This is a genomic window from Pseudarthrobacter sp. NS4 (assembly GCF_024758005.1).
In the GTDB taxonomy this organism is placed as follows: domain Bacteria; phylum Actinomycetota; class Actinomycetes; order Actinomycetales; family Micrococcaceae; genus Arthrobacter.
On the sequence record NZ_CP103288.1, the window covers coordinates 906284 to 1021626 of the forward strand.

Annotated in this window: 92 protein-coding genes, 3 tRNA genes, 3 rRNA genes and 3 riboswitches (2 of these 101 running past the window's edge); of the genes, 60 read left to right on the forward strand and 38 right to left on the reverse strand. The window is 64.5% G+C overall.

The features are described from left to right. Both NXY83_RS04350 and NXY83_RS04355 read right to left on the reverse strand, forming a co-directional pair. Positions 1-2232, reverse strand: the start of a protein-coding gene (locus tag NXY83_RS04350; RefSeq protein WP_258804865.1) for an ExeM/NucH family extracellular endonuclease. It extends 2298 nt beyond the left edge of the window; only the first 2232 of its 4530 coding nucleotides appear in the window; its start codon is at positions 2230-2232; its stop codon lies beyond the left edge, outside the window. Between the two features lie 449 nt (positions 2233-2681). Next, positions 2682-2769: transfer RNA gene (locus NXY83_RS04355), tRNA-Ser, on the reverse strand. A 107-nt stretch (positions 2770-2876) separates the two neighbouring features. On the opposite strand from NXY83_RS04355, the gene NXY83_RS04360 reads away from it, so the two are divergent. From NXY83_RS04360 to NXY83_RS04400, 9 genes are all read left to right on the forward strand, one after another. Continuing rightward, positions 2877-3860: an NAD(P)H-quinone oxidoreductase gene (locus NXY83_RS04360; RefSeq protein ID WP_258804866.1), complete on the forward strand. Its 984-nt coding sequence runs from the start codon at positions 2877-2879 to the stop codon at positions 3858-3860. A gap of 119 nt (positions 3861-3979) precedes the next feature. After that, positions 3980-4582: a PadR family transcriptional regulator gene (locus NXY83_RS04365; protein ID WP_258804867.1), complete on the forward strand. Its 603-nt coding sequence runs from the start codon at positions 3980-3982 to the stop codon at positions 4580-4582. Further along, positions 4579-5316 (forward strand): ABC transporter ATP-binding protein, encoded by a 738-nt coding sequence (locus tag NXY83_RS04370; protein WP_258804868.1) that lies wholly within the window; start codon positions 4579-4581, stop codon positions 5314-5316. Before NXY83_RS04365 ends, NXY83_RS04370 begins: the two co-directional genes overlap by 4 nt. Then, positions 5316-8174 (forward strand): hypothetical protein, encoded by a 2859-nt coding sequence (locus tag NXY83_RS04375; protein WP_258804869.1) that lies wholly within the window; start codon positions 5316-5318, stop codon positions 8172-8174. Before NXY83_RS04370 ends, NXY83_RS04375 begins: the two co-directional genes overlap by 1 nt. A gap of 179 nt (positions 8175-8353) precedes the next feature. Continuing rightward, positions 8354-10654 carry a carbon starvation CstA family protein gene (locus NXY83_RS04380; RefSeq protein WP_258804870.1) on the forward strand — a complete coding sequence of 767 codons (2301 nt, stop codon included), beginning with the start codon at positions 8354-8356 and terminating at the stop codon, positions 10652-10654. Continuing rightward, positions 10654-10857: a YbdD/YjiX family protein gene (locus tag NXY83_RS04385; protein WP_258804871.1), complete on the forward strand. Its 204-nt coding sequence runs from the start codon at positions 10654-10656 to the stop codon at positions 10855-10857. The genes NXY83_RS04380 and NXY83_RS04385 overlap by 1 nt, the downstream gene beginning before the upstream one ends. A 78-nt stretch (positions 10858-10935) precedes the next feature. Then, positions 10936-11568, forward strand: a complete 633-nt coding sequence (locus tag NXY83_RS04390) for a bacterial proteasome activator family protein (protein ID WP_258804872.1) — start codon at positions 10936-10938, stop codon at positions 11566-11568. 7 nt (positions 11569-11575) lie between these two features. Further along, on the forward strand, positions 11576-12025 hold the full coding sequence (locus NXY83_RS04395) for a hypothetical protein (protein ID WP_258804873.1): 450 nt from the start codon (positions 11576-11578) through the stop codon (positions 12023-12025). Between the two features lie 90 nt (positions 12026-12115). Beyond that, the gene (locus tag NXY83_RS04400) at positions 12116-12961 is read left to right on the forward strand and encodes an aldo/keto reductase (protein WP_258804874.1); all 846 of its coding nucleotides are present in this window, start codon (positions 12116-12118) and stop codon (positions 12959-12961) included. Between the two features lie 92 nt (positions 12962-13053). Here the strand turns inward: NXY83_RS04400 and NXY83_RS04405 are convergent, their stop codons facing one another. After that, positions 13054-13239, reverse strand: a complete 186-nt coding sequence (locus NXY83_RS04405; protein ID WP_258804875.1) for a hypothetical protein — start codon at positions 13237-13239, stop codon at positions 13054-13056. A 187-nt stretch (positions 13240-13426) separates the two neighbouring features. Here NXY83_RS04405 and NXY83_RS04410 point away from each other — a divergent pair, with 187 nt between their 5' ends. Then, entirely contained in the window at positions 13427-15055 is a 1629-nt protein-coding gene (locus NXY83_RS04410) for an SLC13 family permease (protein WP_258804876.1), read from the forward strand. Positions 15056-15088: 33 nt separating this feature from the next. On the opposite strand, the gene NXY83_RS04415 is transcribed toward NXY83_RS04410, so the two are convergent. Continuing rightward, positions 15089-16069 (reverse strand): hypothetical protein, encoded by a 981-nt coding sequence (locus tag NXY83_RS04415; protein WP_258804877.1) that lies wholly within the window; start codon positions 16067-16069, stop codon positions 15089-15091. Between the two features lie 368 nt (positions 16070-16437). Here NXY83_RS04415 and NXY83_RS04420 point away from each other — a divergent pair, with 368 nt between their 5' ends. Further along, positions 16438-16854 carry a CBS domain-containing protein gene (locus tag NXY83_RS04420; RefSeq protein WP_258804878.1) on the forward strand — a complete coding sequence of 139 codons (417 nt, stop codon included), beginning with the start codon at positions 16438-16440 and terminating at the stop codon, positions 16852-16854. A 58-nt stretch (positions 16855-16912) separates the two neighbouring features. On the opposite strand, the gene NXY83_RS04425 is transcribed toward NXY83_RS04420, so the two are convergent. The 7 genes from NXY83_RS04425 to tmk all read right to left on the reverse strand — a co-directional run bounded on the left by NXY83_RS04425 (position 16913) and on the right by tmk (position 23468). Beyond that, positions 16913-18667, reverse strand: a complete 1755-nt coding sequence (locus NXY83_RS04425; RefSeq protein ID WP_258804879.1) for a peptidoglycan D,D-transpeptidase FtsI family protein — start codon at positions 18665-18667, stop codon at positions 16913-16915. A 426-nt stretch (positions 18668-19093) separates the two neighbouring features. Continuing rightward, entirely contained in the window at positions 19094-19333 is a 240-nt protein-coding gene (locus NXY83_RS04430; RefSeq protein ID WP_258804880.1) for a hypothetical protein, read from the reverse strand. A gap of 163 nt (positions 19334-19496) precedes the next feature. After that, a complete protein-coding gene (locus NXY83_RS04435; protein WP_258804881.1) occupies positions 19497-19673 on the reverse strand; it encodes a CsbD family protein in 177 nt (58 codons plus the stop codon). Positions 19674-19868: 195 nt separating this feature from the next. After that, positions 19869-19941: transfer RNA gene (locus NXY83_RS04440), tRNA-Thr, on the reverse strand. A gap of 105 nt (positions 19942-20046) precedes the next feature. Beyond that, positions 20047-21612 carry an alpha/beta hydrolase gene (locus NXY83_RS04445; RefSeq protein WP_258804882.1) on the reverse strand — a complete coding sequence of 522 codons (1566 nt, stop codon included), beginning with the start codon at positions 21610-21612 and terminating at the stop codon, positions 20047-20049. An 18-nt stretch (positions 21613-21630) separates the two neighbouring features. Next, the gene (locus tag NXY83_RS04450; RefSeq protein WP_258804883.1) at positions 21631-22773 is read right to left on the reverse strand and encodes a DNA polymerase III subunit delta'; all 1143 of its coding nucleotides are present in this window, start codon (positions 22771-22773) and stop codon (positions 21631-21633) included. Beyond that, entirely contained in the window at positions 22770-23468 is a 699-nt protein-coding gene (gene tmk, locus NXY83_RS04455; RefSeq protein ID WP_258804884.1) for a dTMP kinase, read from the reverse strand. The genes NXY83_RS04450 and tmk overlap by 4 nt, the downstream gene beginning before the upstream one ends. 120 nt (positions 23469-23588) lie before the next feature. On the opposite strand from tmk, the gene NXY83_RS04460 reads away from it, so the two are divergent. Both NXY83_RS04460 and NXY83_RS04465 read left to right on the forward strand, forming a co-directional pair. After that, a complete protein-coding gene (locus NXY83_RS04460; RefSeq protein WP_258804885.1) occupies positions 23589-24779 on the forward strand; it encodes a trans-sulfuration enzyme family protein in 1191 nt (396 codons plus the stop codon). Between the two features lie 9 nt (positions 24780-24788). Continuing rightward, on the forward strand, positions 24789-25142 hold the full coding sequence (locus tag NXY83_RS04465; protein WP_258804886.1) for a DUF2516 family protein: 354 nt from the start codon (positions 24789-24791) through the stop codon (positions 25140-25142). A gap of 185 nt (positions 25143-25327) precedes the next feature. Here NXY83_RS04465 and NXY83_RS04470 read toward each other — a convergent pair whose 3' ends face one another. Next, on the reverse strand, positions 25328-26173 hold the full coding sequence (locus tag NXY83_RS04470; RefSeq protein ID WP_397427560.1) for a class I SAM-dependent methyltransferase: 846 nt from the start codon (positions 26171-26173) through the stop codon (positions 25328-25330). 97 nt (positions 26174-26270) lie between these two features. Between NXY83_RS04470 and NXY83_RS04475 the strand changes: the two genes are divergently transcribed. Further along, positions 26271-27017, forward strand: coding sequence for a phosphoglyceromutase (locus tag NXY83_RS04475; protein WP_258804888.1), 747 nt, complete (start codon positions 26271-26273; stop codon positions 27015-27017). A 740-nt stretch (positions 27018-27757) separates the two neighbouring features. Here the strand turns inward: NXY83_RS04475 and NXY83_RS04480 are convergent. After that, on the reverse strand, positions 27758-28069 hold the full coding sequence (locus NXY83_RS04480; RefSeq protein ID WP_258804889.1) for a hypothetical protein: 312 nt from the start codon (positions 28067-28069) through the stop codon (positions 27758-27760). 650 nt (positions 28070-28719) lie between these two features. After that, complete coding sequence (gene phoU, locus NXY83_RS04485) at positions 28720-29382, reverse strand: phosphate signaling complex protein PhoU (RefSeq protein ID WP_258804890.1); 663 nt, start codon at positions 29380-29382, stop codon at positions 28720-28722. Between the two features lie 203 nt (positions 29383-29585). Between phoU and NXY83_RS04490 the strand changes: the two genes are divergently transcribed. Next, on the forward strand, positions 29586-30833 hold the full coding sequence (locus NXY83_RS04490) for a sensor histidine kinase (protein ID WP_258806061.1): 1248 nt from the start codon (positions 29586-29588) through the stop codon (positions 30831-30833). Beyond that, positions 30830-31510: a response regulator transcription factor gene (locus tag NXY83_RS04495; RefSeq protein WP_079598280.1), complete on the forward strand. Its 681-nt coding sequence runs from the start codon at positions 30830-30832 to the stop codon at positions 31508-31510. The genes NXY83_RS04490 and NXY83_RS04495 overlap by 4 nt, the downstream gene beginning before the upstream one ends. A gap of 90 nt (positions 31511-31600) precedes the next feature. On the opposite strand, the gene NXY83_RS04500 is transcribed toward NXY83_RS04495, so the two are convergent. Further along, on the reverse strand, positions 31601-32143 hold the full coding sequence (locus NXY83_RS04500) for a hypothetical protein (protein WP_258806062.1): 543 nt from the start codon (positions 32141-32143) through the stop codon (positions 31601-31603). 271 nt (positions 32144-32414) lie between these two features. Between NXY83_RS04500 and NXY83_RS04505 the strand changes: the two genes are divergently transcribed. The 8 genes from NXY83_RS04505 (at position 32415) to NXY83_RS04540 (ending at position 39950) form a co-directional block, all read left to right on the forward strand. Beyond that, on the forward strand, positions 32415-32897 hold the full coding sequence (locus NXY83_RS04505; protein ID WP_011690592.1) for a CarD family transcriptional regulator: 483 nt from the start codon (positions 32415-32417) through the stop codon (positions 32895-32897). Positions 32898-33020: 123 nt separating this feature from the next. After that, a complete protein-coding gene (ispD, locus tag NXY83_RS04510) occupies positions 33021-33803 on the forward strand; it encodes a 2-C-methyl-D-erythritol 4-phosphate cytidylyltransferase (RefSeq protein ID WP_258804895.1) in 783 nt (260 codons plus the stop codon). Positions 33804-33820: 17 nt separating this feature from the next. Then, positions 33821-34321, forward strand: coding sequence for a 2-C-methyl-D-erythritol 2,4-cyclodiphosphate synthase (gene ispF, locus NXY83_RS04515; RefSeq protein ID WP_258806063.1), 501 nt, complete (start codon positions 33821-33823; stop codon positions 34319-34321). 9 nt (positions 34322-34330) lie between these two features. After that, positions 34331-35785: a cysteine--tRNA ligase gene (gene cysS, locus NXY83_RS04520; protein WP_258804896.1), complete on the forward strand. Its 1455-nt coding sequence runs from the start codon at positions 34331-34333 to the stop codon at positions 35783-35785. A gap of 104 nt (positions 35786-35889) precedes the next feature. Continuing rightward, positions 35890-36879, forward strand: coding sequence for a 23S rRNA (guanosine(2251)-2'-O)-methyltransferase RlmB (gene rlmB / locus NXY83_RS04525; protein ID WP_258804897.1), 990 nt, complete (start codon positions 35890-35892; stop codon positions 36877-36879). Between the two features lie 92 nt (positions 36880-36971). Further along, on the forward strand, positions 36972-39083 hold the full coding sequence (glgX, locus tag NXY83_RS04530) for a glycogen debranching protein GlgX (protein ID WP_258804898.1): 2112 nt from the start codon (positions 36972-36974) through the stop codon (positions 39081-39083). Positions 39084-39097: 14 nt separating this feature from the next. Beyond that, positions 39098-39586 (forward strand): ribonuclease domain-containing protein, encoded by a 489-nt coding sequence (locus NXY83_RS04535; protein ID WP_258804899.1) that lies wholly within the window; start codon positions 39098-39100, stop codon positions 39584-39586. Positions 39587-39593: 7 nt separating this feature from the next. Continuing rightward, positions 39594-39950 (forward strand): barstar family protein, encoded by a 357-nt coding sequence (locus NXY83_RS04540; protein ID WP_258804900.1) that lies wholly within the window; start codon positions 39594-39596, stop codon positions 39948-39950. Positions 39951-39994: 44 nt separating this feature from the next. On the opposite strand, the gene NXY83_RS04545 is transcribed toward NXY83_RS04540, so the two are convergent. Further along, positions 39995-41782 (reverse strand): thiamine pyrophosphate-requiring protein, encoded by a 1788-nt coding sequence (locus NXY83_RS04545; RefSeq protein WP_258804901.1) that lies wholly within the window; start codon positions 41780-41782, stop codon positions 39995-39997. Between the two features lie 46 nt (positions 41783-41828). Next, a complete protein-coding gene (glgP, locus tag NXY83_RS04550) occupies positions 41829-44447 on the reverse strand; it encodes an alpha-glucan family phosphorylase (protein ID WP_258804903.1) in 2619 nt (872 codons plus the stop codon). 191 nt (positions 44448-44638) lie between these two features. Here glgP and NXY83_RS04555 point away from each other — a divergent pair, with 191 nt between their 5' ends. The 7 genes from NXY83_RS04555 to NXY83_RS04585 all read left to right on the forward strand — a co-directional run bounded on the left by NXY83_RS04555 (position 44639) and on the right by NXY83_RS04585 (position 58837). After that, positions 44639-46681, forward strand: coding sequence for an alpha-1,4-glucan--maltose-1-phosphate maltosyltransferase (locus NXY83_RS04555; RefSeq protein WP_258806064.1), 2043 nt, complete (start codon positions 44639-44641; stop codon positions 46679-46681). After that, positions 46678-48474, forward strand: coding sequence for a maltose alpha-D-glucosyltransferase (gene treS, locus NXY83_RS04560; protein WP_258804904.1), 1797 nt, complete (start codon positions 46678-46680; stop codon positions 48472-48474). Before NXY83_RS04555 ends, treS begins: the two co-directional genes overlap by 4 nt. A 1-nt stretch (position 48475) precedes the next feature. Beyond that, entirely contained in the window at positions 48476-52228 is a 3753-nt protein-coding gene (locus NXY83_RS04565; protein ID WP_258804905.1) for a 1,4-alpha-glucan branching enzyme, read from the forward strand. 474 nt (positions 52229-52702) lie between these two features. Continuing rightward, positions 52703-54227, forward strand: a 16S ribosomal RNA gene (locus NXY83_RS04570). A 508-nt stretch (positions 54228-54735) separates the two neighbouring features. After that, positions 54736-57862: ribosomal RNA gene (locus tag NXY83_RS04575) — 23S ribosomal RNA — on the forward strand. A 216-nt stretch (positions 57863-58078) separates the two neighbouring features. After that, positions 58079-58195 (forward strand): 5S ribosomal RNA (gene rrf / locus NXY83_RS04580). Together the 16S, 23S and 5S rRNA genes form the textbook arrangement of a ribosomal RNA operon. 132 nt (positions 58196-58327) lie before the next feature. Then, positions 58328-58837, forward strand: a complete 510-nt coding sequence (locus NXY83_RS04585; RefSeq protein WP_258804906.1) for a hypothetical protein — start codon at positions 58328-58330, stop codon at positions 58835-58837. 158 nt (positions 58838-58995) lie between these two features. Here the strand turns inward: NXY83_RS04585 and NXY83_RS04590 are convergent, their stop codons facing one another. Both NXY83_RS04590 and NXY83_RS04595 read right to left on the reverse strand, forming a co-directional pair. Continuing rightward, a complete protein-coding gene (locus tag NXY83_RS04590; protein WP_258804907.1) occupies positions 58996-60015 on the reverse strand; it encodes a LacI family DNA-binding transcriptional regulator in 1020 nt (339 codons plus the stop codon). 38 nt (positions 60016-60053) lie between these two features. After that, entirely contained in the window at positions 60054-61787 is a 1734-nt protein-coding gene (locus tag NXY83_RS04595; RefSeq protein WP_258804908.1) for a glycoside hydrolase family 13 protein, read from the reverse strand. A gap of 197 nt (positions 61788-61984) precedes the next feature. Between NXY83_RS04595 and NXY83_RS04600 the strand changes: the two genes are divergently transcribed. After that, entirely contained in the window at positions 61985-63355 is a 1371-nt protein-coding gene (locus tag NXY83_RS04600; protein WP_258804910.1) for an FAD-binding oxidoreductase, read from the forward strand. A 2-nt stretch (positions 63356-63357) separates the two neighbouring features. Here NXY83_RS04600 and NXY83_RS04605 read toward each other — a convergent pair whose 3' ends face one another. From NXY83_RS04605 to NXY83_RS04620, 4 genes are all read right to left on the reverse strand, one after another. Beyond that, complete coding sequence (locus NXY83_RS04605; RefSeq protein WP_258804912.1) at positions 63358-64776, reverse strand: DUF4032 domain-containing protein; 1419 nt, start codon at positions 64774-64776, stop codon at positions 63358-63360. Positions 64777-64886: 110 nt separating this feature from the next. Beyond that, positions 64887-65969, reverse strand: a complete 1083-nt coding sequence (locus NXY83_RS04610) for an ABC transporter ATP-binding protein (RefSeq protein WP_258804913.1) — start codon at positions 65967-65969, stop codon at positions 64887-64889. A 217-nt stretch (positions 65970-66186) separates the two neighbouring features. After that, positions 66187-67020, reverse strand: coding sequence for a trehalose-phosphatase (gene otsB, locus NXY83_RS04615; RefSeq protein WP_258804914.1), 834 nt, complete (start codon positions 67018-67020; stop codon positions 66187-66189). After that, positions 67010-68512: an alpha,alpha-trehalose-phosphate synthase (UDP-forming) gene (locus NXY83_RS04620; RefSeq protein ID WP_309484120.1), complete on the reverse strand. Its 1503-nt coding sequence runs from the start codon at positions 68510-68512 to the stop codon at positions 67010-67012. The genes otsB and NXY83_RS04620 overlap by 11 nt, the downstream gene beginning before the upstream one ends. Before the next feature lie 179 nt (positions 68513-68691). Here NXY83_RS04620 and NXY83_RS04625 point away from each other — a divergent pair, with 179 nt between their 5' ends. The 5 genes from NXY83_RS04625 to NXY83_RS04645 all read left to right on the forward strand — a co-directional run bounded on the left by NXY83_RS04625 (position 68692) and on the right by NXY83_RS04645 (position 73934). After that, complete coding sequence (locus NXY83_RS04625; RefSeq protein ID WP_258804915.1) at positions 68692-69567, forward strand: DsbA family protein; 876 nt, start codon at positions 68692-68694, stop codon at positions 69565-69567. Between the two features lie 178 nt (positions 69568-69745). After that, positions 69746-69822: transfer RNA gene (locus NXY83_RS04630), tRNA-Thr, on the forward strand. Between the two features lie 114 nt (positions 69823-69936). Next, the gene (locus tag NXY83_RS04635) at positions 69937-70359 is read left to right on the forward strand and encodes a ChaB family protein (RefSeq protein WP_258804917.1); all 423 of its coding nucleotides are present in this window, start codon (positions 69937-69939) and stop codon (positions 70357-70359) included. Positions 70360-70499: 140 nt separating this feature from the next. Next, positions 70500-72668 carry an elongation factor G-like protein EF-G2 gene (locus NXY83_RS04640; protein ID WP_258804920.1) on the forward strand — a complete coding sequence of 723 codons (2169 nt, stop codon included), beginning with the start codon at positions 70500-70502 and terminating at the stop codon, positions 72666-72668. A 12-nt stretch (positions 72669-72680) separates the two neighbouring features. After that, on the forward strand, positions 72681-73934 hold the full coding sequence (locus NXY83_RS04645) for an MFS transporter (protein WP_258804921.1): 1254 nt from the start codon (positions 72681-72683) through the stop codon (positions 73932-73934). Between the two features lie 32 nt (positions 73935-73966). On the opposite strand, the gene NXY83_RS04650 is transcribed toward NXY83_RS04645, so the two are convergent. After that, the gene (locus NXY83_RS04650; protein WP_258804922.1) at positions 73967-74314 is read right to left on the reverse strand and encodes a hypothetical protein; all 348 of its coding nucleotides are present in this window, start codon (positions 74312-74314) and stop codon (positions 73967-73969) included. Positions 74315-74525: 211 nt separating this feature from the next. Between NXY83_RS04650 and NXY83_RS04655 the strand changes: the two genes are divergently transcribed. Together NXY83_RS04655 and NXY83_RS04660 are read left to right on the forward strand one after the other, a co-directional pair. After that, a complete protein-coding gene (locus NXY83_RS04655) occupies positions 74526-74828 on the forward strand; it encodes a DUF4193 domain-containing protein (protein WP_258804923.1) in 303 nt (100 codons plus the stop codon). 274 nt (positions 74829-75102) lie between these two features. After that, the gene (locus tag NXY83_RS04660) at positions 75103-75651 is read left to right on the forward strand and encodes an AMIN-like domain-containing (lipo)protein (protein ID WP_258804924.1); all 549 of its coding nucleotides are present in this window, start codon (positions 75103-75105) and stop codon (positions 75649-75651) included. A gap of 101 nt (positions 75652-75752) precedes the next feature. Here NXY83_RS04660 and NXY83_RS04665 read toward each other — a convergent pair whose 3' ends face one another. Continuing rightward, positions 75753-77309: an APC family permease gene (locus NXY83_RS04665; protein WP_258804925.1), complete on the reverse strand. Its 1557-nt coding sequence runs from the start codon at positions 77307-77309 to the stop codon at positions 75753-75755. A gap of 220 nt (positions 77310-77529) precedes the next feature. Here NXY83_RS04665 and NXY83_RS04670 point away from each other — a divergent pair, with 220 nt between their 5' ends. Next, entirely contained in the window at positions 77530-78009 is a 480-nt protein-coding gene (locus NXY83_RS04670; protein WP_258804926.1) for a Dps family protein, read from the forward strand. Between the two features lie 110 nt (positions 78010-78119). Here the strand turns inward: NXY83_RS04670 and NXY83_RS04675 are convergent, their stop codons facing one another. Next, a complete protein-coding gene (locus NXY83_RS04675) occupies positions 78120-79685 on the reverse strand; it encodes an MFS transporter (RefSeq protein ID WP_258804927.1) in 1566 nt (521 codons plus the stop codon). An 82-nt stretch (positions 79686-79767) separates the two neighbouring features. Here NXY83_RS04675 and NXY83_RS04680 point away from each other — a divergent pair, with 82 nt between their 5' ends. The 4 genes from NXY83_RS04680 (at position 79768) to NXY83_RS04695 (ending at position 86490) form a co-directional block, all read left to right on the forward strand. Then, the gene (locus tag NXY83_RS04680; protein ID WP_258806066.1) at positions 79768-80304 is read left to right on the forward strand and encodes a TetR/AcrR family transcriptional regulator; all 537 of its coding nucleotides are present in this window, start codon (positions 79768-79770) and stop codon (positions 80302-80304) included. Between the two features lie 92 nt (positions 80305-80396). Continuing rightward, positions 80397-80494: riboswitch (glycine riboswitch) on the forward strand. Between the two features lie 182 nt (positions 80495-80676). Then, positions 80677-83559: an aminomethyl-transferring glycine dehydrogenase gene (gcvP, locus tag NXY83_RS04685; protein ID WP_258804928.1), complete on the forward strand. Its 2883-nt coding sequence runs from the start codon at positions 80677-80679 to the stop codon at positions 83557-83559. Between the two features lie 12 nt (positions 83560-83571). Beyond that, positions 83572-84720 carry a glycine cleavage system aminomethyltransferase GcvT gene (gene gcvT / locus NXY83_RS04690; protein WP_258804929.1) on the forward strand — a complete coding sequence of 383 codons (1149 nt, stop codon included), beginning with the start codon at positions 83572-83574 and terminating at the stop codon, positions 84718-84720. A gap of 342 nt (positions 84721-85062) precedes the next feature. Continuing rightward, a complete protein-coding gene (locus tag NXY83_RS04695) occupies positions 85063-86490 on the forward strand; it encodes an L-serine ammonia-lyase (protein ID WP_258804930.1) in 1428 nt (475 codons plus the stop codon). Positions 86491-86509: 19 nt separating this feature from the next. Here NXY83_RS04695 and NXY83_RS04700 read toward each other — a convergent pair whose 3' ends face one another. Further along, positions 86510-87052, reverse strand: a complete 543-nt coding sequence (locus NXY83_RS04700) for a TspO/MBR family protein (RefSeq protein WP_258804931.1) — start codon at positions 87050-87052, stop codon at positions 86510-86512. A gap of 124 nt (positions 87053-87176) precedes the next feature. Between NXY83_RS04700 and NXY83_RS04705 the strand changes: the two genes are divergently transcribed. From NXY83_RS04705 to NXY83_RS04715, 3 genes are all read left to right on the forward strand, one after another. After that, the gene (locus NXY83_RS04705) at positions 87177-88310 is read left to right on the forward strand and encodes a lipid II:glycine glycyltransferase FemX (RefSeq protein WP_258804932.1); all 1134 of its coding nucleotides are present in this window, start codon (positions 87177-87179) and stop codon (positions 88308-88310) included. 141 nt (positions 88311-88451) lie between these two features. Further along, positions 88452-89768 carry an aminoacyltransferase gene (locus tag NXY83_RS04710; protein ID WP_258804933.1) on the forward strand — a complete coding sequence of 439 codons (1317 nt, stop codon included), beginning with the start codon at positions 88452-88454 and terminating at the stop codon, positions 89766-89768. A gap of 37 nt (positions 89769-89805) precedes the next feature. Then, positions 89806-91308 (forward strand): threonine/serine ThrE exporter family protein, encoded by a 1503-nt coding sequence (locus NXY83_RS04715; protein ID WP_258804934.1) that lies wholly within the window; start codon positions 89806-89808, stop codon positions 91306-91308. A 23-nt stretch (positions 91309-91331) separates the two neighbouring features. Here NXY83_RS04715 and NXY83_RS04720 read toward each other — a convergent pair whose 3' ends face one another. Both NXY83_RS04720 and NXY83_RS04725 read right to left on the reverse strand, forming a co-directional pair. Beyond that, positions 91332-92171 carry a siderophore-interacting protein gene (locus NXY83_RS04720; protein ID WP_258804935.1) on the reverse strand — a complete coding sequence of 280 codons (840 nt, stop codon included), beginning with the start codon at positions 92169-92171 and terminating at the stop codon, positions 91332-91334. Between the two features lie 14 nt (positions 92172-92185). Then, positions 92186-92956 carry a uracil-DNA glycosylase gene (locus NXY83_RS04725; protein WP_258804936.1) on the reverse strand — a complete coding sequence of 257 codons (771 nt, stop codon included), beginning with the start codon at positions 92954-92956 and terminating at the stop codon, positions 92186-92188. Between the two features lie 140 nt (positions 92957-93096). Here NXY83_RS04725 and NXY83_RS04730 point away from each other — a divergent pair, with 140 nt between their 5' ends. The 5 genes from NXY83_RS04730 (at position 93097) to groL (ending at position 97679) form a co-directional block, all read left to right on the forward strand. Then, a complete protein-coding gene (locus NXY83_RS04730; protein WP_258804937.1) occupies positions 93097-93426 on the forward strand; it encodes a DUF3263 domain-containing protein in 330 nt (109 codons plus the stop codon). Between the two features lie 45 nt (positions 93427-93471). Beyond that, positions 93472-94116: a LytR C-terminal domain-containing protein gene (locus NXY83_RS04735; RefSeq protein WP_258804938.1), complete on the forward strand. Its 645-nt coding sequence runs from the start codon at positions 93472-93474 to the stop codon at positions 94114-94116. A 169-nt stretch (positions 94117-94285) separates the two neighbouring features. Next, entirely contained in the window at positions 94286-94492 is a 207-nt protein-coding gene (locus tag NXY83_RS04740) for a cold-shock protein (protein ID WP_009358138.1), read from the forward strand. Then, on the forward strand, positions 94489-95763 hold the full coding sequence (locus NXY83_RS04745; protein ID WP_258804939.1) for an ABC transporter substrate-binding protein: 1275 nt from the start codon (positions 94489-94491) through the stop codon (positions 95761-95763). Before NXY83_RS04740 ends, NXY83_RS04745 begins: the two co-directional genes overlap by 4 nt. A 287-nt stretch (positions 95764-96050) precedes the next feature. Further along, entirely contained in the window at positions 96051-97679 is a 1629-nt protein-coding gene (gene groL, locus NXY83_RS04750; protein ID WP_258804940.1) for a chaperonin GroEL, read from the forward strand. A gap of 124 nt (positions 97680-97803) precedes the next feature. Here the strand turns inward: groL and NXY83_RS04755 are convergent, their stop codons facing one another. Further along, positions 97804-99114 carry an ABC transporter substrate-binding protein gene (locus NXY83_RS04755; RefSeq protein WP_258804941.1) on the reverse strand — a complete coding sequence of 437 codons (1311 nt, stop codon included), beginning with the start codon at positions 99112-99114 and terminating at the stop codon, positions 97804-97806. 245 nt (positions 99115-99359) lie between these two features. On the opposite strand from NXY83_RS04755, the gene NXY83_RS04760 reads away from it, so the two are divergent. Beyond that, the gene (locus tag NXY83_RS04760; RefSeq protein WP_258804942.1) at positions 99360-100370 is read left to right on the forward strand and encodes a ribonuclease HI family protein; all 1011 of its coding nucleotides are present in this window, start codon (positions 99360-99362) and stop codon (positions 100368-100370) included. Positions 100371-100435: 65 nt separating this feature from the next. On the opposite strand, the gene NXY83_RS04765 is transcribed toward NXY83_RS04760, so the two are convergent. The 7 genes from NXY83_RS04765 to NXY83_RS04795 form a co-directional block, all read right to left on the reverse strand. Beyond that, complete coding sequence (locus NXY83_RS04765; protein ID WP_258804943.1) at positions 100436-100723, reverse strand: WXG100 family type VII secretion target; 288 nt, start codon at positions 100721-100723, stop codon at positions 100436-100438. Between the two features lie 107 nt (positions 100724-100830). Beyond that, the gene (locus tag NXY83_RS04770; protein WP_258804944.1) at positions 100831-102306 is read right to left on the reverse strand and encodes a sensor histidine kinase; all 1476 of its coding nucleotides are present in this window, start codon (positions 102304-102306) and stop codon (positions 100831-100833) included. A 2-nt stretch (positions 102307-102308) separates the two neighbouring features. Further along, positions 102309-103019, reverse strand: a complete 711-nt coding sequence (locus NXY83_RS04775) for a response regulator transcription factor (protein ID WP_258804945.1) — start codon at positions 103017-103019, stop codon at positions 102309-102311. Between the two features lie 153 nt (positions 103020-103172). Next, the gene (locus NXY83_RS04780; RefSeq protein ID WP_258804946.1) at positions 103173-103673 is read right to left on the reverse strand and encodes a DUF427 domain-containing protein; all 501 of its coding nucleotides are present in this window, start codon (positions 103671-103673) and stop codon (positions 103173-103175) included. A gap of 36 nt (positions 103674-103709) precedes the next feature. Beyond that, positions 103710-105356 carry a DNA repair helicase XPB gene (locus NXY83_RS04785; protein WP_258804947.1) on the reverse strand — a complete coding sequence of 549 codons (1647 nt, stop codon included), beginning with the start codon at positions 105354-105356 and terminating at the stop codon, positions 103710-103712. Positions 105357-105369: 13 nt separating this feature from the next. Beyond that, a complete protein-coding gene (locus tag NXY83_RS04790) occupies positions 105370-107868 on the reverse strand; it encodes a helicase-associated domain-containing protein (RefSeq protein ID WP_258804948.1) in 2499 nt (832 codons plus the stop codon). Between the two features lie 10 nt (positions 107869-107878). Next, the gene (locus NXY83_RS04795; protein WP_258804949.1) at positions 107879-108112 is read right to left on the reverse strand and encodes a hypothetical protein; all 234 of its coding nucleotides are present in this window, start codon (positions 108110-108112) and stop codon (positions 107879-107881) included. Positions 108113-108319: 207 nt separating this feature from the next. On the opposite strand from NXY83_RS04795, the gene NXY83_RS04800 reads away from it, so the two are divergent. Together NXY83_RS04800 and NXY83_RS04805 are read left to right on the forward strand one after the other, a co-directional pair. Further along, positions 108320-108703, forward strand: coding sequence for a cold-shock protein (locus tag NXY83_RS04800; protein WP_142131045.1), 384 nt, complete (start codon positions 108320-108322; stop codon positions 108701-108703). Positions 108704-108708: 5 nt separating this feature from the next. Next, complete coding sequence (locus tag NXY83_RS04805) at positions 108709-109350, forward strand: DUF3027 domain-containing protein (protein ID WP_258804950.1); 642 nt, start codon at positions 108709-108711, stop codon at positions 109348-109350. A 97-nt stretch (positions 109351-109447) separates the two neighbouring features. Here the strand turns inward: NXY83_RS04805 and serC are convergent, their stop codons facing one another. Beyond that, a complete protein-coding gene (gene serC / locus NXY83_RS04810) occupies positions 109448-110578 on the reverse strand; it encodes a phosphoserine transaminase (protein ID WP_258804951.1) in 1131 nt (376 codons plus the stop codon). Positions 110579-110858: 280 nt separating this feature from the next. Here serC and NXY83_RS04815 point away from each other — a divergent pair, with 280 nt between their 5' ends. The 5 genes from NXY83_RS04815 to NXY83_RS04835 all read left to right on the forward strand — a co-directional run. Further along, positions 110859-111554, forward strand: coding sequence for a metal-dependent transcriptional regulator (locus NXY83_RS04815; protein ID WP_258804952.1), 696 nt, complete (start codon positions 110859-110861; stop codon positions 111552-111554). 140 nt (positions 111555-111694) lie between these two features. Continuing rightward, a riboswitch (cyclic di-AMP (ydaO/yuaA leader) is annotated at positions 111695-111912 on the forward strand. A 10-nt stretch (positions 111913-111922) separates the two neighbouring features. Continuing rightward, positions 111923-112741 (forward strand): M23 family metallopeptidase, encoded by an 819-nt coding sequence (locus NXY83_RS04820; RefSeq protein WP_258806067.1) that lies wholly within the window; start codon positions 111923-111925, stop codon positions 112739-112741. A gap of 128 nt (positions 112742-112869) precedes the next feature. Continuing rightward, positions 112870-113050, forward strand: a riboswitch (cyclic di-AMP (ydaO/yuaA leader). 70 nt (positions 113051-113120) lie between these two features. Beyond that, positions 113121-113801: a C40 family peptidase gene (locus NXY83_RS04825; protein WP_258804953.1), complete on the forward strand. Its 681-nt coding sequence runs from the start codon at positions 113121-113123 to the stop codon at positions 113799-113801. Positions 113802-113960: 159 nt separating this feature from the next. After that, complete coding sequence (locus tag NXY83_RS04830; protein ID WP_258804954.1) at positions 113961-114734, forward strand: C40 family peptidase; 774 nt, start codon at positions 113961-113963, stop codon at positions 114732-114734. A gap of 270 nt (positions 114735-115004) precedes the next feature. Next, positions 115005-115343, forward strand: partial view of an HNH endonuclease gene (locus NXY83_RS04835; RefSeq protein ID WP_258804955.1) — the 5' portion only. It continues 162 nt past the right edge of the window; 339 of the gene's 501 nt are visible here — the first part of the coding sequence; the start codon lies at positions 115005-115007; the stop codon falls past the right edge of the window.

Genomic DNA, 115343 nt, shown 5'->3' on the forward strand with positions numbered 1-115343 from the left:
GGGGTCTTCCTTGGCATAGGCGTTGAAGTCACCGACCAGGAATACCTTGTCCGTGCCCTTGGCGGACTGCAGGGAGGTGGCGAAATCCAGCAGTGACTTTGCCTGGGCAGTACGCGCCAGGTTCGAGGCGCCCTGGCCCTTGTCCGTGTCGTCCGGCGTTGCCGCCGATCCCTTGGACTTGAAGTGGTTGGCAATGGCGATGAATTCGGTGCCGGCGCCACCGCCCACGGGTTTGAACACCTGCGCCAACGGCTTGCGGGCATTCGCGAAGGCGGCCGTGTCATTGTGGATGATGGATTCGCCCACCGGCTCGGCGACGGCCTTCTTGTAGATAAATGCGGTGCGGATCATGTCCTCATCGCTGAGCGGGGGTGCGTTTGCGGGGGAACGGACGTAGTCCCAGATACCGGGCGTGGCGATGTTCAGGGCGTCCACCAGTTTGGCCAGGGCATCGTCCCGGTTCTTGCCGAACTGTGCGGAGTTCTCAATTTCCATCAGGGTGACAACGTCTGCGCCCGCCTTGGCGATGGCTGAAACGATCTTGTCCTGCTGCCGCTGGAAGTTCTCGGCATTGGCCGCCCCGCGTGCGCCACAGCCACTGCGGACCGTGATGGGGTTGCCAGCGCGGTCCTCATAGAACGTGCATCCGGCCAGGGTGTCGCCGGTGGTGGGGAAATAGTTGAGCACGTTGAAGGAAGCAATCTTGACGTTGCCGCCCACCGCAGCTGGAGCGTCCGTGCGGGTGGCGCCGAACGTGGCCGGCTGGACGGCTGCCTTGTTCGTGCCGGTCAGGTGCGTCAGCGGCTGGAGCTTCCAGGCGTTGTTCGCGTAGCCCAGGACCACGTTGGTGGTGAAGGTGGCAGGCGAGCCCACCCGCACCGGGTCATCCGTGGTCAGGTAGGGCAGGACCGCCGCCTTGGTGCCGGCATCCTTCAGGAAATTGGTGCTGGACCCGTCGTCAAGCCTGATGCCGCGGGCGGCGTTTTCGGCCACGACGGCGGCGTGCTCAGCCGTACCGAACGGCGCCACCGCAGTTGGCTGGACCAAGGGAGTGGTGCCTCCTGCCAGGCCGATCTCGCCGTACTGGTTGACGCTGTAGTTGTCCGTAACGGTCAGCGGCCCCCGGGGTGCCAGGAGCATCCCTTCGAGGGATTCCCGGAAGGTTTCGTCGGCGGGCAAAGTGAAGGTGGTCGGCTTTACCTCTGGAGCAGCTTCCGTCAGCTTGGCCAGCCCTGCGGCGGAGGTGACGTTCAGCTGGGTCATCCCGTAGTACTCGGCCACGGTGCCGGTCAGCTGCACGTAGTCCCCGGCCTGGACCGAACCCACGGTGGCGGGCGAGTAGACGAAGATGCCGTCCGATGCCGAATGGTTGGCGGACGTGAGGTCGCCGCCCGTGCCGGCTGTCTGAAGGTAGTAGCCGTTCAGGCCGCCGGTGGGGAACACTGCCGTGACCTTGCCGGTGGTGGTGACCGTTGCGCCGGTCAGCGGGCTTTCGGCACCGGTGCCCTGGATTTCGGCGATGGTCTTGGTGACCGTATCAGGGGTGGGGTCCGGCGTGGGGTCCGGGGCCGGGGCAGTTCCGCCGGAGGCGGTGGGGGTGATGGCTGCGCTGAGGGTGAAGTCGGCGGCGTTGCTGTTGGTGTCCGCTCCGCCGGCCCTGTTGAGGCTCTTGGCATCTGTGTTGCCCAAGGGTGCCGCGGCGGCGTGCGTCTCGAAGGTGTTGGAAGTGCCGTAGCCCAGGAGGTCCGCCACACCTGCGGGTTCCACCTGGGAACCGTAGGACAGCCCGACGGCGGTGGGTTGCCTGGCGAGCACGATGGTACCGGCGCCGCCGCCGAAGTTCAGGGCGCCTGACACCAGGTCCGGGACGGGCAGGTCGGCGCCGCTGGTGCCGTTGTTTCCGCCCTGCACCAGATAGTGGCCCTTGGCCGGGATGGACCCGGACAGGACGGCCACGCCCGTCGGAGCTGCGGTGCCGGTGCCGGAGCGGTACTGCAGCGACCAGCCGTCCAGCGGGACCGGAACGTCCGAGCTGTTGTAGAGCTCCACGAATTTGTTCTTGTAGGCGGCGCCGTTGCTGCCGCCGCTGAGGTAGGCCTCGTTGATCACAACGGGCGAGCTTCCCGCCGCGGCCGAGACCTCCGCGGCTGCCGGGACAGCTGCCAGGGGAGCTGCAATGAGCCCCGCGGACAACGCTGTACCCAGCGCTAGTTTCCAAGGTATTTGATGCATCCGCTCTTACTTTCATAAGGGTGTCCCCGGTGGGGGACCCGTTGGAGTATGCCCGGGTTGTACCGACGGACAAGTGGCCCCGGATCCTGCTCCTGGTCAAGTGGTGTTCCGGCACATCACAACAGCGCTGAATGAACGCGAGGTGGCTAGTGCGTGCATTCGGAGGGACGTTCCCCAGCGGAACGTGCCGCCCACCGGCCTGGAGCCCCCGTAGCCCGGTTCCGGTGATGCTGGTGGTGGTGGCCGGCGAAGGCATGTGCCGGCCATCACAAAAAAGAATACCGGCCGGTAGCTTCCCGAAAAGGGGTCTTCCGTGGATTTAGTCCAAAGAATGTACGGGGTGGCAACAGGGCCGGGAAACGCGGCCGTCTCAAGCGGAATGGAGGGGGCCGGCTTAAAGCAAAGGACCCCTGCCGGCCAGCATTGCCGGCGGACAGGGGTCTTCTTCGCGGAAGGTAAGAGATTCGAACTCTTGGTACGGGGTTACCGCACACTAGTTTTCAAGACTAGCTCCTTCGGCCGCTCGGACAACCTTCCTCAACTAGTAGTGTTTCATAGGCACTTGCCTGCAACAAAACAGAGACCGGAAGGCGTCCGGTGCACACTGGTTGCAGCCAGTATTCAGTCAGAAACGGGAGTGGTCCATGAAAGCCGTCTACATATCGGAACCGGGCGGCCCGGAAGTCCTTGAGGTCCGCGAGGCGGATGCCCCGGAGCCCGGCCCCGGCGAGGTGCTGATCGACGTCGTTGCCGCCGGCCTCAACCGGGCGGATGTGCAGCAGCGACGGGGTTTTTACCCGCCGCCGCCCGGCGCGTCCGAAATCCCGGGCCTGGAAGTATCCGGCCGGATCGCCGGTTTCGGCCCTGGGGTCACCAAGGCGTTCTCGCTGGGTGACAAGGTGGTGGCGTTGCTCGCCGGCGGCGGGTACGCCCAGCAGGTGGCGGTCCCCGCTGAGCAGGTACTGCGGGTGCCCGAAGGCGTTGACCTGGTGACGGCTGCTTCGCTCCCGGAGGTTTCCGCGACGGTCTACTCCAACCTGATCATGACGGCGCAGTTGCAGCCGGGCGAGACGGTCCTCATCCATGGCGCAACAGGCGGCATCGGCACCATGGCCATCCAGCTGGCCAAGGCATTCGGTGCCAGGGTTGCCACTACCGCGGGTACGGACGAAAAAGTCAGCACCGCCAAGGCCTTCCTGGGTGCTGACATTGCCATCAACTACGCCGAGGAGGATTTTCCGGAAAGCCTCCGCCGGCAAAACGGCGGCAAGGGCGCCGACGTGATCCTCGATGTCGTCGGAGCCAAGTATCTGTCGCAGAATGTGGACGCCCTGGCAGACTACGGGCGCCTGGTCGTGATCGGCCTGCAGGGCGGCACGAAGGGCGAACTTGACCTGGGGCAGCTGCTGAAGAAGCGTGCAGCAGTGGTGGCCACGGCGCTCCGGCCCCGTCCGGTGGAAGAAAAGGGGGCGATTATGAATGCTGTCCGTGACGCGGTCTGGCCGCTGGTCAGCGACGGCCGGATCCGCCCGCTGGTGGACAAGACGTTCCCGTTGGACCAGGTACGTGCCGCCCACCGCTATTTCGACAGCGGGGACCATGTAGGCAAGATCCTCCTGCTGATGTAGGCCACCGCATACTCGGTATTGTGCGACGGGCATCACTGCGTTACTCTTTGACATATACGCGGTATGCACGGGTCTTGGGGGTCCGTGCATACCGGCGGTAACCAGCCCAAAGGAGCAGCATGTCCATCCGCCACAGCCTCCTCGCCCTGCTGCAGGACCAGCCGCGTTACGGCTACCAGTTGCGGGTCGAGTTCGAGAACCGGACCGGTGCCACTTGGCCCCTCAATATCGGGCAGGTCTACACCACCCTGGACAGGCTGGAGCGGGACGGCCTGGTTGCCAAGGAAGGCGATGACGGCGATGGTCATGTGGTCTACAGCATCACCGCCGCGGGCAAGGCGGAGGTGCAGGGCTGGTTCGCCGCGCCGGTAGAGCGCAACAACCCGCCCCGGAATGAGCTCGCCATCAAGCTGGCGCTCGCCGTCACCCTTCCGGGCGTTGATGTCCAGGCCATCATCCAGGCCCAGCGGGTGGCTTCCATCCGGGCCCTGCAGGATTACACGAAAGCCCGCAGGGACGCCGCCGCCAGCCAGCGCAGTGGCGATACCGCCTGGCTGCTGGTCCTGGACTCCTTGATTTTCCAGACGGAAGCAGAGGTCCGCTGGCTCGACCTGTGCGAGGCCAGGATGGTCCAGCAGGCGGTGTCGGCCGGTGCGGCACGCAAATCGTCCAACGGGGTCACGGAAGACGCCGTCCCGCTCAACGCGGACATCCGCCGGTGAGCGTCCGGGGGCCGCAACAGGTCCTGGAACTTGCCAAGGTCAGCAGGACATTCGGTGAAGGCGCGACGGCGGTCGCGGCGCTTCGGGACGTGGACCTTGCCATCAGTGCGGGCGAGTTTGTCGCGGTGATGGGACCGTCAGGCTCCGGAAAGTCATCACTCCTGGCGCTGGCCGGGGGACTGGACAGGCCGACGTCGGGCGCTGTGTTTGTGGAGTCGACTCCCCTCGCCGGCTTGGGATTGAATGAGCTGGCACGGCTGCGGCGACGTGCCGTGGGCTACGTTTTCCAGGACTTCAACCTGGTTCCCACCCTGACCGCCGCCGAAAACGTCGCGCTGCCCCTCGAACTGGACGGCACAGCATCGAAGAAGGCCCGCCGGCAGGCAACGGACGCCCTCCGGCAGGTGGGAATTCCGGAACTCGCGGACCGCTTCATGGACCAGATGTCCGGTGGCCAGCAGCAGCGGGTGGCCATCGCACGGGCGGTGGTGGGGCAGCGGCGCCTGATCCTGGCTGACGAGCCGACGGGTGCACTGGACTCGACCACCGGCCAGGGAGTCATGGAGGTGCTGCGGTCCCGGGCTGACGCGGGCGCCGCCGTCATGCTGGTCACCCACGAGGCCCGCCACGCTGCCTGGGCAGACCGGGTTGTGTTCCTCCGCGACGGCCGGATCGTGGACCAGGCCACCGCCATGCACGATCCGGCCATGCTGCTCTCGCAGGCCGGCCTCTGATGCCGCTGGACCTCACTCCGGCCCCGGGAGGGCGCCGGAGCAGTCTCCGGGTTGCCCTCCGCATGGCCCGGCGGGATATCCGACGGCACCGTGGGCGCTCGCTCCTGATAGTGCTCCTGATCATGCTGCCGGTGGCCGGGATGACGGGAGCCGCCACCCTGTACCAAAGCTCGCAGCGGACGCCTGAGGAAATCGTCCGCTACGAGCTCGGCAACACGCAGGCAAGGTTCAGCGTCCTGCCCGTTCCCAACGGTGAGTCCCTCCAGGACCCGCTGAACGACACCATGGTGGTCTCCAGCACGGGGAACCATGATCCGGACTTCGAGGGAAGCGATCCGCGTGATCTCGTCCCCGGTGGCTATGAGGTGCTGCCCCAACGGCACCTTCAGCTGACCACCGCAGTGGGGGAGGCACTGGTGTCGCTTCAGGGCCGGGAGGTGGACGCGCTCCACCCTGCCTTCGCCGGCAAATTCACACTCCTTGACGGCCGGGCCCCGGAGTCGGAGAACGAAGTTGTGGTGTCTCCCGGGCTGCTGGCGCGCTTCAGCCTCGAGTTTGGCGCCCAATTTACGACGTCGGCCGGGACCTTTGTCCCCGTCGGCACCATCCGCGACGCCGACGCATCTGACAACAACAGCTTCCTGTACCTTCGACCCGGGCAGGGGCCGGCAGATGCCCTGGCCGACGAACGTTCGCATTCGATGTCCTATTACGTCGTCGGACAGGAACCGGTGACGTGGCACCAGATCAGGGAGGCCAACAGCCGGGGCGTTGCAGTGCTCTCCCGCAGCGTGGTGCTCAATCCTCCGCCCAGGGACCAGCGGGTGGCCAATGGTGCACAGCCCAGCTATCAGTCCTCGGAAACGACGACCCTCTACGCCACCTTCGGTCTCCTTGGAGCCCTTGCGCTCCTGGAAGTGGGCCTGCTCGCCGGCGCGGCCTTCGCGGTGGGCGCCAAGCGGCAGGTGAGGGAATTGGCACTGCTGGCGGCCTCGGGGGCAGACATACCCACGGTCCGTTCCGTTGTCACTGCGGGAGGGCTCTGGCTCGGCAGCATTGCGGTTGCAGCAGGGGCGGGCGTGGGGCTGGCCAGCGCAGCGGTGGTTGTCCTTTGGGTCCGTTCCACGGGCTCCGCACGCCTGGCTGGAGTGCATCCCGATATGCTGCTGACCACGGTTGCCATGCTGATGGGACTGGCTGCGTGCATTCTTGCTGCCCTGGCCCCCGCCAGCCAGGTTGCGCGCCAAGCCGTGCTTGGTGCCCTCAAATCCGGCCGGGCACCGGCAGGCGACGGAAAGCGGACCACCATCACCGGCGCAGTGCTGCTTGTGAGCGCAGCGTGCCTTCTTGCTGCCGGGTGGTTGCTGGGGCGGTCGGCCACGGACCCGGACCGGCAGGCGGAGCAACTGCCTACGGTGGCCGGGTTGCTGATCGGCGGAGCAGTGCTGGCTGTGGCGGCACTCGTGCTGCTGACCGGATGGCTGATTCTCCTCCTGACCTCGCGGACGCAGCGGTTCTCCCTGTCCCTGAGGATGGCTGCGCGGGACTCCGCCCGGAACCGCGGCCGGACCGTCCCGGCAGTGGCAGCGGTGCTTGCCGCAGCCACGCTCGCAAGTGCCGCCCTTGTGCTGTCCGCGAGCCAGCAGACCTGGATGAGGGAAAACAACTCGTGGAACGCGCTGGAGAACCAGGCCTTTCTGCCGCTGGCCGTGGATCAGCCCCCACTGGCGGACGGCAGCACCCAACCGCCTGTCACGGTGGATCCGGCCGAGCTTTCTGCAGCCGTGGAGCGCGCCCTCGGTACCGTCGCATGGACCCAGATCATCACCGCGCCTGCCTACCCCCGTAACTGCGGTGATGGGCCAAGTCCCCACCCGGAAGCGCCGGCCAGGACAGAAACCTCCAACTGCGTGCAGTATTCCCTGGCAAAACCCGAGGGCAACGAGTGTCCCATGACCCCACAGCGCCGCATCAAGGACCCTGCCGACTGGCGCTGCCAGGGATCGCTTGCCCAATGGTCCGGCTCCCATCGGGCTGTTGTCGTGGGAGGCGCGGACGATATCAGTGCTGTACTGGGCCGGGAAGCCGGCCCCGAGGCTTTGGCGGTTCTGCAGGCAGGGGGCATGGTGGTGACCAATCCCATCTTCGTCCGGGACGGCAAGACCGTGCTGCAGGCCAAGGACCTCCGCACCTGGAGTGACTCCGCGTCGGACCCGTCCACCGTTCACGACACAGTCAGCAGTTTCACGTTGCCCGCCATGGTCCTGGAACCTGCTGAAGCTGTGCCCTACTACGGCGTTATCTCGCCGGAGACCGCAGAGCGGCTGGATCTGCGCCCTGCGCCCGCGGAACTGTTGGTCCAACTGGACCGGTTCCCCTCGGCCGCCGAAGCGGACGCGGGTGCCGCCGCCGTAGCAGCGGTCTACAAGCAGCCCGGCACGGGGTTCTGGGTGGAACCCGGCATTTCACAGAACAACCCATGGATGACCTGGTCCATCGTCGCCGCCAGCGCGCTCATAACGCTCAGCGCGGCGGGTATTGCCACCGGACTATCGCTGGCTGATGCCCGCAACGACCATGTGACCCTGGCCGGTGTGGGTGCATCCCCCCGCCTGAGGAAGGCCCTTGCAGCCTCGCAGGCACTTCTGACCTCCGGTCTTGGCGGGGTGCTCGGATGCCTGGCCGGGACCCTTCCGGCGGTGCTCATTGTCGGTTTTACGGACATGCGGACCGCGGTGGAGGTTCCCTGGCTGCACCTGCTCGCGCTGATGCTGGCGGTCCCGTTGACGGGATCAGCCCTTGCATGGGTCTTTACCCGGGCAGCGCTGCCGATGTCCCGGCGCGGGCTGCTGGCCTAGCACCTGGCTGCCTGCCCCGCCGAGCAGGGGCTGCGGGGCAGCCTTTCCGTCGTTCGGCGCCCCTCGCCTGCCGTTCATCGCATAGGCCCGTGGCGGACGATAAAACCCATCCCCATCTGGAGACGCGATTGGTAAGGTGCCTTGTCAAAGAGACCTGCACCGCATCTCAAGGAGGAGACATGGCCGGAGCGCCTGATCATCGGAATGGTTCATCCCGGAGGGAGGGTGCTGTAGCCACAGATCCGGGCCTTCCCCCTGCTGCCGTGGATGAGGAAGCCCGGGAGGCCGAAGAGAAGAAGTGGACCCCGGGCAAGATCGCACTGTGGGCCGCGATCGCCCTGCTCGGCGGCGTGGCGTGGTTCATGCTCGCCATCATCCGGGGAGAGACCGTCAATGCGATCTGGTTCGTGTTCGCGTCGGTCTGCACCTACCTGATCGGCTACCGTTTCTACTCCAAGGTGATCGAGCGGTACATCACCCGGCCGGATGACCGCCGGGCCACCCCCGCAGAGTACAAGGCGGACGGCAAGGACTATGTCCGGACGGACCGCAACGTCCTGTTCGGCCACCACTTCGCCGCCATCGCCGGCGCCGGCCCCCTGGTGGGCCCCGTGCTCGCGGCCCAGATGGGTTACCTGCCCGGCACCATCTGGATCATCATCGGCGTCGTCCTGGCCGGTGCGGTGCAGGACTACCTGGTGATGTTCTTCTCGATGCGCCGTGGCGGACGTTCCCTGGGCCAGATGGCCCGTGAGGAACTGGGGATCATTGGCGGCACCGCAGCCCTCATCGCCACCCTGCTCATCATGGTGATCATTGTCGCCATCCTCGCCCTCGTCGTCGTCAATGCCCTGGGTGAAAGCCCCTGGGGTGTCTTCTCCGTCAGCCTGACAATCCCCATCGCCCTGTTCATGGGCGTCTACCTCCGCTACCTGCGGCCCGGCAAGGTCATGGAAGTTTCGTTGATCGGCTTCGTCCTGCTGATGGCGGCCATCATCGGCGGCGGCATCGTGGCCGAAACCCCGTGGGGAGCGGACATCTTCAGCCTCGACAAGGTGACCATCGCCTGGGGCCTCATCATCTACGGCTTCATCGCCGCGATCCTGCCCGTGTGGCTGCTCCTGGCACCCCGCGACTACCTGTCCACGTTCATGAAGATCGGCGTGATCGTGATGCTGGCGCTCGCCATCATCGTGGTCCGGCCTGAAATCTCGGTGCCCGCGTTCAGCGAGTTCGCCAGCCGGGACAACGGTCCCGTGTTCCCCGGCGCACTGTTTCCGTTCCTCTTCGTGACCATCGCCTGCGGCGCCCTCTCCGGCTTCCACGCCCTGATCGCCTCAGGCACCACCCCGAAGCTCGTGGAGAAGGAGCGCCAGACGCGCTTCATCGGTTACGGCGGAATGCTGATGGAGTCGTTCGTGGCCATCATGGCCCTCGTTGCCGCCATCTCCATCGACCGGGGCCTCTACTTCGCCATGAACTCCCCGGTGGCACTGACCGGCGGAACGGTCGAAACAGCCGCGGCGTGGGTCAACAGCCTGGGCCTGACCGGCGTCAACCTCACTCCGGAATTCCTGGCCCAAACGGCCGCCAACGTCGGCGAGGAAAGCATCGTCTCGCGCACCGGCGGTGCTCCCACCCTGGCCGTGGGCCTCGCGCACATCATGCAGCAGTTCATCGGCGGCACCGCCATGATGGCCTTCTGGTACCACTTCGCCATCATGTTCGAGGCCCTGTTCATCCTCACGGCAGTCGACGCCGGCACCCGCGTTGCCCGGTTCATGCTGCAGGACTCGATCGGCAACTTCGTCCCCAAGTTCAAGGAGCACTCCTGGCGTCCCGGCGCCTGGCTCTGCACCGCCATCATGGTCGGGGCCTGGGGTGCGGTGCTCCTGATGGGCGTCACCGATCCGCTGGGCGGCATCAACACGCTGTTCCCGCTGTTCGGCATCGCCAACCAGCTGCTCGCCGCAATCGCGCTGTCCGTGTGCCTGGCCATCGCGGCCAAGCGCCGGACCTTCAAGTACCTGTGGATTGTCGCCCTGCCGCTGGCCTTCGCAGCGGTGGTCACCATCACCGCGAGCTACCAGAAGATCTTCTCGCAGACGCCGGCCGTGGGCTACTTCGCCAACAACGCGGCCTTCAGCAAGGCCCTCGCCGAGGGCAAGACCGAGTTCGGCACCGCCAGGACAGTGACCGCCATGGAAGCCGTGGTGCGCAACACCGCCATACAGGGCTGGCTCTCCGTGATCTTCGTGGTCCTGAGCATCATTGTGATTACGACGGCGCTGATCGCCACGGCCAGGGCCTTCCGGAACCGTACGGCGGGCGTTCCTACCAAGGACAACGAGGACCCCGCCCTCCCGTCGCGTGTCTTCGCACCTGCCGGCCTCATTCCCACTCCCGCCGAGCGGAAGCTGATGGCGGAATGGGAGAAGGTCCCGGCTGAGCTCCGGTTCGAGCGTTCAGGACACCACTGATGAGCACGGGAATTGCAGCGCTCTCCAGGGGGTTCAAGGGCTTCGCACGGTACTTGGGTGGCGTCATGGGAGCCGACGCTTATGCCAGGTATCTGGAACACCACCGGGCAGCCGGTCACGCGGAACCGCCGCTCAGTGAGCGTGAGTTCTGGCGCGAGCGGACGGACCGGCAGGACGCCAATCCGCAGGGCCGGTGCTGTTGATTGAGCCTGCAGCGGACAACCCGGCCAGGTCCTTCATGGAGTGGACCCCGGACGGATCGCTCGTGAGAGTATGAACGCATGAGCGATCCGAAAGACACTCAGGCACCTGAGGACCTCCCGGTAGAAGGCACCCCCATCGACGACAGCCAACCACCCGTCCCGGCGCAGGCTGTCCAGCCGGACGGCAGCAAGCCCAAGGGCAGCAACCTGCAGGACCTGGTGGATGAACCAGCCAAGGTGATGCGGATCGGAACCATGATCCGGCAACTCCTGGAGGAGGTGAAATCTGCTCCGCTGGATGACGCGGCCCGGGGCAGGTTGGCCGAGATCCATGAACGTTCCATCAAGGAACTGGAAGATGGGCTGGCCCCGGAGCTGGTGGAGGAACTGGGCCGGATCAGCCTTCCCTTCTCCGACGAGGCCACCCCCTCCGACGCCGAACTCCGCATCGCCCAGGCCCAGCTGGTGGGGTGGCTCGAAGGACTGTTCCACGGCATCCAGACAGCCATCGCCGCCCAGCACGCTGCCCGCGAGCACGCAGCCGCCCAGCTTCAGTTGCGCCAGCTTCCGCCAGGCACGATGATTGCCCCTGGCGTGGTGATCGGCGAAAACGGCGAGCCGCAGCGTGCTCCCGCCGGCCATCGGCCCGGGGCTCCGGCCCGTCCGGGGCAGCAGAACGACCCGGACCACGGTCCCGGACAGTATCTGTAGGTTGCGCTTGGGATTTTTCAGCGCCGCCAGGCAGGGGCACAAGGATGATGCGGAACTGGGGAAGGGGTTGTGGCGCCGCGCGCACGACCGCTTCCATCGGGGACTGGACCGCTTCCACCAGGTGCTCGAAGGCGTGGAGGATGACCAGCTGTACGGGGAGCTGGTGGATATTGCCAATGAACTGGCCGCGCTGTCGGAACGGGTGAGGGCTGTCTGCATGGAAGCGCAGCGTCGGTCGCCCAGCGAGGGACTGGATATTCCGGTTGCCCTCTCAGGCGTGCACCGGGAACTGTCCAAGGCGGGGAACTCCCTGGCCACCACCGCTGAAGCGGCCGCCATGCTGCGGCTCGCCGTCGGACCCGTGCCCGTTGGTGCGGCGTCCGTGCGGCGCCGCGCCGAGGCGGTCTTCCAGCAGGTGTCCGACGCCGAGAAGCGTCTTCACGAGTCCGCCTCCTAGGCAACCAGCCAGGATATTCCCCGTTAAGCGTGTGGCTTAGCCCGGCCTGGAATCCTCTGGGCACCGCTGATCGTTTGGCAGGATAAACCCATGACTCTTTCACCTACGCTGACTTTCAATGACGGAAACACCATCCCCCAGCTCGGCTATGGCGTGTGGCAGGTTGAGGACGGAGTGGCTGAGAAGGTAGTCCGCCAGGCTTTCGAAGCGGGCTTCCGCCACATCGATACCGCAAAGATCTACGGCAACGAAGCCGGCGTCGGCCGCGCGATTGCCGGTTCCGGCCTTTCGCCTGAGCAGATCTTCATCACCACCAAACTGTGGAACGCGGACCAGGGGTACGAGCCCACATTGACTGCGTTCGAGGAATCGATGGACCGGCTCGGCCTGGAGACCCTGGACCTGTACCTGATCCACTGGATGCAGCCCAAGCAGGACAAGTACGTGGACACCTGGAAGGCGCTGATCGAGCTTCAGAAGCGCGGGCGGGTCAAGTCCATTGGTGTTTCGAACTTCACAGCGGAGGGCCTGCAGCGGCTGATCGATGAAACGGGCGTGGTTCCCGCCATCCACCAGATTGAGCTCCACCCCTATTTCAGCCAGCGTGAGCTGCGCGAATTTGGAGCTTCGAAGGGCATCCTCACCCAGGCCTGGTCACCGCTGGGGCAGGGCGGGGAGCTTCTTGGGGATGCGACGGTGGCGGCCATCGCCGCGAAGCACCAGGCAACTCCGGCCCAGGTGGTTATCGCCTGGCACCTGGCCATCGGCAACGTGGTGATCCCCAAGTCTGTCACCGAGTCACGGATCCGGGAAAACTTCGCCGCGCTTGAGGTATCCCTGGACGCTGAGGACGTCGAAGCCATCAACGCCCTGGACCGCACCGCCCGCGGCGAAGGCCGGATTGGACCGGACCCCGCCGTTTCCGACTTCGCCTAAGCGATGGCATTCCGCTAAGCGATACGGACCCGCACTCCCTGGCTTTTTCGAGGCAGTGCGGGTTTCTGCTTTAAGCCGTACCTGCGGATGGATCAGGCAGCGATCTGGACCTGCTCAACGGTGACAGCGTCGATAACTGCCCAGCTGTCCTCGCCGGAGCAGTGCCTGTTGGCGAACCGCTGCGCCTCTGCCATGGTGTCGAAAGTTTCAGCACGGGACCGGCCGCAATCGGCGTCGAAGTAGGTGACGTGAAATTCCTGTACGGTTTGGTTTTCCATAAATCCAGTGTGCAACCGGGGTCTGACATTTCCCGGAATCAGCCCCGCGTGTTGTTGCTGTGGCTGAATCGGATGCCGGACGGCATCAGGGAACTGGCCTTTCAGCACCGCCAGGGGGTTGTTGTCCCGCTGGCCCTCCTGCTAGCTTGTTGCCACCTACTCAGACAACGGCGTGCGGAGGCCGGAAATGAGCGAACAGTCCAGGAGAGTAATTCCCGAGCAAGGTGAGTTTGATGAGGAACCCGGCGAAGGCCGGCCTCCCCGCAAGACAAGCCGTACTTGGCTTGTCCGCGGACTCGGAGTGGCACTCGCCATCATCGTCTACTTCCTTCTCAGTGACTCCGGCCTTTCCAACGACGCCCGCGTGGTGGCGGCCGTGGGTACCCTTATGGCGGTCTGGTGGATGACTGAGGCGATACCCCTGTCGGTGACGTCGTTGCTGCCGATCGCCCTCATGCCCCTGCTGACGGAACGTACCATTGCCGAAACCACCGCCCCATACGCGAATCCGATCGTCTTCCTGTTCCTCGGCGGCTTCCTGATCGCGATTGCCATGCAGAAGTGGAATCTGCACCGCAGGATCGCGCTGTTGACCCTGCGAAGGGTGGGCACCCATCCTCGCCAGATCATCCTGGGCATGATGATCTCCACCGCATTCCTTTCAATGTGGGTGTCCAACACGGCCACCACGCTGATGATGCTGCCTATCGCCCTGAGCGTGCTGACCCTCGTTGTGGAGAACAGCAAGCACGGCGCAGAAGCCGCCGTCAGCCCTGGTGGCAAAAGCATGGGTGAGGAACTCCGGTCCGGCAGGGCCGTCAGTGACCTCATCGAGAACCGTGAAGTGCGCCTTTTCGGCGTCGCCCTGGTCCTTGCCGTGGCATGGTCCGCCACGATCGGCGGACTTGGCACCCTGCTCGGCAGTCCTCCCAACGCCATCGTCGCCGGGTACATCAGCGATGAACTCGGAAGGACCGTCGGCTTCGCCCAATGGATGATGCTCGGCGTCCCTATCGTTATCGTTTTCATCGGGCTCGCATGGTTGCTCCTCACGCGGGTGATCTTCCGTTTTGACCTGGCCGATGTGCCCGGCGGCAAGCAGTTGATCAATGACGAAATCGCTGCCCTCGGGCCGATGAGCCAAGGCGAAAAAATTGTGCGCGCCGTCTTCGCGGGCGCCGCGTTCTTCTGGATCGTTCCGGGCCTGCTGTCCAACATCGGTGATCTCGGTGATCAGCTGCCGTTCCTGGACCTCTTTGATGACACCGTGGTTGCCATTGCGGCCGGTGCTCTGCTGTTTATCATCCCCGGCGACAAGAAGGGGAATATGACCCTCAACTGGAAGGACGCCGAGGAAGGCTTGCCCTGGGGTGTCCTCCTGCTGTTCGGCGGCGGCCTCTCGCTGGCTGCAGCGGTGGCGGCTACCGGCCTGGACGCATGGTTCGGTGAGCGGGTCAGCGGCCTCGGAGCGCTGCCGATCATTCTACTGCTGGCCACGGTTGTCCTCATCGTCCTGTTCCTTACCGAGATCACCAGCAACACCGCGACGGCCGCCACCTTCATCCCCATCCTGGGCGGGGTCGCCGTCGGTATCGGCATCGATCCGATGACGCTGCTCATTCCCGCGGCACTGGCAGCCACCTGCGCATTTATGCTCCCAGTGGGAACTCCTCCGAACGCCATCGTCTTCGCCACCGGAAACGTCAAGATCAGCGAGATGATCCGCGGAGGACTCGTGCTCAATGTCGTGGGTGTTCTACTCATCACGATCTTTACGGTACTCATCGGCCCCTTCGCATTGGGCTTGGTGCTCTGATCAGTTGTCGTCGTCTGCCTGTGGGGCTACATCTCACATATTGCCCAACCGGAGGACCCGTTCCTGGGCCAGCATGGCCGTCCTCCCGGCTTTGTCGGCTGCCCGTGCCGCCTGTTTCGCCTCGGCAGCGGTGGAGGCCAGCCGTTTACGCGACCGTTCCAGCCGTTCCTCCGCAGCCTTCAGGCGGTCACGCAGCTCCGCTGTTTCCTGCAGCAGGGCGGCAATTTCGGTCCGGGCCTCGTCCGCCTGCTCCTGCAGTTCCTGGGCCAGCCCGCTTGTCCTCGCCTCTTCCGCCTGCGCTTCCGCGAGGGCGGCTTTAGCCTTTTCGAGCGCGGGCGGCGACGCCGGCCTGGGTGTCTGCCGCACTGCCTCAAGCCGCGGTTTGGCTGCTGGGGGCCGGGAGGCGCGTTCCGCCGTCGTGCGTTGCTTCTTGTCAGTTGACGGAACAGGCCTCCGGACCGGGGGAGCGGCCGGTGCAGCGGTGGACGGCGCTGCCGGCATTCCCCCGGGAACCGCCACCGCCCCTTCAAGGTCGGCGGCGTTCACTCCGTCCGCCGAAAGGGTCTTCAGGAGCCGGCCGCTTCGGACAGCAGCGGCGGCTCCTTCATCGGCCGTCAGGGCACGAAGCGTTTCTTCGACGTCGTTGGCTATGGTGTCGCTGATGGCCCGGCCCTGCTGCTGGACGACAGACCGGGCGGTGTCGACGGCGGCGGAAAGCATGGTGCGGCGCTCCCGACCCAGCTCGCGGAGGGCGGGGGCATCGAGCTGGGCCTGCGCGTCACGCATCCGGGAGCCCAGGTCAGCCAGCCCGTCCAGGACCGCAGGCTGGTGCAGGGCGAGCATGTTCACAGCCCAGGCTGCGACCGATGGCTTGGGAAGCCCCCGGACGGCGGCGCCCAGTTCTTTGTCATACCCCGCGGCCTCCTTTGCTGCGGCGGTCCTGGCCGCCACGAAGTCGTCCAAGGGTTTGGCGTAAAGCCCGTTCGCGATGTCTGCCAGGGCCTCTTCTTCCATGATCGCCATCTTAGGTGTCGCTTGCCTGCTTCCTGATGAGGAAGAGGACGAGGATTAGGGTCTGTTGGGACGCCCCTCGCGGATTTACACTGGAGCATTCCGCGCTGCTGGCGGCGGTCAGCACATGGAACAAACCGTACTCCCAGCGTGGCGGACCGCGGCCGGCGAGGGCAGGAGGACAGCCTATAGGAGCAACAGGAAGAGCTGAATCCTGCTGGCAGGCAGCTCACAGCGGACTTGCAGAAATTTCATGGACTTCACAGCATCAGGCGGCAAAGAAGCCGGGCCCTGACGCGCGGAAGTCATAGGAAACCCCGAGGTCGGGGAACTTCTAACGCCCACTCGGGCGCAAAGCTAAGGAGAACGCCATGACCACAGCACGTGAAATTATGACCGGTAGCGTTGAATGCATCGGTGAAAATGAAACTCTTGAAGCAGCGGCGCGGAAGATGAAAGACCTGGATGTGGGCGCACTGCCAATTTGCGGGGAGGACAACCGGCTCAAGGGGATGATCACGGACCGGGACATCGTGATCAAATGCTTCGCTGAAGGCGGTGATCCGCGGAATGCAAAGGCCGGCGATTTTGGCCAGGGCAAGCCGGTGACGATCGGCGCGGACGATTCCATCGAAGAAGCGATCAGGACAATGGAAGAGCATCAGGTGCGCAGGCTGCCGGTCATTGACGGCCACGACCTGGTGGGCATCCTCACCCAGGCGGACATCGCCCGCAACTACCCGGAGGACAGAGTCGGGGAACTTGTGGAACTCATTTCCTTCTACTGAGTGGATCCATCAGTAGGGCGCTGGCGCGGCTTCACGTACCGCCCGCGCCCGGGTCCGCTTAGTACTTTTGGGGCAGGCTAACCGGGGGAGTGGTGGATGGGGGGACGCTGAACTTGGTGAGTATCCTGCTCATGATGTTGTTGAAGACCGGGGCGGTCGAGATCCCGAAGATGTTGCCCTGGGGCCGGTGGACGTTGACCATGACGACGTATTCGGGGTCTTCCATGGGTGCCATGCCGACGAATGAGGCGGTGTACCCGTCCAGGCCGATCGCGTCATCCGCGGCGGCTTCGGCTGTCCCGGTCTTCCCTCCGACCCGGTAGCCAGGGACCTTGATGTCCTTGGCCCCGCCGGCGGTGACCACGCTTTCCAGGATGTCCCGGGTCTGTTGGGCGGTGGACTCGCTGACGGCCCGTGTGCCAGGTTCAGCTTTTACAGGACGCTCGGTGCCGTCGGGATCAATGTAGGACTCAACCAGCTGAGGCTTCAGGAGCACCCCGTCGTTGGCGATCGCCTGGAAGGCCATGGTGGTCTGCAGGGGCGTCTGGGAGACGCCCTGACCGAAGAGCACCGCGAACTCCTGCCGGCCATCCCAAAAGTCCGGCGCGGCCAGCAGCCCGGATGATTCACCTGGGAGCGGGATGCCGGTCTTCTCCCCGATGCCGAACTTCCGCAGGTAGTCGTAGCGCTCTTGCCTGGTCAGCTGCTCACCGACCATCACCGTGCCGGTGTTCATCGATGATCCGATGATGCCGGCAAAGGTGCGGGTTTCGGTTCCATGTTCGAAGGAGTCCTTGAAGAACTGTCCATTGACTGTGTAGCCCGGCGGTACGACCAGCCTGGACGCTGGGGTGACGAGCCCTTCTTCGATGGCCGCGGCCGCGGTGATTGCCTTGTTCGTAGAGCCAGGTTCCAGGGCGGCCTGGATGGACCTGGCGCCGCGGTTGGCCGGCAACGTCGCTCCTGGGTCGTTGGGGTCCACGGATTCCGTCTCGGCCATGGCCCTCACCTTGCCGGTCTTGGCTTCGATGACGATGATGTTGGCCCATTCCGCACTGAGCTTCGCCGCTTGGCTCTCGATGGCTGCCTGGGCGGCGTACTGAAGGTCAGTGTCGATGGTGAGCTTCACGGACTGGCCGTTTTTAGCAGGGCTGACGGTCAGCGGGGCGGTGGGGATGATGATGCCGTCCGCGCCGGTCTGGTACGTCCTCTCCCCGTCCTCGCCATCGAGGGTGTCGTTGAGAGTCAGCTCGAGCCCGGCCGCGCCGCCCTCGTCGTTGGTGTAGCCGACGATACTACCCGCCACTGCGCCCTGCGGATACGAGCGCTTCTTGACGGGGCGGGATTCGACCCCCGGGATCGCCAGCTTCATGATGGCCCGCTCCTGGCCCGGGTCGACGGACCGGGCCAGGTAGGTGAAAAGTCCATCGCCGGTCAGCAGTTCGCGGATGGTGGCCTCCGGCTGGCCCAAGAGGTCCGCCAGTTCCCGCAAACCCTCGTCCCGGGTGACCTCCGTGACGGAGCCGTCGTCGTTGACGCGCCTAAACGTGTCGAACGGCGTGTTGATGTTCGGTGCGCCAACGATGTCGTAGCGGACGATGCTCTGGGCCAGCACTGCTCCGTGCATGTCCAGGATGGCACCCCGCTCGGACGCGAGTATGGAAACCTGGGTCCGTCGGTCGGCGGCCTTGGATGCGAAGCTCTCCGGGTCAAAGCCCTGGACCACCACCACCCGCCCCGTCACGACCAGGAGCAGGGCCAGCATGAAGCAAAATCCCAGCCGCACCCTCGTCGGCCGGATTGCGCGGTGCATGTATCCCTTGACGGGGGGCTTCGCTTCAGGTCTGGGCAGCTTTTGCACCAGACAACGCTAACGGAGGCATTCGGCTGAACGCTGAGCGACTCGAGCGTGAGCCGTGATGTGACATTTTGCACTTGGAGGAACCGGCGGCGGCTGGGGGTGGTGCACGTGGTCTCAGCCGTACACCTTCGCCGCCGGCTCCGCTTACCACAATACGATTGAGGTCCAGGTGGCGCCCGAGTAGCCAGTACCTGCTTTTGGTGAAGGGGATACGTGCCGGGAAGAATCCGGACCTTCCTGCGTGCCGGGGCGGGAGCGGGCAGCCTCGTGACCGTCCAGATCCAGCCATACGGGGTGGACGGGTTTATTGCCAGGAAGAGGACGCTGTCGCAATTGCGGCATTTCTCAAAACGGTCAACCTCAAGCCGGCGGAGGCCTTTAGCCGCGGACCTTCCTGACGCTCAATCTCCGACGCCGTGCCGGGGCCCGCCCCGCCAGCGGCCGGACGCGGCGCCAGGGCCTGTGGCGGCGGTTGTCGTCGGAGTCAGGGGCAGGGGGAGCCGTCGCTACCAGGGACGATCCCCGGCGGCGCCGAAAATGGTGGATCACGAAGAACGTCAGGCCCAGCCAGGCGAAAGCCGCCCCGAATACCAGGAATACCGCCGGGATCGTGTCCATGATTAAGTCTAGGGCCCAGCTCCATCAGCAGGCTTACCCGTTTCCCGAAGTGCCGGCTACGTGGTTATCGGGAGCGCGGGCGTTGAGTACCTGACCACGGTCTTGTCCAGGCACAGAAAAGGCGCACCCCGTTCGCTGGGTGCGCCCTTGTCCGTCAGTCAGTTCAGTCCTTCTTGAACGCGTCCTTGACCTTTTCGCCGGCCTGCTTCAAATCACCTTTGGCCTGGTCAGTCTTACCCTCGGCGCGCAGGCTCTCATCGCCTGTGGCGTCGCCTGTAGCTTCCTTACCTTTGCCGCCGGCCTTTTCAGCAGCGTTCTCAATCTTGTCGCCTAGTCCCATGGTGTTTCCTCCTCTGGTTGGCAGCCGTTCGCACTCGGCCAAGAACATCATAAGCATGCTTAGGACCTTGTTTTCAACTCACTGGCTACAGGATTCAGTTAAAACTTGCTTGATTCTCAACTGCAGCTCAGATGGAGGCCGTGGCTTAACCAGCGAAAAACCCCTAGAACCCTTGAGTTCTAGGGGTTTATCCCGAGCTTCCTATCAGAATCGAACTGATGACCTTTTCATTACGAGTGAAACGCTCTACCGACTGAGCTAAGGAAGCACCGCACGAAATCCCCGGAAGAACCGGGCGCTTCATGCAAGAGTCAACTGTAATAGAGTCCCCGCGCCCGGGTCAAAATGGGATGCGTCCGGGCGGTTGACGCGATCAGCACACCGTGTTGTCGGCAGGTATCTCGCCGCTCACGAGGTACCTGTCCACCGGGTCCTCGATGCAGCTGTTCGAACGTCCGTAGGCGGTGTGCCCTTCGCCTTCCCACGTCATGAGGGTGGCGTTGCCAAGCTGTTTCCGCAGGGACGTGGCCCATTCCACGGGGGTGGCGGGATCACCCGTAGTGCCAATGACCACGATCGGAGACTCGCCGGTGTATTCAACCGGTGCAGGCGTCCGCACATTCTTGTACGGCCAGTCCGCGCAGCTGGTGCCGCCGTAGGCAAAGAAATATCCAAGTGTGGGCGACTCCTGCATCAGGCGCTGCTGCTCAACCCGCATGGCAGCCGGGTCGGCCTCCATCGGGTAGTCCAGGCAGTTGATGGCGTTGAAGGCAAACGTCGAGTTGGACGTGTACGTGCCGTTGGATGAGCGGTCAGCACCAAGGTCGGCCAGGCGCAGCATCAGGCTGACGTCCCCCGTCATGGCTGCTTCCAGGGCCTGGGTCAGGGCCGGCCAGCTCTGGTCGTTGTACAGCGGGGTGATGAGGCCGCTGACAAACATCGTGGCGTTGACCACCCTGCCGTCCTTGGCTGTTCGTGGCGTCTGCTGCACGGCGCCGATGAGGTCACGGATCTGCTGCACCCCGGAGTCGACGTCGCCGCTCAGCGGACACCCGTCCTGCTGTTGGCAGCTGCCAACATAGGCCCGGATGGCTTTTTCAAACGCGCGCGCCTGGCCGCTGGTCAGCTCCTCGTTGCTGATCGAGGGATCGAGGGCCCCGTCAAGCACCATGCGTCCCACGTTGTCCGGGAAAAGGGACGCGTACGTGGAGCCCAGGAACGTCCCATAGGAGTAGCCCAGGTAATTCAGCTTCGTATCGTTGACAACAGCGCGAAGGATGTCCAGGTCCTTGGCGGCGCTCTGCGTATCAATGTGCGCCAGCACTTCACCGGTCTGCTCGACGCACTGCTCAGCGATGGCCTTGTTGTCCGCCCGGACAGCAGACAGGCCGGCATCAGTCTCGTAAACGTAGACTTTGGCCCGCGCTGCGTCCCGCTCCGCATCGGTCATGCAGGTAACAGGAGCAGAGCGCTTGACGCCCCGGGGATCGAAACCCACGACGTCATAGGCGTCGCGAACTGACTGCGAAAAGTGCGTCCCGGCCGCATCCTTGACGAAGTCGTAGCCGGATGCGCCGGGGCCACCTGGGTTAACCAGCAGGCTTCCGGTTTTCTTGCCGGTGCTGGGAGCCCGCAGCGCGGCAATCTGGATGGTCTCGCCGTCGGAATCCTCGTAGTCCATCGGCACGGTCACCTTGGCACACTGGAACTCCTTCTCGCAGGGCTCCCACACCACTTCCTGGGAGTAGAACTGCTCCAACCCCTCCGGGGCGGATGCCACGATAGAGGGGTCCGCCTTGGCGGTGGCTGTCTCCTCGTTGCGGTCTCCGCCACTGAGGAGGCTGCACGAGGCCAGCACCATGGCCAAAAGCATGGCACCGGCGGCACGGCCGCCGATCACCAGGGATCGGGGGCGCGCGGGCAGGGGGCGGGCAGTCATCGGGTCTCCTTGGAGGGGCTAGATCAGGCTGGCTGCCATGGACTCAATGGTCAACAGCGGTGCAACGTTGGTGGTGGTGATGCGTTCGCGGGCTTTGTTGATGGCGTCCATCCGGGAAAGGGTGGCCTCTGGAGCGGAGCGGCTGGCGAATTCCTCCAATTCACTCCTCAGCTCAACGTTTACCAGCTCCACAGCATTCCCAAGCTGGATAATCAGCACGTCACGGTAGAAGGACAGCAGATCCGTCAGGGTGCGGTCCAGGGAATCAGTAATGGAGCGCTTTGCCCGGCGCTTCTGGTCGTCTTCCAGCTGTTTCAGCTGGCTCCGCATGGCCGGAGGCAGGGTGCCGGACTCGGGTGCGCCGAGCGTGGCAAGCAGCGCGGCCTTCTCGGCAGCGTCGCGTTCCTCGTTTGAGCTGTTCGCCTCGGCGGTGGCAATCTTCACCAGTTTGTCTGCCATCATGACCGCAGCGGTGACTCCCCGGAGCCCCAGCGGGAACCTCACAGTCTCCAACCGGCGTTCCCTCGCTGCAGGATCCCTTGCCAGCCGGCGCGCGATTCCCACGTGGCTCTGCGCGGCACGGGCGGAGCGTTCCGCCAGGACAGGGTCCACGCCGTCGCGCTTCACCAGAAGTGCGGCAACGTCCGCGGCAGGCGGCAACCGCAGCGCCACACTGCGGCAGCGCGAGCGGATAGTGACCAGCACGTCAGCGGGGGAGGGCGCGCACAGCATCCATACCGTCCGGGGAGTGGGCTCCTCGATTGCCTTGAGAAGCACGTTGGTAGTGCGCTCTGCCATGCGGTCCGCGTCTTCGACCACAATGATCCGCCAGCGTCCGGCGGCAGGCCTGTTCCCGGCGGTAGCTACCAGTTCGCGCGCCTCGTCGATGGTGATGGTGACCTTTTCGGTCCGGACGAATGTCACGTCGGAGTGTGTTTCGCCGAGGATCGTCAGGCAGGCCGGGCAGCGTCCGCAGCCGCGCAGGCTGACGTCCTGCTGGTCGCAGTTCAACGCCGCGGCAAACGCCTTGGCCGCATTTGAGCGCCCGGAACCTGGCGGGCCCGTAAACAACCAGGCATGCGTCAGCCCGTCGCCGCTGGAGGCCTGGCGCAACTGTTCGACGACGGCGGGCTGGCCCTGCAGGTCATCCCAGACGGTCATGGGTTACCGCCGCCGTCGGCAGCCGCGGAAGGAACCGCGCCGACGGAGTCCACCGCAAGAGCGGCCAGCAGGGCATCCACCCGCGCGAGGATCGTCGCAGCCAGCTCGCCGATGGGCAGGTGTGCCGGCAGCACAAGGTACGAATCGGAGCGCCTCCCGGCCAACTCCAGGAAGGCTTTCCTGATCCGGCCATGAAACTCGTCTGCCTCGGATTCCAGCCGGTCCTCCGCGGCGTTACCGGCGGTCCGGCGTTGCCGCCCCATCGCCGGATCCACGTCGAGCAGGACCGTGAGGTGGGGCTGCAGTCCGGAAGTGGCCCACTCGTTCAGGGACCTCACGGCGTCCTCGCCCAGATCCCGCCCGGCCCCCTGGTACGCGACAGAGGAATCGATATAGCGGTCTGTCAGAACGATCTCGCCGCGCTCCAGCGCCGGCCGGATCACCTGGGCGGCATGCGCGGCCCGGGATGCGGCAAAGATCAGGGCCTCCGTATGGGCATCAATATGGCCATGGCCATGGTCGAGGACCAGGGAACGCAGCTTCTCGCCGATAGGCGTTCCTCCGGGCTCGCGGGTGCGCAGTACTGTCAGTCCCCGGGATTCAAGAGCCTCCGCAAGGCGGGCCGCCTGGGTCGACTTGCCGGCGCCATCGCCGCCTTCAAACGCGATGAAAAGTCCGGGCCCTTGTTTGCTCACGTCTCAAGCCTACCGACCCCTGCTGACATTCACCGACTGGGGCAGGACGCCTGTGGAAGGGCCGTGCCGCCGGATACTGCCTTTTCCGGCGGTTGGCCGGTACACAAGTACGCTTTCACCATGAGTCTTTCCGAACAACAGGCGGCTGCCCTTTCAGCAGAGACAGTGGTGGTTGCGGCGGGGCGCCCGCCACGGGAAAGGGACCAGCCGGTCAACCCGCCCCTCGTCCTCTCCTCCACCTACTTCGGCACCGACGCGCTCGACCCGGGGGACCGCGGCTACGGGCGGTATTCGAATCCCACCTGGGACCCCTTTGAAGAGGCACTTGGCCAGTTGGAGGGTGCCGAACTGCCGGCTCTCCTCTACGCTTCCGGCCTTGCAGCGGTCAGTTCCGCCCTGTCCCTGATTCCCGCCGGCGGCGTGCTGGTGATGCCGACGCACAGCTATTCGGGGACTTTGGTGATGGCCGCGGAGCTCGCCCAAAAGGGATTCATTGACCTCCGGACTGTTGACATCGCAGACACCAACGCCGTCAAAGCGGCGCTGGCGCCCGAGGACGCCAGGGCCCGGCCTGCCGCCATGCTGTGGCTGGAAAGCCCCACTAACCCCATGCTGGGAATTGCTGATGTCAAGGCCCTGACTTCCGCAGCGCATGCCGCCGGAGCCATCGTGGTCACTGACAACACCTTTTCCACCCCGTTGGTACAGCAACCGCTGGCGCTGGGGTCCGACGTCGTCCTCCACTCGGTGACCAAATACCTGGCCGGCCACTCCGATGTGGTCCTGGGCGCGCTGGTGACCTCCAATGCCGACATCCGGTCCGCGCTGCTCCACCACCGGACCATCCACGGCGGCATCGCAGGCCCCTTCGAAGCCTGGCTCGCACTGCGCGGCCTGCGAACGCTCGCGCTCCGCGTGGAACGGTCACAGCAAACGGCAATGGTCCTGGCGGAACGGCTCAGCACGCATCCCCGGATCGAATCCATCCGCTTCCCTGGACTCCGGACTGACCCGGGGCACGGGCGGGCGAAAACCCAAATGAAGGGCTTCGGGTCCATTGTTTGCGTCCAGGTGGCGCCCGTCGCGGGGCTGGACGGCGCCAAAGCCGCGGACAAACTGGTTCAGGCGGTGGAGCTGTGGTTGCCGGCAACCTCCCTCGGTGGCGTTGAGTCCCTCATCGAGCGCAGGCGCCGGCATGTTGCCGAACCCGTCAGCGTGCCGGAAAACCTGGTCCGGTTGAGTGTCGGTGTAGAAAACGTCGAAGACCTCTGGTCCGACCTGAAGCAGGCGCTGGACACGCTGGGAGGCTAGGCTTGGCTTGTGGACGGTGAACTGATTATTCGACCTGTTGAGCACGCGGTGTTCTTTCTCCTTGCCCTGGTGGCACTGGGCCTTGAGCTGTGGGCTGTGGCGGACTGTGCCCGGCACCGGGCCAACGCCTTTGAAGCAACCGGTAAAAGGACCAAGACGTTCTGGCTGGCGCTGACCGGCGGCGCCGCCCTGATTGGCGTCATCTCACTGTTTGGCAGCGGCGGCGGTATCTTCGGCACCCTGGGCCTCTTCGGGCTGGCCGCTGTTGTTGCCGCTTCCGTGTACCTCGCCGACGTGCGGCCTGCCGTCAAGGATGCCGGCCGCGGCGGCAGCCGCAACATGGGACCCTACGGACCCTGGTAATCCCCACCGGCTCCCTCGGCTCGCAAGCTCGCCCAGGGAACCCTGCCGGCGTGGCCCCAACACCGGCTCCCTCGGTTCGCAAGCCCGCCCAGGGAACCCTGCCGGCGTGGCCCCAACACCGGCTCCCTCGGCTCGTAAGCCCGCCCAGGGAACCTGCCGGCGTGGCCCCACCAGCGGTTCCCCCATTAGGGGAGCGGGGCAACCGCTTCCCAATCCACTGTCAGCTCGCCCAGCCGCCACCGCGCAGGCCCGTCCTGGACCGGCCAGCCCGCGTCGCGCAACGACCGGCACATGCCCTGCCAGCGCTGCCTGTTTCCAAAGGACGCCAGGGGAGCCGATTCCAGCCACGCCCGGTCCATCGCCTGCATGAGTTTATGGACAGGCTCGCCGGGAACGTTGCGGTGGATCAGGGCTTTCGGCAGCCGCTCGGCCACCTCGGAAGGCAGATCGAAGCTTCCGAACCGGACGGACACGCTGAGCGACAACGGCCGGTGGGCGTCGAGAGCCACCCAGGTCACCCGGCGTCCGATTTCGTCGCACGTACCGTCAATGAAAAGTCCGTTAGCGGACAGCCGGTCCTGCACCAGTCGCCAGATCCCCGCGACGTCGGCCTCCTCGTATTGCCGCAGCACGTTGAATGCCCGGACCAGGACCGGACGGCCCGTGACGGGGAGTTCGAAACCGCCCACCTGGAAGGTCAGGCCGGGCTGCTGGAGCGGCAGCGCTGCGCGCACGCGTTCCGGTTCAATTTCGATGCCGCAGACCTGGACGTCGGGCCGGACGGCCGACAGCCGATCATAAAGTTCGACGGCGGTGGCGGGCGTTGCCCCATAGCCGAGGTCCACCACCAGCGGGTCCGCCGCGGCGCGAAGGCGCCAAGCCTGCGGTCCGGTAAGCCACCGGTCGAGGCGGCGCATGCGGTTGGGGTTGGTGGTTCCGCGGGTAATGTTGCCCACCGGCCTGCCCTGCCTGCCGCTCGGGTTCCTGCCGGAAATCTGCGGGGCGGTCACCCGTTCAGCCTTTTGCACCACCGACCCACCCTATCCTTGCAGCGGCAAATGGCCGTGCCGGACCGGCGGCCTTGTAACGCTGGGCGGGTGGTAAGGGCGCTCGGCTAGGATGAAAATCATGACTTACAAGCTGATTCTGCTGCGCCACGGCCACAGCGAATGGAACGCCAAGAACCTGTTCACCGGCTGGGTGGACGTTGACCTGAATGACCAGGGCCGCGAGGAAGCCGCACGCGGAGGCGAACTCCTGGTGGAGAACGACATTCTCCCGGACGTGCTCTACACGTCCCTCCTGAAGCGGGCCATCAACACGGCCAACATTGCCCTGGACAAGGCCGACCGCGGTTGGATCCCGGTCAAGCGCGACTGGCGCCTGAACGAACGCCACTACGGCGCGCTCCAGGGCAAGGACAAGGCGCAGACCCTCGCAGAATACGGCGAAGAGCAGTTCATGGAATGGCGCCGTTCCTACGACACTCCGCCGCCGCCCCTGGACGATAACTCCAAGTTTTCCCAGGCCCACGATCCCCGCTACGCCGGACTCGGGGATGCCCTTCCCCGGACCGAGTGCCTGAAGGACGTGCTGGTCCGCCTGCTGCCGTACTGGGAATCGGACATCAAGGAAGACCTGAAGGCCGGTAAGACCGTCCTGGTCACGGCGCACGGCAATTCCCTCCGTGCCCTGGTCAAGCACCTGGACGGCATCAGCGACGACGCCATCGCGGGCCTGAACATCCCCACCGGCATTCCGCTGGTGTACGAACTGGACGAGGACTTCCAGCCCATCAAGCCGGGTGGCACCTACCTTGACCCGGAAGCTGCCGAACAGGCCATCCTGGCGGTAGCCAACCAGGGCAAGCGGTAGGGCTAAAGAATAACGACGGCGGGCCGGTCACCTGGCGGATTCAGGGGGTCGTTGCAACACCGTTGGCGGTTAGTTCGTCAAGAGTAGATCACGTAGACGCTCGGCTGGGGTATCCCAGCCGAGCGTTTTGCGTGGGCGTCCGTTGAAATACCTCAGCCGAATCCGGGACGTATCCCCGGCTCCAGGGTCCCGATCTCGCTGACAGCCGGTTAGGAGAAGGAAGAGTAGCCACTCCGGGCTTGGACGGCACACTGCAGGCATACCGTCCCTTCCTCCCGCAGCCGCCATCAGCCTCGCCAGACGCGCAAAAGTAACGTCACTTCGCCGGCGAGGGTCCTACCGCACAATGGCGGACGCGCTTTAGACACAGCTCTGGCCACCCGCGGCGCTGCCTCGGCATGTCCAGGTGGCGCGGAGGTTCCGTTCGACTCCCGCGTAGAGCGTGCTATCCACAGCTCCGCAAGCACGGGCCGCTCCGAGGCACATTGTCCTTCTTCCCCAGCTGCCGCACAAGCGCAGGCAGCGAAAAGCCCCGCACCACGAGTCGGTAATGCGGGGCTTCCCTGGCAACCGCTCCGCCTGATGGGGGACAGGCGGAGAAGATGACATCAAGCCTAATAGGAAGCATGCTTATTTCTCAAATCGGTGACACCCTCAAGATGCGAAGGAGGGCCGCCCCGGTGTTGGGGCGGCCCTCTCTCGTTGTGGCAGCAGGAAGCTGCCTACGTTATGGTGCCGTGTTAGAGGACGTCGACGACGACGACGAGCACGTTGTCTACGACGGTCACATCCACGACGTTCTGGACGTCGATGTTGTTGTTGTTCAGGGCGTTGACCGTGATGCCGTTGAGCACGTTGTTGACGGGAACGTCCACGTCGATGTTGCTCAGGATGTCACCGTTTACGGTGACCAGCTGGATCTGGTCGATGTCTACCGTGCGGTCCGCGTTCACTGCGGCGGCGACGAGGCCGCCGATGGCGCCTGCGTTCTGGGTGGTGGCTGCCTGGGCAATTCCGGCACCGCCGAATGCCAGCGTTCCGGTGAGAGCCACTGTGGCAAGTGGAGCTCCCCGGGTATGGCGGTGGGACGGGCTGTCTGGTGCAGCAGGGTGAAGGGCAGGCCCTGGGATCGGAGTGTGAATTTTTTGGGGGGCGGTCGCCCGGTGAGGCAGCGCTCGGTTAGCCGTTGAGGCCGGTCCGGTGGTTGATGCCGGCCTGGGCGACTTTGCGGTGGAAGTGCATGCCGGCTTCCGCCGAGAATGGCCGCGATGAGGGGCACGAGGACGGCGATAGCGAGTTCACGAATTAGAGGGCATCCCGGCTTACCTCATTCACGGCAGACGGGATGTCAGCAGCACAGTCGTCACCGCCTGGCGTCGGCACAGGGGCTGGGATTCAAGCCGACTCATCGTCATTGAGGACGAAGGGCACGGAGGCCCGCTATCCATGGCTGCTCTGACGCAGGCGGTCGAGGACATCTCGGCGTTGCTTTTAGGCGCTTTTCGATCAGTCGTGCTCTTGACGCGGTCGAAAGCAACAAAGAACTGATCCTTCTGCTCCGGCGTGCATTTGCTCCGGCCGACAGCTTCTTTCGTTAAAGACGACACGGTCGTTGCAACTCCCAAAATTCCGGGTGTTGCAACGACCGCCAGAACCCGCCCCTCAGGTGACCGGCCCGTCGTCGTTCGTTACTCCGAAGGGTCTAGCTGTGTTCGATGCCGTTCGGCTGCCAGGCGCCGGTCACCAGGTAGGTGACTTTCTGGGCCACGGAGACGCCGTGGTCTGCGAAGCGCTCGAAGTACCGGCTGGCCAGGGCCACGTCCACGGTGGTGGCAGGCGACTCGGTCCACTCCGGAGCGGCGATGGCCTTGAAGACGCTCAGGTGCAGATCATTGATGGCGCTGTTTGCCTTCAGGATGTCCCTTGCAACCTCGAGGTCACGCGTTTCCAGCAGGACGGTCAGCTTGTCCGCGATGACCTGGTCCAGCTCGGCCATCTGCTTGAAGGTCTCCGTCATGGACGCCGGAATAACCGTTGACGGGAACCGGAGGCGGGCCAGCTGGGCGATGTGCCGGGCGAGGTCGCCCATCCGCTCCAGCGAAGCACTCATGCGCAGGGAGCCCACGATCATGCGGAGGTCGCTGGCAACGGGACCCTGCAGCGCCAGGATGTCAATGGCCCGCTCATCAAGGCTGTTCTGCAGGAAGTCGATGCGGGCATCCGCCGCAATGACGTCCTGGGCGAGGTCCACGTCAGCCACTTCGAAGGAAGTAGTCGCCTTGTCCATCGCTTCACTGACCAGCCGCGAGATCTCCACCAGCTGTTCACCCACCTGGGTGAGCTCTTCCTGAAAAACCTTACGCACGTAGGCGTCCTTTCCTTGAAACTCCCGCGGGCCGCGTCAGGGCAGCAGGAATTGTGTCGCCGTTTAGCTCCAACCTGCTACTCTGCCAGTCTTCGGTAAACGGTTAGGCCCTTGAAGGTGAACGTTAGTTGAACCGTCGGTCGAGGCGGTCCGGACGCGCCGGAACGCTCTCTTCTAGAGCATAAGGTGGATCTGTGGATCCTATGCTCATCGGTCTCGTCGCAGGCCTCGTCGGCCTGGCGCTTGGCACATTTGGCGTGCTCGCCTACCGGGTGAGCGAGAAGCAGCGCCGGCTTCTGGATGTGGACGCCGAGGAGCTGGCCCTGCCGCCCGGCGCCGCGGAGGTGCTCGCCGTCGTCGGACGCGCCTTTGTTGTGGTGGACGCCGTGGACGGCGTGGTCCGCGCGAGTCCTGCCGCCTACGCCTACGGACTGGTCCGCGGCCATACCGTGGTCCATGAGGAACTGCTGGATATGACGGCCGGAGTCCGGCGCGACGGCGTCATCCTGGAAAAGCAGCTGGAGCTGCCGCGCGGTCCGCTGGGGCAGGGGACCATCATTGTCCAGGTCCGGGCAGCGATGCTCGGTGAGGAATACATTCTCCTGCTCGCGGACGACCGTACGGAGATCACGCGCACTGAGGAGATCCGGAACGACTTCGTCGCCAACGTCTCGCATGAACTGAAGACACCGGTGGGAGCCATTTCCCTGCTCGCCGAGGCCCTGGAATCATCCGCGGATGACGAACTGGCTGTCCGCCGCTTTGCGAAGCGCATGCACAAGGAATCCGGCCGCCTCGCCGCCCTGGTGCAGGACATCATCGAACTCTCCCGGCTGCAGGGCGCCAGCGTGGCCCAGGAGGGCCGCCCGGTAGACATCAATGCCGTCATCGCGGAGGCCGTGGACCGGTCGCAGCTGCCCGCGGAAAGCAAGAACATCACCATTGTTGTGGGTGGCCGGACAGAGGGTAAGGTCTTCGGCGACCAGGACCTGCTGGTCACGGCGCTGCGCAACCTCATTGACAATGCGATCCGCTATTCCCCGGCAAACACGCGTGTGGGCATCGGGGTCCGTTCCCGGGAAGGCCTGGTCTCGATCTCCGTGACGGACCAGGGCGAAGGGCTCAGCGCTGAGGACCAGGAGCGCGTCTTTGAACGCTTTTACCGGGTGGATTCCGCCCGTTCCCGCCATACCGGAGGCACCGGCCTGGGCTTGAGCATCGTCAAGCATGTGGCATCAAACCACGGCGGCGAGGTGACCCTGTGGTCCCAGCCCGGCCAGGGGTCCACGTTCACCCTCCGCCTTCCGGAGATGGAGGGGAACGACGGCGACGAGGAGCTTCCGCCTGCTGCGGCCCCTGCGCCGGGCCGGGCAGGGCAGGGAACCGGTCAGCCAACTGTCACCCAGATACCCCGCGCCGCCGGCGCGAAAGAACGAGGAGCTAGCGCTTGAGCAGGATTCTGATTGTGGAGGACGAGGAGTCGTTCAGCGATCCCTTGTCCTATTTGCTGGGCAAGGAAGGGTTCGAGGTGGAGGTCGTGGACAACGGCCTGGACGCCATCACCGAATTCGACCGGAACGGCGCGGACCTGGTGCTGCTGGACCTCCAGTTGCCCGGACTTTCCGGAACCGAAGTGTGCCGCCAGCTCCGCCAGCGGTCCAGCGTTCCGGTCATCATGCTGACCGCCAAGGACTCCGAGATCGACAAAGTGGTGGGCCTGGAGCTGGGAGCCGACGATTATGTCACGAAGCCTTATTCGTCCCGCGAACTGGTGGCCCGGGTCCGGGCAGTGCTGCGGCGCCAGGGTGAGCCGGAGGAGTTGATCTCCTCCACGGTCCAGGCCGGTCCGGTCCGGATGGACATCGAGCGGCACGTGGTGAGCGTGGACGGGGAGCAGGTGCTGCTTCCCCTCAAGGAGTTCGAGCTCCTCGAAATGCTCCTGCGCAACTCCGGACGGGTGTTGACCCGCGGCCAGCTCATTGACCGTGTCTGGGGCTCGGACTACGTGGGCGACACCAAGACCCTGGATGTCCATGTGAAGCGGCTCCGCGGCAAGATCGAGCCCGATCCCTCGGCGCCCAGGTACCTCGTTACCGTGCGCGGCCTCGGATACAAGTTCGAGCCGTAGAGGGGCGGCCCAGGTCAAGAAGGCAAAACATAAAGGGAGGGGCCGACCGGCCCCTCCCTTTATGTCAAACCCTTTTTCCGGGCCTGCAGCCTAGTGGTTGCCGCCGCCGAGTTCGGAAGCCGACGGCGAGGGAGTAGCCGAAGTCGGCGACGGGGTGCTGCCTGCGGGCAGGTATTCCTTGTACTCTTCCAGCGTGGTGTCCAAAACCGGGACCCTGACGGTGTTGCTGGCGTTGGTGCCGTCTTCGGTGATCTCCAGGTCAACCAGTGAGCCGGGGATACCGCCGGTGGTGCTCAGGATGGCTTCGTCCGAGCTGTCGTTCAGCAGCGTGTAGGAGTTGGCTTTGACCGGAACTTCGGTCTGCGAGCCTTCGGCGCCGTTGACCGTGAGCTTCACATCCTCGGCTGAAGTGTTGTAAACAGCACCGAGCAGGCGGCCCGGCTGGTCCTCGCCCGCGGAGATGATGAGCATATTCCGGAGCTGCAGCGGGCCGAGGTCGGTGATGATGCCGTCTGACGACTGGTACTGCTCGGCTGTCTGCTGGGAATTGATGTACCCGCAGCCTGACGTCAGCAATCCGACGCCGAGGGCGGCAGCCGTCAGTGCCACTTTGGCGCGCTGGGCCCGGTTCATCGCAGTGAAACGCACGTCACGTACTCCTCGAGAGTTTTGAAAGATTATTCAGGCATAGCCTATCCGCAAAGGCCCCTAAACGAGGATTCGGCGCCGTCACATCACCCTTGGCAGCGCTCTGTCGATGCACTATTATCCGCATCCGTCAAGGGGTCCCAAGGGGTTGATTTGGCCTATTTTCCGCGTATTTCCGCGGTTCCGGGCCCTTTCAGCGGCCGGTCATATGCCTGAATCGTGATAAACTGGTCTGCGGGAAAGGGGAAATGTCCACATGGTATTTGAGGTCGGCGAGACAGTAGTTTACCCTCACCACGGTGCTGCGAAGATTGAAGAAATCAAGATGCGCACCATCAAGGGCGAAGAGAAAATGTATCTCAAGCTCAAGGTGGCTCAGGGTGATCTGACCATTGAAGTTCCAGCAGAAAACGTTGACCTTGTTGGGGTCCGGGACGTAGTGGGCAAGGAAGGCCTGGAGCACGTGTTTGATGTGCTCCGCGCCGAGTTCACCGAAGAGCCCACCAACTGGTCACGCAGGTACAAGGCAAATCTGGAGAAGCTTGCTTCCGGTGACGTCATCAAGGTAGCAGAGGTCGTTCGGGACCTCTGGCGCCGGGATCACGACCGGGGCCTTTCCGCAGGCGAGAAGCGAATGCTGGCCAAGGCCCGGCAGATTCTGATTTCAGAACTGGCGCTGGCTGAGAAGACCGACGAAGAGAAGGCGGCAAGCGTTCTCGACGAGGTCCTGGCTTCCTAAGAATTGAACCCCGGCGGCACGAAAGTGCCGCCGGGGCTTCTTTTTGCCCTGAAACTTCGGGCTCCGACTCCCGGCATGGATTGTTTCAGGCATGGCAGCCCGCAGGGACGTAGGCTAGTCCGCATGAGCGATACAGCTAACCGCCTGGTCACCGCGGTGATCCTGGTGGCCGCAGGTTCCGGGCAACGACTCGGTTACGGCATGCCCAAGGCTGCAGTGCCGCTGGGTGGAGAACCGATGCTGATGCATGCCCTGCGGGGCATCGTCGCGGCCGGAATCGGCAGCCAGGTCTGCGTTGCCCTGCCCGCAGGCGACGACGGCCTGCGGCGGCTTTGTGAGGACTTCCGGGAAGAACTTGCCGACGGCGGCCCGCTCCTGACCATCGTCGATGGCGGTGCCACCCGCGCTGACTCAGTCCGGGCCGGGCTGGGTGCCCTGATGGACGGCATTGAGGCCGTCATGGTGCACGACGCCGCCCGCGCCCTGACTCCGGAGTCTGTATTCCACCGCGTCGCTGACGCCCTCGCAGCAGGCGCTGAAGCCGTTATTCCTGCCATTCCTGTCGTGGACACGGTCAAGACGGTGGCGGCCACATCGGGTGACGGCAGCGCGCTGGCGCCGGAGGTTGTTACCGGCACCGCGCCCCGCGAGGCCCTGCGTGCGGTGCAGACGCCCCAGGGATTCCACTTCGGTACACTGCAGCGGGCCCACGAGGCAGCCCAAAGCCTGGACTCCCGGCAGGCAGCAGCGGTCACCGATGACGCGATGCTCGTTGAGATGACCGGCACCCCGGTCCACGTGGTGCGCGGCTCCACCCAGTCCCTGAAGATCACCACTCCGCTGGACCTGATCCTGGCCGAAGGACTGCTGGAAGGCCCGCTGGGCGTCCGATGGGTGGAGGGTTAGGCATGGAGAATATCCAAATGATCGTCCCCCGTACCGGAATAGGCCTGGATGTCCACGCCTACGCCTCCGAGGATGCGTCACGCCCCTTGTGGCTGGGCGGAATCCTGTGGCCGGGGGAGCGCGGACTCTCCGGGCACTCGGACGGTGACCCGGTGGCCCACGCCGCCGCCGACGCCCTGTTCTCAGCGGCCGGAATCGGCGACCTGGGCACCCACTTCGGCACGGACAGGCCTGAATTCGCCGGGGCTTCCGGAGTGACCCTCCTGGCCGAAGCTGCACGCATCGTCCGGGCTGCCGGCTTCGAGATCGGCAACGTGGCAGTCCAGTTCGTAGCGAACCGGCCCAAGTTCGGCCCCCGCCGCGAGGAATCGCAGCAGGTCCTGAGCGACGCGGCAGATGCCCCTGTCAGCGTCACCGCAACCACCAGCGACGGCCTGGGGTTTCCGGGACGCGGTGAAGGCATCTCCGCAGTCGCCACCGCGCTGGTGTACCCGCGGCCCTCCAGCGGCATCGGCTAATCTGGAGCGGTGACCCTGCGCTTCTATGACACTGCCTCCGCCGAAGTCCGGAACTTCGTCCCCCTCATAGCGGGAAGGGCAAGCCTCTACTATTGCGGGGCCACAGTGCAGGGCATGCCCCATGTGGGCCATATCCGCTCCGCCATCGCCTTTGACCAGCTCACCCGCTGGCTGGAGTACCGCGGCCACCGCGTCACCGTGGTCCGCAACGTCACCGACATTGACGACAAGATCCTGGCTAAGTCGGCGGAGTCCTTCAGTCCGGATTTCGGCGGCGGTCCCGGCGAAGTGGCAGGAGAGGAATGGTGGGCTCTGGCGTACCGCTTCGAGCAGGAGTTCCTGAAGGCCTACGACATCCTGGGTGTTTCCCGCCCCACCTACGAGCCACGCGCCACCGGGCACATCCCGGAAATGCATGCCCTGATCCAGCAGCTGATAGACCGTGGGCATGCCTACCCCGCACTGGATGAATCAGGGGATGTGTATTTCGACGTGCGCTCCTGGAGCAAGTACGGCGCTCTCACCCGGCAGAACATCGATGACATGCAGGCAGCCCCCGACGCCGACCCCCGCGGGAAGAAGGACCCCCGCGACTTCGCGCTGTGGAAGGGCTCCAAGGAGGGCGAACCCGCCACCGCCAGCTGGGCTTCCCCCTGGGGCGCCGGCCGGCCCGGATGGCACCTGGAATGCTCTGCCATGGTCACCAAATATCTGGGTACCGAGTTTGACATCCACGGCGGCGGACTGGACCTGCGGTTCCCGCACCACGAGAACGAAATGGCGCAGTCGCGGGCGGCAGGGCATCCATTTGCCAACTTCTGGATGCACAACGGGATGGTGACCTACGAGGGCGAAAAGATGTCCAAGTCCATCGGCAACACCATCAGCCCGGCCGAGATGCTGGAACTGGCCCCGCCCCGGGTGGTCCGCTACTACCTGGGCCAGGCACACTACCGCTCGGTACTGGACTACCGGCCCACGTCGCTGCAGGAGGCCGCTGCCGCCGTCGAACGCATTGAAGGCTTCATCAACCGCGCCGTCCGTGCCCTTGCCGGTGACGGGACCAGCGGTTTTGCCTACGGGAAGGTGCCCGGTGCATTCGAACGCGCGATGGACGATGACCTGAACGTGCCCCAGGCCCTGGCCGTGCTCCACGAAACTGTCCGGGCCGGCAACACGGCGCTGACGGAGGGGCGGCTGGAGGACGCCCGCGAGGCGCTGCACCAGGTGCACGACATGCTGCGGGTGCTCGGCCTGAACGATGTGGCGTCGGGTCCGGCGGGCGACTCCCGCGAGGCGGCCGCCCTGGAGGTCCTGGTCCAGGCGCAGCTTGCGGCCAGGGCTGAAGCACGTGCCAATAAGGACTGGGCTGCCTCGGACGCAATCCGCGACACCCTCAAGGAAGCCGGCGTGGTGGTCGAGGACGGGCCGGACGGGGCCACCTGGAGCCTGAAACGCGACTGACCTCCAAGCGCTGTCCGCCGTGCTTTTCCACGTGGTGAGCCGATTTTTCTTCGGTCAGTAGACTGGTATGCAGATTCAGTCAACACAATCAAGGGTGGAACATCATGGCCAACAATGGTCGCCGATCGGTTAAAGCGAAGAAGGGCCCAACCATCGGAACCGGTGGCCATGGCCGCAAGGCCCTCGAGGGCAAGGGTCCTACGCCCAAGGCAGAGGACCGGCCGTACCACAAGGCGCACAAGTCCAAGCAGCTCGCTGAGCGGTCTGCCGCCAAGCGCGGCACCGGTGCCCGCAGCGCCGGAGCAGCGAAATCCGGTCCCAAGGGGCGCGCCACCGAGGAAGTGGTTACCGGCCGTAACTCCGTAGTGGAGGCACTCCGCGCCGGCATCCCCGCCAAGGCGCTGCACATCGCCATCCGGATCGAGATGGACGACCGGGTCAAGGAATCCCTGAAGCTCGCGGCCGAGCGTGGCATCCCGCTGCTGGAAACCGGCAAGCCCGAACTGGACCGGATGACCGATGACGCCATCCACCAGGGTCTTGTCCTGCAGATCCCGCCCTATGACTACGCGGACGCCTACGAACTGGCAGAAGAAACGGTCGATAAGTGGAAGAAGGGGCATATCGGCAACGCACCGCTGTTCGTCGCCCTCGACGGCATCACCGATCCCCGCAACCTTGGCGCCATTATCCGTTCAGTGTCCGCCTTTAGCGGCCACGGCGTCATCGTCCCTGAACGCCGCTCCGTGGGTGTCACGGCGTCGGCATGGAAGACGAGTGCCGGTGCAGCTGTCCGCGTCCCCGTGGCACGGGCCTCCAACCTCAACAGCGCCCTGAAGCAGTTCAAGAACATGGGCATTTTTGTCCTGGGACTGGACGGCGACGGGGACGTTTCGTTGCCGGACCTCACACTTGCCACGGAACCCGTATGCATCGTGGTGGGTTCAGAGGGCAAGGGCCTGAGCCGCCTGGTCCGCGAAAACTGCGATCAGATTGTTTCGATCCCCATCGACTCGGCAATGGAATCCCTGAACGCCTCCATGGCGGTGGGCATCTCCCTGTATGAGGTCTCGCGCCAGCGCGCCACCACATAGTTTCCACAAGTCCCGCAAACCAGCGGGTATTTACCCGACGTTATCCTTGCGTCCGGGCAGGTCATGTGCCGCTGGCGGCTAATATTTAGGTGATGGTCATGCCGCTCTTCGACACCGCTTCCACCATGGACGCCTCCAGGGCTGTCCCCCTCGGTGTGAGCGTTCCGCGCGTGGATTCCGGCGGTACCCGCCACGCGGCCGGGGGACGGGCCAACGTGGCCTGTTACGCCCCGGGTGTGCCCACCCTGGAAATCGTCTACATCGCCCCCGGCGGGGACTGGCGCGTCCAGGCGCTGCCCAACGTCACCCACGGCGTCCATCACGGCATCGTGGAGGACCTGCCCTACGGCTCACGGTACGGTTTCCGCCCGGCGGCCCCGGAGCAAGCCTTCCCCCTTGCCGTGCCCACCAAGGACATTGACGACGACGGCGGCCAGCCGCTGCTGCTCGACCCCTACGGGCGCGCCGTGGACCAGCGCGACGGGTTCCTCACCAGCGTTCGGATGGCCAGCGATTTCGACTGGGGCAGGGATGAACGCCTGCGGCTTCAGTGGCGCAACACCATCATCTACGAGACCCACGTGCGCGGGCAGAGCATGCTCCACCCGGACGTGCCCGAAGAGCTCCGCGGCACCTATGCCGGGATGGCCCACCCCGCCATCGTCGAACACCTCAAGGCCCTGGGTGTCACGTCCGTGCAGCTGTTGCCAGTGCATTTCCACCTCGATGAACCGCACCTGCAGGACCTCGGACTGACCAACTACTGGGGCTACAACACCGCCGCCTTCTTCGCGCCGCACCCTGCTTACGCCACCCGTACGGCCCAGACGGCGGGCCCGGAGGCTGTGCAGGACGAGTTCAAGGGAATGGTCAAGGTCCTGCACGCCGCGGGGTTGGAAGTCATCCTGGACGTCGTCTACAACCACACTGCCGAAGGCGGTCCTCACGGCCATACGGTGAGCTTCCGCGGGCTGGGGGAGGAGACCTACTACCGGACCGATGGACACGGCAAGTACCTGGACACCACCGGGTGCGGAAACAGCCTGAACTTTGGTGAGCCGCGGGTGGTCCAGATGGTCCTGGATTCCCTGCGTTACTGGGTTGACGAGTTCCACATTGACGGGTTCCGCTTTGACCTGGCTGTGACGCTGTGCCGGAACGCGGCCAACGAGTTCGATCCCCGGCATCCGTTCCTGGTGGCCCTCGCGGCGGATCCGGTCCTGTCGGATGTGAAACTGATTGCCGAGCCGTGGGACGTGGGTTACGGCGGCTGGCAGACCGGGCGGTTTCCGGGCGGCTGGGTTGACTGGAACGACCACTTCCGCGACTCCCTCCGCTCATTCTGGCTGGCAGACCGTGCAGCCCTCGAAAGCGGCGGCCAGGGTGGGTCCGTGGCAAAACTCGCCGACTCGCTGTCCGGCTCGGCCGCCCTCTTCCAGGCCTCCGGGCGCTCCCGGCTGGCCTCGCTCAACTACATCACTTCCCATGACGGGTTCACCCTGAACGACCTCGTTTCCTTTGACCGGAAGCACAACGAGGACAACGGTGAGCAGAACCGGGACGGCCACGGTGACAACCGAAGCTACAACCACGGCGTGGAGGGGCCCACCGAAGATGGCGACATCCTGGCCAGCCGTGCACAATCCCGCCGCAACCTGATGGCGTCGCTGATGATTTCGCTGGGCGTCCCCATGATCACCGCCGGTGATGAACTGGCCCGGACCCAGCAGGGGAACAACAACGCCTACTGCCAGGACAATGCCATCACCTGGGTGGACTGGACCCGGACGCCGGAATCCCACGAAATGCTGCGCAGTACCAAGCGGTACATCCGCCTCCGCAAGGAGTTCCTGGCCGCCCAGCCCCATGACTTCCCGGTCCGCGACGAGCAGTCCTACCTCTACTGGTTCGACCAGTGCGGCAAGCCCATGTCCATGGAGCGCTGGAATGATCCCCAGCACCGCGTGATGCAGCTCCTGCTCGGCACCGATGACGGCGCACTGGCAGGGCTGGTAGTGGTGAACGGGAGTACCACGGACGTGCAGGTCACCCTGCCGCGCGTTACCGCCGAAGGTACTGCCCCGCGCATGTTCGAACTGCGGCTGACCACCTCGCCGCTGCACGAACTGCGGCAAGGCGGCGTTGTCGCTTCGGGGGAGAGGGACCTGGTTGAGGCCAACTCCATCAGCATCTACCGCACTTAGGCAGGAATAGCAGAATGCGCAACCGCTCCATCCTGCCCTTGCTGCTGAGCGCGCTCATTATGCTGGCGCTGGTTGTTTTCGGCGGCTCCGGCCTGTTGGGCCAGCTGACGGAAACCACGACGCCGGAGGCCACTTCCGGCGCAACGGCAGCACCGGGGGCCGCCACGCCGTCCGGGCCAGCGGCTACAGCCCCGGCACCTGCAGCCGAAAACCCTTCAGGGCTCCCATCGATCCCGGAATCGGAACTGCCGCCCGAAGGGCGCAGGACGCTGGCTCTCATCCGGGCCGGCGGCCCGTACCGGTACAGCCAGGACGACCAGACCTTCGGCAACTTTGAGCGCATCCTGCCCAGGCAGGACAGGGGCTACTACCGCGAGTACACGGTGCCCACTCCCGGGGAATCGGACCGGGGAGCACGCAGGATTGTTGCCGGTGACGGCGGCGACAAGTACTACACCGATGACCACTACGGGTCGTTCAAGTTCATAGCGGAAGGCAGCTGACAAACCCATGAAGATCTACTCCGGCGATACCTGGACCCTGGACGAGCTGCAGGAACAGGTGGCCGACGCCGGACGGCGAAGCCTGGTTGTCCCCCCTGCGGACAGCAAGAGGGCGGTCCTGGAAACCTTTGGCGAGGTCCTCAGCTTCCCCGAACACTACGGTGTGAACCTCGACGCCCTGAATGATTCACTTCACGACTTTGCGGACGCCATCACGGACAACGGCAATGCCCCGGTTACCGTCCTGTGGCAGGTGGCTGCCCCGTTCCGGAGCGACAGGTCATTCGGCATTATCTGCGAAATCCTCCAGGACGCGGAGAAGTACGCAGGCAAGGACCTTGCCGTCACTGCCGTGCTGCTCTGATCCGCCCTGCAGTGCTGCTCTGATCCGCACCGGCGCCCTGGTTCTCAGGCGTCCGGACGCTCCTCGTGCGAGACGTAAGTGTCGAGCAGCCCCGCAGCCCTGCCGCCGTCGTCCTCTGCAGCCAATCCCTTGCGCATGCTGTCAGCCTTTTCCTTGCCGGCCGGGAACGGCGGCAGGAGGGGGATTTCAGGATCGGTCAGGACCTCGATCACCACTGGCCGGTCCGCGGCGAACGCCTGCTCCCAGGCGTCACCCAGAAGCTCCGGGTCCTCCACCCGGATACCCCTCAGGCCCAGCAGTTCCGCATAGCCCGCGAACGGAAAATCAGGAAGTTCCTGGCTGTCCGCGAACCTCGGTTCGCCCTCGGACTCGCGCTGCTCCCAGGTGACCTCCGTCAGCTCCCTGTTATTGAAGACGCACACCACAAACCGGGGGTCCTCCCACTGCCGCCACCGGTGGGCAACCGTCACCAGTTCCGCAAGGCCCGCCATCTGCATGGCCCCATCCCCGGCCAGGGCCACCAGCGGCCGGTCCGGATGTGCCAGTTTGGCGGCAATCCCGTAGGGGATGGAGCACCCCATGCTGGCGAGGGTCCCGGAAAGATGCGCCGGCACATTCAGGGGCAGCACCAGCTGCCGGGCATACCAGTAAACACAGCTGCCGACGTCGATGCTTAGCTGCGCGTTCCCCGGAAGCCGGCCATTGAGCTCCCGGACCACCCGCTCAGGATTCACCGGTTTGGCCGGTACAGCCGCACGTTCTGCTGCCAGTTCGCGCCAGCGGGCGACTTCCTGTTCCACGTCCGCCCGCCATTGGCCGGGAGGGCGGGCATCCAGTTTCCTGCCCAAGGCCTTCAGCGCGGAGGCCGCGTCACCGGCCAGGCCCACCTCGACCGGATAGCGGTTGCCGATCTTTTTCTCATCAATGTCGATTTGTACGGCACGGGCAGCTCCGGGCGGCGGATAGAACTCGGTCCACGGATCATTCGAACCCACAATCAGCAGGGCATCGCAGTTGCCCAGCAGGTGTGCGCTTGCGGTGGTGCCCAGATGCCCCATGGTTCCCACGGCGAAGGGCAGGTTCTCATCCACGTAGGGTTTGCCCAGCAGGCTGGTGGCAATCCCGGCGCCAAGCTTTTCGGCCACGGCCACCACGTCATCGACCGCGTGACGGGCTCCCTGGCCCACCAGCAGGGCAACCTTTTGCGCGGAATTCAGCAGGGCTGCGGCAGCGTCCAGGTCTTCCTCGCGGGGAGTCTTGGCTGCGGCGCTCCACGTCGGCGCGGTAACCACGATGCCGTGTTCCTGCTCCAGCTGAGGAGCGGGCGCGGACTGGATGTCATGCGGGACAATGACCACGCACGGCGATGATGTCGCCTTGGCGGTACGGAAGGCCCGGTCCAGGACCATGGGCACCTGCTCCGGTGTGCTTACGAGCTGCACGAACTGGGAAGCAACATCCTTGAAAAGGGCGCCCAGGTCGATTTCCTGCATGTAGGCCGAGCCGAGCACGGTCCGGCTTTGCTGCCCGACGATCGCCACCACCGGAACGCTGTCAAGCTTTGCGTCGTAGAGCCCGTTGAGGAGGTGGACGGCGCCGGGGCCCTGGGTGGAGGTCACCACCCCCACCCCGCCTGTGTACTTTGCGTGGCCCACGGCCATGAACGCTGCTGTCTCCTCGTGCCGGGCCTGGACGAACTGGATGCGCCCTTCAGCCCGGCGGAGCGCCCCCATGAAGCCGTTGATTCCGTCCCCGCTGTAACCGAAGACCCGGTTCACGCCCCACGTGCTGAGCCGGTCCACGATTACATCGGCCACTGTCCGTTCAGTCATAACGTCCTCCTGCATCGGTTCCGGGAGCGGGCCAAGGCCCGCCACGCTACGCGTTAACGATCAACCCCAGCTCGGCCTTGGAAGCCAGTGCCTCATGCCGCGGCAGGACGCGGACGGTGTAGCCGAACGATCCCGAGCGGTCGATGACCAGCGAGCCGCTGAACAAATAGCGTCCGCTGCCGAGGTCTTCCTTCACCTGCAGTTCCATCAGGGTGATATCCGTCAGGGTGTCGCTTTCCTCCGCCTGGCCATAGGCCACCTCCACCCACACGTCCTCGGGAACAAGGCTGTTGAGGGCAACGTAGGCATTGACCTGGAGCGTGTCCCCGATCTGCGGATCCTCCGAGACGCCCACCGAGTCCACATGCTCGACGTGGATCTGGGGCCACGCGGAGCGCACCTTGGCAGTCCAGGAGGCAAGGGAGCGGGCCTGGGAGTAGGAATTCGCGATTGCGCTGCGTCCCGCTTCAGCCGCGGGACGATAAAGGATGTTCACGTAGTCGCGCAGCATGCGCTCGGCCGAAACCGCCGGGCCGAGGTGGGACAGGGTGTGCTTGATCATTGACACCCAGTGCGTTGGCACCTTCTCGGCCTCTGACGTCGAAGGTCCGGCGGCCCCGGCATCTTCCGAAACCGTGCTGCCATAGAAGCGCGGCGCAACCTGGGTTTCGAGCAGCTCATACAGGGCAGCCGCTTCGATATCGTCTCGCTCCTCGGGGGAGGCGTCGTTGTTGGCGGTGGGAATCGCCCAGCCGTTCTCGCCGTCGTACATCTCATCCCACCAGCCGTCCAGGACGGACAGGTTCAGCGAGCCGTTAAGCGCGGCCTTCATGCCGGACGTGCCGCAGGCCTCCAGGGGCCGCAGAGGGTTGTTCAGCCACACATCGCAGCCCGGGAACAGCGTCCTGGCCATCGCGATGTCGTAGTTGGGCAGGAACACGATCCGGTGCCGGACCTGGGGGTCGTCCGTGAAACGGACCAGGTCCTGGATCATCTTCTTGCCGGCATCATCGGCCGGGTGGGACTTGCCGGCAATGACCAGCTGGATGGGGTGCTCCTTATGCAGGAGCAGCGCCTTGAGCCGCGCCGGCTCGCGCAGCATCAGGGTCAGGCGCTTATAGGTGGGGACGCGGCGGGCGAACCCGATCGTCAGGATATCCGGGTCCAGGACCTTGTCCGTCCACCGCAGCTCGGCATCCGCCGCGCCGCGCTTCTTCCACGCTGCCCGCAGCCGGCGCCGGACATCATCCACCAGCGCGGACCGCATCTCGCGGCGCAGCGCCCAGACGTCGGCGTCGCTGACGTTGTAGGCAAGGTCCCAGCGGCCATTCGCCTCAGCCTCGCTGCCGAACTGGTCGCGGGCAAGCTTGGAGATGCGGCTGTCCACCCAGGTGGGCACGTGCACGCCGTTGGTGACGGACGTGATGGGCACCTCGGAGTGGTCGAAGCCCGGCCACAGTGCCGAGAACATACCCCTGGACACCACGCCGTGCAGCTTGGCCACACCGTTGGCGCGCTGCGCCAGGCGCAGGCCCATCACCGCCATGTTGAAGACGGCCGGGTTTCCCTCGGCGTAGTTTTCGCGGCCCAGTTCCAGGATCCGGTCCACAGGCACCTCCGGCGCCAGCCCGGCGTGGAAGAAGTGGCTGATCTGGGAGATCTCGAACCGGTCGATGCCGGCCGGAACCGGGGTGTGCGTGGTGAAGACGGTGGAGGCGCGGCCTGCCGCGAGGGCTTCATCGAAGGTGAGGGACTGGTCCCCGGACATGAGTTCCTGGATGCGCTCGATCCCGAGGAAACCGGCATGGCCCTCGTTGGTATGGAAGACTTCCGGCGCCGGCGAGCCCGTGAGCTGCTGGAAGGCGCGCAGGGCCTTGACGCCGCCCATGCCCAGCAGCAGTTCCTGCTGCAGCCGGTGGTCCCCGCCGCCGCCGTACAGCCGGTCGGTGATGCTGCGGGCGGCGTCATCATTACCCGGAACATTGGAGTCAAGGAGCAGCAGGGGAACACGTCCGACGTCGGCGCGCCAGATGTGCGCGAGCAGCCGGCGTCCGTTGGGAAGCGGGAGGGTGACCTGCAGGGGCCGGCCGTTGCCGTCAGGGGAGGGCTCGCGGAGCAGGGTCAGCGGCAGGCCGTCCGGGTCCAGCACGGGGTACGTCTCCTGCTGCCAGGCGTCCCGGGACAGGGACTGCTTGAAATAGCCTGCCTGGTACAGCAGCCCCACTCCGATCAGCGGCACCCCAAGATCCGAGGCCGCCTTCAGGTGGTCGCCGGCCAGGATGCCCAGGCCGCCCGAGTACTGGGGGAGGACCTCGGTAATGCCGAACTCGGGCGAGAAGTAGGCGATGGCGGCCGGGGCGTCCGGACCCAGTCCCTGGTACCAGCGCGGCTCCTCAAGGTACCGGTCAAGGTCTTCTTCCGCGGCGCGCACACGCTCCACAACCGACTGGTTGGCGGCCAGCTGCTGGAGCTCTTCCCTGCTGACCAGGCCCAGGAAACCCACGGGATCCTGCCCGCTTTCCTCCCACAGCCGGGGATTCAGCCCGGCGAAGAGTTCGCGCGTGGGGCGGTGCCAGGACCAGCGCAAATTGCTTGCCAGCCGGGCCAGTGGCCGGATGGGTTCGGGGAGGACTGTACGGACCGTAAACCTGCGGATTGCCTTCACCTGCGTCACACTAACGGACAACATGGGCGGCCGGAACCAGCTTTAGGTTTCTTTTGCGTAAATGACAAGGGCATGAAGGAAATGAGGCGCGGTACAGCGAAATTAGTGAGCAGGCTTAGCATTCTTCGTCATTTCTCGCTAACGTCGAGCTTGTGACGACTAACTCAGGAACCAGTGCCGTATCAACGAAAATGCCGGCGGGACGCATCACCGACGGACTGCGGTTCGGACGTTTTCCGATCACTGCAGTGCAGCCCGTCGTCGAGGGTGGAAAGTTCCCCGCGAAAGCCCTGCCGGGCGAAGGGATCGTGGTCGGAGCCACCGCTTTCCGGGAGGGTCACGACCAGCTGGGCGTCAGCGCCGTGCTCCTGGACCCGTCCGGTGCGGAGCGCCAGCGCGTCCGGCTCTCGCCGCCGCGCGGGGAACGGGGCATGGGAACGGACCGCTGGGAGGGCATCCTCACGCCGTCGGAAACGGGCAACTGGTCCTTTCTCATCGAGGCCTGGCACGACCGCTACGGCACCTGGCACCACAACGCCGAGGTGAAGATTGCCGCCGGCATCGACGTTGAACTGATGCTCGCCGAAGGTGCGGCGCTGCTCTCCGAAGCGGCCGGCGACGAATCCCGCAGCGAGGCGGACCGGGCAACGTTGCGCTGGGTCGCCGACAGGCTGGCGGACCAGTCGCTTAGCCCGGAGGATCGCCTCGCCGCCGGATTCAGCCACGGGGTGGCTGACATTGTGGCCCGCCAGCCCATCCGCGAGCTGGTGACGGCCTCCGAAGAGTACCCCCTGCTGGTGGAACGCGACCGCGCCGGGCGCGGCGCCTGGTACGAGTTCTTCCCCCGGTCCGAGGGGGCCGTCAAGGACCACTCCACCGGCGCGTGGACCTCCGGAAACTTCCGCACCGCTGCCAAGCGGCTGGACGCTGTGGCAGCCATGGGCTTCGACGTCCTGTACATGCCGCCCATCCACCCCATCGGCGTGCAGCACCGCAAGGGGCCCAACAACACGTTGGTGGCCGGCCCCAACGATCCCGGTTCGCCCTGGGCCATCGGTGCCGTGGAAGGTGGCCACGACGCCATCCACCCGGACCTTGGATCATTTGAAGACTTTGATGCCTTCGTGGCGCGCGCCAACGAGCTGGGCCTGGAAGTTGCCCTGGACCTCGCCCTGCAGGCCGCCCCGGACCACCCCTGGGTGACGTCACATCCGGAATGGTTCACTACCCGCGTGGACGGCAGCATTGCCTACGCAGAAAATCCCCCAAAGAAGTACCAGGACATTTATCCCCTCAATTTCGATAATGATCCCGAGGGGCTTTCCCGGGAAATTCTGCGTATTGTCCTGCTCTGGGTGAGTCACGGCGTAAAGATTTTCCGCGTGGACAACCCGCACACCAAGCCCGTGTGGTTCTGGGAATGGCTGATTGCCGAAGTGAACAAAACAGTGCCCGGCGTGGTGTTCCTTGCTGAGGCATTTACCCGCCCGGCCATGATGCACGCTCTTGGCAGGGCCGGCTTCCAGCAGTCCTACACCTACTTCACGTGGCGGAACACCAAAAAGGAGATCGAGGACTACTTCACCGAGGTCAGCCACGAATCTTCGGCGTTCTTCCGCCCGAACTTCTTCGTCAACACCCCGGACATCCTGACGGAGTACCTCCAGTACGGCGGCCCGGCTGCCTTCAGGATCCGGGCGGTCCTGGCCTCCACCGCCAGCCCGCTCTGGGGCGTTTACGCCGGTTATGAGCTCCACGAGCATGTGGCCCGGCCGGGCGCGGAGGAGTACATCGACAACGAAAAGTTCGAATACAAGGCACGTGACTGGGACGCCGCAGCAGAATCCGGGCGTACCCTGGCACCGTACATCACGCGGCTGAACCACCTCCGGCGTGACCACCCGGCACTGCAGGACCTGCAGAACCTGACGGTCCACCAGAGCACCGACGACGCCACGGTGGTGTACTCCAAGCACAAGACACTCCCTGACGGCTCCAAGGACACCCTCATCGTGGTGGTCAATGTGGATCCCCACGGAACCAGGGAATCCACGGTTTCACTTGACTTGGCGGCGCTTGAGCTCGACCCGCAGGACCTCACCCCCAACGGGGGCTTCTACGTGGACGACCTCATTTCCGGTGACAGCTGGGAATGGGGTGAATACAACTACGTCCGCCTCGACCCGCATGTAGAGCCCGCACACATCCTGAGCGTGAGGAGAATGCATCAGTGAGTTTCAATCCTCAAAGTTCCGGCCGGCATTTCACTCCAAAGAGCACGTTTGAGCTAAATGCGCCAGGTCTTCAGCATGATCCGCTGTGGTACCGGAAGGCCGTGTTCTACGAGGTGCTCGTAAGGGCTTTTGCGGATGCCAACGGCGATGGCTCCGGAGACTTTTCCGGACTCATCAACCGGCTCGACTACCTGCAGTGGCTGGGGGTGGACTGCCTCTGGCTGCCGCCGTTCTTCCAGTCACCGCTGCGGGACGGCGGCTACGACATCTCCGACTACAACTCCGTTCTGGACGAGTTCGGCACCATCAGCGACTTCAAGCGCCTGGTTGCGGAGGCCCATGCCCGGGGCGTCCGGGTAATCATCGACCTGCCCCTGAACCACACCTCGGACCAGCACCCCTGGTTCCAGGAGTCACGCAAGGATCCCGACGGCCCCTACGGCGACTTCTATGTGTGGAGCGACACGGACGAGAAGTACCAGGACGCCCGCATCATCTTCGTGGACACCGAGGAATCGAACTGGACGTTCGACCCCATCCGGCGCCAGTTTTTCTGGCACCGGTTCTTCAGCCACCAGCCGGACCTGAACTTCGAAAACCCCAAGGTGATCGAGGCCCTCTTCGACGTGGTGCGGTTTTGGCTGGACCAGGGCATCGACGGTTTCCGGGCGGACGCCATCCCTTACCTGTTTGAGGAAGAGGGGACCAACTGCGAGAACCTCCCGGCCACGCACGAGTTCCTCCGGAAGCTGCGGGCCATGGTGGACGAAAGCTATCCCGGCCGCGTGATCATTGCCGAAGCCAATCAGCCGCCCAACGAAGTGGTGGAGTATTTCGGAACCGACGAGGAGCCGGAATGCCACATGGCGTTCCACTTCCCGATCATGCCGCGGCTGTACTACGCGCTCAGGGACCAGAAGGCCGCGCCCATCATCGAGACCATGCAGGACACTCCCGACATTCCGGAAGGCGCGCAGTGGGGGACCTTCCTCCGCAACCACGACGAACTGACCCTCGAAATGGTCACGGCCGACGAGCGGGCGGCGATGCTGGGCTGGTATGCGCCGGACCCCCGGATGCGCGCCAACATCGGCATCCGGCGCCGGCTGGCGCCGCTGCTGGACAACTCGCGGGCGGAGATCGAACTGATCAACGCGCTGCTCCTGTCCCTTCCCGGCAGCCCCTTCCTGTACTACGGGGACGAGATCGGCATGGGAGACAACATCTGGCTGGAGGACCGTGACGCCGTCCGCACCCCCATGCAGTGGAACCCGGACCGCAACGCAGGCTTCTCCCACGCTGATCCGGGCAAGCTCTACCTGCCCCCGATCCAGTCGCTGGTGTACAACTACAGCATGGCGAATGTGGAGGCCGAGTCCTCGCACTCCGGGTCCCTGCTGCGCTGGACCCGGCAGATCCTCAGCGTCCGAAAAAACCACCCGGCCTTCGGCCTTGGCGGGTTCAAGCACGTGGAAGCCGACCACGACGCCGTCCTCGCCTACCTTCGGGAACTGCCGCCCGACAACGCCGCCGGGGCGGCTGCAGAAACCATCCTGTGCGCGTTCAACCTCTCGCAGCATCCGGTGGCCGCCAGGCTCCGCGTTCCGCAATACGCCGGACGAGGGCTCCGTGACGTCTTCGGCGGACAGACTTTCCCCGGAATCAACGACGACGGAACGCTCACGCTGACCCTGGGCAGCCACGATTTCTTCTGGCTGCGCGTACGGTCAGCGGCTTCCAACCCTTCGTCGCCCTATACCCAGGCCATGCCAATTCTGTCGATAGAGAACTGAGATGAACCAGCCCATACTCACCCCCGCCCTGACCGCGCTCCTCAAGGAATGGCTTCCGAACCAACGCTGGTTTCCGGTCAAATCCCCGGATTTCGAAATGTCCCAGGCAGGCAGCCTGGGACTGGACGATCCCGCAAGGCACGCAGCCCTGGCCGTGTTCCTGATCAACGTCACCACCCGTGGCGCCGACGGCGGACAGCGGACCGCCGTGGTCCAGGTTCCGCTGAGCTTCCGGGCCGCGCCCGCCGCCGGCATGGAGCGGGCACTTGTGGGCCAGGCCGCCGGGACCGATCCCTCCCGGCCCTGGGTTTACGATGCGGTCCACGATCCCGACTTTGTTGGCGCCTGGCTGGAGCTGATCCGGCAGGAGTCCAAAGCCCCCAGCGGTACCGCAACAGGCTTCCAGGTTCCCGGGAACTACCGGCTTCCAACTGCCCGCGGCGTTGTAAAAGTCCTGTCCGGCGAGCAGTCCAACAGTTCAGTCATAGTGGACGACGGCGAATCAGCTACCATCGTGAAGTTCTTCCGCGTGCTCTCCGAGGGGACAAACCCCGAGGTCGAAGTCGGTGCGGCCCTGACCTCCGCCGGCACCTCTGAAGTTCCCGCCACCCTTGGCTGGGTCCGCGGGGAATGGCTGGCACAGGGCAGGACCGCATCCGGCGACAAGGGCTCACGCACTGTCCAGGGCGAACTGGCAGTGGCGCACGAGTTCCTTGCCGGTGGCCGGGATGCCTGGCGCCTCGCTGTGGATGCTGCCCGTTCAGGGACGGATTTTACGGCAGAGGCCAGGGCCCTCGGGGCCGCCACCGCCACCGTCCATCGGCGCCTTGCCGAAGCCTTGGGACAGTCGGCCGAAAGCGAACCCGGCACGGTGATCGCACCTGGAGTAGCCCAGCGCGTCCGGCAGGCCTGGACGGAAGCCGGTCCCGCCGTCGGGCCCTATGACGAGGCGTTGAACGAGCTGCTGGAGGGCCTCGACAGCGTTCCCGTCGGCCCACTGCAGCGGATCCACGGCGACCTGCACCTCGGCCAGATTCTCCAGGTCCCCCATGCAGCCGGCACCACAGCTGCCGGTGACGGTGCCCGCTGGGCGATCCTCGACTTCGAAGGCGAGCCCCTGAGGCCCATCGCCGAACGGAACGTCCCCGACGTTCCCCTTCGCGACGTCGTCGGCATGCTGCGGTCATTCGACTATGCAGCAGGTGCCGCCCAGCGCGAACAGGATGGCGCGCAGGTGCCCGCCGCGTGGGTAGATGATTGTGCTGAGGCGTTCCTCGCCGGTTATGCGGGCATCACGCCTGGCAGCGTTGACCGGAACTCGCCCCTCTTTGTGGCATTGTGGCTGGACAAGGCGCTATACGAAGTAGTTTATGAAATGCGTAACAGGCCCGACTGGCTGGCTATACCAGTGAACGCCTCCAGGCGGCTCCTTAGCGGTAACAGCGCCGGCGACCAGGCCGGTGCAGCATCGGAAGGTAACGAAATGACAGGCTCAGCACAAACTGACCGGCCGGGAGCGCCGCTGCAGGTAGATGACGGCACCTTGGGCAGGATCGCGAACGGTGAACACCACGCCCCCCACTCCGTCCTGGGCGCGCACCTGGACGACCATGGCCACGTCACCATCCGCACCGTCAAGCACCTCGCGGAAGCAGTCACGGTCATCACGGCGGCTGGCGAAGTTCCTATGGAGCATGAGGCCCACGGCGTGTGGGTGGCCGTCCTTGAACCGCTCCAGCATGGCCACGTTCCGGACTACCGCCTCTCGGTCACCTACCCGGGCGCTGAGGCCGTGACGGTCGACGAACCCTACCGCTACCTGCCCACCGTTGGTGAGGTGGACCTGCACCTGATCGGTGAGGGCCGGCACGAGAAACTGTGGGAGGTGCTGGGCGCCCACGTCCAGCACTACAAGTCCCCAATGGGAGACGTGGACGGCGTGTCCTTCGCGGTCTGGGCCCCCAACGCCCAGGCTGTCCGGCTCAAAGGCGACTTCAACGGCTGGGACGGACGGGAACACTCCCTCCGCTCCCTCGGGTCCTCCGGAGTGTGGGAGATCTTCATCCCCGGCGTTTTGGCAGGGGCGTGCTACAAATTCGAAATCAGGACCAAGTCCGGTTACTGGGTGGAAAAGGCCGACCCCCTGGCCTTCGGTACCGAGGTTCCCCCGCTCACGGCATCAAAGGTGGTGGAACCCTCCTACGCCTTCAAGGATGACGAATGGATGGAGGCCCGCGCCCAGCGGGACCCGCACAACTCGGCCATGAGCGTCTACGAGGTGCACCTTGGCTCGTGGCGGCTTGGACTGGGCTACCGCGAGCTGGCCAAGGAACTGGTGGAGTACGTCAAGTGGTTGGGGTTCACCCACGTGGAGTTCATGCCCGTTGCTGAACACCCCTTCGGCGGGTCCTGGGGCTACCAGGTCACGTCCTACTTCGCGCCTACCTCCCGCTTCGGACACCCGGACGAATTCCGGTACCTGGTTGACACCCTGCACCAGGCAGGCATCGGCGTGCTGCTGGACTGGGTCCCTGCACACTTCCCCAAGGACGCCTGGGCACTTGCCCAGTTCGACGGCGAACCCCTTTACGAGCACGCCGACCCCAACCTGGGTGAGCACCCCGACTGGGGCACGCTGATCTTCGACTTCGGCCGCACCGAAGTGCGCAACTTCCTCGTGGCCAACGCCCTGTACTGGCTGGATGAGTTCCACATCGATGGACTGCGGGTGGATGCCGTCGCCTCGATGCTTTACCTGGACTACTCCCGCGAGGACGGGCAGTGGCAGCCCAACCGGTTCGGCGGCCGGGAAAACCTGGAGGCAATCTCCTTCCTGCAGGAAGTGAACGCCACTGTCTACAAGACCCACCCCGGGGCGGTCATGATCGCCGAGGAATCCACGGCGTTCCCCGGCGTGACAGCCCCCACCAGCAACGGCGGCCTCGGCTTCGGCCTCAAGTGGAACATGGGCTGGATGCACGACTCCCTGAAGTACGCTTCCGAGGATCCCGTTAACCGCAAGTGGCACCACGGCACCGTGACGTTCTCCCTGGTCTATGCTTTCACCGAAAACTTCCTGCTGCCCATCAGCCACGATGAGGTTGTGCATGGCAAGGGCTCGATGCTCCGCAAAATGCCCGGCGACCGCTGGCAGCAGCTCGCCAACCTGCGCGCCTTCCTTGCGTACCAGTGGGCGCACCCCGGCAAGCAGCTCATCTTCATGGGCACGGAGTTCGGCCAGGAAGCGGAATGGTCCGAGCAACACGGGCTGGACTGGTGGCTTGCCGACATTCCGGCACACAAGGGTCTGCAGCTCCTGACGAAGGACCTCAACGAGCTGTACACCTCCACTCCGGCCCTCTACACCCGGGACAACGAGCCCGGCGGGTTCCAGTGGATCAACGGGGGAGACGCCGACCGCAACGTCCTGTCGTTCATCCGTTGGGACACCAACGGCAACCCCCTCGTGTGTGCCATCAACTTTTCGGGAGCTCCCCACGTCAGCTACACCTTGGGAGTGCCGACGGCGGGCGCGTGGACGGAAGTGCTGAACACGGACCACACCACCTACGGCGGATCCGGTGTTCTCAACGACGGGGAGCTCAAGGCCTCGGACGAGGGCCAGGACGGGCAGCCGGCCACCTTGGCCGTCACACTGCCTCCGCTGGGTGCTGCGTACTTCAAGCCCGCAGCAACAAACGTTGGAGCAGCCAAGCCTGGAGCAGCCAGGCCTGGGGGAGCCTCCACAGCCTAGTTCCTTGGCTGGGAGCTTCTGGAAGGCCCGGAATCCGCGTGATTCCGGGCTTTTCCGTGTCCTCCGCCCTGCCGGCCACAGATCGGCTCAGGGTGGAGTTGGCTATCCAGGACGAGTGGTGGTAAAGTTTATATCCGCGCTGCTCCACAGAGTCAGGCGGAAAAACCGACACAAAAGCCTATGGCTGATGATCGTCGCGGACGCCGGTTTGACACGAGTGAGGCCAGCCGGTAGGTTTGAGAGGTTGCTCCGGAGCGATCCTGAACGTTGGTTTGGGTGGTGCCGGGTGTGTCTGTTGTTTGAGAACTCAATAGTGTGCCAAGTTTGTTGATACCGATTTGTTTTATGAATTGGTTGAATTGACTGGATCGTCCGCCCCTGTGGGTGGTCTGGTTTTTACAGCTGGTTTCAAATTTTGCAGTGTGGTGGCCGCGTTTTCCCGTGGTGCCATGTTGTGTCTGTTTTTGTTTTACTTCAACGGAGAGTTTGATCCTGGCTCAGGATGAACGCTGGCGGCGTGCTTAACACATGCAAGTCGAACGATGAAGGGAGCTTGCTCCTGGATTAGTGGCGAACGGGTGAGTAACACGTGAGTAACCTGCCCTTAACTCTGGGATAAGCCTGGGAAACTGGGTCTAATACCGGATATGACTGATCATCGCATGGTGGTTGGTGGAAAGCTTTTTGTGGTTTTGGATGGACTCGCGGCCTATCAGCTTGTTGGTGAGGTAATGGCTTACCAAGGCGACGACGGGTAGCCGGCCTGAGAGGGTGACCGGCCACACTGGGACTGAGACACGGCCCAGACTCCTACGGGAGGCAGCAGTGGGGAATATTGCACAATGGGCGCAAGCCTGATGCAGCGACGCCGCGTGAGGGATGACGGCCTTCGGGGTTGTAAACCTCTTTCAGTAGGGAAGAAGCGAAAGTGACGGTACCTGCAGAAGAAGCGCCGGCTAACTACGTGCCAGCAGCCGCGGTAATACGTAGGGCGCAAGCGTTATCCGGAATTATTGGGCGTAAAGAGCTCGTAGGCGGTTTGTCGCGTCTGCCGTGAAAGTCCGGGGCTCAACTCCGGATCTGCGGTGGGTACGGGCAGACTAGAGTGATGTAGGGGAGACTGGAATTCCTGGTGTAGCGGTGAAATGCGCAGATATCAGGAGGAACACCGATGGCGAAGGCAGGTCTCTGGGCATTAACTGACGCTGAGGAGCGAAAGCATGGGGAGCGAACAGGATTAGATACCCTGGTAGTCCATGCCGTAAACGTTGGGCACTAGGTGTGGGGGACATTCCACGTTTTCCGCGCCGTAGCTAACGCATTAAGTGCCCCGCCTGGGGAGTACGGCCGCAAGGCTAAAACTCAAAGGAATTGACGGGGGCCCGCACAAGCGGCGGAGCATGCGGATTAATTCGATGCAACGCGAAGAACCTTACCAAGGCTTGACATGGACCGGACCGGGCTGGAAACAGTCCTTCCCCTTTGGGGCTGGTTCACAGGTGGTGCATGGTTGTCGTCAGCTCGTGTCGTGAGATGTTGGGTTAAGTCCCGCAACGAGCGCAACCCTCGTTCTATGTTGCCAGCACGTGATGGTGGGGACTCATAGGAGACTGCCGGGGTCAACTCGGAGGAAGGTGGGGACGACGTCAAATCATCATGCCCCTTATGTCTTGGGCTTCACGCATGCTACAATGGCCGGTACAAAGGGTTGCGATACTGTGAGGTGGAGCTAATCCCAAAAAGCCGGTCTCAGTTCGGATTGGGGTCTGCAACTCGACCCCATGAAGTCGGAGTCGCTAGTAATCGCAGATCAGCAACGCTGCGGTGAATACGTTCCCGGGCCTTGTACACACCGCCCGTCAAGTCACGAAAGTTGGTAACACCCGAAGCCGGTGGCCTAACCCCTTGTGGGAGGGAGCTGTCGAAGGTGGGACTGGCGATTGGGACTAAGTCGTAACAAGGTAGCCGTACCGGAAGGTGCGGCTGGATCACCTCCTTTCTAAGGAGCACCTACAAGCGCCGGCCTCGTGTATGCGGGGTGCGGGGGTTTGTCAGGAGTAATGCCCGTTGCGCAGACGATTGTTCTGCGGCGGGTGCTCATGGGTGGAATATCAACAAATAGGTGCCTGGTGGCACGGACCGGCTTGTTAGTACGGACATTCCTTGTGGATGTTTTGGAACGCGCCTGGTGCGGGTTGCGGGGTAGTGTTTGGCACACTGTTGGGTCCTGAGGCAACAGGACCGGGGTTGTTGCGGCTTTGGCTGTGGTGGTTTCCGGGTTTGTTTGTTTCTGGTTTCCTGGCTGCATCGATCATGCGCGTTTGTGTGTGGGGTGTGTGGTTTGGGGTTGTTGTTTGAGAACTACATAGTGGACGCGAGCATCTTTTATAAGAAGCAATTTCCAAGAATATGAACCTGGATCTGGCTGCGCTGTTGATGCCCTTTGGGGTGTTGGGGTGTGGTTGGTTTTCGTGGTTCTCTCGTGAATTAGTTTTTTGATCTTTTGTGGTCAAGTTTTTAAGAGCACACGGTGGATGCCTTGGCATTAGGAGCCGAAGAAGGACGTAGGAATCTGCGATAAGCCTGGGGGAGTCGATAACCGGACTGTGATCCCAGGGTGTCCGAATGGGGAAACCCCGCCGAGCGCGCGAGTGACTCGGTGACCCGCATCTGAACACATAGGGTGCGTGGAGGGAACGCGGGGAAGTGAAACATCTCAGTACCCGCAGGAAGAGAAAACAATAGTGATTCCGTTAGTAGTGGCGAGCGAACGCGGATCAGGCTAAACCGTTCCATGTGTGATAGCCGGCGGGCGTTGCATGGTCGGGGTTGTGGGACTTTCCATACCAGTTCTGCCGGGCTGGTGGGGTGTGATGTGCGCGCATAGGTGAACGGTCTTGAAAGGCCGGCCAGAGAGGGTGTTAGCCCCGTAACCGTAATGCGTTTGTGCCGCCTGTGAGAGTATCCCAAGTAGTACGGGGCCCGAGAAATCCCGTGCGAATCTGTCAGGACCACCTGATAAGCCTAAATACTCCCTAATGACCGATAGCGGACCAGTACCGTGAGGGAAAGGTGAAAAGTACCCCGGGAGGGGAGTGAAACAGTACCTGAAACCGTGTGCTTACAATCCGTCGGAGCAGCCTTGTAGTTGTGACGGCGTGCCTTTTGAAGAATGAGCCTGCGAGTTAGTGTTACGTCGCGAGGTTAACCCGTGTGGGGCAGCCGTAGCGAAAGCGAGTCTGAATAGGGCGTTGCAGTGGCGTGATCTAGACCCGAAGCGAAGTGATCTACCCATGGCCAGGTTGAAGCGACGGTAAGACGTCGTGGAGGACCGAACCCACTTCAGTTGAAAATGGAGGGGATGAGCTGTGGGTAGGGGTGAAAGGCCAATCAAACTTCGTGATAGCTGGTTCTCCCCGAAATGCATTTAGGTGCAGCGTTGCGTGTTTCTTGCTGGAGGTAGAGCTACTGGATGGCTAATGGGCCCTACAAGGTTACTGACGTCAGCCAAACTCCGAATGCCGGTAAGTGAGAGCGCAGCAGTGAGACTGTGGGGGATAAGCTTCATAGTCGAGAGGGAAACAGCCCAGACCACCAACTAAGGCCCCTAAGCGTGTGCTAAGTGGGAAAGGATGTGGAGTTGCTCAGACAACCAGGAGGTTGGCTTAGAAGCAGCCATCCTTAAAAGAGTGCGTAATAGCTCACTGGTCAAGTGATTCCGCGCCGACAATGTAGCGGGGCTCAAGTACACCGCCGAAGTTGTGGCATTCAAATATTAGCTAAGCCCTTGTGGTTCAGGCGTTTGGATGGGTAGGGGAGCGTCGTGTGGGCGGTGAAGTCGCGGTGTAAACCAGCGGTGGAGCCTACACGAGTGAGAATGCAGGCATGAGTAGCGAAAGACGGGTGAGAAACCCGTCCGCCGAATGATCAAGGGTTCCAGGGTCAAGCTAATCTGCCCTGGGTAAGTCGGGACCTAAGGCGAGGCCGACAGGCGTAGTCGATGGACAACGGGTTGATATTCCCGTACCGGCGAAAAACCGTCCATGCTGAACAGGGGATACTAACTGCCCGATACCTGCCTGACCGCCCTTGTGGTGGAAGGGTTTTGGTGGAGCGCAGGACCTGATCCTGGGAGGCAAGCGTATTAACAGGTGTGACGCAGGAAGGTAGCCAAGCCGGGCGATGGTTGTCCCGGTCTAAGGATGTAGGGCGAACGGTAGGCAAATCCGCTGTTCATGATGCCTGAGATCTGATGGGACCCCCGTTTGGGGGGATTTGGTGATCCTATGCTGCCGAGAAAAGCATCGACGCGAGGTTTTAGCCGCCCGTACCCCAAACCGACACAGGTGATCAGGTAGAGAATACTAAGGCGATCGAGAGAATTATGGTTAAGGAACTCGGCAAAATGCCCCCGTAACTTCGGGAGAAGGGGGGCCCCAACCTTGAACACCACTTGCTGGTGGGAGGGGATCGGGGCCGCAGAGACCAGGGGGAAGCGACTGTTTACTAAAAACACAGGTCCGTGCGAAGTCGCAAGACGATGTATACGGACTGACTCCTGCCCGGTGCTGGAAGGTTAAGAGGACCGGTTAGCCTCACGGCGAAGCTGAGAATTTAAGCCCCAGTAAACGGCGGTGGTAACTATAACCATCCTAAGGTAGCGAAATTCCTTGTCGGGTAAGTTCCGACCTGCACGAATGGAGTAACGACTTCCCCGCTGTCTCAACCATAAACTCGGCGAAATTGCAGTACGAGTAAAGATGCTCGTTACGCGCAGCAGGACGGAAAGACCCCGAGACCTTTACTATAGTTTGGTATTGGTGTTCGGAGTGGCTTGTGTAGGATAGGTGGGAGACGTTGAAGCCCGGACGCCAGTTCGGGTGGAGTCATCGTTGAAATACCACTCTGGTCACTTTGGACATCTAACTTCGGCCCGTAATCCGGGTCAGGGACAGTGCCTGATGGGTAGTTTAACTGGGGCGGTTGCCTCCTAAAAAGTAACGGAGGCGCCCAAAGGTTCCCTCAGCCTGGTTGGCAATCAGGTGTCGAGTGTAAGTGCACAAGGGAGCTTGACTGTGAGAGAGACATCTCGAGCAGGGACGAAAGTCGGGACTAGTGATCCGGCGGTACATTGTGGAATGGCCGTCGCTCAACGGATAAAAGGTACCTCGGGGATAACAGGCTGATCTTGCCCAAGAGTCCATATCGACGGCATGGTTTGGCACCTCGATGTCGGCTCGTCGCATCCTGGGGCTGGAGTAGGTCCCAAGGGTTGGGCTGTTCGCCCATTAAAGCGGTACGCGAGCTGGGTTTAGAACGTCGTGAGACAGTTCGGTCCCTATCCGCTGCGCGCGCAGGAAATTTGAGAAGGGCTGTCCTTAGTACGAGAGGACCGGGACGGACGAACCTCTGGTGTGTCAGTTGTACTGCCAAGTGCACCGCTGATTAGCTACGTTCGGATGGGATAACCGCTGAAAGCATCTAAGCGGGAAGCTCGCTTCAAGATGAGATTTCCATACACCTCGTGTGTGAGAGGCCCCCAGCCAGACCACTGGGTTGATAGGCCGGATGTGGAAGCGAGGACTAACGACTCGTGAAGCTGACCGGTACTAATAGGCCGATAACTTACACCACACACCACCCCCCCGCAAACGATCCTTCAAAAGCGTTTGCACCACGGGGTCGGTAAAAAGATAAACAAGACTGCTTGCGTCCACTATGTGGTTCCCAAACAACAAACCAAACCACGGTTCGTTGCCACGGGAACACAACTGAATAACAACACCACAATTGTTGTAACCAAAAACTTCCCACACCACCCCACAGGGGGCCGGTGACGGGTCAAAGGGTTACGGCGGTCATAGCGTGGGGGAAACGCCCGGTCCCATTCCGAACCCGGAAGCTAAGACCCACAGCGCCGATGGTACTGCACCCGGGAGGGTGTGGGAGAGTAGGTCACCGCCGGACATAAATTACGTAGGGCCCTGACAAGCAATGTCAGGGCCCTACGACTTTAACCACCACAACCTGCACCCGAGCAGCCCGGGAAACAACCACAACCGACAAAGCAACAACGGGACGCGGGTAGAGTTGATCACCATGAACAGCCTCTTCAGCCATAGCCAGGAACCGTTGGGAAACAGCGGATCGGCCTTTGAGCCATTGGAGCCCGTGGTCGAGACGGTAGTTGTTTCCGGCAGCGTAGCCCATGCCTTCGCCGGCTTCACCGACCACACTCACCTGTGGTGGCCCCTGGAGTCCCATGGGGTCTATGGGGCTGGGTCCTATGTGGAGTTCGAGGAGAACCTCATCCTTGAGACGGCGGATGACGGGCGCACCACCATATGGGGCACCCTTGATGACTGGCAGCCACCGCTCTCCTTCCACGCCACCTGGCACCCCGGTTCTACAGCACTCTGGTCCACCGAACTGCTCGTTGTCTTTCGAGCGGTGGAAGACGGAACTGAGGTCAGGATCTTCCACGAAGGCTGGGAAGGCGCCGAAGAGCCTGGTGCGGTCCGCGCCAAGTACCTCGAGGCGTGGCCAGTGATCCTGGCCAGATATGCCCGTTTCATGGGAGTTCCAGCCGGGGCCGACGGGGATGCCTGAGGCGATACTCCCCGTCAGCCGCAACCCCTAAATGGCCAAAAACCAAAGGCTCCAGGTCCGCGACCGGGAGCTGCACATGGACAGCCGCCTGGAATCGCTGACCTGCGGGCCCGACGCATGGAGAGCAGGCTCTTCACGGTTCGGGGTTGGCCAGGGACCTACAGCTCCCTGGTAGCCCCTGCCGGCGGCACGGCGGTGCTGTTACGGACCACAAACTCGGCCGGGTATTCCTGGTCAGCAGCAACGCGGGGCGCCGACCCGCCGTCGGACTCTTTCCGGGCATCATCCAGCAGCTCCAGGGCAGTCCTCGCAGCGAGGCGCCCCTGCCCCCGCGGATCCTGGCTGACGGTGGTGAGCCCGAACGTCTCGCCAAGCTCGTGCCCGTCCATGCCCACCACGGAAAGGTCCTGTGGGACCTGCAGCCCGAAGTCGCGTGCGGCCAGGATTGTGCCCATGGCCATTTCGTCAGAGGCCGCGAAGACAGCGGTGGGTCGCTCAGTTGCCGTACCAAGCAGGCGGCGGGCGGAGGCGTAGGCTCCCTGGATAGTGAAATCTGCTGCGACTTGCCATTCCGGATGCACCGATAATCCTGCAGCCTCCATGGCCGACTCATAGCCGGCCTGGCGGATGCCCGGCAGCTTGAAGTCGCGGTTCAGCTCCGCATCGCCGGTCATGTGGGCGATGCGCGTGTGCCCGAGCCGGATCAGATGGTCGGTGGCCAGCCGGGCCAGGCGCTCGTCGTCGATCCTGATTGTGGAAGCGCCCGGCAGGGTTCCACCGATGCCGACAATGGGACGGTGGACAGCAAGCAACTGCTGAATTTCGTCTTCACTGAGCACCAGGGCAACCGCAATCACGGCGTCCAGGCGCTTCCGCAGCAAAAAATCGCTCAGCACGCTGCTGCGCCGTTCCGGCTGGTCGCCCACGTTGTACAGCGTCAGGTCGTAGCCGGCGTCCAGCAGGGCCTCGGAGACCCCCTCCAGCACCGTCGAGAAGTACCACCGGTGCACATACGGCACCACCAGCCCGATGTTGTGGTTGCGGCCTGAGGCAAGGCTGGAGGCATGGTAGGAGGGGACGAAGCCGAGCTCCTGCGCCGCCGTGCGGGCCAGCTCGCGGCTCCGCGGGGAAACGTTCGCCTTGCCGCTGAGCGCCCGCGACACAGTGGCCACTGACAAGCCGGCCCTGCTTGCTACCTCTTTGATGCCCGCCGTGCTCACTCTGCTGCGGAATCCGTTCCAAGCCGGAGCCAGGCCGTCTCGCCCGAAGCGAGGAACTGGCCGGCGCCGGACAGGTCACTGCGAAGGAGGATGTGCCCGGCAGGCATCTCCAGAGGCTCGTGGTTGAGGTTCATAAGCACCAGCGTAGTGCCGTTGACGTAGCCCAAGGAGAAAGCAGTGCACCAGTCCTCAGCCCAGGACAGCGATCCCCGGCCAAGGTTCAACTCGCGCCTAAGACGGAGAATGTCCCGGTACAGCGAAAGGTGCGACGACGGGGAGGCCGCCTGGAGGTCCCGCGCCAAGGCGGCGAAGGATGGTGGAAAGGGCAGCCAGGGATCGTTTCCGGAGCCAAAGCCAAGGTGGGGATCGGCGGCCCGCCACGGCAGCGGTACGCGGCAGCCATCACGCCCAAGGCGTTCCCCGCCCGTCCGGGCGAAGGTGGGGTCCTGGCGTTGGTGCTCCGGGATGTCGACACCGTCCGGCAGTCCGAGCTCTTCACCCTGGTACAGGTAGGCTGCCCCTGGAAGACCCAGCATGAACAGGGAAGCGGCCGCTGCACGCCGGCGGCCGAGTGCGGTATCCGGCTGGGGATCCGCAGGCCCGATTCCGTCCCCGCCACGGGGACCCTGCCCGTTGTAACCGAAGCGGCTGGCGTGCCGGACGACGTCGTGATTCGACAGCACCCAGGTGCTGGGTGCGCCGACGGCGTCCAGTGCCACCAATGAGTCCGTAATGACCGCGCGCAGCCGGTGGACATCGAGTCCGGCGTGAAGGTAGGGGAAGTTAAAGGCCTGGTGCATTTGGTCCGGCCGGACCCAGTTTGCCAGCCGCGGCAGTGGGTCGACGTTGGCCTCCGCACAGAGGATGCGGTCCGGGCCGTACTGGTCAAGGATCTGCCGCCAGTTGCGGTAAATGTCGTGCAGGGCGGGCTGCCCGAACATGGGCGCTTCATGGCCCGGGAACCCGTCGCTGCTGCCGCCGTCTGCGCGCCCGCCCCAGGCAGGCAGGCCCGGAGCTTTGACCAGGGCATGGGCCACGTCCACGCGGAAACCGGACACCCCGCGGTCCAACCAGAACCGGAGCACGCGTTCGAACTCGGCGTGGACGGCAGGGTTGTCCCAGTTGAAGTCCGGCTGTGACGAATCGAAGAGGTGGAGGTACCACTGGTCCGGTTGGCCGTCCGGACCGGCAACCCTGGTCCAGGCGGGTCCGCCAAAGTGGGACTGCCAGTTATTGGGCGCCCCGTGGCCTTCGGGGCCGGTGCCGTCGCGGAAAATGAACATCTCGCGCTCGGGGCTTCCGGCAGGTGCCGCAAGGGCGGCCTGGAAAGCGGCGTGCTGGTCCGAGCAGTGGTTGGGGACCAGGTCCACGATGACCCGCAGGCCCAGCCGGTGGGACTCGGCCATCATGACGTCGAAATCGCCGAGCGTTCCGAAAATCGGGTCTACGTCGCAGTAGTCGCTGACGTCGTAGCCGGCATCCCGTTGCGGCGAACGGTAGAAAGGCGAGAGCCACACAGCGTCCACGCCGAGGTCCGCCAGCTGCGGCAGTTCCTCCGTGATGCCCGCAAGGTCACCAATGCCGTCACCGTTAAGGTCCCGGAAAGAGCGCGGGTACACCTGGTAGATCACGGCGGAGCGCCACCAGCCCGGAATACTGTCGGCAGCATGGATGAGCGTCAGGGGCCCGGCTTCCAATGAAGTGTCGGTGGTCACAGTTTCGACAGACATGAGTGACAGCATAGACCCGGGGATTGCGAAAAATGAAAACGCTTCCATGAGTATTTCTTATGCCATACGTCACTGTTAGGTGTTGATGCTGGTCAGCCGTGGAAGCGCTTGCAGTCAGGGCTTGAAAGTTAAGGCAGGCCGCTCCCGGCTGCGCCCCTAAACTGGGTGGACATGTCCGACGGCGCGTGGAGGCTTAGGTGGGAAGTGTGGTTGACGGGCTCGAAGGCATCCTGGCCGCTGGGCAGGTGGACGTGACAGAGACTGCACTCCACCGGTACGCCGTGGACCAGGCGCCCATCATCGACTTCCAGTTGCCCTTGGCTGTGGTCTTCCCGGAGTCAGTAGCCGATGTACAGGCGGTGGTGCAGGCGTGCGCCGCTGCCGGTGTGGCGGTGGTGGCGCGCGGCGCGGGAACCGGAGTGTCCGGCGGTGCCCATGCAACAGAGAATTGCGTCATCATGTCCCTGGAACGGATGGACCGCATCCTCGCGCTTAGTCCGGACGATGAGACAGCCGTGGTGGAGCCGGGAGTAGTCAACGCCGTGCTCAATGAGGCAGCGGCCGTGCACGGCCTCATGTACGCGCCGGATCCTGCAAGCTTCCGGACGTCGACCATCGGCGGCAACGTGGCCACCAACGCCGGCGGGCTGCGCTGCGCCAAGTACGGCGTGACCAGGGACTCTGTGCTTGCCCTCGACGTGGTGCTGGCGGACGGTTCGCTTCTCCACACCGGTCACCAAACCTTCAAGGGAGTGGCCGGCTATGACCTCACCGGGCTGTTCGTGGGGTCTGAGGGAACGCTGGGCATCGTAGTGGGTGTCACCGTACGCCTGAAATACCTGCCGAAGGACGTGCATACCGTGGCGGCCTTCTACCCTGACTTCCGTTCGGCGGCAGCGGGCGTTCTGGCAGTAGGGAAGGCCCGCGTCCAGCCCGCCATCATGGAACTGCTCGACGGCGGCACCCTGGCCCAGCTTGATGATATCCACGGTTCCGACCTGACCGCCCGGGGCCGGTCCCTGCTCCTGGTGCAAACGGACGGGTTCGGCGCCGCCGCCGAGGCCGAGGTCGTGCGCGAAGTGCTGCGGGCAGGCGGGGCAGTCGTCACCACTGAAGCCAGTGCCGAAGCCGAACGCCTCGTGGAGCTCCGGCGGCACAGCAGGGGCGTGGAGGTGGACGACGAATACCGGGTGGGCGAGGACGTCGCCGTTCCGCGCTCACGCCTGGTGGACTATGTTGCCGCACTGGAAGCCATGGCAGCGCGCGAGGAAGTGCACCTTAAGGTGGTGGCGCATGCCGGGGACGGCAATTTGCACCCCACGTTCTGGATCGACCGGTATGCCAGCGGTGTTGATGCTGCAGCAATGGCAAGGCTTCAGCAGGTCCTGGATGAATCCATCACCGCAGCCCTGGCCATGGGCGGCACCATTACGGGGGAGCACGGTGTGGGCCAGTACAAGCTGCGGTGGCTGGGCCAGGAGCAGCCGGAACCGCTGCGGGAGCTGCAGCGCAGAATCAAGGAACTGTTCGACCCTGCCGGCATCCTGAACCCCGGGAAAGCGATCTAGCGCTAGTCGTCCGCGTCAGGGTATTCGTCGATGGACTCTTCCGCTCCGTAGCGGGACTCCTCGGTTTCCACCTCAAGGATCTTCAGCAGACCGGTGTCAGGATTGAGCATGATGGCGGCTTCGTCCCTGCGGTGCCGCAGGATGGAGTCGATGTAGGACTGCACGGCCTCGGCCAGCGGGATGTGGCGTTCCTGCTTTTCGGACATGTACCAACGGTGCTCCAGGACCTCGTGCACCACTTCGGCCGGTTCGAGCTTGCCGGACAGGTCGCGGGGGATGGAACGGACAATGGGTTCAAAGACCTGGCTGACCCAGAGGTGCGCGCTGTATTCCTCGTCCATGTCCGGGTTGTTGTCCGCGCGGAAGGAATCCATGTCGTTGAGGAGGCGGCGGGCCTGGTTCTCCTGCGCGTCAATACCCGTCAGCCGCAGCAGGCGGCGCATGTGGTGCCCGGCGTCCACAACCTTGGGCTGCAGCTGGATGGTGGAGCCGTTCTGCGTGGTTTTGATGGCGTATTCCTCGACGTCGAAGCCGAGTTCATTGAGCCGTCGGATGCGTGCCCCTACGCGCCAGCGCTCGCCGAGTTCGAAGGATTCCTTTTCCGTCAGTTCCGCCCAGAGGCGGCGGTAGCTGTCCATGATGAGCTCACTGGTGGCCACGGGGTCCACCTTTTCCTCGATCAGCCCGCCATCCAGCAGGTCCATCAGTTCGCCGGCGATGTTTACCCGGGCGATTTCCAGGTCGTATTCGCGCTGTCCGGTGGAGAGGTCCGGGTACAGCTCGCCGGTCTCGGCATCCACGAGGTAGGCGGCGAAAGCGCCGGCGTCACGGCGGAACAGGGTATTGGACAGGGACACGTCGCCCCAGTAGAAGCCGATCAGGTGCAGCCGCACCATGAGCAGCGCCTGGGCGTCGATGAGGCGCGTAAGGGTGTCCTTGCGGAGCATCTGCGAGAACAGGGCACGGTACGGCATGGAGAACTTGAGGTGCCGGGTGACCAGTACGGGGTTCAGCGGGCGCCCGTCAAGGGTGGTACGGCCGGTGATGACCGCCACCGGTTCCACGCAGGGGACGTCCAGCCGGGCGAGCTTGCGGAGCATGTGGTACTCGTGCCGGGCGACGTGCTCGGAGGTTTCCTTGATGGCGATGACTGATCCGCCGAGGTGGGCAAAACGCACGATGTGGCGGGAGATGCCGCGGGGGAGGGCCGCGAGGTTTTCGGCGGGCCAGTCCTCCAACGCAATGTGCCAAGGGAGGTCCAGGAGTTCGGGATCAGCGGCTGCCGCGGTGATGTTCAGGGAACTGGAGACCGAGGCGACTTTGCCGTCATCGGCACTGGCAGCCACGAACCGCGGCAGCTTTCCGATCTGCGCGTAGTCGGTGGGTTCATCGTGCCACTGGGCGCTGTATTCCTCGGTCATAACTCAATTCTTCCGTACTTGGAGGCGGCCAGCTAATCTTCCGCCAGCCTGGTTAAAAGCCGACGGCGGCCCATCCGGAAAGGAGGGCCGCCGTCAGTTATTTAGGTGGATTAGTCGCCCAGGCGCAGGCCGGTCTTGGTGTCGAACAGGTGCACGTGGCCCGACTGCGGACGGACGTAGATGGTTTCGCCCTTCATCGGGGGGCGGCGGCCGTCGACGCGTGCCACGATGTCGTGGTCCTTGCCGTCCAGCGTGGTGTGGCCGTAGACGTAGGCGTCAGCACCGAGTTCTTCAACGACGTCCACCTCTACCTGGAGGCCTTCACCGTGCGCGGCCTGCTCCAGGTCCTCGGGGCGTGATCCCAAAGTGACGGTGCTGCCGTGGGCCTCTTCGAGGACGTTGCGCGGTACGGGGTAGACGGTACCGCCGAACTGGACGCCGCCGTCGACGACGGGGAGCTCGAGCAAGTTCATGGCGGGGGAACCGATGAAGCCGGCCACGAAAACGTTCTTCGGCTTGTCGTAAAGGTTGCGGGGGGTGTCCACCTGCATCAGCAGGCCGTCCTTCAGCACAGCCACGCGGTCACCCATCGTCATTGCCTCGACCTGGTCGTGGGTCACGTATACCGTGGTGACGCCCAGGCGGCGGGTGAGGGATGCGATCTGGGTACGGGTCTGGACACGGAGCTTGGCGTCCAGGTTGGACAGCGGCTCGTCCATCAGGAAGACCTGCGGGTTACGCACGATGGCGCGGCCCATGGCAACACGCTGGCGCTGGCCGCCGGAGAGGGCCTTCGGCTTGCGGTCCAGGTAGGCCTCGAGGTCGAGGAGCTTGGCGGCTTCGCGGACGCGCTCGGCCCGCTCTTCCTTGGAGACGCCGGCGATCTTCAGGGCGAAGCCCATGTTGTCGGCCACAGTCATGTGCGGGTACAGCGCGTAGTTCTGGAAAACCATCGCGATGTCGCGGTCCTTCGGGGGAACATCGGTGACATCGCGGTCGCCGATCAGGATGCGGCCTGCGTTGACGTCCTCAAGTCCTGCGAGCATGCGCAGGGAGGTGGACTTGCCGCAGCCGGAGGGTCCAACGAGGACCAGGAATTCGCCATCGGCGATGTCGATGTTGAGCTTATCGACGGCGGGCTTTTCTGTGCCCGGGTACAGACGCGTAGCGTTATCAAAAGTAACTGTAGCCACAGTTATCAATCCCTTCACCGGCAGGTACGTGCCGGACGATCCGTTGTGAATGGTTCATGTTTGTTCAGTTTTGTGTTGCTTGTTGCGTTCCGGCTCGGCCGGAGCGCACTCAGTGACGCCGCACGGTGTCTGTGCGCCACATCACAACCAAGAGTATGTCAGAATCTTCACTTATTGTCGTAAATGTTACGGACGTCACAGGTGGGCTTGCCCACTTTTAGCCGGAGGCGGCCTGCGGATCCTCTTCTGCCACGGCGATGCTCCGGGCCTGCAGGAGCGCCTCCAGCAGCTCTGCCACATGGACCGGAGCTTCCACGCGATACTGCGCCTGGGTGAAGTCCAGCCCCACCTTCACGCCCACGTCTCCGGGGTTGAGCCGGGCCAGGGCATCCTCGTCGGTGGTGTCATCGCCGGCAAACAGCACGGCGGTGGCTCCCGTGATCTGCCGCAGGAACGTCACGCCCTCGCCCTTTGAAGCGTTGACGATCGACGTTTCAAGAACCCGTTTTCCGTCTTTCAGGAAGACTCCCTTGCGGTCCTGCAGCAGTGAGCGTGCAGCCGCCACCGCGTCCTGGGCCACGTCGTCGGCGGCGAGCCGGGTATGCAGCACCACGCCAGCCGGCTTGTCCTCCAGCATGGTGCCAGGGGCTTCCTCAACGATTTCCGCCAGGATGGCCCGGACCTCGGCCAGCAGAGCCTGCTGCCCGTCATCCAGGGTCAGCCCGGTGGATCCCGGTCCCAGCCACGCTTCTGCCCCGTGGCTGCCGATGAGCAGCGAGTCCACCGGTGGCGACGCCACGGCACGCAGGCTGGCGAGGGCGCGTCCCGAGATGAGCGCCGTCGTCGTCCGCGGAAGCACGGCAAGTCCTGCGAAGGCTGCGGCCGCACGCGGGAGTGGGCGTGCGTCATCGGCATGTCCGACGATGGGCGCCATGGTTCCGTCGAAGTCCATGGCCACCAGAAGGTGCTCGGTGCGGGCGATGCGCCGGATGGCTTCGCGGAGTTCCGGCGACAGTGCCAGCGGATTCTTGGGACGGCCGTCAGGAGTCATCCCGGACCACCTTTTCGTTCAGGGCATGCAGGAAATCGGCGGACCAGTGGTCAACGTCGTGTTCGAGGATCTGCTTGCGCATGGCCCGCATTCGCCGGGCGGCATCCCGGGGTGACATGTCCACCGCACGCATGATGGCACCTTTAAGCCCATCGATGTCGTGCGGGTTCATGAGCAGGGCCTGCTTGAGCTGGTCAGCGGCGCCGGCGAATTCGCTCAGGACCAGGGCGCCGTCGTTGTTGGTCCGGGCGGTCACGTATTCCTTGGCCACCAGGTTCATGCCGTCCCGCAGCGCCGTGACCAGCATGACGTCTGCGGCCAGGTAAAGGGCCACCATCTCCTCCACCGGATAGCTGTGGTGCAGGTAGCGGACGGCAGTGTTTTCGATGGTGTCGTAGGTGCCGTTGATGTGGCCCACGGTGCCTTCCACCTCCTCCCGCAGGAGCCGGTACTGTTCGACGCGCTCGCGGCTGGGGGAGGCCACCTGGATCAGGGTGGCGTTGCCCACGGAGAGTTTGCCGTCGGCCAGGAGTTCTTCGAACGCCTTCAACCGGTGCCGGATGCCCTTGGTGTAGTCCAGGCGGTCCACGCCCAGCAGGATGGTCTTGGGATTGCCCAGGTCCTGGCGGATCTGCCGGGCACGCTCGATGATCTCCGGCTTGGCGGCAAGCTCGCTGATCTGCTGGACGTCGATGGAGATCGGAAAGGCCTGCGCCCGGGCGATGTGGGTAATGTCGCCGTTCTGGCCTTTCACGTGCACTTGCTGCTGCTTGACGCTGGCTCCCAGGAACCGCCGCGCCGAGCGCATGAAGTTTCCGGCATCGCTGGTCCGCTGGAAGCCCACCAGGTCGGCGCCGAGCAGGCCGTCAATGATGGCCTGCCGCCACGGCAGCTGCGCAAAGATTTCCGGCGGCGGGAACGGGATGTGGTTGAAGAACCCGATCCGGAGGTCCGGCCGCGCTTCGCGCACCAGCCGCGGCACGAGCTGCAGCTGGTAGTCCTGGATCCACACAGTCGCTTTATGGTCCGCGTAGCGTACGACGGCGTCGGCGAACCTTTGGTTGACCTTGCGGTAGGCGTCCCACCAGGTGCGGTGGAACTCCGGCGGCGCGATGACGTCGTGGTACAGCGGCCACAACGTGGCGTTGGAGAAGCCCTCGTAATAAAGCTCCACGTCATCCGTGCTGAGCTGTACAGGCACCAGGTCCATGCCCCCGTGGCTGAACGGTTCCACCGTCTCGTCCGGCGCCCCGTGCCAGCCCACCCAGGCGCCGTCGGTCTTGGTCATCATGGGCGCGAGTGCCGTCACCAGCCCGCCGGGGGATCGGCGCCAGCCGGAGCCGTCATCCCCGCTCTCGCCCGGAGCGCAACGGTCAACGGGCAGTCTGTTGGAGACCACCATGAAGTCGTACTTGGTCTCTCCGCCGTTGCTTGAACCGGCGGCGCCGTGCGCAGCTGTGGCGGCGGGTTTTTCCTGGACAGGTGATTGCATTGCGGCCCCCTGGGGTTGCTTGTGCGTCTCAGCCCACCCTAACGGGACGGAATCATCCGTGCTATTCGTCCGTTAGTCAACCGGAGGAATACTTGAAAGCGCAAGCTCTCAGCTTTCTCCCCTAAAATGAGGTAGCTGCCACTGAGTGGTCCCCCCACGTCGATCGACCCAAGGAACACATGAGCCCCGCAAACGAAGTACGTAAGTCGAAAGCTGAGCGAACTGCGGAGGCGCGCGAAAAGGCGCGCCTGATCCGCGAAGCCCAGCTGAAAAAAGACAAGCGCAATAAGCTCCTGATCGGCTGGGGCATCGTGGCGGCCGTGGTGGCTATCCTGGCGGTCGTGGCCCTGGTGGTCACCACCAGCATCCGGCAGAACACCCCCATTGCTGACCAGGGACCCGTGCCCGCCAACGCCAACATCAACGGTGGCGTTACCCTGCTGGCGAACAACGAAGTCAAGAAAACGGACGCCGCCACCGTGGACATGGCCAACCTGCCGCCCAAGCCGGAGACGCTGCCCAGCCCCGTCGTTGCCCCCGGTGCCGAGGCCGAAGAGGGCCAGCCCGTGAAGATCGTGGCGTACATCGACTTCATCTGCCCGGTCTGCAAGCGCTTCGAGGACACCTATAACGAGGCCCTGACAGGCCTTCGCAACGAAGGCAGGATTTCCCTCGAGTACCGCCCGCTGGGCTTCCTTGACCGGTTGTCCACCACCAACTACTCCTCACGGGCAGCTAACGCGGCCGCATGCGTAGCGGACCAGGCTCCGGAGAAGTACGCCGAATACGTTGGAGTCCTGTTCGCCAACCAGCCTGCAGAAGGCGGGGCAGGCCTGTCCGATGACAAGCTGAAATCCCTGGCCAGCGACATCGGTGCGGACATCAACAGCTGCGTCGACGACAAGACCTTCCGTCCCTACGTCAAGTACTCCACCGAACTGGCGTCCAACACCGGCATCACCGGCACGCCTACCGTATTCATCGACGGCAAGCAGTGGGACGGCAGCACGGACCTGAACGCCGATATCCAGGCCGCCATCGACGCAAAGGCCTAAAGCGCGCAGGACTCCCTGCTGGGGGCCCGTCCCGGATGTGTTCCGGGGCGGGCCCTTTTCTGTGGAACGGTTGCGTGGCCGGTTTCCTGTGTGCGGGCGTCTGCGGGACGTTTTTACCAGCGGCGGGAGTTGGGCTACCCTTATCTAGCGCCGTTCAGGCGCCTGCCCGCAGGGGCATGCCTCCTTAGCTCAGTTGGCCAGAGCACCGCTCTTGTAAAGCGGGGGTCGTCGGTTCGAATCCGACAGGGGGCTCCAAGAAGAACCGCGCCGTCCCGAAGCGCCGGGATACGGCGGACGCAAGCCCGGCCCCCGGCGTTAAGCTGGTGTCATCCGAATAATCAGTTTGCTGATAAAAGGAGGATGGTTGCCATGCCGAAGACCGGCAGGAATGATCACGCCCGCAAGGACGAGCTTCCTTCGACGCTGCAGCGCTCTGAGCAGAAAGCCCAGGACACCTTCGCGAAAACCTACGATTCCGCCCTTGAGTCCTACGACAATGACGAAAGCCGGGCCGCCAGGGCGGCATATGCATCCCTGAAGCACAGCTACGAAAAGGTGGGCGACCACTGGGAACCGAAGGAAGAGCGGGGCCCCTCGGACAAACGCGCGGAGGAAGGCATCCAGTCCTCCGAACCCACCGCAGGGGGCGTGAACGCGAACGCCTCCAAGGAGCACCTCTACAAGCTTGCCAAGGAACTGGACGTCAAGGGCCGCTCGAAGATGGACAAGGGCGAACTGGTCAAGGCGCTGCAGAAGGCCAACGACGCAGCCACCCGCAAGGCAAGGAAATAGCCGTCCCGCCGGCCATTCCCCTGTAGGAAGGGAACACATCCCTCCTGGTCCGCCGGCGCTCTTGCCCTAACGCCTCCCAGGGTGTCGAATCAGAGGACACGCTAGGACGGGTTGCACGGCAAGGACGCCAGGAGGTTCCCATGTCAGTGAAAGGCACAAAGGACACAGCGAGGACATCCGGCGGCCGGAACGGACCTGAAGCACGCCGCGGCGATGGTTCTGCCGGGATCGCGGCAGAGGATCCGGCAGGGATACGCAACATAGCGCTTGTGGGGCATTCGGGCGCAGGAAAAACGCTGCTGATCGAAGCCCTGCTGTCCGCCAATGGCATGATCACCCGCAAGGGATCCATCGCGGACGGGACAACCGTCAGCGATTCCGATCCTGCCGCAGTCCACCAGCAGCGGTCCGTAACGCTCTCGCTGGTGCCGCTGCTCATCGACGACATTAAAGTCAATCTCCTGGACACCCCCGGCTACCCCGACTTCATCGGTGAAATGCGTGCGGGGCTGCGGGCAGCGGACGCCGCCCTTTTTGTTGTCTCGGCCGTCGATGGGATCGACGCCACCACCACGGCACTGTGGGGCGAGTGCGGGCACGCGGGGCTGCCACGCGCCGTCGTGATCACGCGGATGGACCATCCGCGCGCAAATTACGACGTCGTCCTCGCCGAGTGCCGGAAAGCGTTCGGCGACAGCGTCCTGCCGCTCTACCTCCCGGTCCGCTCGGGCGGGGATGTCAGCGCCCTCCTCGGGCTGCTGTCCCGGACTGTCTCCGACTATGCCTCCGGGGAAATGCCCGCCACGCGCGTGGCAGACGCCGGGGAGCTGGCGGCCGCCGAGGCTGCCCGGGGTGAGCTGATCGAGGGGATCATCGCGGAGAGCGAGGACGAAACCCTGATGGACCGGTATCTGGAAGGCGAGGACATTGATACCGGCGTCCTCATTGACGATCTGGAAACCGCCGTTGCGCGTGGTTCCTTCTTCCCGGTCCTTGCGACGTCCGCAGTGACCGGACTTGGCACGGCTGAGTTGCTGGAAGTACTGGTCCGGGCCTTCCCCCCACCAACCGAGCGGAGCCTGCCCGGCGTGACCGACCTGGCCGGCCAGCCCGGGGGGTCATTGGCCTGTGACCCCTCGGGACCATTGGCAGCCGAAGTTGTCCGGACCTCCATCGACCCGTTCCTGGGCCGGATCTGCCTGGTCCGGGTGTTCTCCGGAACCCTCCGCGAGGACTCAGCAGTGCACGTTGGCGGCCACGGGTTGGCGGACCGCGGCCACCAGGACCACGACACGGACGAACGCGTTACCCACCTCTACTCTCCGCTCGGTGCCAGCCTGCGGCCAGTGCCCTTTTGCCTGGCAGGGGACATGTGTACCGTGGCCAAACTCGGCAGTGCTGAAACGGGAGATACCATTTCGGCGCGGGACAAGCCGCTGATGCTCGCCACCTGGGAGATGCCTGAACCGCTGCTGCCGGTAGCGGTGGAACCTGACTCCCGCAGCGATGAGGACGCCCTCGCGCGGAGCCTTGGAAAAATTGCAGCCGGTGATCCCACGCTCCGGGTGGAGAGGAACGCCGAAACACATCAGCTGGTCCTGTGGTGCATGGGCGAGGCACACGCTGAAGTGGTGCTGGACAGGCTTCGGGAGCAGGGCGTGAAACTGCATACCGTAGGCGTGGTGACGCCGCTGCGGGAAACCTTTGCTGCCCCGTCGGCGGGACACGGACGCCATGTAAAGCAGTCCGGCGGCCATGGACAATACGCAGTCTGCGATATCGAAGTGGAGCCGCTGGACCGCGGTGGGGGATTCGAATTCGTGGACAAGACGGTGGGTGGCGTCATTCCCGGGACTTTCATTCCATCGGTCGAAAAGGGCGTCCGGGCGCAGATGGAGAAGGGGGTCTCCGCAGGGTTTCCGGTGGTGGACGTCCGCGTAACCCTGACGGGCGGCAAAGCCCACAGCGTTGACTCTTCGGACGCCGCGTTCCAGGCGGCCGGGGCATTGGCTCTGCGCGAGGCGGCCGCCGCGGGGAAAATCCAGCTCCTGGAACCCGTGTCGGCCGTGAGCATCACCGTAGTGGACGAGCACGTAGGTTCTGTCATGAGCGACCTGTCCGCACGCCGGGGAAGGCTCACCGGCACCACCTCGACCGGGGACGGGCTGACGGACATCAGCGCAGAGGTGCCGGACCAGGAACTGCTGCGCTACGCCGTCGAACTGCGGGCATTGACCGCCGGAACAGGAAGGTTCACCCGCCGATACCTGCGCCACGACCCGGTACCCGCCAGCTTCAGCCCATCCTGACCCGGCACCTTCATGAACGCGGCCGCCAGGAAAATCCAGCGCGTCTACCTGACGTTGACACTGGGCAACACCCTGGCGACCTCGTTCATCTGGGGGATCAACACCCTTTTCCTGCTGGACGCCGGCCTTAGCAACCTGGAGGCTTTTGCCGCCAATGCCTTCTTCACAGCGGGCATGGTGCTCTTCGAAGTGCCAACGGGCGTGGTGGCGGACGGCTGGGGACGCCGCGTTTCGTTCCTGCTGGGCACCGTCACCCTGGCCCTGTCCACTTTCCTGTATTACCTGCTCTGGCAGCAGTCGGCACCGTTCTGGTGGTGGGCAGGCGTGTCCGTACTGCTCGGGCTGGGATTCACCTTCTTTTCGGGGGCGGTGGAAGCCTGGCTGGTGGATGCCCTGCGGTTTTCCGGATATGAAGGCGGGCTGGAGTCGGTGCTCGGGCGGGGACAAATGGTCTCCGGCATTGCGATGCTCGCCGGCTCCGTGGCCGGTGGGGCGCTCGCCCAGGCCACCAACCTGGGGGTGCCTTTCCTGGTGCGCGTGGGAGTCCTGGTGGCCATGTTCGTAGTGGCGTTCCTGCTCATGCGCGACGTGGGCTTCACCCCGGAACGGTCTCCCCACCCCCTCCGGGCCACGCGGGCCGTGCTCAAAGCTTCGGTGGACGGCGGCTTCAGGCATCCGCCCGTGCGGTTCATCATGCTGGCGGCGCCGTTCACCGAGGGAGTGGGCTTCTACGTCTTTTACGCACTTCAGCCGTACCTGCTGCAGCTCTTCGGGGATCCCCGGGCATACGCCGTTGCGGGACTGGCGGCAGCCATCGTGGCGGGAGCGGACATCCTGGGCGGATGGATGGCTCCCCGCATCCGGAAACTGGTCCGGAAACGCACCACGGTCCTGATTGCCAGCAACCTGCTCAGCTCACTGATCCTGGTAATGCTGCTGTTCACCAGCGCGTTCTGGCTTGCCCTGGTCCTCCTGGCCCTGTGGGCAGTGGTGGGTGCAGCCGGCACTCCTGTCCGCCAGGCCTACCTGAACGACATGATCGCCTCCAAACAGCGGGCAACGGTCCTCAGCTTCGATTCCCTGATGGGATCAAGCGGCGGCGTAGTGGTACAGCCGTTGCTCGGCCGGACCGCAGACCTCTACGGCTACCCGGCATCACTGGCCGTGAGCGGCGCCGTGCAGCTGCTGGCCGCCCCTTTCATCCTGATGAGCCGCCGGCAGCGCTCGCAGGCAGACACAGCCTCGGACGTGGCTGCAACGCCGTAACGACCGTCAAAGGACCGCCGGCAGCGCTGGGTTCAATCCGAATCCATCAGTTCGAGCAGCTTCTTTGCCGCATCCCTGATGTCATCGTGCCCGTGCTGGGCCGCCCTGCTTTCCAGTGAGATGACGGCGCAGCGGTGGACTTTGCTGAAGTCCCCGAAAGGGAAGCTGACGCTGCCCTTGGTCTCCTTGGATTTTTCGTCGTCCCGGCCAAGGTGCCATTCCGCGAAGTTTCCGAAGCCGTGCTTGTCAATGAACGAGTTCTCCTGGTCCTTGGAGGGCGCGTGTTCACTCCAGTCATCACGGACATCGCGTTCGACCTTTCCCGCCTCGATGAGTTTGCGGGCATGGGCCAGTGCCTTGCGGTTGAGCCGTACTGCCATCCTGCGTCCTTCCGGGCCGGGCTCCGGCCGCGGTCGGCCGGAGGGATTCCAGCGTAGGACCACCCCGGGAAAACCGCCATGGATTAACGCCCGCGAGACCGCGAGCACGCGCGCGCCCACCACACTGTTGCGACCGTCGTCGAATCATGCCCTAAACTGCTTCACTGAGGTGCCTGAGATGGCGCTGCGCAGCAACGAAAGTGAACACGCTATGGCTACCGATTACGATGCTCCACGCAAGCAGGAAGAAGAGACTCCGGCTGACTCGCTCGAGGCCCTTCAGGCGTCACGTGGCGGCAACGCCCAGACAGCGGTCATCGACCTTGACGAGAATGACACCGCTGAAGGCATCGACCTGCCGGGCGCTGACCTTTCGAACGAAGAACTGACCGTCATTGTTGTTCCTGAGCAGTCTGATGAATTCACTTGCTCGTCGTGCTTCCTGGTCCGTCACCGGTCCCAGGTTGCCCGTGCAAAGAACGGCGCGAAGTACTGCCGTGACTGCGAAGGCTAAGTCCTTCCTGGCAATCCCGGCGCCGGCCACCCTCCCTGGGTGACCGGCGCTTCCTCGTCTCCCGCCGGCGTCGTTATCCGCGGTAACGGGAGGATGCAGAAAGGGCACCAAAAGGGTCAAGGAGGCCCGAAAAAGGCCCCTTGTTTTACGTCCGCGTGATGCACGCCGGGCCGCCCTAACGGTTGCGTGCCGAAGCGGCCACAGGCCTCGTTTCACGCCTCTGACACTCCTACGCTTGAGCTGTCCAACCGCTCCTTCCTTGGGAAGCACTTCAATGAAAAAACTCACTATCTGGCTCACGGCTATCCTCATGGCCGTCGGGCTGGGAATCGTGGTTCCGGGGCCCGCCTCGGCAACCACATCGTATTGCGGGCTGGTCTGGGGTTCCTTGACCAAGACCAGTGACACAACGAGCACCGCGTCCATCACCAACGTCCGCACCGGGCAGCACTACTGCTTCGACCGGATGGTGGTGGACCTCAACGGCCCGGCAGCGGGGTACACCGTGCGATACGTACCCCAGGTAGTCCAGGACGGGTCCGGATTCACGGTCCCTGTCCGGGGAAACGCCCGGCTGCAGGTCACCGTCAAGGCACCCTCCTATGACGGCAACGGCAACGCCACGTACAACCCTGCCAACAAGGCGGAACTCTCCAACGTTTCCGGCTACCAGACCTTCCGCCAGGTGGTCTACGCCGGAAGCTTTGAGGGGCAGACCAACTTCGGTGTGGGTGTCCGTGCCCGCCTTCCGTTCCGGGTGTTCACCCTGGACGGACCGGGTTCCGGCTCCCGCCTGGTGCTTGATGTAGCGCACTTCTGGTGACAGCAGCACGCCGGCCCTGACGGACCGGCCACAACAGAAAGGTGCCGTGCCCCCGGAATTTGGGGGGCACGGCACCTCTGTGCTTGTGCCGGGACCTGGTCCTACTCCGGGACAACCAGCGCGGGCGTGTCCTGTTTGAGGGTTTCGCCGCGGAAGAAGCCTGGGCGCATCCGGGCCATGATGAGCATGAACACCGCGCCAAGGGCCAGGATCCCGACGCCCAGGACAAAGACCAGTCCCACGCCGAAGACCTCGGAGCCGCTGCCGAACTCAGGCGCCCAACTGTCCACGGCCGTCTGCAGGAACACGACGAACAGGCCCACCCCGCCCAGCACCGGGCACAGGAGCCGCAGGACGAAGTTGCGGGCGCTGGTGAAGACGCTCTGCCGGAAGTACCAGGCGCATGCCAGCGCGGTCAGGCCGTAGTAGAAGCAGATCATCAGGCCCAGGGCCAGGATGGTGTCATTGAGGACGTTTTCACTGACCACGTGCATGACTGCGTAGAAGCCTGCCGACATGACGCCGGCCGCAACGGTGGCGAAGCCCGGCGTCGCGAACTTCCTGCTGATCCGGCTGAACGGCTTCGGCAGGGCGCCGTAGTGGCCCATAGCCAGCAGGCTGCGCGACGGCGACATGAAGGTGGACTGAAGTGAAGCGGCGGAGCTGGACAAAACCGCCAGGGACATCAGGATGGCGAAGGGGCCCATGATGGGGGAAGCCAGGGCGGTGAAGATGTTCTCGTGGATCTCCGTGTTGTTCAGGCCGTTGCCGGTGTCTCCGACGCCGGCAAACATCATGGTTGCGATGCTCACCAGCAGGTAGATCGCCAGGACGATGAGGGCGGTCAGGGTTCCGGCCAGGCCGGAGGTTTTCCTGCCGTTCGCCGTTTCTTCGTTCACGGTGAGGCAGACGTCCCAGCCCCAGTACACGAAGATGGACAGTGAAATGCCTGCGGCGATCTGGCCGAAGGTTTCAATCCTGGTGACGTCGAACCATTCCCAGCTGAAGGGGATGGCCGTTTCGGAGCTGGACCAGTTGGCGAATGCCATGGCGACGAACAGCCCAAGGACCAGCAGCTGGAAACCCACCAGGCCGTACTGCACCAGCTTGGTGGCGTGCAGCCCGCGGTAGCTGACCCAGACGGCCAGGGCCACAAACACGAAGCACGTCAACACATTCAGGGCTTTGTTCGCTGCCAGGTCTGCCAGTTCCGGGGATCCGGTGAGCTGTGACAGGAAGAGGTAGAAGAAGTCAACGGCAACACCGGCAAGGTTGGACAGCACGATGATGTTGGCTGCCAGCAGGCCCCAGCCGCCCATCCAGCCCACCCAGGGGCCGAAGGCCTTGGTGACCCACGTGAACGTTGTCCCGCTGTCCGGGGAGTCGGCATTGAGCTCCCGGTAGGCAAGCGAGACCAGGATCATGGGGATGAAGCCGATCAGGAAGATTACAGGCAGCTGGAGTCCGGCCTCATTGACGGTAGGGCCCAATGCGCTGGTAAGGGTGTAGGCGGGGGCGATGGTGGAAATGCCGAGGACGACGACGGCGAGGAGCCCCAGCTGCCCACCCTTCAGTCCCTTGGCGGTGATACCGGATGAAGCGGGAGCTTCCCCGCCGGGGCCGGGGGAGGACGTGCTGGTGCGGAGTGTCTCTGTCATGGCACCACTTTCTGGAAGATTTATGACGACGGTCACTATATGAATGGCGTTCATTTAGTATGGGGGTGCCAGGCTTCCAGTGCAAGAGGAAATATGAATCACGTTCGTTTATGTCCCTTGGCGCCAATTAGTAAGCTCACTGAGAAATCGCAGCCATACCCGCTGCGGCGCCCTGCGGTGCTGGTAGGTTCGGCATTACTGGACCAATCGAGGAGGATGTATGAAAGCTTCACCGACCCTGACCAACAACCTGCAGGCCGTGCTCGCAGACCTGATCGAACTTCACGTCCAGGGCAAGCAGGCCCACTGGAACATCGTGGGCACCAATTTCCGGGACCTCCACCTGCAGTTGGACGAAATCGTGGACGCGGCACGCCAGTTCGCCGACGATACCGCAGAGCGCATGCGTGCGCTGCACGCACTTCCGGACGGCCGCAGCTCCACGGTTGCCGAATCCACCAGCCTGGCACAGTTCCCGGAAGGCCTGATCAGCACCAAGGACGCCATTGAGCGCATCGTCGCCGCTCTCGAGGCCGCAGTGGGCACCATGCGCAAGGTCCACGACGAGGTGGACGAGGAGGATCCCACCACGGCGGATCTGCTGCACGAGTTCATCGCGAAGCTGGAGCAGTTCGCCTGGATGGTGAATGCGGAAAACATGAAGCCAACCGCCAGCGTTACCGCCCCGGACGCAAAGTAGCCCGGCGGGATTAACCGGCAGCTAAAACAGGGCGCCCGGCGCCGGAGCCAAATGCTCCGGCGCCGGGCGCTTTTTCGTTGTCCCCTACGGGGCTGCTGCCCCGCCTCGCCTTAGACGGCTTTCGGGACTTTCCGAAGCACGACGGCGGCGAGCACTGCCGCTGCGGACATCAGTACCAGCCCGATGGCGGCCGTGATGTGAACCCCGGAATCAAAAGCGGTTGCCGCGGCCTCCCGGACGGCGTCCGCCAGGGGAGCAGGCAGGACTGAAGCCACTTCCATTGCGCCCGCCAGGGTTTCGCCGGCGCTGTGGGCGGCACCGGCCGGCGCCGCCTCCGACAACGCCGCAGGCAACCGGAGGTTGTGCTGGTAGGAGGCTGTGAGAATGGAGCCCAGTACCGCTGTTCCCATGAGTGCGCCCACCTCGTAGCCCGTTTCGGAAATTGCTGCGGCCGCACCCGACTTCTCCGGCGGGGCCGCGCCAAGGATCAGGTCATTGGAGATGGTTTCGGCTGTGCCCACGCCCAGCGCAAGGATCAGCAAGGCGGCCAGCAGGAGCGCCGGCCCGCCGCTGTGGTTCCCAAAGGCGACCAGGCTGTAGCCGGCAGCGCTGAGCGCCAGCCCGGTTCCCACCACGAAGCCGGGCCGCACCCGCCGGACGAGCGGCACCACCACGAGGCCGGCCACCACTGTGGCCACGAGTGCCGGAATCATCGCAACCCCCGCCGAGGATGGGGACATGCCCTCGAGGAGCTGCAGGTGTTGGGCCAGGAAGAGGATGAAGCCGTTGAATGAAAACAGGGCCAGCACGTTGGCCGTGATGGCCATGCTGAATACCCGGTTCCGGAACAGGGACATGTCCAGCAGCGGGCTGGCCAGCGTCAACTGCCGGCGGACAAAGACGGCTGCCATGGCCAGCCCGAAGGCCACGCTGCCCAGGCCCGCCGGTCCCGGGCCCTCGGTGGCGATGTCCTTGATTCCGTACACCACGGGAACCATGACCAGCAGCGAGAGCGCGATGCTGGGGACGTCCACTTTCCCCGGCGCCGGGTCCCTTGACTCCGGAATGAACAGCGGTCCGAAGGCCAGCAGGGGCAGCATGAGCGGTACGGCAACGAGGAAGACGGCGCCCCACCAGAACTGTTCCACCAGCCAGCCGCCAAAGATCGGTCCCAGGGCGGCGCCCCCGGAGAATCCTGCTGCCCAGATGGCGACGGCGAGCCTCCGGCGGTTGGGCTCCGGGAAGATGTTGCGGATCAGGGACAGCGTGGAGGGCATCAGCATAGCCCCGAAGAATCCCAGCGCTGCCCTGCCCGCGATGAGCCACTCCGGGCTCGGGGCAAAGGCTGTGGCCGCGGACAGTGCGGCAAATCCGATGCTCCCGATGATCAATAGCTTCCGCCGGCCGATGCGGTCGCCCAGGCTTCCCATGGACACAAGCAGTCCTGCCAGCACCAGCGGGTACGCGTCCACGATCCACAGAAGCTGGACGCCTGAGGGGTCCAGTGACCGTGCGATGGCAGGGAGGGCGAAAGTCAGTGCGGTGTTGTCCACCGCAACCAGCAGGACCGGGAACATCAGCAGCCCCAGGGCCAGCCAGTCGCGCCGGGACTTCCAGGAGACCGGGTCTGCGGACGGAACCCGGAGCGTCCTGTTCGTGGCAGCGGAAGTCGTCATGCTGTAACTATACCGTCTGGACGGTATAGTTTCAATCGCGGCCGTTGATGAATGGTACGGGAAGGAGTGCATGATTGAAGGCATGCCCCGGAAACCCGTAGCCCGCGAAGCGGTCCTTGACGCCTTTGAAGCCCTCCTGATCGAAGTGGGGGAGCGTGCAGCCACCCTTGACGCCGTCGCTGCAAAGGCCGGGGTATCCAAGGGGGGCCTCCTCTACCACTTCCCCAACAAGGAAGCCCTGATCCAGGTGCTGTTGGACCGCCTCGATGAGCTGGCCCGGGCCGACGCTGATGCGATGGCGGGTGCGGAGGAAGGTGCAGCGGCCTACTTCATCAGATCCTCCGTCTGGGCGGACACCCCGCTGGACCGGGCGATAGTCGCCGCAACCAGGCTTGCCGAGGTGGCGCACGAGGAGACGCGCCGCCGCTTCGCCGCGATCCAGCAACGCTGGCTCAACGAGATTGCTGCCGACGTGGGACCGGCCCTGGCAAAGGCCGTGTTGTACATGGGGGACGGGCTGTACTTCAATGCCATGCTGTCCGTAGGGCCAGCGCCGGAAGGGGATGCGGCGGCAGATGTGGACGATCTGCTTGCTGCCCTGGAACGCCTCCGCCGATAGGCTGCCATTTGCCCCCGGGGCTGCGGCGTAGGACAATTGGAGGCTGTGAGGGCTGTCACCGGCCACTTGCAGCAATCCAAGTGAATAGCCTTTGATCTGCGGCGGGAGAGTTCTGCCGAAAGTACAAGCAGGCGCCGTAGGAGCAAACCCTCCCCAGGAATCTCACAGGCCCATGTACCGCCGCGGCGAGGCACCTCTGGAAAGTAGCAGGCAATCGGCCTGGTTAACCCCGTCTTCGGGAAACCATGGGTTGTTGTGCTCACCGACGGTGCAAGCGGAGCCATGCGCAAGCAGGCAACGCGGAAACTCTCAGGTCCAATACAGAGCGGGGAGGAACCCGAATCGCTGTGGCGTACCCTCGCCGCCTGAATCATGGAGTTCCTCGTGACCGTTTCCCCGGCTTCCGCCACCCCGGCCGCTGCCACCTTCGTTGACCGGCACATCGGTGCCCGCCGCCAGGCCGACGTCGACGCCATGTTGAAAGCCGTCGGCTACGACACCGTGGATGCCCTGGTGGATAAGGCGGTGCCCAAGGAGATCCGGCAGGAAACCCCGCTGAAACTGTCGCCCGCCTTGAGCGAGGTGGAAGCCCTCGCCGAGCTGCGCAAGCTGGCTGCCAAAAACAGGACTGCGGTCCAGATGATCGGCCAGGGCTACTACGACACCGTGACGCCGCCGGTGATCCGCCGCAACGTCCTGGAGGCGCCGGCCTGGTACACCGCCTACACGCCGTACCAGCCGGAAATCTCGCAGGGCCGGCTTGAGGCGCTGCTGAATTTCCAGACCATGGTCCAGGACCTCGTTGGCCTTCCGGTCGCCAACGCCTCCCTGCTCGATGAGGCCACCGCCGTTGCGGAAGCGGTACTCATGATGCGCCGCGCCAACAAGAACAAGGACGCCAGGGACGGTAAGACCGTGCTCGACGCCGATTGCCTGCCGCAGACCATCGCCATCGTGAAGGGCCGCGCCGAGGCGCTGGGCTTCGAGGTGGAGATTGCCGACCTTTCCGCCGGCCTGCCGGAAGGTGCCATCAACGGCGTCGTATTGCAGCAGCCCGGCGTTTCGGGCCGGGTTTGGGACCAGTCAGCCGTTATCGCTGATGCCAAGGAACGCGGCGCGCTCGTGACCGTGGCCGCGGACCTGCTGGCCCTGACCTTGATCACCCCGCCAGGTGAGCAGGGCGCGGACATCGCCGTCGGTTCAGCCCAGCGCTTTGGCGTGCCGCTGTTCTTCGGCGGGCCGCACGCGGCCTACATGGCGGTCCAGAAGGGCCTGGAGCGTTCCATGCCCGGCCGCCTGGTGGGTGTCTCCAGGGACGACGCCGGTGTCCCCGCCTACCGCCTTGCGCTGCAGACCCGGGAGCAGCACATCCGGCGCGAGAAGGCCACCTCCAACATCTGCACCGCCCAGGCGCTGCTCGCGATCGTCGCTTCGATGTACGCCGTTTACCACGGTCCGGAGGGACTGAAGGCCATCGCCCAGACCGCCAACCGTCACGCCCGCACACTGGCTGCTTCCCTGAAGGCTTCCGGCGCCGGGGTCCTGCACACCTCCTTCTTCGACACTGTCACCGTACGGGTCCCCGGCCGGGCCGCCGGCATCGTTGCCGCGGCCGAGGCCAAGGGCATCAACCTGCGCAGCATCGACGCCGACACCGTGGGTATCTCGGTGGACGAGACCACCACCACGGCCACCGTCGCTGACGTCGTTTCCGTCTTCGGGGCCGAGGCCGTTGGGTCCACCGGCAGTTTTGCCCTGGACCCGGCCGTCGAGCGTTCCAGCGGCTACCTTGGGCACCCGGTGTTCAGTACGCACCGTTCGGAGACGCAGTTGCTGCGTTATATCCGGAAGCTGTCTGACCGGGACCTGGCGCTGGACCGGACGATGATTCCGTTGGGTTCGTGCACCATGAAGCTGAACGCGACCGCGGAGATGGAAGCCATTTCCTGGCCGGAGTTCGCGTCCATCCACCCGTTTGCCCCGGACTCCCAGACCGAGGGCTGGCGTGAGCTGATTGCCGATCTTGAGGCGCAGTTGACGGAGATCACCGGGTATGACCAGGTGTCCATCCAGCCCAACGCCGGGTCCCAGGGCGAGCTGGCGGGGTTGCTGGCCATCCGCGGCTACCACCACTCCCGCGGCGATGCCCAGCGCAATGTGTGCCTGATTCCGGCCTCGGCGCACGGCACCAACGCCGCCTCGGCGGTCCTGGCCGGGATGAAGGTTGTCGTCGTTGCCACCGCCGCGGACGGCACCATTGACCATGCCGACCTGTATGCCAAGATCGATGCGCACAAGGACGCGCTGGCGTGCATCATGATCACCTACCCGTCCACCCATGGTGTGTACGACGCCGACGTCCGCGAAGTGTGCGACGCCATCCATGCCGCCGGCGGCCAGGTGTACATCGACGGCGCGAACCTGAACGCCCTGGTCGGTTTGGCGCAGCCGGGCATGTTCGGCGGGGACGTGTCCCACCTGAACCTGCACAAAACCTTCTGCATCCCCCACGGCGGCGGCGGACCCGGCGTCGGACCGGTTGCAGCCAAGGCCCACCTGGCCCCCTTCATGCCGGGCGACGCGACGTCGTGGACCGAAGGCAAGGACGTCCCGATTTCCGCGTCCCGCTTCGGTTCCGCTGGTGTGCTTCCGATTTCCTGGGCCTACGTGAAGCTGATGGGTGGCGAGGGCCTGACCGAAGCGACAAAGTCGGCGCTGCTGGCGGCCAACTACGTCGCGTCCCGCCTGAACGAGTTCTTCCCGGTTCTGTACACCGGTGAAGGCGGTCTCGTGGCGCACGAGTGCATCCTGGACCTGCGTGAACTCACCACCAGGACCGGTGTGACTGCCGAGGACGTGGCCAAGCGGCTGATCGACTTCGGCTTCCACGCACCGACGCTCGCGTTCCCGGTTGCCGGGACGCTGATGGTGGAACCCACCGAGTCCGAGGACCTCGCCGAGATGGACCGCTTCATCGAAGCCATGATCACCATCCGCGCCGAGATCGACCAGGTCGCAGCAGGCGACTACACGGTAGCCGATTCACCCCTTCGCAGGGCACCGCACACGGCAGCCGCCGTCGTGACTTCTGACTGGGACCGCGCCTACCCGCGCGAGCAGGCCGCCTTCCCTGTCTCCTCACTTCGACAGGACAAGTACTTCCCGCCCGTAGGCCGGATCGACGGCGCAGCCGGGGACCGCAACCTCATCTGCTCCTGCCCTCCCCTCGAAGACTTCGAAAACTTCGAAAACTAAGGACTTACGCACATGAGTGAGAAGTACACAGCTCTCTACGACGAGCACAAAAAACTGGGTGCATCCTTCACGGATTTCGGTGGCTGGCAGATGCCGCTCAAGTACAGTTCCGAGTTGGCCGAACACCACGCGGTCCGCAAGAACGCGGGCCTGTTCGACCTCTCCCACATGGGCGAAGTCTGGGTGACCGGCCCGGATGCGGCCGCCTTCCTGGACTACGCCCTGGTGGGCAAGATCTCCGCCGTTCCCGTCGGCAAGGCCAAGTACTCCCTGATCTGCAATGAGGACGGCGGCATCATTGACGACCTCATCATGTACCGGCGTCCGGCAGCGGAGGACGGCACTGACGTGTTCCTGGTGGTCCCCAACGCAGGCAACGCAGAGGTGGTGGCCGCCGCGCTGGCCGAGCGTGCCGCCGGTTTCGACGTCGAGGTCCAGGACGCCTCCGCAGGGACCTCACTGATCGCCGTCCAGGGTCCGAAGGCACAGGAACTGCTGCTCCGCCTCGTCCCGGCCGCCCGGCACAGCGACGTCACCGACCTGAAGTACTACGCCGCCGTGGAAGTTCCGTTCCTGGTGGGCGGCGCCGGGCAGGAGCTCCTGCTGGCCCGCACCGGGTACACCGGAGAGGACGGGTTCGAGATCTTCGTGGACAACGCTGACGCTCCCGCCCTGTGGCAGGCCCTCATCGCCATCGCCGACGAGGGAGAGCTCACGCCCGCCGGACTGGCATGCCGGGACTCCCTGCGCCTCGAAGCCGGGATGCCCCTGTACGGCAACGAACTCTCCCTGCAGGGCGACCCGTTCGCAGCCGGACTCGGTCCGGTCGTTGCACTCACCAAGGAAGGTGACTTCGTGGGCAAGGCCGCGCTGGCCGCCAGGAAGGAAGCCGGCGCCGGCACCACCTCGGGACGCCGGCTCGTGGGGCTCAAGGGACTCGGCCGCCGCGCCGGACGCGCCCACTACCCGGTACTCAAGGACGGTGTGACCGTCGGGGAGGTAACCTCCGGCCAGCCCTCACCCACCCTCGGCTACCCTGTTGCCCTGGCCTACGTCGACGTCGAATACACCGCACCCGGCACCGCCCTGGACATCGACCTTCGGGGCAAGGCAGAGCCCTTCGAAGTCGTAGACCTGCCGTTCTACAAGCGCCAAAAGTAGTTCTTGCCGGTCATCTTGGGTCCGGGCTGCCAAGCCGGACTTTTCCCGCGTGCTGCTCCCACCGACCCCCTCGCCGAGCTTGCGAGGTTTGGGCGCCGGTGGGGAGCACGCAGAGGATGGCCGGTTCCCTTCGCCACCAACCCACAACGATCCCTACGGCGCCGGCTGGCTGTTCAAGGTCGCGGCAGAGTCCGAGGGGCCGTTGTTGTCCGCTCAGGAATACGCGTCGAAAAACGGTGGCAACCTGGACGGTGCCGACGGGGTTGCAAGCGCGTAGCGTTGAGTTACCAGTAGCAGCTCAGCTACCAACCCGACCGCAGTGTTTTAGTAAGGATTTTTGTCATGGCTGTTGGTGTTTTTGATCTCTTTTCCATTGGGATCGGGCCTTCGAGTTCCCATACTGTGGGGCCGATGCGGGCTGCTGCTGTGTTCGCGGAGGAGTTGAAGGCTTCCGGGGTCCTGGCGGAGGTGGCGGGGTTGCGGGTGGACCTGTACGGGTCGCTCGCGGCCACGGGGCACGGGCACGGGACGATGACCGCGGTTTTGCTGGGGTTGGAGGGGTTTCATCCGGAGCTGATCCTGCCCGATGAGGTCGAGGCCCGGCTGGCCGCGATCGCCGAGACCGGGACGCTGCGGCTGGCCGGGGCTGTGCCGTTGCCGTATGGGGTGAAGGATATGGTGTTGCGGCCGTTGACCATCCTGCCGCGGCACACCAACGGGATGACGTTCACCGTCACCGGCGCCGGGGGTGAGGTGCTGCATACGGCGACGTTCTTCTCGGTGGGCGGCGGGTTCATTGTCCGGGAGGGCGAGGAGGACGCGGCGCAGCAGGAACTGGATGAGTCCAAGAAGGAGCTGCCGCTGCCGTTCCGGACCGCCGCCGAGTTGCTGGAGCATTGCCGGAACACCGGGCTGGGCATCAGTGAGGTGATGCGGGTCAACGAGGAGGACAGCCGTACCCCGGAGGAGATCCGGGAAGGGCTGCTGCACATCTACTCGGTGATGGAGGCCTGCGTTGCCACGTCACTGAAGCGTGAAGGCGTGTTGCCGGGCGGGCTGAAGGTCCGCCGTCGTGCCCCGGACTGGTATGACCGGCTGAAGAAGGAAAGCGCGCGGCCCGGCGGTGAAAGCCAGGACGAGGATTTCTATGAACAGAAGTACTGGCAGGAATGGGTTAACCTGATCGCCCTGGCGGTGAACGAGGAGAACGCCTCCGGCGGCCGGGTGGTGACCGCCCCGACGAACGGTGCGGCGGGGATCATTCCGGCGGTGCTGTTTTACGCGCTGCATTTCGCGCCCGGGATGGACCAAGCCACGCAGCAGGACCGGGATGATGTGGTGGTGAAGTTCCTGCTGGCCGCGGGCGCGGTCGGGGTGCTGTACAAGGAACAGGCCTCGATCTCCGGGGCCGAGGTGGGCTGCCAGGGCGAGGTCGGCTCGGCGTCGTCGATGGCCGCCGCGGGCCTGGCCGAGGTGATGGGCGGAACCCCGGCGCAGGTGGAGAACGCCGCGGAAATCGCGATGGAACACAACCTGGGCCTGACCTGTGATCCGATCGGCGGGCTGGTCCAGGTCCCGTGCATTGAACGGAACGCGATCGCCGCCGCGAAGGCGATCAACGCCGCGAAAATGGCGCTCTGGGGCGACGGCTCGCACCGGGTGTCCCTCGATGAGGTCATCATCACCATGCGCGAAACCGGCAAGGACATGAGCTCCAAATACAAGGAAACCGCCATGGGCGGCCTCGCCGTCAACGTCGTCGAATGCTGACCACCGTGCCGGCTGTCTCCTAGTTGTGGACTGCGGCCCACCAGTTCAGTGTGGACGCGAACACCAGCCACGCCACGTACGGCAACAGGAGCAACCCCGCTGTCCGGCTGATGGGACCGAAGTACAGGACAGTGATGGTAACGGCGACGATCAGGGCCGCGATGATGGCCAGCGCCAGCCACAGCGCCGCGGAGCCAAGCGAGGGATACAGGCCAAAGAACACCGGGGTCCAGGCGAGGTTGAGACCCAGTTGGATGCCGTAGAAGGTCAGCGCGGTTCTGGTCTGCTCCGCGCGACTCCGCCAGACCAGCCAGGCAGCGACCGCCATCGCGGCATACAGCACCGTCCACACCGGGCCAAACAGGCCGTTGGGCGGGGACCAGAGGGCCTTGTCCGCTGTGGCATACCACCCGTCAACGTTGTTCACGGTGGACAGGCCGCCCACTGCGGCGACCAGGAACGACGCAGCCAGGAAAGCAACCAGCACCGCCCCCTGCATCCTAGCGCTGTACGGCCGGGCACCTCCCAGCAACGGTGCGTACTGTTCCCGGTTCGGCTGCATCCTCCCACCCTCGCCAACCACCCGGCCCGAGTCAAGGCGGCATGGCATTCCCGGACGACGGCAGGCAGTACAACCGCCTGTGGCGGAAAGCCGGGACCGCCGCAGGCTTTAGACTTGAGGCTGCATGTCCGCACGCAGCCACGAGTACCGAAACCGCGCATCAACCCGATTGGACACGGCCCCCTTGCGAGAATTCACCGCACGTTTTGCCACAGCCGAGGAAATTGAAAACTGGGACAAACACGTCACGGCCAACCCGAACGGCGGCAATATGCTGCAGTCGGCCGCCTACGCGTCGGTGAAGAACGGCAGCGGCTGGAAGGTCCGGTTCCTGGTGCTGGAAAGCCAGGAAACAGCCAGTTACAACCTGGTGCTGGAGAAGAAATTCCCCGTGCTCGGCCGGCTGTGGTACCTCATCAAAGGCCCCGACCTGGCAGCGGCGGAAGACCTGAAGGCAGCACTTGAAGCCTGCGCCGCCCTTGTCCGCAGCCGCAAACTGAACGTCTTCACCATCAAGATCGAACCGGACATCATCGACTCCGACGATGCCCAAGCACATATTGCCGCCGCAGGACTGGTCAAGGCGCCCAACATCCAGTCCAACGATTCCACCGCCCTGCTGGATATCTCCGAACCCGAAGAAGCCGTTTTCAAAGCCATCTCCTCGCGCGCCCGCAACGCCATCCGGCGCGCAGAACGGGAAGGCTGCGAAGTAGTACGCAAGGAACAGGGCCCCGAAACGTACCGGGCACTCTACGACCTCATGGCGGACACCGTTAAGGCCAAGGGCTCCATGCCCCTGCGCAGCTACGACTACTACGCCGCATTCTGGGACGAGTTCTGCAACCGCGGCCAGGGGCACTTCTTCTTCGCGTACGAGGACGGGAAACCCAGCGTGGGCGCGTTCGTGATCAACTATGGCGCCAAGGCGACCTACAAGGACGGCGGTTCCACGCAGAACCGCAAACAGTATGGAGATTCGCACCTGGTGCAGTGGGCGGCCATCCGCCGCATGCAGGAACTCGGCTGCACCGAGTACGACTTCTGCGGAACCCCGCCTTCCTCCCGTATCAAGGACAAGAGCCACACTCTCTATGGCATGGGCATGTTCAAGACCAGCTTCACCAAAACCGTCACTGATTTTGTGGGCTGCCACGACTACGTCCTGGCTCCCCTCAGGCAGCGCCTGTGGGTCAAGGGCGCAGAAAAGGTGTTCCGCAGGATTGAAACGGCACGCACCGGCCAGCAGTTCTACTGACCAGCCAGCCAGCCAGCCTGCCGTACCTTGACCTGGGTCCGTCCGCTCAGTACGCCAACCGGTCAGTGATCCTCCGCCCGAACACCGTCCCGCCCCGCGCCTGCCCCCAGGCCGGGAAGAGTTACGAAGAAGGTAAATCCCTTGATTCCAGTTCCTACCGCCACCGACCTCGAGTTCGCGGTCCTCAGCGATGCCGAATTTGAAACCTTTGCCCTGAAGCACCCGCAGAACAGCTTCCTGCAATCGGTCGATTTCGCCCGCTTTCAACGCGCCCGCGGTCAGCAGGTGGAACTCTTCGGCGTCCGGCGAGGCGGTGAACTGGTGGCGGCAGGAAAGCTGAACTACGCCACCACCAGACTCGGATACACAGTGTGTGAGTGCGCCAAGGGCCCCCTGATGGACTACAGCGACCCGGAACTGGTGCGCGCCGTCGTCGGACTTCTCCGGAAACGCGCGGCAGAACGCAAGGCGGCCGAACTGCGGATCTCGCCGAACCTGAAATACATTGCCCGCGACGAGGATGGCGCGGAACACCCCGAAGTGGAGGACAACCGCCCCCTCGTGGCAGACCTCGAGGGGCTCGGGTTCCAGCACCAGGGCCTGGACATGAACTTCGTCAACGTGAACTGGATGTTCATCAAGAGCCTTGAAGGAATCCAGGACGCGGAAGAGCTCATCATGGGCACCAGCTACCGTACCCGCAAAGCCATCCGCAAGGCGGAAAAGAACGGTGTGTTCCTGGAGCAGGCCACGCTCGAAACCCTCGACGATTTCTACGGCGCCCTGAGCCAGGCCGGGGATGAAAAGGGATTCGTTTACCGCGAACGTGCCTACTACGAGCACCTGCTGCGCACCACGTCCCCCGAGTTCACCAAGCTCATGATGGCCAAAATCGACATCCCGGCCTACCGCAAGTCCATTACCGACCGCCTGGCAGCCGAATCCGCCACGGCCGCGGATCTGCGCCGTGAAGTGGAAGAGACCGGCAGCAAGAAGAAGGCCAACCGGCTCAAGGTGGTCCAGGACCTGGTGGACAGTTACGAACGCAGCCTGAAGGACATTGAGCGTTTCCCTGATTCGGTGGGTGTGGCCGCCGTGGCTGCCATCCACTTTGTCTGTTACGGGGATGAAGTGGTGTGCGTCATCGGCGGCACCGTGCAGGACTACATCTACTTCAACGGCGCCACGTCCCTGTACTGGGGAATGATGCTGCACGCCCTGGAGAAGGGGTACCCGCGCTACAACTTCTACGGGACCTTCGGGATTTCCGGCCAGGACCAGGAAGGCCATGGCGGTTACGAGTTCAAGAAGGGCTTCGGCGGTGAAGTGGTCCAACTGGTGGGCGACTTCGTGATGCCCGTGCGGCCCGCTGCCTTCCATGCCAACCGGCTGGTGCGGGCAGCCGTGGCAACTGCCCGGACAGTGCTGGGCAAGCTGCCCTTGAAACGTTCCGCCTGATCCGCCGTCTACACCACCCCACCGGGAGGAGGGACCCATGACCGACCGACCCGAATACCCCGGGCCCGAGTACCCCAAAGGCAGGCCGCACACCGATGGCCTCCCCAAGACAGAGCCCCTGACTTCCGCCCAGTTGCGGCAGGACGCCGCTGCCAAGAGAATGCTGCGCCGCCTGGTCCAGAGTGAGACCCCTCCGACGGCGCCGCTGAACATCGTGGACCGCCTTGCCGGGAGCCCCTACGCGAACCCCACGATCCAGGTGGGCGGCGTTGACACGTCGGCCCGGAAAACCCTGGACTTCGCCCTGCACCTTGCTGAAACCATGTTCCGGTACGGCGCCGGTGCCCTGGAGGTGGAGACGAGCATCATCGCCGTCACCGCCGCGCTGGGGCTGAAGAACATCGAAGTGGACATTACCAACCAGTCCGTGGGGATTAACTATGCCCCCAAGGACCAGACCCCTATTGCGCTGCTGCGTGTTGTGCGCTCCTGGACCAACAACTATGCCGGCCTGGCTAAGGTGCACCAGCTGGTGACGGACATCGTTGCCGGGGGAGTGGGCCGTGATGAGGCCATCCGCCGGCTGAACGAGGCCATCACCAGCCCCAAGCCGTTTCCCCGCTGGATGGTCACCGTCGCGTTCGGTACCTTCGCGGCTGTGTTCGTGGGAGTCCTTGGCGGGGGACCGGTATCCTCGGCCATCGCGTTCGCAGCCAACATCGGGATCAGCCTGCTGGCCCGCCAGCTCGGGCGGTGGCGCGTGCCGGACTTCTTCATCACGGCAAGCTGCTCCTTTGTAGTGACACAGCTTGCACTGGTGCTTTGGCAGTTCGGGCTGACCACGTCACCGGCCATTGTGGTGGTGGGCGGTATCCTCCTGCTCCTGCCGACGGGGCGCCTTGTGTCATCCGTGCAGGATGCTATTAACGGGTTCCCGGTCACGGCGGCCGGGCGGTTCCTGTCAACGCTGCTGACCTTCGGTGCCATCGTGTCCGGCATCGCCGTCGCCTTCGTGGTGGGCGAACTGACCGGCATGCAGCGCATCGACGTCACGCAGACGTTCCCGCCTGCATACGACCTGTGGGTCCTGGTCATTTTGGTGGCAGTGGCAGTGATGGCCATTGGAATCACGGAACAGACCACCTGGCAGCTGCTGCTGCCCACAGCCGCTGTGGGAGTGGCAGGCTACCTGGTCCTGCTCGGCGCCAGCCAGCTGGGCATCGGTGACCGCTTTTCGCCGGCCATCGCCGCCGTGGTCATCGGCCTGCTGGCGCGCGTGGTGGCCCTGAAATTGGGTGCGCCCCAACTGGTGGTTGCCGTCCCTGCGGCGCTGATCCTGCTCCCTGGCCTGACCATTTTCCGGTCAATGTATGTGCTCACCATTGAAGAAGCGGAAATCCTGCTCGGCGCCGGGGGCATGCTGAGCGCCGGTGCAATCGTGCTGGGTATTGCCGGCGGAATCGTCCTGGGCGATACGCTGGCGCGTCCGCTGACCCGGAGCCTGGCCAGCAACGAGCGGCGCCGGGCCCGCCGCCGCTAGACCACGGCGCGGCCCGCGGGGCGTCAGAACTGCCCGACCGGCAGTTTCTTCTCGGCCTGGAACGCGTCCTCCACCCTGCCCTGCGCCCAGTAGCCGGACAGCGACACCTGTTTGCGCTCCAAGCCACGCTGTGCGAAAAAGACATCCCGCAGCGCCTTCATGTACCCCCGCTCGCCGTGGGCGAAAACGTCCACCGTGCCCACCGGCCATTCTGCTTCCGCCACCGCTTTGACCAGCAGGTCGCTGGACCCTGCCGGGACACCGTTGCGGGGCAGCCAGGTGATCTTCACTCCGGCGGGGGCGGACACCGGCTGGATGTCGGCGTGGGAATCCACTTCCAGGAAGGCCAGGCCGGCAGCCTCCGGCGGCAGGGCTTCCAGCGACGCGGCGATGGCGGGAAGCGCTGCCTCGTCACCGGCAAAGAGGTACCAGTCGGCCTCCGGGTTCGGGTTGTAGGCGCCGCCCGGGCCGGTGAAGGTGAGTGCGTCGCCGGGCCGGGCCCTGGCCGCCCAGGGCCCGGCGAGCCCTTCATCCCCATGCACCACAAAATCTATGGCAAGTTCGCGGGCCGGCTCATTGACCCAACGGAGGGTGTAAGTGCGCGTATAGGGCCACTGTTCGCGCGGCATGCTCTCCCGGATGCTCCACAGGTCCAGGGGCGTGGGATACGCAATGCCGGGCTGCGGAAAGACGATCTTCACGTACCGGTCCACGAAGCCGTTGTTGACGAAATCCCCGAAGCCTTCACCGCCGGCAACAATCCGGACCATGTGCGGAGAAAGCTCTTCCCTGCGCACTACTTCCAGGTTGACCTGGGGACGGCTCTTCTTGCTTGCGCTGGTGGCGGCGGGAACAATGCTCATAAGGCAAGCCTAAGCTAAGGGGCCGGCGGCAGTTCCCAGATTACGTCCTGTGCACCCTGCTCCCGCAGCAGTTGGTTCACCCGGCTGAAGGGCCGGGATCCGAAGAAGCCGCGGGAAGCGGACAGCGGGCTGGGGTGGGCACTTGCCACGACCGGTGCGCTGCCCAGGAGCGGACGGACGGATTCGGCTTCCTTTCCCCACAGGAGCGCAACAAGCGGCATCGGTGATCCGTCCGGAGACCTGCGGGCGGCAACAGCGGTGACCGCCGCCGTCGTGATTTTTTCCCAGCCTTTGCCGCGGTGCGAGCCTGCGGATCCGGCGCGGACAGTCATCACCCGGTTCAGCAGCAGCACCCCCTGTTCCGCCCAGGCGGAAAGATCACCGTGGGTCCGTGCCGGGATGCCGAGGTCTGCCTCCAGTTCACGGTAGATGTTCGCCAGGCTGCGGGGGATGGGCCGCATGCGCTTATCCACGGAGAAGGAAAGGCCGACGGCGTGGCCCGGCGTCGGGTAGGGATCCTGCCCCACCACCAGGACCTTTACGCCGGCAAGGGGCTGGCGGAAGGCGCGCAGGACGTTGGACGGCGCCGGCAGGACCTGGTGTCCGGCCGCGACTTCCGCTGCCAGGAACGCCAGGACGGCCCGAAGTTCGCTTTCAACGGTGGCCAGTGCGTCGGCCCAGTCCGGGGCCACGAGGTCCGCCAGCGGGCGCCGCGCAAGCTCCGCGAAACCGATGGCACCGGCCGGTTCCTGCTCCAGTTCGAACAAGGCATCTGATTCAAACACCGTCCCATTCTTGCAGGGGAACCGGCCGGGGCGCCCCGGCGGACACAGCTTCCGTTCAGGAAGCAGCGCAAATGACAACGCTGTTATTCGTCCGTAGCATGGGGGTGACACATTGACCGTAACCAGCGAAGGAGTGAGCCGTGGCGGAACCGGCCCGTGAAGATTTGCCGGAGCAGGAGCCACGGAACTCCGTCCTGGCGGATTTCACCCTTCGGGACTCGCCGCTAAGCGGGCGGGAGCAGCAAATACTGGCCCTGGAGCGGCAGTGGTGGAAGTACGCCGGCGCCAAGGAACAGGCCATCCGGGAACTTTTCGACCTCTCCGCAACGCACTACTACCAGCTGCTGAACGCACTGATCGACCGCGAGGATGCGCTGGCGCACGATCCTATGCTTGTCAAGAGATTGCGTAGACTACGTACGTCGCGCCACCGTGCACGTACCGCACGGCGCCTGGGGTCCGACGCCTAGGAAGCCCCACGCCCTCCCAGCAGCAATTCCACAAGGATGTCACCCATGACCAAATACGCCCGCGATGAATTCGACAAGGTCCCCGAGGCCGCGTCGCGACAAGGTGTCCACCGCATGGCTTCTGCCCCTTCACGGGTACGGCTGTGGCCCATCCTGGCGGTCGGCATCGCAGCGCTGGCCATTGGGGTGGTGTCCTTCCTGATCCTTCCCAAGATGGGCTTCAGCGCTGCGGACAACCAGGCATCCGCGAGCCTGGAAGCGACGCCGCTGGCCGGCACGGGCGCAACCGCGGCAGCCGCGCCACAGAGCCCGGTAGAGCCGTCCGCCGAAGCCGCTCCGTCTGCTTCGGACGAGCCCGCGCAAAGTACCCGGGCTGAACCCGGGCCCACCGTCCCGGCTGAAGATCCGGTATTCCTTGACAAGGCACAGCCGGTTGCCGTTTACAACGCCGCCGGGATCTCAGGATTGGCAAGCCGGGTAGGCGGTACGGTCCAGGCTGACGGCTGGACGCTGGGACAGGTGGGCAACTGGGCCGGAGCACCGCAGCAGGGCTCGATCATCTTCTACGCCGGAGCCGATCAGCTGGCCAACGCCCAGGCGCTTGCGGAACTCCTTGGCGTGTCCACGGTAGTGAACAGCACGGAGTTCCAGGTGCCACTGGTTGTGGTGCTGGGCCCGGGCTACCGGTAGTACACGCCCCGTGGCGCCGGTCACGCCTGAATAACTTTTGCCGGCACTGCAACACACTGCCTCCAGCTCCGCACCGGGATTGGCTAGAGTGAATTCCAGGCTTCGGTCCGGGGCCAGGCAGCACACAGCGCCGTGGGCTTCCCCGGTCTTTACGGAAAGAGTGGTCATCATGGCACAGGGAACCGTCAAATGGTTCAACGCGGAAAAGGGCTACGGCTTCATTACCGTTGACGGGTCCGGGGACGACATTTTCGTCCACTGGTCCGCGATCCAGGGTGAAGGCTACCGTGCGCTCGACGAGGGTCAGAGGGTGGAGCTCGAAGTCGGCGAAGGCGAGAAAGGCCCACAGGCCGAAAGCGTCCGGCCGGCCGAGTGAAGCAAGTGTTCCGCCCAGCCGCGTACATCCGTCCGGCGCTTGCCCTCTCCATCTGCGCGCTCCTGCCGGCAACGGCCTGCTCCGGCGTTACCGGCAATGCGCGCCTGGAAGCAGTGGAAGCATCCGGCGACGGCATCCTGCGGGTGGGGCTGGTCCTGGACAACACCGGTGACAGCAGTTTCCTGAATGCTCCCCAGCTGGCCGCGGCCCGGCTCGCCATCAAGGAGATCAACGATGCGGGTGGCCACAAGGGCAGGCCGCTGGAACTTCTTCCCGTCGAAGCGGAGCTGGACGCGACGTCCCAGGCGCAAGCCCTTGTGGTGGCCGAAGCGGACGTTGTTATCGGTCCCACCGATTCCAGCCATGCCGCCGGCGTCATCGACATACTCTCCAGGGCGCGCACGCCGCTGATCTCCCCCGCCAACACCGCCGCGGGGCTCACCGGTATCGAATCGGGCGGCTACTACTTCCGGACCGCCGCCGCGGACGTCGCCCAGGCTCCCGTGCTGGTCAAACTCGCCAAGGACGCCGGTGCCGCCACCATCTCGGTGCTGTACCAGGAAGGCTCCTACGGAAATGACGTCTCGGACGCTGTTTCCCAGGCAGCCAAACAGGCCGGACTGGACGTGGCCGTGACGGAGGAGTTCAAGCCGGGGGAGGCGGGAGAAGCCGCAGGCGCGGCAGGGGACGCCGGCTCCGACGCGGTGATCCTGATAGCCCGCGATGGGGCCCACGGTGCGCTCGCTGAGCTGAACAACGCCGGCATCACCGGTGCGCGCATCATCCTCAGTGATGGCGCATTCGCCCGGTACGGGTCAAAACTGGGTTCCAAGGCGCTCGAGGGCGCCCGCGCGATTGTCCCCGGACAGCTTCCTTCCGCCGGTTTCCAGGAGCGGCTGCTGGCCGTCGACGGAAAACTGAAGGACGTATCATTCGCTGCGGAGACCTACGACGCCATCTCGCTGGCCGCCCTGGCGGCAGCCAAGGCACAGGATGATGCGGGGCGCTCCATCGCGGCGAACCTGATCAGCGTGTCCGGTGGGACTGCGGGTGCTTCGGCGGAGACGCCGGCTGCCGCGTGCCCCTCCTACAAAGAGTGCGTAACCAGCCTGGCGGCGGGCACAGACATAAATTACGACGGCGAGTCCGGCCCCATCGCGTTTGACACCAATGGTGACATCACCACAGCGAACTTCACGGTGTTCACCTACGCGGCGGACAACATTCCAGCGGCCACCGGCCGGGAAACAGCAGGCCGCGCCGCGGACTGATCGCCGTGGGCGAATAAGCGTGCCAGGCGGCGGGTTTGCGGCTCTTTCGCTTGCACTCTCACGTGGGGAGTGCTAATTATTGAGTTAGCACTCTGACGCACCGACTGCTAAGCAAGGCCTGGTTTTGCCCGGCGGCGCGCGGCACCGGTCGAGGAGCCAAGAAACACCTAACTGGAGTGAGATCCCCAGCCCGAGGCATACAGAGGCCGATGGCAAAGGATCGTCCGTCGCGGGCACTGCAGCGAAGGTTCATTCTTAACGACTGTCCCGAAAGGACTATTGCCGTTATGGCCAAGATCATTGCATTTGATGAAGAGGCACGCCGCGGCCTTGAGCGGGGCCTGAACATCCTCGCCGACGCCGTTAAGGTCACCCTCGGCCCGCGTGGACGCAACGTCGTCCTCGAAAAGAAGTGGGGCGCCCCCACGATCACCAACGATGGTGTTTCCATCGCCAAGGAGATCGAGCTGGACGATCCCTACGAGAAGATCGGCGCCGAGCTGGTCAAGGAAGTTGCCAAGAAGACGGATGACGTCGCAGGCGATGGCACCACCACGGCTACCGTGCTGGCCCAGGCCCTGGTCAAGGAAGGCCTGCGCAACGTTGCCGCCGGCGCCGACCCGCTGTCCCTCAAGCGCGGCATCGAGAAGGCCGTTGAGGCGGTCACCGCTGAACTGCTGAACTCCGCCAAGGAAATCGAAACCAAGGAAGAGATCGCCGCCACGGCCTCGATCTCCGCTGGCGACGACGAAATCGGCGCCCTCATCGCCGAAGCCCTGGACAAGGTGGGCAAGGAAGGCGTCATCACGGTCGAGGAGTCCAACACCTTCGGCCTGGAGCTGGAACTCACCGAAGGCATGCGCTTCGACAAGGGCTACATCTCCGCCTACTTCGTGACCGACGCAGAACGCCAGGAAACGGTCCTCGAGGATCCGTACATCCTGATCGTCAACTCCAAGATCTCCAACGTCAAGGAACTGGTTGCTGTCCTGGAAAAGGTCATGCAGTCCAACAAGCCGCTGCTGATCATCGCCGAGGACATCGAGGGCGAGGCCCTGGCCACCCTGATCGTCAACAAGATCCGCGGCACCTTCAAGTCCGTCGCCGTCAAGGCGCCAGGCTTCGGTGACCGCCGCAAGGCACAGCTCGCCGACATCGCCGTCCTCACCGGCGGCCAGGTCATTTCCGAGGAAGTCGGCCTGAAGCTGGAAAACGCCGGCCTGGAACTCCTGGGCAAGGCACGCAAGGTTGTCGTCACCAAGGACGAGACCACCATCGTCGAGGGTGCAGGCGACGCCGACCAGATCGCCGGGCGCGTTTCCCAGATCCGCGCCGAGATCGAGAACTCCGACTCCGACTACGACCGCGAGAAGCTGCAGGAGCGCCTGGCCAAGCTGGCCGGCGGCGTAGCAGTCATCAAGGCCGGTGCCGCAACCGAGGTTGAGCTCAAGGAGCGCAAGCACCGCATCGAGGACGCAGTGCGCAACGCAAAGGCCGCTGTTGAAGAGGGTATCGTCGCCGGTGGCGGCGTGGCCCTCATCCAGGCCGGCGCGAAGGCATTCGCCAACCTCCAGCTCTCCGGCGACGAGGCAACCGGTGCCAACATCGTCCGCGTTGCCATCGACGCTCCGCTGAAGCAGATTGCCTTCAACGCCGGCCTCGAGCCGGGCGTTGTGGTTGACAAGGTCCGCGGCCTGCCCGCAGGCCACGGCCTGAACGCAGCCACCGGCGAGTACGTCGACCTGCTCGCAGCCGGCGTCAACGATCCCGTCAAGGTGACCCGCTCTGCCCTGCAGAACGCAGCCTCCATTGCCGGCCTGTTCCTCACCACCGAGGCAGTCGTGGCCGACAAGCCCGAGAAGAACCCCGCTCCCGTTGGCGGCGGCGACGACATGGGCGGCATGGGCGGCTTCTAGCCTTCCCGCCGGGACCTGTCCCGCTGATACAACAAATGCGGCCCCCTCTTCGGAGGGGGCCGCATTGGTTTCCTGCTTAAGCGGATGCCGGTCCCTGGAGTGCCCCGGCCGGCCGGGCTCCCGGCTACTTACGCGCGCCGGACAGCATCGCTTCGACTTCCTTCTTGAAAGCCTCCGCAGCGGCCTGCGGCGTGAGGCGGTCGTACAGCACTTCGTCCGTGTAACGCTTGATCACGTTCTGGACGCTGCCGGCTCCTACCGGCGGAACCGGCGGTGCTTCCTTGATGTCCGGGGCAATGTCCTTGAGGAATGACACCACGGTGGTGTCCGCAGGCTTCAGTGCGGGGGTAATGCTCTCAACGATGTCCGGGTTGGTGGGCACGCCACGGTCCGTCATCAGGATCCCGCCGGCTTCCGGGTTGTTTGCGAGGTAGTTGATGAAGGTGGCGGCCTGCTCGGGGTGCTTCGAGCGCGACGAGGCGGACCAGAACATGGTGGGCTTGTAGTACATGCCGTTCTTCGCGGCGGAGCCATCGATGCTCGGCGCGCGGAGCATCTTGATGCTGCTACCCGTGGTGGACTCCAGCGAGCCCAGCTGGTTGGTCCACCACCAGGCCATGCCCACCCTGTTGGTGCCGAAGAGGCTTTCCTCCAGGCCGGCGCCCGAATCTTCGGTGGCCACCGTCGCCGGCGGGCTGGCCTTCGAATCCCGCTGCTCCTTCAGCCGCTCCCAGAAAGAGGCTGCCGTGGCGGTGTCGAAGTCCAGTTTGCCGTCCCCGGAGTACAGATTTTCACCGTGCTGCCGAAGCCAGATGATCAGGTCTGCTTCGTTGCTGCCGTAGGCGGCACCGTAGTTCTTTCCGTCACCCGCGGCGCTGATTTTAGACGCGGTGTCCATGAACTCGTCCCAGGTCCAGGTGGTGTCATCGGGGACGGGCACGTTAGCCGCCTCGAAAACCTTGGTGTTGGCCATGATGACGTAGGCGTTCTGGCCTGTGCTCAGGCCGTACTGTGCGCCGTCGTACTGGCCCGAGGCCAGGGCTTCCTTGTCCAGCTTGGACGTGTCGATGCCGTCCTGCTTCGACAGGTCCAGGAGAGCGCCCCGGCCGCCGTACTCGGCGATGTACTTCTGGTCCATCTGGATGACGTCCGGAGCATCGTTTGCGGCCGTCTTGGTGGCCAGCTTGTCCCAGTAGCTGCCCCATTCGCCGGGCTCGGACTCGATGTTGATGTTGGGGTGCTCCGCCTCGAAGGCCCCGATGACCTTTTCGGTCTGGGCATTCAGGTATTCGTTGCCCCACCAGGCGAAACGAAGAGTGACCTCCTCGTTGTTTCCCGAACCGGCGGGCGCGCCACAGCCGGTGGCAAGGATGGAGAGGGCCAAGGCCGCTGCGCCGAGCTGGAACTTTCGCCGGCTTACAGTCCGAATCGTCATTGATGTGCCTTCCTGATACCGCTCTGCTGCTGCGACCATTGCCGCTGTCCAGAAAGCGTTTTCTCATTTTCCGATAAGAGCGATTGTTCCCCGCTCCGGCCCGTCCGTCAAGGATTTTCGGTAACCGCTTTCCCGGTGGGCTTTGCAGCCTTTTGCTCCGAATGCTGGGGTGGCGACAGGGTCTGTTGCGGAAGGTCACGCCCGCCGCGCGCCCGATTGTCGTGCCGGTCTGGCAGGATGGACCGGTGACGATTACTGCAGCGGCTGACGGTTCGGCCTTGGGAAACCCGGGTCCGGCGGGCTGGGCCTGGTATGTGAATGATGACTGCTGGCGCGCCGGTGGCTGGCCCCACGGGACCAACAACCAAGGCGAACTGATGGCAGTCCTCGACCTGTTCCGGGCCACCGCCCACCTTCCGCAGGAGGATCTGCGCATCCTCTGTGACAGCCAGTACGTCATCAACTCGATCACTAAGTGGATGCCCGGGTGGAAGCGCAAGGGCTGGCGGAAGGCCGATGGAAAACCGGTCCTGAATGTTGAGCTCCTCAAGGAACTGGACCGCGAACTTGCCGGCCGGAAGTACACCTTCGAATGGGTCAAGGGACACGCGGGCCATGAGCTGAATGAAGCCGCAGACGAGCGCGCCAGGGCGGCTGCCACGGCCTACCAGCAGGGCGTGGCAGCCCGATCCGGCCCCGGTTTTCCCGGCTCCCATCAACTGTCTGCCGCGGGCCGCGGATCAAGTGCGGTGCCCTCGTCTGCCTCCGGTACAACCCGACAGGCAACAGAAACGCGCCGGCCGGCAACATCCCGGCCGGTAGAAATCCCGCCAATGGGCGGTCCGGACGAGCCCGACCTGTTCAGCCAGTTCGAAACCGACCCCTTCGACGTTGCCGACGGAACCCGGCAGGCCCCTTCGCCCGAGGCCCTGGTGGAGGAACTGGAACGCGAACTGCTGGGGCCGTTGGTGCGCGGTGACATCGGGCGCACGGCGGTCCTGCTGCACCCTGACTTTATGGAAATCGGCAGCTCCGGAAGGGTCTGGACGCGGGACGCCATGATGATGGCGCTGGAAGAAGACCCAGGGGAGCGGACCGACATTGAGATCCTGGGGGCAGACCGCATCGGCACAGGCGCGGTCCTGCTGACCTACCGTAGCTTCGCGCGCTCAGGTACCACCCTCCGTAGCTCGCTGTGGGTTCTGGACGGCGGCCGGTGGCGGCTGCGGTTCCATCAGGGAACACCGGAAGCCTAACTGCAGCCGGCGGCAGTGGTGCGTCAGCCTTGCCCGGCAGTCCTGCGGAAACCCGGCGCTGCCGCTCAGCTGAAGCGCTGCGTGTTGCCCTGCTCGGCCTGAGCGTAGGTGGCGGCGGCTGATGCCAGCGCGGTGTTGATGGAAGCCAGGGATGCCTCGACCCTGCCCTGGGTCAGGGTCCATTCGGCGATCAAAGCCTGGAAGTTCGTGGCTGCGGAACCCCGCCAGGAGCCCTGCAGCTCGTCCAGTCCGCGCTTCATGGCCTGGACGTCGGCGCTGATCCTGTCCACCGTGGCCTGCACGCTGGCTGACTTCAGTTGGAGCATTTCGGTATCGACGGAAATGATGCTCATGGCGGTGCCTTTCACTGTACGGGGGAGTGTGTGCTTCCCCGCCCGGCTGTTCCGGGCTGCTGCAACGAGCCTATGAAGACGCCTGTTCCCGGTGCCACGGCGGGAGGCTATATGTGGATAACCTCGCCGTCGCCGCCCTTGGCGCCTGCATGCGTTGGCGGTTCATCGCGGCAGGGCAGGCTGACGACAAATGTGGCTCCGCCGCCGTCGGTATCTTCCACCCGGACGGAACCGCCGTGCGATCCCACAATCGCAGCCACAATGGCCAGTCCCAGGCCGCTGCCGCCTGTTTCACGGGTCCGGGAGGTATCTGCACGGTAAAAGCGCTCAAAGACCTTCGAAGCATCCTCGTCCGAAATGCCCGGCCCGTGGTCACGTACCTCGATGATGGAGCGTGCTTCGCCGTCAACAGTCCGCACCCCGACGGCGAGCTCGATGGGACTGCCCTCCGGGGTGTAGCGCAAGGCATTGCCCACCAGGTTTCCCACCACCTGGCGGAGTTTTGCTTCGTCGCCCAGCACCGGCGCAGGGACGGCGGGCCCGCCGTCGAGCCCGGTCAGCGAGATCACGCGGGAGCGGTCGCTGGCCTGGGTGTCCACCACCGCGTCGTGGGCCACCAGTTGAAGGTCCACCGGCTTTTGCTGGAGCGGCCGTTGCTCATCAAGGCGCGCCAGCAGCAGCAGGTCTTCCACCATGGACCCCATACGCTTTGCTTCGCTCTCGATCCGGCCCATGGCAGTGGCCACGTCATCCACGGTGGTCAACGCGCCGTGCCGGTACAGCTCGGAGAATCCGCGGATAGTCACCAGCGGGGTCCGCAGTTCATGGGACGCGTCCGCGGCGAACCGGCGCATCCTGGCCTCGGAGGCGGTACGGGCGGCGAAGGCGGCCTCAATATGGGCGAGCATGGCGTTCAGGGAGCTGCTGAGCCGGCCGAGTTCGGTGGCCGGGTTCTCGACGTCCACACGGCGGGACAGATCACCGGCAGCAATGGCCGCTGCTGTCTTTTCCACCCTCGCCAGCGGCCGGAAGGACCGGGATACCGTCCAGCTGGCAATGAGGGAGGCCAGCAGCAGGGTGAGCAGGCCAACCCCGATGACCACCAGCGTGGCGTGCTCAAGGACGTCGTCAACACTTTGCAGCGACAGGCCAATAACCACCACGGCCGTGGTCTGGTTGTTCTGCACGGGCACCGCAACAACCCGCCAGTTCTCGCCGTCGGTGCCGCGGACCTGGTAGGGGACGGCCTTGCGCGCCTGCGCCTGCTCCACGGTGATGGAGCTGATGTCCGGATGGTCCTCGCTGTCGCCACCGAACGGATAGGGCTCCTCGCCGGGGGCAAAGAGAATCAGCGAATAGTCGGTGGGAACGATTGGATTGGGAGCCTGCAGCTGCGTGAACGACCTCTGCTCCTGGGCCAGGTTGACCGCGGCGTACAGCTTCTCATCCACCTGCCCCTGCAGGTAGCTGTGCAGCAGCGTCAGCGTGCCCGCCCCGGTCACCGTCAGGGCCACGATCAGCAGGGCCATGATCATGGCAACCAGCTGCGTCCTCAGGGAGGAGGACTTCCACCGCTCCAGCAAGGTCAGCGCTTTTCTGCCGTCCGCAGCACGTAGCCCACGCCGCGCTTGGTCTGGATGAGTGCCGGGGCCTCGGGGTCGATGTCCACCTTCCGCCGCAGGTAGGAGATGTAGGACTCCACGATGGAAGCGTCACCGTTGAAGTCGTACTCCCACACGTGGTCCAGGATCTGGGATTTGGACAGCACGCGGTTGGGGTTGAGCATGAGGTACCGGAGCAGCTTGAACTCCGTGGGCGAGAGCTCGATGACCGTGCCGCCGCGGCGCACCTCGTGTGCATCGTCGTCGAGTTCCAGGTCGCCGACCCGGATGACGGCGTCGTCGTCCAGCAACGGCTGGGTGCGCCGCAGGACGGCGCGGATCCGCGCCACCACTTCGTCGAGGCTGAAGGGCTTGGTGACGTAATCATCCCCGCCCACTGTAAGGCCGGTGACCTTGTCCTCGGTGTCGTCCTTGGCGGTCAGGAACAGCACGGGGAAGTGCTTGCCGGATGCGCGGAGCTTCCGTGTGACGGTGAACCCGTCCATGTCCGGAAGCATGACGTCCAGCACTGCCAGGTCAGGGGCGTGGGTATCCGCGGCCGCCAGCGCGTCCCGGCCGTTGGCTGCGGACACCACTTCGAACCCGGCGAACCGGAGCGATGTGGAAAGCAGCTCGCGGATGTTGGGTTCGTCGTCGACAACGAGGAGCTTCGCTTCTGGACCGTTCTTGTTCATACTCCCATCATGCTCCCAGTCTCTGGGAGTTGTCTGGATGTTCCATGAACGAACCGTGCGGCTGCGGAGAAGGGATGGCCGGCAATGCCAGGCCCCGCAACACGAATTGTTCCTGTTTATCTGTTCAAAGCCCTGCTGGGGTGTCCTGCGGCGTTACCACCCCATAGTCCCCGGTTCACCCTTGAACGGACCCACCACGCGGTCCGTGATCCAGCCGCCGTAAAAGCCCCCTGCCTGCGGACGCACGCGCTCGCCGTCCACCTCGCAGCAGTCCATCCTGCCCGGGTAAACCGCCACGCGGTCTGCCAGTTCCTCGTATCCCGCAACGGGATCCGGGTAGAACCACGCCGCCTTTTCCGCGACCGTACTGCCGCCCCGGACCGTGAGGTAGCGGGCCGAACCTTTGAACTCGCAGAAGCTGCTTCCGGGTGCAGGCTCCAGTGCCCCTGGCATGAAGGCGGAGCGGGGCAGGTAGTAGACGGGAGGATGGCTTGTCTCCAGGACCCGGATCGAATCCGTGGTGTCCAGGATCAGTTCCCCACCCAGATATATCCGGATCCGTTCCCGGCTTGGCTCGACCCGTGGCGGGCGCGGGTAATCCCACACCGACTCCTGGCCCGGCAACGGAACCACTCGGCTTGTTTTCGAACGCATACCCACCAGTGTGCACCCCAGGCCGGCACTGGAACCCTAGCCGGGCTGCCCCACATCCTTGGCGTCCATGATCCGGTATGCGTAGCCTTGCTCGGCCAGGAACCGCTGGCGCTTAGCGGCGAACTCCTGGTCCAGCGTGTCCCGGGCCACCAGGGAGTAGAAGCGGGCCGAGCGGCCGTCCTTCTTGGGGCGCAGCAGCCTTCCCAGCCGCTGTGCCTCCTCCTGCCGGGATCCGAAGGAACCTGACACCTGGATGGCCACTGACGCCTCCGGCAGGTCGATGGAAAAGTTGGCAACCTTGGACACCACCAGGGTTTGGATGTCTCCTGCCCGGAAGGCATCGAAGAGCTTCTGCCGCACCTTGACCGACGTGTCGCCCTTGATCACCGGCGCTTTCAGCCGCTCGCCCAGGTCATCCAGCTGGTCGATGTATTGCCCGATCACCAGCAGCTGTTCCCCTGCATGCCGGGCCACCAGTTCCTCAACCACCCTGGTTTTGGATTCCGAGGTGGAACACAGCCTGTACTTGTCCGCGTCTTCAGCCATGGCGTAGGCAACCCGCTCGTCCTTCGGCAGGTCCACCCGGACCTCCACACAGTCGGCGGGGGCGATATACCCCTGGGACTCTATGTCCTTCCACGGCGCGTCATAGCGCTTGGGGCCGATCAGGGAAAACACCTCGCCCTCCCGGCCGTCCTCCCGCACCAGGGTGGCGGTGAGCCCCAGGCGGCGGCGGGCCTGGAGGTCCGCCGTCATCCGGAAAATCGGAGCAGGCAGGAGATGGACCTCATCGTAGATGATCAGGCCCCAGTCGTGGCCGTCCACCAGTTCCAGGTGCGGATACAGCCCGCCGCGTTTTGTGGTCAGGACCTGGTAGGTGGCGATAGTTACCGGCCGGACTTCCTTCACGGCGCCTGAATACTCTCCGATCTCGTCGTCCGTCAGGGACGTGCGCTTCAGCAGTTCGTCCTTCCACTGCCGTGCGGCCACGGTGTTGGTGACCAGGATCAGGGTGGTGGTTGATCCGGTAGCCATCGCTGCCGCCCCCACCAGGGTTTTGCCGGCCCCACAGGGCAGCACCACCACGCCGCTGCCGCCGGCCCAGAAATTCTCGCTGGCGAGCTGCTGGTAGGGACGCAGTTTCCAGCCGTCCTCGTTCAGTGCGATCAGGTGCGGCGTGCCGTCCACATAGCCCGCCAAGTCCTCCGCCGGCCAGCCGATCTTGAGCAGGAGCTGCTTGAGCTGCCCGCGCTGGGACGCGTGGACCACAATGGTTTCGCCGTCGATCCGGGGCCCCAGCAGGGGCTGGATCTTCTTGGCCCGGATCACTTCCTCCAGTACGGGGTAGTCGTCCGTGCGCATGACCAGTCCGTGCTGGGGGTCCTTTTCCAGTCGCAGCCGCCCGTACCGTGACATCGTTTCCTCGACGTCGATCAGCAGCGAATGCGGGACCGGGAACCGCGAGTACTTCAGCAGGGTGTCAAGGACTTTCTCGGCATCCAGCCCGGCCGCGCGGGCATTCCAGAGCCCGAGCGGCGTCAGCCGGTAACTGTGCATGTGCTCGGGTGCCCGTTCCAGCTCGGCGAAGGGCGCAATGGCGTGCCTCGCCTCCGTGGCCAGCTCATGGTCCACCTCGAGGAGGATGGTTTTGTCACTCTGGACGATCAGGGGTCCGTCGTTCACGCAGGAAAGTCCTTCACTGGCGCAGTTCCTCTGCGGCCTCAATGTCGATAATGCGGTGGATGGACAGGACACGTTCTGTTTCCTTCGCGGGGTCAAACACCCGGACACGTCCGCCGTTCACCGATAAGGGAACAACGATCTCCAGGTTGGCATTCCCCAGGCTGTCGACCACATTCATGCTGATCCGCTGCTTCAGCCTGATGGCGCGCTGCAGGGTCTCCAGCCCCAGCTGGGTGGCCGCTTCACCGGACTGGTCCCCAGAGCCGGCGCGGGCCCCGGAGGCATGATGCCCGACGGCGGAACCCAGCTGGCGGAGCACCGCCAGCTGGGCGTCCACGTCCTCAGCTGCCGGTGCCGTACGCGGTGCCGTATAGACGGGCCGAAGGCTTTCCTGCGGGACAGGGGCGCGGCGGAGCCTGACGGCAGGGTCCTCCGTTCCTTCCACCGAGGGGGAGAGGCCCAGGCTCCGCAGGATATTCGCTGCTTGATGCGGCGGGGCGGTGGACACCAGGACCGTGGGTGCAATCCGGACCAGGCCCAGTGCGGCGGCTTTGGGCCCCGACAGGATCTCGGCAAGCGCGGTTTCGTCATCGCTTTGGATGAAGCTGGCGGCGGGGCCTACCCGCATCCTGCCATGCCGGGAAGCAGTGTCCTCCACGAGGTATTCGAGTGGCTGGGGCACGGCGGTGGCCGAGTGTTCCCGCAGGAACTCCAGCAGGCCGGCGGCGTCGTAGCCGGCGTCGAGGGCGCGCCGGATGGAGTTGTCCGAGAACCGGTAGATGGTGGCGGGTCCCTGGCCTTCGGCGTCGGCCATGACCAGGAGTTTTTCCGTCAGCCCGGGAGCAAGGTAGCCCGGCGCAACGGCGGTGAGGTCGGCCTGCAGGAGCACGTGGTTCAACGCAGCCGGCAAGTGCTCGCCCAGGATGGCAAGTGCGGCGTCCGGCCGGTCCTCGGCGAAAGCGCTGCCCAGCTGGCTCAAGGCACCGGAGCCCACCAGGCCGAGCATTTCGGCTTCGGCGAGGACCCCGCGGATCAGTGAAGTGAAACGCCGCGCCATCCGCGGCTGGGCCCATTCGGCCCGCTGCAGGACTGCGGCGGCGTCGAGCACCGGGGCAGTGCCGTCCGGGGCTGCCGCTTCGGTGGTGAGCTCATGCAGGATTTCCAGGATCCGTTTGCGGATTACGGGAGCATCAGGCCGCTGCGGCTCAGCGGACAACGCCACGATGGTGCTGCCGGACGCCGTTCGGTGCGGCGTTGTCCCTTGGGCACCATTAACGGGCTGGCCCACCAGCGACGGGACACGTTCGCTCGCCAGCCAGGCGTTCACCAGCCACAACCACTGTTCCTGGCGGGGCAGGACGAGCCATTCCAGCTGCGGTGGCTGTACCCAGGACGATGAATCCACGTCCAGCCGGATCAGGCCTGCGAGCCCGCACAATTCCAGCAGGAGTCCCACGCGTCCCTGGTCGACCCCGAGCAGTTCGCCCAGCCGGCGCACTTCGCGTACACCCACCCCGCCGCTGCGCAGCGTGGCCAGCGGCTGATCCCTGACGGCATGCAGCAGCTCGCCCACCAGCCGAAGGGTTTCCGAGATGGCACTCATCGCCGCGTTCCTGCGCAGCAGGGCGCTGGTACGGCCCAGCTCCGGGACGGGCGGCGAGAGCATGAAGTCATTGATGATCGCCCCACCACGCAGCGACAGCCCCACGCTGTGCGGCAACTCGACATGTGCCGCATCCAGCGGCACCAGCAGGCCGCGGGCCAGGAGCCAGTCAACGGGCCCGACGTCGGAGCCCTCGGTCGTGATGGACGCCTTGCGTTGCGCCTGGGGGACGGCACCCATGGCCCAGTTGCGGAACCTGGCGAGCAGCGCCGTCGTCCGTTCCGGGGCCCCGGCAAGGATTTTCTGAACCGCCTCCGGCGAGGAGGTCCAGTGCTGCAGCGCGAGGGCTGCCTCCATGGGAGTGGTCGCGTCCTGGATGGCGACGCCGCTGCGGTGCAGCTCGGAGACCAGCTGGACTGCCCGCTGCGCGAACGCCGGCTGGAGGCGGACCAGTTCCGTGTAGCTCCTGCCAAGGCCTGCAGGATAGAGGCCCACCACGTCCTTGAGGCAGCCGACCGGGAGGTAGAAGCGCTGCCGGGCGCTGGAAGGAGGCGTGCCGTGCGGCGGCGGGGCACGGTGCACCAGTGCCAGGTCCTGCAGGGTTGCCAGGATCCGTTCCACCACGGCGACGGTGGAGCCGGAGATCATTTTCCGGAGGCTCGCGGCCGAGGCACTGTGTTCAGTATCCGTGTTGGTGCACAGGTGGAGGGTTTCGAGGACCTGCATCTGCGGCCTGTTCAACCGTTCGAGTGCCCGCTGCACGCTGACCCGCGCGCTTGCCCGCGCTGCGAGGGCCGAAAAGTCCGGAACGGCGGGGGAGATGAGGTCCGGCCGCGCATCGAACAGCACACGCAACGAGTCGTCGCTGCGTGCCTCCAGGTCTTTGCTGAGCGCGCGAATGAGGGACATCAGTCCAACGTTACCGCTGGTCAGGCTTTCCTGCCCGGCGCCGCCCGGCAACGCTGTCCAGAACAAGGAAAAGCATGAGGAGGAATGCCACCGGCAGGCCGTACAGCGCAGAATAGGTGACCCAGGCCGGCGCAACATTGCCTGCGAAGGCAAGCGCCATCACGGCTCCAACTGCTGCCAGGGAGAGCACGGCAATGGCTGCGGCGGCGATCATAACGGGCCGCCGGTAACGCGAGGGTGTCATGGACGTAACGCTACAGCCCCTGCGGTGGCGGGCGTGAACCCGTTGCCTGGGCGCCGTTGGAAGCAGGATTAGGGCACCGGGCAGGATAACCTTGAAAGATACAGACCAACACGGTTCGCAGCTGCCATACCTTGAACCCGTACAACAATACGGATGCGGTGGCGGCTGGCCGTGTCTCACGACAGCAGAACGAAGAAGGTTGATTACGTGCCTACCGGCAAGGTCAAGTGGTATGACAAGGACAAGGGCTTCGGGTTCCTCGCAGGAGAGGATGGCCAGGAGGTTTTCCTGCCCAAATCGTCGCTTCCCGAGGGCGTAACGGAGCTCAAGGCCGGCACCCGCGTCGAGTTCGGCGTGGCCGACGGCCGGAAAGGTGCGCAGGCCCTGGGCCTGCGTGTCCTGGACAAGACGCCGTCCATCGCCAAGGCGAAGCGGCCCAGTGCAAAGGACCTCGCTCCGCTGGTCCAGGACCTGGTGACCGTACTGGATAACCTTTCCGGAACCCTGTCCAAAGGCAAATACCCGGAAGGCAACAAGGGCAAGGCGATCGCGGCTGCCCTGCGTAAGGTTGCCGACGAGCTGGACGTTTAGCACCGATGAGTCCGCAAGCTGAACAGCCGGCGGCGCCGGAGCAGGGCCAGGCGGGCCCGACGCCGGCGGATGCCGAAAGCCCTGTCCCCGCCGCCGCTGCCAAAATCGGCTCCAAGCGCCCGGCCGGTGTGCCGGTATGGCGGACCGGAAAGCCGGACGCATTCCTGGCTGCTGCCGTGGAGACGGCCCGGACCGCCTTGGAGGGCATCACCGCCGCCTCCGATATTGGGCGCCACGTCGCCGCCAAGAGCGAAGGCGACCGGCTTGTCACGCACCTTTTTGAGTCGAAGCTGCCCGGTTACGCTGGCTGGCATTGGTATGCGGTGGTCACCCGCAACTCCCGTTCAAAGGTGGTCACCGTCAGCGAGCTGGGGCTGCTGCCGTCCGAAGATTCCATTCTTGCCCCCGAATGGGTTCCATGGGCGGAACGCGTCCGTCCCGAGGACGCGCAGCAACAGGAAAAGGACACCCCGGAACAGGGCAAGGCGTCGCCGGAAACCGGCGAACCGGCGCCGGATGGGGATATGACAGGGACCGGGCCTGCCGGGCAGGACCCGGAGATCCCGGAGTTCGACGCCACGGGCTCTGATGCCGCGGACAATGATTTCATTGAGCAGCACCCGGGGGACGACGCCGGCACGGACTAGTTGCCTGCGCCTCCCAGCCGACGGGGACACGCAAACGGCGCCGACCGGGCAGGACCCGGGCGGCGCCGTCGGACGTTAAGGGAGCGCCCCTGGCGGGCTACTTGCGCAGTTCGCCCACCACGTAGTCGATGCTGGCCAGCAAGGCGGAAACGTCGTCGGGCTCGATGGCAACGAAGGTTGCGATGCGCAGCTGGTTGCGGCCCAGCTTCCGGTACGGTTCGGTGTCCACGATCCCGTTGGCGCGCAGGACCTTGGCCACCTGGGCGGCGTCAACCGACTCGTCGAAGTCGATGGTGGCAATGACGTTCGAACGTTCATCAGGATTGGTGACGAACGGGGTTGCATACTCCGAGCCCTCGGCCCAGGAGTAGATGCGTCCGGCCGAATCCGCTGTGCGTTTTGCAGCGAAGTCCAGGCCGCCGTTGGAGTTGAGCCACTGCACCTGGGCGTCCAGGGTCACCAGGGTGGACAGGGACGGGGTGTTGTAGGTCTGGTTCAGCCGTGAGTTGTCGATGGCCGTCTGCAGGTCCAGGAAGTCCGGGATCCAGCGGCCGCCGGCCTTGATCCGGGCGGCACGTTCCACGGCGGCGGGGGAGAACAGGCCCAGCCAGAGCCCGCCGTCGGACGCAAAGTTTTTCTGCGGTGCGAAGTAGTAGACGTCGCTTTGGGCTACATCGACGTCCAGGCCGCCCGCAGCCGAGGTGGCATCCACCAGCACCAGTGCGCCCTCATCGGCTCCCGCAACCCGCTGCACGGGAGCGGAAACACCGGTGGACGTTTCGTTTTGCGGCCAGGCGTAGACGTCCACGCCTGGTTCGGCCTGTGCCGCGGGACGGGTGCCCGGCTCGGACTTGAGGATCGAGGACGCTTCCAGGAAGGGGGCTTTGTTTGTTGCCGCCGCGAACTTGGATCCGAACTCGCCAAAGGACAGGTGCTGGGCTTTTTTCTCCACCAGTCCGAAGCTGGCAACATCCCAGAACGCCGTGGAGCCGCCCACGCCCAGGACAACTTCGTAACCTTCCGGTGCGCGGAAGAACTGGCTCAGGCCGTCGCGGACCGAGCCAACGAGGTTCTTGACCGGGGCCTGCCGGTGGGACGTGCCCAGGATGTTCTTTGATGCGGCGGACAGCGCATCAATCTGTTCCTGCCTGACCTTGGAAGGTCCGGCGCCGAACCGCCCGTCCTGAGGCAGGAGGTCGGCGGGAATAGTGATGCTGGGTTCGCTCACAGGTGCTCCAATTTCGGCGTGATGTGACTTTGGTCCGGGCGGGTGAATGGTTGCCGGCGGGCAGTCGGCAATGACTGCGACTCAGGCCTTCCCATTCTGCCTGAACAGCTGTTTCGGCGGGAACCGGGACCGTCATAGTCCAGCCATTGAGACGTCTTGCCGGCGCCCGCCAACTATTCGGACTAAGTCAAAATAGGCTAAGCTTGCCAACGGACTACGTCGCAGTGAAAGGCGATACGGTGGGACAACGCAAGGTACTGCGCTCGAGGAGCTGAGCTGGATGACGGATCTGATCGACACTACGGAAATGTACCTTCGCACCATTTTGGAGCTTGAGGAAGAAAACATTGTTGCCCTCCGGGCCCGTATTGCAGAACGGCTGCGCCACTCGGGGCCCACGGTTTCCCAGACCATTGGCCGGATGGAGCGCGACGGCCTGGTGGTGGTGTCCGGCGACCGGCACCTCGAGCTCACCGAAAGCGGCCGCAAGCGGGCTACGGAGGTCATGCGCAAGCACCGGCTGGCCGAGCGGCTCCTGGCGGATGTCATCGGCCTGGACTGGGCTTACGTCCACGATGAAGCCTGCCGGTGGGAACACGTCATGAGCGAGCGGGTGGAGCGGCGCATCTACGAGCTGCTCGATCACCCCACCCAGTCGCCCTACGGCAACCCTATCCCGGGCCTCGCCGCCCTCGGGGGCCAGCCGGGGCTTGCCGCGTCAGACGGCGCCGTCAGCCTCCTTGAAGCGATGAAGTCCTACGGTCCTGCTTCGGTGGTGACCGTCAGCCGGCTTGCCGAACCCATCCAGGTGGAGCCCGAACTGCTGGTTCAGCTCTACGAGGGGGGCATCCGTCCCGGGGCGGCGGTATCGCTGGAGCGGGTAGGGGATTACATTTCCGTGCGGGTGGCCGGCATTGAAGGCGCCCTGGAACTTCCGCCGGAAGTGGCCGCGCACGTTTTCGTCACGGTCCGGTAGAGGACCATCCCGGGCGCGGGCTACTCCATCAAGCGGACTTACGCAATGATAACGGAATTGTTACTTTGAGGGTTAACCCTCTATAGTTGATCCGAGCGTTGATACTAAAGCGTTACCTGATCTGGAGCCGAGCTCTGCCAGCGGATCAGGAGCACGAGTCATAACTGGCAGAGGCGGGGGAACCACAAGCGGCAGCGGGGGACTGCCTTGGGGTGAAGTCCGTCAGCAGCAAGCCTCTTCCAGTGAAGGAACCTTCCGGGGATATCTCTGTGCCGAAGCTTGCTTACGGCGGACCGGGTCTTTGAACTCTCTGACCCGAATCCGACAGCTAACTTCGCAGGCTTTCAAGAGAGGAATCCTTCTTGTCCATGCAGACCTCCAAGGGGCGCCGCCGTGCGGCGGGCCCCTCATCGACGCCGCGTGTCGTCGAAGTCATCAACACGGAGCGCCCCCGCGACCTCCACCGTGATGCGCGCCGCCGTCGGGGTCCCTTCCGGCAGATCACCGAGTTTGCCTCGGCCAGCGGCATCGGGCAAAAAGCCGGGATCGCGCTTGCGGCCACAGGCCTGGTGCTGACCGTGACTGTTCCGGCCACCAGTCCGGTCATGGCCACCGACACCGGTGCCACACCCGTCGCTGCCTTCGCCGCCACCCCGCAGCCGGCCATCTCTGCCGAGCCGGGAGCGCAGATTGACTTCAGCCGGTCAGCCGTTGTCACGCAGGCTGACCCGGACGGTAAACTCAAACAACTCCTGAGCGCGCAATCAGCCGGTGCGGTCTCCCGTGCCGCTTCCGCTGGAAGCCTTGGCGCCCCGCTGGCCACCCTTTCCACGGCATCGCCGTTCGGCTACCGCATCAGCCCCATCACCGGCGGCTCCGGTGACTTCCACCGCGGGCAGGATTACGTGGCCCAGTGCGGCACGTCCGTCCTCGCTGCTGCCACCGGCACCGTGACGTTCGTTGGCTGGCATCAGTACGGCGGCGGAAACCGCGTCGTTGTGGACCACGGCAACGGCCTGGAGACCACCTACAACCACCTGTCATCGTTCAGCGTCAAGGAAGGCCAGACGGTCTCGCGCGGCGACGTCCTGGCGCTCAGCGGCACCACCGGAGCCTCTACCGGCTGCCACCTCCATTTCGAGGTCCAGATCAACGGCGAAGTTGTCGATCCCACAGGGTGGCTTTAGTCAAATGATGGTCATCTCTCAAATCGTCGTGACCAGCCGTGACCTGAATGTGACATTCACGCAAAACTGCTGTACCGTCTAACTCGCGTCAACTTTTCCGAAGTTGACGCTCTTGTGCGGATTGCCTAACTCTGCCACCGCTCAAGGTCCGTTCGCATTTCATCGTCTGGCAGGGGCGGGGGAACCAATTTTGGTCTTCGTTTCTGAAGGCCTTGGGGTTAAGTCGCAAAGCTTCCTTTGGAAGCCGCGCGGCCGGGTGACTCCCATCCGAATCCGACAGCTCACCTCGCAGGCATTGGGAGAGGCTACCTTCGTGTCTTCACGCCATAATTCTGCGCGCCACCGTGCGCAAACGGTTCGTACCAACCCTTTGGACGCAATGTCCAAGGCTGTTAGTGCCAATGCCGGGACAGTAGGTCGCCAGGCTGCCGTTGTCGCAGCCGCATCCGGCCTTGTCCTTGGCATGGGACTGCCGGCCAACGCGGCGGACACGGCTGGTGTCTCCGCTTCCACCGAGTCGGGTTCCGCACAGACTGCCCTGGCCGTCACCGCAGCGCCCACCGCCACCGTTTCCTTCGAGCGCCCCGTGGTGAAGACCACCGCTGCTCCGAAGATCGAGCCGGTCCGCACGCAGTCCACTGCCGCTGCCACCCGCGACGGTTCCACGGCCACCACCGTGTCCACCGCTTCCACCGCGGAAAAGGCAGTAGAGGCCGTTAGCTCTGCAGCTACCTCAGGCATCGCAGCCATCGCTTACACGGGCATCGGCCGCCCCTATGTCTGGGGCGGCACCAGCCCCAACGGCTGGGACTGCTCGGGCTTCACCCAGTGGGTTTACGCCCAGGCCGGCATCAGCATCCCGCGCGTCAACGCCTGGACGGCCATGACCCCTACCTCCACCCCCAAGCCGGGTGACCTGGTCATGCAGAACGGCGGAGCCCACGTCGGAATTTACGTCGGTAACGGCATGATGGTCAGCGCGCTCAACCCCTCCCAGGGCACGCTGCTTCACTCTGTGGCCGCCACCGGATCCTCCTCCTTCTACACCATGGGCAACTAATAGTTCTTGGGGCTTCGGCCCCAGGAACTATTTCTTTGCCTGCGCTTTTCGCTAAATCACCACATCCCCGTTCGGAACCCGCCGACATACCCCCAAGATGCCGGCGCGTCCAAAACTCTCGGCTGCCCACAGGCCCGAGGAAAACGAAAGAGAGAACTGATGACTACTCGTGCTACCGCACGGCACCGCGCCGAGGTCACCAAAACCAACTCAATCGCTGTCATTGCCAAGGCTGTCGGCGAGAACGCCGGCGGCGTAGGCCGCCAGGCCGCGGTAATCGCCGCCGCCTCGGGCCTGGTCCTGACCAGTGGCATCGCAGCCAACGCTGCCGACGCCAACGTCCAGCGGGACTCCGCACCGGCTTCCACACTGGAAGTTGAGTCCGCGATCGAGGCTCCGATTTCTGCGGCATCCACCATTGCCATCACCTTCGAAAAGCCTGCCGTGACCACTACGCCGGCTCCTGTTATCGAAGAACCGGCACCTGTTGAGGTCAAGGAGGCCGAGCCGGCTCCCGCCGTTGCCCAGCCTGCTGCAGCTCCCAAGGTGACCGCCAAGGTTTCCACCGCCGCAGCCCCCGCTGCCGCTCCTGCTGCTTCCGCCAGCGGCAAGGGTGCAGCCATCCTGTCCGCTGCCTACGCCCAGCTGGGCGTTATGCAGGACTGCACCATGCTGGTCACCAACTCCCTGGCCGCCGTGGGCATCAACTTCCACGACTGGCCCGCAGGCTACCTCTCCCTGGGCCGCACGGTGAGCGCTGCCGAGGCTCAGCCGGGCGACCTGATCTACTACGCTGACGGTGGCGCCGGTATGGCGCACATCGCTGTCTACGCCGGCAACGGCCAGGCTGTGCACGGCGGGTACAACGGCAACCAGACCGTGGTCTTCAGCGCCAATGTTGGCTCCGGCCCGGTGTTCATCCGCGTGAACTAATGTGCCCTTGGGACACCGGACTGCTGTCCGGCTGAACTGACGGAACCAAAGGACTCCTGCCTCATCGCAGGGGTCCTTTTCGTTTAATGGAGCTTGGACACGCGGCCGGCGGCCGCCTCCCGCCCGAATTGATGCGCAAGAGCGCACCAGCCGGATTACCCGATAGTGCACTTCTTTGTTTACTCTTGTGGTGTCGATCCATAGCCCGGACATGCCGAGGGCAGCCGGCCCTCGTGCCCCTGACGGGTGCGGCCGTGAAGAGGTACGTGCATGCGCACTCTCGTTCTGAATGCTGGATATGAACCGCTGGCGGTTATCACTTTCCGCCGGGCGCTGGTGCTTGTGCTCACAGGCAAGGCGAGCGTGGTGGCCGAAGGGGACGATCCCGTGGTGGGTCCCCAGGAAATCCTGGGCCGCCCGTCCGTGATTCTCCTGAACCGCTACATCCGTCCCAGATACAACCAGGCCACAGCCGTCAGCCGGCGGGGGGTGCTGAGACGCGACGGGCACAAATGCGCGTATTGCGGTAAAGCGGCGCACACCATCGACCACGTGCATCCCAAGTCCCGCGGCGGTGCTGATTCATGGGAGAACCTCGTGGCAGCCTGC

What these genes read in the sequence shown, in the direction of transcription:
- NXY83_RS04360 (WP_258804866.1), top strand. Translation starts at nt 2,877, where the DNA reads ATGAAAGCCGTCTACATATCGGAACCGGGCGGCCCGGAAGTCCTTGAG.
- NXY83_RS04365 (WP_258804867.1), top strand. Translation starts at nt 3,980, where the DNA reads ATGTCCATCCGCCACAGCCTCCTCGCCCTGCTGCAGGACCAGCCGCGT.
- NXY83_RS04375 (WP_258804869.1), top strand. Translation starts at nt 5,316, where the DNA reads ATGCCGCTGGACCTCACTCCGGCCCCGGGAGGGCGCCGGAGCAGTCTC.
- NXY83_RS04380 (WP_258804870.1), top strand. Translation starts at nt 8,354, where the DNA reads ATGGCCGGAGCGCCTGATCATCGGAATGGTTCATCCCGGAGGGAGGGT.
- NXY83_RS04385 (WP_258804871.1), top strand. Translation starts at nt 10,654, where the DNA reads ATGAGCACGGGAATTGCAGCGCTCTCCAGGGGGTTCAAGGGCTTCGCA.
- NXY83_RS04390 (WP_258804872.1), top strand. Translation starts at nt 10,936, where the DNA reads ATGAGCGATCCGAAAGACACTCAGGCACCTGAGGACCTCCCGGTAGAA.
- NXY83_RS04400 (WP_258804874.1), top strand. Translation starts at nt 12,116, where the DNA reads ATGACTCTTTCACCTACGCTGACTTTCAATGACGGAAACACCATCCCC.
- NXY83_RS04405 (WP_258804875.1), bottom strand. Translation starts at nt 13,239, where the DNA reads ATGGAAAACCAAACCGTACAGGAATTTCACGTCACCTACTTCGACGCC.
- NXY83_RS04410 (WP_258804876.1), top strand. Translation starts at nt 13,427, where the DNA reads ATGAGCGAACAGTCCAGGAGAGTAATTCCCGAGCAAGGTGAGTTTGAT.
- NXY83_RS04415 (WP_258804877.1), bottom strand. Translation starts at nt 16,069, where the DNA reads ATGGAAGAAGAGGCCCTGGCAGACATCGCGAACGGGCTTTACGCCAAA.
- NXY83_RS04420 (WP_258804878.1), top strand. Translation starts at nt 16,438, where the DNA reads ATGACCACAGCACGTGAAATTATGACCGGTAGCGTTGAATGCATCGGT.
- NXY83_RS04425 (WP_258804879.1), bottom strand. Translation starts at nt 18,667, where the DNA reads ATGCACCGCGCAATCCGGCCGACGAGGGTGCGGCTGGGATTTTGCTTC.
- NXY83_RS04430 (WP_258804880.1), bottom strand. Translation starts at nt 19,333, where the DNA reads ATGGACACGATCCCGGCGGTATTCCTGGTATTCGGGGCGGCTTTCGCC.
- NXY83_RS04435 (WP_258804881.1), bottom strand. Translation starts at nt 19,673, where the DNA reads ATGGGACTAGGCGACAAGATTGAGAACGCTGCTGAAAAGGCCGGCGGC.
- NXY83_RS04445 (WP_258804882.1), bottom strand. Translation starts at nt 21,612, where the DNA reads ATGACTGCCCGCCCCCTGCCCGCGCGCCCCCGATCCCTGGTGATCGGC.
- NXY83_RS04450 (WP_258804883.1), bottom strand. Translation starts at nt 22,773, where the DNA reads ATGACCGTCTGGGATGACCTGCAGGGCCAGCCCGCCGTCGTCGAACAG.
- NXY83_RS04460 (WP_258804885.1), top strand. Translation starts at nt 23,589, where the DNA reads ATGAGTCTTTCCGAACAACAGGCGGCTGCCCTTTCAGCAGAGACAGTG.
- NXY83_RS04475 (WP_258804888.1), top strand. Translation starts at nt 26,271, where the DNA reads ATGACTTACAAGCTGATTCTGCTGCGCCACGGCCACAGCGAATGGAAC.
- NXY83_RS04490 (WP_258806061.1), top strand. Translation starts at nt 29,586, where the DNA reads ATGCTCATCGGTCTCGTCGCAGGCCTCGTCGGCCTGGCGCTTGGCACA.
- NXY83_RS04500 (WP_258806062.1), bottom strand. Translation starts at nt 32,143, where the DNA reads ATGAACCGGGCCCAGCGCGCCAAAGTGGCACTGACGGCTGCCGCCCTC.
- NXY83_RS04505 (WP_011690592.1), top strand. Translation starts at nt 32,415, where the DNA reads ATGGTATTTGAGGTCGGCGAGACAGTAGTTTACCCTCACCACGGTGCT.
- ispD (WP_258804895.1), top strand. Translation starts at nt 33,021, where the DNA reads ATGAGCGATACAGCTAACCGCCTGGTCACCGCGGTGATCCTGGTGGCC.
- ispF (WP_258806063.1), top strand. Translation starts at nt 33,821, where the DNA reads ATGATCGTCCCCCGTACCGGAATAGGCCTGGATGTCCACGCCTACGCC.
- rlmB (WP_258804897.1), top strand. Translation starts at nt 35,890, where the DNA reads ATGGCCAACAATGGTCGCCGATCGGTTAAAGCGAAGAAGGGCCCAACC.
- glgX (WP_258804898.1), top strand. Translation starts at nt 36,972, where the DNA reads ATGGTCATGCCGCTCTTCGACACCGCTTCCACCATGGACGCCTCCAGG.
- NXY83_RS04535 (WP_258804899.1), top strand. Translation starts at nt 39,098, where the DNA reads ATGCGCAACCGCTCCATCCTGCCCTTGCTGCTGAGCGCGCTCATTATG.
- NXY83_RS04540 (WP_258804900.1), top strand. Translation starts at nt 39,594, where the DNA reads ATGAAGATCTACTCCGGCGATACCTGGACCCTGGACGAGCTGCAGGAA.
- NXY83_RS04545 (WP_258804901.1), bottom strand. Translation starts at nt 41,782, where the DNA reads ATGACTGAACGGACAGTGGCCGATGTAATCGTGGACCGGCTCAGCACG.
- NXY83_RS04555 (WP_258806064.1), top strand. Translation starts at nt 44,639, where the DNA reads ATGCCGGCGGGACGCATCACCGACGGACTGCGGTTCGGACGTTTTCCG.
- NXY83_RS04565 (WP_258804905.1), top strand. Translation starts at nt 48,476, where the DNA reads ATGAACCAGCCCATACTCACCCCCGCCCTGACCGCGCTCCTCAAGGAA.
- NXY83_RS04585 (WP_258804906.1), top strand. Translation starts at nt 58,328, where the DNA reads ATGAACAGCCTCTTCAGCCATAGCCAGGAACCGTTGGGAAACAGCGGA.
- NXY83_RS04595 (WP_258804908.1), bottom strand. Translation starts at nt 61,787, where the DNA reads ATGTCTGTCGAAACTGTGACCACCGACACTTCATTGGAAGCCGGGCCC.
- NXY83_RS04605 (WP_258804912.1), bottom strand. Translation starts at nt 64,776, where the DNA reads ATGACCGAGGAATACAGCGCCCAGTGGCACGATGAACCCACCGACTAC.
- otsB (WP_258804914.1), bottom strand. Translation starts at nt 67,020, where the DNA reads ATGACTCCTGACGGCCGTCCCAAGAATCCGCTGGCACTGTCGCCGGAA.
- NXY83_RS04620 (WP_309484120.1), bottom strand. Translation starts at nt 68,512, where the DNA reads ATGCAATCACCTGTCCAGGAAAAACCCGCCGCCACAGCTGCGCACGGC.
- NXY83_RS04625 (WP_258804915.1), top strand. Translation starts at nt 68,692, where the DNA reads ATGAGCCCCGCAAACGAAGTACGTAAGTCGAAAGCTGAGCGAACTGCG.
- NXY83_RS04635 (WP_258804917.1), top strand. Translation starts at nt 69,937, where the DNA reads ATGCCGAAGACCGGCAGGAATGATCACGCCCGCAAGGACGAGCTTCCT.
- NXY83_RS04640 (WP_258804920.1), top strand. Translation starts at nt 70,500, where the DNA reads ATGTCAGTGAAAGGCACAAAGGACACAGCGAGGACATCCGGCGGCCGG.
- NXY83_RS04645 (WP_258804921.1), top strand. Translation starts at nt 72,681, where the DNA reads ATGAACGCGGCCGCCAGGAAAATCCAGCGCGTCTACCTGACGTTGACA.
- NXY83_RS04650 (WP_258804922.1), bottom strand. Translation starts at nt 74,314, where the DNA reads ATGGCAGTACGGCTCAACCGCAAGGCACTGGCCCATGCCCGCAAACTC.
- NXY83_RS04655 (WP_258804923.1), top strand. Translation starts at nt 74,526, where the DNA reads ATGGCTACCGATTACGATGCTCCACGCAAGCAGGAAGAAGAGACTCCG.
- NXY83_RS04660 (WP_258804924.1), top strand. Translation starts at nt 75,103, where the DNA reads ATGAAAAAACTCACTATCTGGCTCACGGCTATCCTCATGGCCGTCGGG.
- NXY83_RS04665 (WP_258804925.1), bottom strand. Translation starts at nt 77,309, where the DNA reads ATGACAGAGACACTCCGCACCAGCACGTCCTCCCCCGGCCCCGGCGGG.
- NXY83_RS04670 (WP_258804926.1), top strand. Translation starts at nt 77,530, where the DNA reads ATGAAAGCTTCACCGACCCTGACCAACAACCTGCAGGCCGTGCTCGCA.
- NXY83_RS04675 (WP_258804927.1), bottom strand. Translation starts at nt 79,685, where the DNA reads ATGACGACTTCCGCTGCCACGAACAGGACGCTCCGGGTTCCGTCCGCA.
- NXY83_RS04680 (WP_258806066.1), top strand. Translation starts at nt 79,768, where the DNA reads ATGCCCCGGAAACCCGTAGCCCGCGAAGCGGTCCTTGACGCCTTTGAA.
- gcvP (WP_258804928.1), top strand. Translation starts at nt 80,677, where the DNA reads ATGGAGTTCCTCGTGACCGTTTCCCCGGCTTCCGCCACCCCGGCCGCT.
- gcvT (WP_258804929.1), top strand. Translation starts at nt 83,572, where the DNA reads ATGAGTGAGAAGTACACAGCTCTCTACGACGAGCACAAAAAACTGGGT.
- NXY83_RS04695 (WP_258804930.1), top strand. Translation starts at nt 85,063, where the DNA reads ATGGCTGTTGGTGTTTTTGATCTCTTTTCCATTGGGATCGGGCCTTCG.
- NXY83_RS04700 (WP_258804931.1), bottom strand. Translation starts at nt 87,052, where the DNA reads ATGCAGCCGAACCGGGAACAGTACGCACCGTTGCTGGGAGGTGCCCGG.
- NXY83_RS04705 (WP_258804932.1), top strand. Translation starts at nt 87,177, where the DNA reads ATGTCCGCACGCAGCCACGAGTACCGAAACCGCGCATCAACCCGATTG.
- NXY83_RS04715 (WP_258804934.1), top strand. Translation starts at nt 89,806, where the DNA reads ATGACCGACCGACCCGAATACCCCGGGCCCGAGTACCCCAAAGGCAGG.
- NXY83_RS04720 (WP_258804935.1), bottom strand. Translation starts at nt 92,171, where the DNA reads ATGAGCATTGTTCCCGCCGCCACCAGCGCAAGCAAGAAGAGCCGTCCC.
- NXY83_RS04735 (WP_258804938.1), top strand. Translation starts at nt 93,472, where the DNA reads ATGACCAAATACGCCCGCGATGAATTCGACAAGGTCCCCGAGGCCGCG.
- NXY83_RS04740 (WP_009358138.1), top strand. Translation starts at nt 94,286, where the DNA reads ATGGCACAGGGAACCGTCAAATGGTTCAACGCGGAAAAGGGCTACGGC.
- groL (WP_258804940.1), top strand. Translation starts at nt 96,051, where the DNA reads ATGGCCAAGATCATTGCATTTGATGAAGAGGCACGCCGCGGCCTTGAG.
- NXY83_RS04755 (WP_258804941.1), bottom strand. Translation starts at nt 99,114, where the DNA reads ATGACGATTCGGACTGTAAGCCGGCGAAAGTTCCAGCTCGGCGCAGCG.
- NXY83_RS04765 (WP_258804943.1), bottom strand. Translation starts at nt 100,723, where the DNA reads ATGAGCATCATTTCCGTCGATACCGAAATGCTCCAACTGAAGTCAGCC.
- NXY83_RS04775 (WP_258804945.1), bottom strand. Translation starts at nt 103,019, where the DNA reads ATGAACAAGAACGGTCCAGAAGCGAAGCTCCTCGTTGTCGACGACGAA.
- NXY83_RS04780 (WP_258804946.1), bottom strand. Translation starts at nt 103,673, where the DNA reads ATGCGTTCGAAAACAAGCCGAGTGGTTCCGTTGCCGGGCCAGGAGTCG.
- NXY83_RS04790 (WP_258804948.1), bottom strand. Translation starts at nt 107,868, where the DNA reads ATGTCCCTCATTCGCGCGCTCAGCAAAGACCTGGAGGCACGCAGCGAC.
- NXY83_RS04795 (WP_258804949.1), bottom strand. Translation starts at nt 108,112, where the DNA reads ATGACACCCTCGCGTTACCGGCGGCCCGTTATGATCGCCGCCGCAGCC.
- NXY83_RS04805 (WP_258804950.1), top strand. Translation starts at nt 108,709, where the DNA reads ATGAGTCCGCAAGCTGAACAGCCGGCGGCGCCGGAGCAGGGCCAGGCG.
- NXY83_RS04815 (WP_258804952.1), top strand. Translation starts at nt 110,859, where the DNA reads ATGACGGATCTGATCGACACTACGGAAATGTACCTTCGCACCATTTTG.
- NXY83_RS04820 (WP_258806067.1), top strand. Translation starts at nt 111,923, where the DNA reads ATGCAGACCTCCAAGGGGCGCCGCCGTGCGGCGGGCCCCTCATCGACG.
- NXY83_RS04825 (WP_258804953.1), top strand. Translation starts at nt 113,121, where the DNA reads ATGTCCAAGGCTGTTAGTGCCAATGCCGGGACAGTAGGTCGCCAGGCT.
- NXY83_RS04830 (WP_258804954.1), top strand. Translation starts at nt 113,961, where the DNA reads ATGACTACTCGTGCTACCGCACGGCACCGCGCCGAGGTCACCAAAACC.